This window comes from Cryobacterium glaciale (assembly GCF_004402535.1).
In the GTDB taxonomy this organism is placed as follows: Bacteria; Actinomycetota; Actinomycetes; order Actinomycetales; family Microbacteriaceae; genus Cryobacterium; species Cryobacterium glaciale.
Genome location: NZ_SOEY01000008.1, coordinates 1 through 115,343, shown reverse-complemented (window position 1 = coordinate 115,343; position 115,343 = coordinate 1). Strand labels below are relative to the sequence as shown.

The 115,343-nt window shown below is 66.7% G+C and carries 100 protein-coding genes, 3 tRNA genes, 2 pseudogenes and 1 riboswitch (1 of these 106 running past the window's edge); of the genes and pseudogenes, 66 read left to right on the top strand and 39 right to left on the bottom strand.

The features are described 5' to 3' along the window. The 5 genes from gyrB to E3O06_RS05285 form a co-directional block, all read left to right on the top strand. On the top strand, nt 1-1,508 hold the 3' portion of the coding sequence (gyrB, locus tag E3O06_RS05305) for a DNA topoisomerase (ATP-hydrolyzing) subunit B (protein WP_134501945.1). Its footprint begins 511 nt before the window's first position; the window shows 1,508 of its 2,019 coding nt (coding positions 512-2,019); its start codon lies off the left edge, out of view; the stop codon is at nt 1,506-1,508. A 76-nt stretch (nt 1,509-1,584) separates the two neighbouring features. Continuing rightward, nucleotides 1,585-4,155 (top strand): DNA gyrase subunit A, encoded by a 2,571-nt coding sequence (gene gyrA, locus E3O06_RS05300; protein WP_241979929.1) that lies wholly within the window; start codon nt 1,585-1,587, stop codon nt 4,153-4,155. Continuing rightward, nucleotides 4,148-4,552, top strand: coding sequence for a DUF3566 domain-containing protein (locus E3O06_RS05295; RefSeq protein WP_134501943.1), 405 nt, complete (start codon nt 4,148-4,150; stop codon nt 4,550-4,552). Before gyrA ends, E3O06_RS05295 begins: the two co-directional genes overlap by 8 nt. Nucleotides 4,553-4,694: 142 nt before the next feature. Next, a tRNA-Ile gene (locus tag E3O06_RS05290) sits at nt 4,695-4,768 on the top strand. 47 nt (nt 4,769-4,815) lie between these two features. Beyond that, nucleotides 4,816-4,888: transfer RNA gene (locus E3O06_RS05285), tRNA-Ala, on the top strand. A gap of 209 nt (nt 4,889-5,097) precedes the next feature. Here E3O06_RS05285 and E3O06_RS05280 read toward each other — a convergent pair. Beyond that, nucleotides 5,098-5,625: a hypothetical protein gene (locus tag E3O06_RS05280; protein ID WP_134501942.1), complete on the bottom strand. Its 528-nt coding sequence runs from the start codon at nt 5,623-5,625 to the stop codon at nt 5,098-5,100. A gap of 152 nt (nt 5,626-5,777) precedes the next feature. Between E3O06_RS05280 and E3O06_RS05275 the strand changes: the two genes are divergently transcribed. After that, nucleotides 5,778-6,317, top strand: coding sequence for a peptidylprolyl isomerase (locus E3O06_RS05275; RefSeq protein ID WP_092110635.1), 540 nt, complete (start codon nt 5,778-5,780; stop codon nt 6,315-6,317). A 20-nt stretch (nt 6,318-6,337) separates the two neighbouring features. Continuing rightward, nucleotides 6,338-7,174, top strand: coding sequence for a rhomboid family intramembrane serine protease (locus E3O06_RS05270; protein ID WP_134501941.1), 837 nt, complete (start codon nt 6,338-6,340; stop codon nt 7,172-7,174). A gap of 158 nt (nt 7,175-7,332) precedes the next feature. Here the strand turns inward: E3O06_RS05270 and E3O06_RS05265 are convergent, their stop codons facing one another. Continuing rightward, nucleotides 7,333-7,578: a cell division protein CrgA gene (locus E3O06_RS05265; protein ID WP_134501940.1), complete on the bottom strand. Its 246-nt coding sequence runs from the start codon at nt 7,576-7,578 to the stop codon at nt 7,333-7,335. An 80-nt stretch (nt 7,579-7,658) separates the two neighbouring features. Between E3O06_RS05265 and E3O06_RS05260 the strand changes: the two genes are divergently transcribed. From E3O06_RS05260 to E3O06_RS05255, 3 genes are read left to right on the top strand one after another with little or no spacing between them, the layout of a single operon-like run. Continuing rightward, nucleotides 7,659-8,477 (top strand): class E sortase, encoded by an 819-nt coding sequence (locus E3O06_RS05260; protein WP_134501939.1) that lies wholly within the window; start codon nt 7,659-7,661, stop codon nt 8,475-8,477. Between the two features lie 9 nt (nt 8,478-8,486). Beyond that, entirely contained in the window at nt 8,487-8,648 is a 162-nt protein-coding gene (locus E3O06_RS17465) for a hypothetical protein (RefSeq protein WP_166788111.1), read from the top strand. Next, entirely contained in the window at nt 8,645-9,283 is a 639-nt protein-coding gene (locus E3O06_RS05255) for an anthranilate synthase component II (RefSeq protein ID WP_134501938.1), read from the top strand. The genes E3O06_RS17465 and E3O06_RS05255 overlap by 4 nt, the downstream gene beginning before the upstream one ends. Nucleotides 9,284-9,440: 157 nt before the next feature. On the opposite strand, the gene pknB is transcribed toward E3O06_RS05255, so the two are convergent. The 7 genes from pknB to E3O06_RS05220 form a co-directional block, all read right to left on the bottom strand. Next, on the bottom strand, nt 9,441-11,135 hold the full coding sequence (gene pknB / locus E3O06_RS05250; RefSeq protein WP_134501937.1) for a Stk1 family PASTA domain-containing Ser/Thr kinase: 1,695 nt from the start codon (nt 11,133-11,135) through the stop codon (nt 9,441-9,443). A gap of 78 nt (nt 11,136-11,213) precedes the next feature. Then, nucleotides 11,214-12,920, bottom strand: coding sequence for a protein kinase domain-containing protein (locus E3O06_RS05245; protein WP_134501936.1), 1,707 nt, complete (start codon nt 12,918-12,920; stop codon nt 11,214-11,216). Beyond that, nucleotides 12,917-14,368, bottom strand: coding sequence for a peptidoglycan D,D-transpeptidase FtsI family protein (locus E3O06_RS05240; protein WP_134501935.1), 1,452 nt, complete (start codon nt 14,366-14,368; stop codon nt 12,917-12,919). Before E3O06_RS05240 ends, E3O06_RS05245 begins: the two co-directional genes overlap by 4 nt. Next, nucleotides 14,369-15,754 (bottom strand): FtsW/RodA/SpoVE family cell cycle protein, encoded by a 1,386-nt coding sequence (locus E3O06_RS05235; protein WP_241979884.1) that lies wholly within the window; start codon nt 15,752-15,754, stop codon nt 14,369-14,371. It lies immediately after the preceding gene. After that, entirely contained in the window at nt 15,747-16,976 is a 1,230-nt protein-coding gene (locus E3O06_RS05230; protein ID WP_134501934.1) for a PP2C family protein-serine/threonine phosphatase, read from the bottom strand. Before E3O06_RS05230 ends, E3O06_RS05235 begins: the two co-directional genes overlap by 8 nt. A gap of 3 nt (nt 16,977-16,979) precedes the next feature. Then, complete coding sequence (locus E3O06_RS05225) at nt 16,980-17,564, bottom strand: FHA domain-containing protein FhaB/FipA (RefSeq protein WP_134501933.1); 585 nt, start codon at nt 17,562-17,564, stop codon at nt 16,980-16,982. Continuing rightward, nucleotides 17,561-18,310, bottom strand: a complete 750-nt coding sequence (locus tag E3O06_RS05220) for an FhaA domain-containing protein (protein WP_134501932.1) — start codon at nt 18,308-18,310, stop codon at nt 17,561-17,563. Before E3O06_RS05220 ends, E3O06_RS05225 begins: the two co-directional genes overlap by 4 nt. Nucleotides 18,311-18,576: 266 nt before the next feature. Between E3O06_RS05220 and E3O06_RS05215 the strand changes: the two genes are divergently transcribed. Both E3O06_RS05215 and E3O06_RS05210 read left to right on the top strand, forming a co-directional pair. After that, a tRNA-Leu gene (locus E3O06_RS05215) sits at nt 18,577-18,660 on the top strand. A 263-nt stretch (nt 18,661-18,923) separates the two neighbouring features. Further along, nucleotides 18,924-19,877 (top strand): cytochrome b/b6 domain-containing protein, encoded by a 954-nt coding sequence (locus E3O06_RS05210; protein ID WP_134501931.1) that lies wholly within the window; start codon nt 18,924-18,926, stop codon nt 19,875-19,877. On the opposite strand, the gene E3O06_RS05205 is transcribed toward E3O06_RS05210, so the two are convergent. After that, nucleotides 19,779-20,636 carry an EI24 domain-containing protein gene (locus E3O06_RS05205; RefSeq protein ID WP_198415783.1) on the bottom strand — a complete coding sequence of 286 codons (858 nt, stop codon included), beginning with the start codon at nt 20,634-20,636 and terminating at the stop codon, nt 19,779-19,781. The genes E3O06_RS05210 and E3O06_RS05205 overlap by 99 nt on opposite strands. Nucleotides 20,637-20,709: 73 nt before the next feature. Here E3O06_RS05205 and E3O06_RS05200 point away from each other — a divergent pair, with 73 nt between their 5' ends. Continuing rightward, complete coding sequence (locus E3O06_RS05200; RefSeq protein ID WP_134501930.1) at nt 20,710-21,363, top strand: hypothetical protein; 654 nt, start codon at nt 20,710-20,712, stop codon at nt 21,361-21,363. A gap of 10 nt (nt 21,364-21,373) precedes the next feature. Here the strand turns inward: E3O06_RS05200 and E3O06_RS05195 are convergent, their stop codons facing one another. From E3O06_RS05195 to E3O06_RS05165, 7 genes and pseudogenes are all read right to left on the bottom strand, one after another. After that, on the bottom strand, nt 21,374-22,825 hold the full coding sequence (locus E3O06_RS05195; RefSeq protein WP_134501929.1) for an MDR family MFS transporter: 1,452 nt from the start codon (nt 22,823-22,825) through the stop codon (nt 21,374-21,376). Nucleotides 22,826-23,039: 214 nt separating this feature from the next. Then, on the bottom strand, nt 23,040-25,511 hold the full coding sequence (locus E3O06_RS05190) for an excinuclease ABC subunit UvrA (RefSeq protein ID WP_134501928.1): 2,472 nt from the start codon (nt 25,509-25,511) through the stop codon (nt 23,040-23,042). 38 nt (nt 25,512-25,549) lie between these two features. Then, nucleotides 25,550-25,750: pseudogene (locus E3O06_RS05185) on the bottom strand (hypothetical protein); the annotation flags it as partial. A 103-nt stretch (nt 25,751-25,853) separates the two neighbouring features. Further along, nucleotides 25,854-27,221 carry a hemolysin family protein gene (locus E3O06_RS05180; RefSeq protein ID WP_134501926.1) on the bottom strand — a complete coding sequence of 456 codons (1,368 nt, stop codon included), beginning with the start codon at nt 27,219-27,221 and terminating at the stop codon, nt 25,854-25,856. Between the two features lie 150 nt (nt 27,222-27,371). After that, entirely contained in the window at nt 27,372-28,997 is a 1,626-nt protein-coding gene (locus E3O06_RS05175) for an AMP-binding protein (RefSeq protein ID WP_338144805.1), read from the bottom strand. A 41-nt stretch (nt 28,998-29,038) separates the two neighbouring features. Continuing rightward, entirely contained in the window at nt 29,039-30,220 is a 1,182-nt protein-coding gene (locus E3O06_RS05170) for an acyl-CoA dehydrogenase family protein (protein WP_134501925.1), read from the bottom strand. A gap of 74 nt (nt 30,221-30,294) precedes the next feature. After that, a complete protein-coding gene (locus tag E3O06_RS05165) occupies nt 30,295-31,044 on the bottom strand; it encodes a TetR/AcrR family transcriptional regulator (RefSeq protein WP_134501924.1) in 750 nt (249 codons plus the stop codon). A 244-nt stretch (nt 31,045-31,288) separates the two neighbouring features. On the opposite strand from E3O06_RS05165, the gene E3O06_RS05160 reads away from it, so the two are divergent. The 3 genes from E3O06_RS05160 (at nt 31,289) to E3O06_RS17930 (ending at nt 37,990) form a co-directional block, all read left to right on the top strand. After that, nucleotides 31,289-37,066 (top strand): peroxidase family protein, encoded by a 5,778-nt coding sequence (locus tag E3O06_RS05160; RefSeq protein WP_166788110.1) that lies wholly within the window; start codon nt 31,289-31,291, stop codon nt 37,064-37,066. Between the two features lie 482 nt (nt 37,067-37,548). Further along, nucleotides 37,549-37,812 (top strand): hypothetical protein, encoded by a 264-nt coding sequence (locus E3O06_RS17935; RefSeq protein ID WP_134501922.1) that lies wholly within the window; start codon nt 37,549-37,551, stop codon nt 37,810-37,812. Next, nucleotides 37,772-37,990 (top strand): QcrA and Rieske domain-containing protein, encoded by a 219-nt coding sequence (locus tag E3O06_RS17930; protein ID WP_134502164.1) that lies wholly within the window; start codon nt 37,772-37,774, stop codon nt 37,988-37,990. Before E3O06_RS17935 ends, E3O06_RS17930 begins: the two co-directional genes overlap by 41 nt. Nucleotides 37,991-38,351: 361 nt before the next feature. Here the strand turns inward: E3O06_RS17930 and E3O06_RS05145 are convergent, their stop codons facing one another. The 3 genes from E3O06_RS05145 to E3O06_RS05135 form a co-directional block, all read right to left on the bottom strand. Then, complete coding sequence (locus tag E3O06_RS05145) at nt 38,352-39,101, bottom strand: hypothetical protein (RefSeq protein WP_206751365.1); 750 nt, start codon at nt 39,099-39,101, stop codon at nt 38,352-38,354. 190 nt (nt 39,102-39,291) lie between these two features. Beyond that, nucleotides 39,292-40,851: a multicopper oxidase family protein gene (locus E3O06_RS05140; RefSeq protein WP_241979882.1), complete on the bottom strand. Its 1,560-nt coding sequence runs from the start codon at nt 40,849-40,851 to the stop codon at nt 39,292-39,294. A gap of 134 nt (nt 40,852-40,985) precedes the next feature. Next, nucleotides 40,986-41,309, bottom strand: a complete 324-nt coding sequence (locus E3O06_RS05135) for a hypothetical protein (protein ID WP_134501919.1) — start codon at nt 41,307-41,309, stop codon at nt 40,986-40,988. Between the two features lie 165 nt (nt 41,310-41,474). On the opposite strand from E3O06_RS05135, the gene E3O06_RS17925 reads away from it, so the two are divergent. After that, nucleotides 41,475-43,826, top strand: coding sequence for a fibronectin type III domain-containing protein (locus E3O06_RS17925; protein WP_241979881.1), 2,352 nt, complete (start codon nt 41,475-41,477; stop codon nt 43,824-43,826). 98 nt (nt 43,827-43,924) lie between these two features. Beyond that, complete coding sequence (locus E3O06_RS05125; protein ID WP_241979879.1) at nt 43,925-44,653, top strand: cupredoxin domain-containing protein; 729 nt, start codon at nt 43,925-43,927, stop codon at nt 44,651-44,653. A gap of 54 nt (nt 44,654-44,707) precedes the next feature. On the opposite strand, the gene E3O06_RS05120 is transcribed toward E3O06_RS05125, so the two are convergent. The 5 genes from E3O06_RS05120 to E3O06_RS05100 form a co-directional block, all read right to left on the bottom strand. Further along, nucleotides 44,708-45,979 carry a sensor histidine kinase gene (locus E3O06_RS05120; RefSeq protein WP_166788109.1) on the bottom strand — a complete coding sequence of 424 codons (1,272 nt, stop codon included), beginning with the start codon at nt 45,977-45,979 and terminating at the stop codon, nt 44,708-44,710. A 76-nt stretch (nt 45,980-46,055) separates the two neighbouring features. Beyond that, entirely contained in the window at nt 46,056-46,781 is a 726-nt protein-coding gene (locus tag E3O06_RS05115; protein WP_166788108.1) for a response regulator transcription factor, read from the bottom strand. A gap of 159 nt (nt 46,782-46,940) precedes the next feature. Continuing rightward, a complete protein-coding gene (locus tag E3O06_RS05110; protein WP_241979877.1) occupies nt 46,941-47,888 on the bottom strand; it encodes a BTAD domain-containing putative transcriptional regulator in 948 nt (315 codons plus the stop codon). Between the two features lie 144 nt (nt 47,889-48,032). Beyond that, on the bottom strand, nt 48,033-48,401 hold the full coding sequence (locus tag E3O06_RS05105; protein ID WP_134501915.1) for a hypothetical protein: 369 nt from the start codon (nt 48,399-48,401) through the stop codon (nt 48,033-48,035). Nucleotides 48,402-48,437: 36 nt separating this feature from the next. Beyond that, nucleotides 48,438-48,626, bottom strand: coding sequence for a hypothetical protein (locus tag E3O06_RS05100; protein ID WP_134501914.1), 189 nt, complete (start codon nt 48,624-48,626; stop codon nt 48,438-48,440). 210 nt (nt 48,627-48,836) lie between these two features. Between E3O06_RS05100 and E3O06_RS05095 the strand changes: the two genes are divergently transcribed. Further along, on the top strand, nt 48,837-49,304 hold the full coding sequence (locus E3O06_RS05095) for a hypothetical protein (protein WP_134501913.1): 468 nt from the start codon (nt 48,837-48,839) through the stop codon (nt 49,302-49,304). Between the two features lie 523 nt (nt 49,305-49,827). On the opposite strand, the gene thiC is transcribed toward E3O06_RS05095, so the two are convergent. Together thiC and E3O06_RS05085 are read right to left on the bottom strand one after the other, a co-directional pair. Next, entirely contained in the window at nt 49,828-51,474 is a 1,647-nt protein-coding gene (gene thiC / locus E3O06_RS05090) for a phosphomethylpyrimidine synthase ThiC (RefSeq protein WP_277612241.1), read from the bottom strand. Between the two features lie 18 nt (nt 51,475-51,492). After that, nucleotides 51,493-51,601: riboswitch (TPP riboswitch) on the bottom strand. A gap of 185 nt (nt 51,602-51,786) precedes the next feature. Further along, nucleotides 51,787-52,650 carry a response regulator transcription factor gene (locus tag E3O06_RS05085; RefSeq protein WP_134501911.1) on the bottom strand — a complete coding sequence of 288 codons (864 nt, stop codon included), beginning with the start codon at nt 52,648-52,650 and terminating at the stop codon, nt 51,787-51,789. A gap of 113 nt (nt 52,651-52,763) precedes the next feature. On the opposite strand from E3O06_RS05085, the gene hxlB reads away from it, so the two are divergent. From hxlB to E3O06_RS05070, 3 genes are all read left to right on the top strand, one after another. Continuing rightward, on the top strand, nt 52,764-53,345 hold the full coding sequence (hxlB, locus tag E3O06_RS05080) for a 6-phospho-3-hexuloisomerase (RefSeq protein WP_420898867.1): 582 nt from the start codon (nt 52,764-52,766) through the stop codon (nt 53,343-53,345). Nucleotides 53,346-53,470: 125 nt separating this feature from the next. Then, nucleotides 53,471-54,094 (top strand): 3-hexulose-6-phosphate synthase, encoded by a 624-nt coding sequence (hxlA, locus tag E3O06_RS05075; RefSeq protein ID WP_134501910.1) that lies wholly within the window; start codon nt 53,471-53,473, stop codon nt 54,092-54,094. Nucleotides 54,095-54,361: 267 nt separating this feature from the next. Continuing rightward, nucleotides 54,362-55,792 (top strand): NAD(P)/FAD-dependent oxidoreductase, encoded by a 1,431-nt coding sequence (locus tag E3O06_RS05070; protein WP_134501909.1) that lies wholly within the window; start codon nt 54,362-54,364, stop codon nt 55,790-55,792. Between the two features lie 163 nt (nt 55,793-55,955). Here the strand turns inward: E3O06_RS05070 and E3O06_RS05065 are convergent, their stop codons facing one another. Then, nucleotides 55,956-56,624: an HAD hydrolase-like protein gene (locus tag E3O06_RS05065; protein ID WP_134501908.1), complete on the bottom strand. Its 669-nt coding sequence runs from the start codon at nt 56,622-56,624 to the stop codon at nt 55,956-55,958. Between the two features lie 134 nt (nt 56,625-56,758). Here E3O06_RS05065 and E3O06_RS05060 point away from each other — a divergent pair, with 134 nt between their 5' ends. Continuing rightward, a complete protein-coding gene (locus tag E3O06_RS05060) occupies nt 56,759-57,700 on the top strand; it encodes an aldo/keto reductase (protein WP_241979875.1) in 942 nt (313 codons plus the stop codon). A 3-nt stretch (nt 57,701-57,703) separates the two neighbouring features. Here E3O06_RS05060 and nucS read toward each other — a convergent pair whose 3' ends face one another. Then, nucleotides 57,704-58,399, bottom strand: a complete 696-nt coding sequence (gene nucS, locus E3O06_RS05055) for an endonuclease NucS (RefSeq protein WP_134501907.1) — start codon at nt 58,397-58,399, stop codon at nt 57,704-57,706. A 9-nt stretch (nt 58,400-58,408) separates the two neighbouring features. Further along, nucleotides 58,409-59,641: an MFS transporter gene (locus tag E3O06_RS05050; RefSeq protein WP_134501906.1), complete on the bottom strand. Its 1,233-nt coding sequence runs from the start codon at nt 59,639-59,641 to the stop codon at nt 58,409-58,411. Nucleotides 59,642-59,852: 211 nt separating this feature from the next. On the opposite strand from E3O06_RS05050, the gene E3O06_RS05045 reads away from it, so the two are divergent. The 13 genes from E3O06_RS05045 to E3O06_RS17460 all read left to right on the top strand — a co-directional run bounded on the left by E3O06_RS05045 (nt 59,853) and on the right by E3O06_RS17460 (nt 74,189). Then, a complete protein-coding gene (locus E3O06_RS05045; protein ID WP_134501905.1) occupies nt 59,853-60,890 on the top strand; it encodes an extracellular solute-binding protein in 1,038 nt (345 codons plus the stop codon). Nucleotides 60,891-60,962: 72 nt separating this feature from the next. Beyond that, on the top strand, nt 60,963-62,543 hold the full coding sequence (locus E3O06_RS17775; protein ID WP_198415782.1) for an ABC transporter permease: 1,581 nt from the start codon (nt 60,963-60,965) through the stop codon (nt 62,541-62,543). Beyond that, nucleotides 62,543-63,778 carry an ABC transporter ATP-binding protein gene (locus tag E3O06_RS17920; protein ID WP_241979873.1) on the top strand — a complete coding sequence of 412 codons (1,236 nt, stop codon included), beginning with the start codon at nt 62,543-62,545 and terminating at the stop codon, nt 63,776-63,778. The genes E3O06_RS17775 and E3O06_RS17920 overlap by 1 nt, the downstream gene beginning before the upstream one ends. A 284-nt stretch (nt 63,779-64,062) precedes the next feature. Continuing rightward, entirely contained in the window at nt 64,063-64,869 is an 807-nt protein-coding gene (locus E3O06_RS05030) for an IclR family transcriptional regulator (protein WP_134501903.1), read from the top strand. A gap of 104 nt (nt 64,870-64,973) precedes the next feature. Next, the gene (locus tag E3O06_RS05025; RefSeq protein ID WP_241979872.1) at nt 64,974-66,311 is read left to right on the top strand and encodes a cytochrome P450; all 1,338 of its coding nucleotides are present in this window, start codon (nt 64,974-64,976) and stop codon (nt 66,309-66,311) included. Continuing rightward, nucleotides 66,308-67,402 carry a PEP/pyruvate-binding domain-containing protein gene (locus tag E3O06_RS05020; RefSeq protein ID WP_134501902.1) on the top strand — a complete coding sequence of 365 codons (1,095 nt, stop codon included), beginning with the start codon at nt 66,308-66,310 and terminating at the stop codon, nt 67,400-67,402. Before E3O06_RS05025 ends, E3O06_RS05020 begins: the two co-directional genes overlap by 4 nt. A gap of 80 nt (nt 67,403-67,482) precedes the next feature. After that, on the top strand, nt 67,483-69,429 hold the full coding sequence (locus tag E3O06_RS05015) for a PEP-utilizing enzyme (protein WP_134501901.1): 1,947 nt from the start codon (nt 67,483-67,485) through the stop codon (nt 69,427-69,429). Next, nucleotides 69,422-70,198, top strand: a complete 777-nt coding sequence (locus E3O06_RS05010) for an SDR family NAD(P)-dependent oxidoreductase (RefSeq protein ID WP_134501900.1) — start codon at nt 69,422-69,424, stop codon at nt 70,196-70,198. The genes E3O06_RS05015 and E3O06_RS05010 overlap by 8 nt, the downstream gene beginning before the upstream one ends. Nucleotides 70,199-70,210: 12 nt before the next feature. Further along, nucleotides 70,211-70,522: a 2Fe-2S iron-sulfur cluster-binding protein gene (locus E3O06_RS05005; protein ID WP_134501899.1), complete on the top strand. Its 312-nt coding sequence runs from the start codon at nt 70,211-70,213 to the stop codon at nt 70,520-70,522. 3 nt (nt 70,523-70,525) lie between these two features. After that, nucleotides 70,526-71,809, top strand: a complete 1,284-nt coding sequence (locus E3O06_RS05000) for an NAD(P)/FAD-dependent oxidoreductase (protein WP_134501898.1) — start codon at nt 70,526-70,528, stop codon at nt 71,807-71,809. Between the two features lie 4 nt (nt 71,810-71,813). Then, complete coding sequence (locus tag E3O06_RS04995) at nt 71,814-72,497, top strand: HD domain-containing protein (RefSeq protein ID WP_134501897.1); 684 nt, start codon at nt 71,814-71,816, stop codon at nt 72,495-72,497. Continuing rightward, entirely contained in the window at nt 72,494-73,990 is a 1,497-nt protein-coding gene (locus tag E3O06_RS04990) for an aldehyde dehydrogenase family protein (RefSeq protein WP_134501896.1), read from the top strand. The genes E3O06_RS04995 and E3O06_RS04990 overlap by 4 nt, the downstream gene beginning before the upstream one ends. A 22-nt stretch (nt 73,991-74,012) precedes the next feature. Next, nucleotides 74,013-74,189 carry a hypothetical protein gene (locus E3O06_RS17460; protein WP_166788107.1) on the top strand — a complete coding sequence of 59 codons (177 nt, stop codon included), beginning with the start codon at nt 74,013-74,015 and terminating at the stop codon, nt 74,187-74,189. 121 nt (nt 74,190-74,310) lie between these two features. Here the strand turns inward: E3O06_RS17460 and E3O06_RS04985 are convergent, their stop codons facing one another. After that, nucleotides 74,311-75,633: an MATE family efflux transporter gene (locus E3O06_RS04985; RefSeq protein ID WP_134501895.1), complete on the bottom strand. Its 1,323-nt coding sequence runs from the start codon at nt 75,631-75,633 to the stop codon at nt 74,311-74,313. A gap of 433 nt (nt 75,634-76,066) precedes the next feature. Between E3O06_RS04985 and E3O06_RS04980 the strand changes: the two genes are divergently transcribed. From E3O06_RS04980 to mmsB, 7 genes are all read left to right on the top strand, one after another. Continuing rightward, entirely contained in the window at nt 76,067-77,182 is a 1,116-nt protein-coding gene (locus E3O06_RS04980; protein ID WP_134501894.1) for an NAD(P) transhydrogenase subunit alpha, read from the top strand. 3 nt (nt 77,183-77,185) lie between these two features. Next, nucleotides 77,186-77,509, top strand: coding sequence for an NAD(P) transhydrogenase subunit alpha part 2 (locus E3O06_RS04975; RefSeq protein WP_134501893.1), 324 nt, complete (start codon nt 77,186-77,188; stop codon nt 77,507-77,509). A gap of 2 nt (nt 77,510-77,511) precedes the next feature. Next, nucleotides 77,512-78,930 carry an NAD(P)(+) transhydrogenase (Re/Si-specific) subunit beta gene (locus E3O06_RS04970; RefSeq protein WP_134501892.1) on the top strand — a complete coding sequence of 473 codons (1,419 nt, stop codon included), beginning with the start codon at nt 77,512-77,514 and terminating at the stop codon, nt 78,928-78,930. 159 nt (nt 78,931-79,089) lie between these two features. Further along, nucleotides 79,090-80,010, top strand: coding sequence for a 5'-3' exonuclease (locus tag E3O06_RS04965; RefSeq protein ID WP_134502158.1), 921 nt, complete (start codon nt 79,090-79,092; stop codon nt 80,008-80,010). Between the two features lie 154 nt (nt 80,011-80,164). Further along, nucleotides 80,165-82,129 (top strand): M13 family metallopeptidase, encoded by a 1,965-nt coding sequence (locus E3O06_RS04960; RefSeq protein ID WP_134501891.1) that lies wholly within the window; start codon nt 80,165-80,167, stop codon nt 82,127-82,129. An 80-nt stretch (nt 82,130-82,209) separates the two neighbouring features. After that, nucleotides 82,210-83,172, top strand: coding sequence for a serine hydrolase (locus tag E3O06_RS04955; protein WP_241979868.1), 963 nt, complete (start codon nt 82,210-82,212; stop codon nt 83,170-83,172). A gap of 156 nt (nt 83,173-83,328) precedes the next feature. Continuing rightward, nucleotides 83,329-84,222: a 3-hydroxyisobutyrate dehydrogenase gene (gene mmsB / locus E3O06_RS04950; RefSeq protein WP_134501889.1), complete on the top strand. Its 894-nt coding sequence runs from the start codon at nt 83,329-83,331 to the stop codon at nt 84,220-84,222. 511 nt (nt 84,223-84,733) lie between these two features. Here the strand turns inward: mmsB and E3O06_RS04945 are convergent. After that, nucleotides 84,734-85,498 carry a DeoR/GlpR family DNA-binding transcription regulator gene (locus E3O06_RS04945; protein WP_134501888.1) on the bottom strand — a complete coding sequence of 255 codons (765 nt, stop codon included), beginning with the start codon at nt 85,496-85,498 and terminating at the stop codon, nt 84,734-84,736. A 255-nt stretch (nt 85,499-85,753) separates the two neighbouring features. Here E3O06_RS04945 and E3O06_RS04940 point away from each other — a divergent pair, with 255 nt between their 5' ends. The 7 genes from E3O06_RS04940 to xylB all read left to right on the top strand — a co-directional run bounded on the left by E3O06_RS04940 (nt 85,754) and on the right by xylB (nt 93,542). Beyond that, on the top strand, nt 85,754-87,094 hold the full coding sequence (locus E3O06_RS04940) for an ABC transporter substrate-binding protein (RefSeq protein ID WP_241979867.1): 1,341 nt from the start codon (nt 85,754-85,756) through the stop codon (nt 87,092-87,094). A gap of 80 nt (nt 87,095-87,174) precedes the next feature. Then, complete coding sequence (locus E3O06_RS04935; protein WP_134501886.1) at nt 87,175-88,152, top strand: carbohydrate ABC transporter permease; 978 nt, start codon at nt 87,175-87,177, stop codon at nt 88,150-88,152. Then, nucleotides 88,149-89,045 carry a carbohydrate ABC transporter permease gene (locus E3O06_RS04930; RefSeq protein WP_134501885.1) on the top strand — a complete coding sequence of 299 codons (897 nt, stop codon included), beginning with the start codon at nt 88,149-88,151 and terminating at the stop codon, nt 89,043-89,045. Before E3O06_RS04935 ends, E3O06_RS04930 begins: the two co-directional genes overlap by 4 nt. 19 nt (nt 89,046-89,064) lie before the next feature. Further along, the gene (locus tag E3O06_RS04925) at nt 89,065-89,865 is read left to right on the top strand and encodes a DeoR/GlpR family DNA-binding transcription regulator (RefSeq protein ID WP_134501884.1); all 801 of its coding nucleotides are present in this window, start codon (nt 89,065-89,067) and stop codon (nt 89,863-89,865) included. Then, on the top strand, nt 89,862-90,578 hold the full coding sequence (locus E3O06_RS04920; protein WP_166788106.1) for an HAD-IA family hydrolase: 717 nt from the start codon (nt 89,862-89,864) through the stop codon (nt 90,576-90,578). The genes E3O06_RS04925 and E3O06_RS04920 overlap by 4 nt, the downstream gene beginning before the upstream one ends. Before the next feature lie 11 nt (nt 90,579-90,589). Further along, nucleotides 90,590-92,095 (top strand): mannitol dehydrogenase family protein, encoded by a 1,506-nt coding sequence (locus E3O06_RS04915; RefSeq protein WP_134501882.1) that lies wholly within the window; start codon nt 90,590-90,592, stop codon nt 92,093-92,095. 43 nt (nt 92,096-92,138) lie between these two features. Beyond that, on the top strand, nt 92,139-93,542 hold the full coding sequence (xylB, locus tag E3O06_RS04910) for a xylulokinase (RefSeq protein ID WP_134502157.1): 1,404 nt from the start codon (nt 92,139-92,141) through the stop codon (nt 93,540-93,542). Between the two features lie 52 nt (nt 93,543-93,594). On the opposite strand, the gene E3O06_RS04905 is transcribed toward xylB, so the two are convergent. Both E3O06_RS04905 and E3O06_RS04900 read right to left on the bottom strand, forming a co-directional pair. Further along, nucleotides 93,595-93,822, bottom strand: a complete 228-nt coding sequence (locus tag E3O06_RS04905) for a YbdD/YjiX family protein (RefSeq protein ID WP_134501881.1) — start codon at nt 93,820-93,822, stop codon at nt 93,595-93,597. Next, a complete protein-coding gene (locus E3O06_RS04900; RefSeq protein ID WP_134501880.1) occupies nt 93,822-96,107 on the bottom strand; it encodes a carbon starvation CstA family protein in 2,286 nt (761 codons plus the stop codon). The genes E3O06_RS04905 and E3O06_RS04900 overlap by 1 nt, the downstream gene beginning before the upstream one ends. 163 nt (nt 96,108-96,270) lie before the next feature. Between E3O06_RS04900 and E3O06_RS04895 the strand changes: the two genes are divergently transcribed. Beyond that, complete coding sequence (locus E3O06_RS04895; RefSeq protein ID WP_134501879.1) at nt 96,271-97,656, top strand: glycine--tRNA ligase; 1,386 nt, start codon at nt 96,271-96,273, stop codon at nt 97,654-97,656. Between the two features lie 141 nt (nt 97,657-97,797). Here the strand turns inward: E3O06_RS04895 and E3O06_RS04890 are convergent, their stop codons facing one another. Then, nucleotides 97,798-99,171: a glutamyl-tRNA reductase gene (locus tag E3O06_RS04890; RefSeq protein WP_134501878.1), complete on the bottom strand. Its 1,374-nt coding sequence runs from the start codon at nt 99,169-99,171 to the stop codon at nt 97,798-97,800. Nucleotides 99,172-99,243: 72 nt separating this feature from the next. On the opposite strand from E3O06_RS04890, the gene hemE reads away from it, so the two are divergent. The 12 genes from hemE to E3O06_RS04830 all read left to right on the top strand — a co-directional run bounded on the left by hemE (nt 99,244) and on the right by E3O06_RS04830 (nt 109,887). Continuing rightward, nucleotides 99,244-100,365: a uroporphyrinogen decarboxylase gene (gene hemE / locus E3O06_RS04885; RefSeq protein ID WP_134502156.1), complete on the top strand. Its 1,122-nt coding sequence runs from the start codon at nt 99,244-99,246 to the stop codon at nt 100,363-100,365. Between the two features lie 10 nt (nt 100,366-100,375). Next, nucleotides 100,376-101,980: a protoporphyrinogen/coproporphyrinogen oxidase gene (locus E3O06_RS04880; RefSeq protein WP_134501877.1), complete on the top strand. Its 1,605-nt coding sequence runs from the start codon at nt 100,376-100,378 to the stop codon at nt 101,978-101,980. Between the two features lie 125 nt (nt 101,981-102,105). Beyond that, entirely contained in the window at nt 102,106-102,510 is a 405-nt protein-coding gene (locus E3O06_RS04875; RefSeq protein WP_134501876.1) for a hypothetical protein, read from the top strand. Between the two features lie 63 nt (nt 102,511-102,573). After that, on the top strand, nt 102,574-102,993 hold the full coding sequence (locus E3O06_RS04870) for a phage holin family protein (protein ID WP_134361645.1): 420 nt from the start codon (nt 102,574-102,576) through the stop codon (nt 102,991-102,993). Further along, nucleotides 102,980-103,261 carry a hypothetical protein gene (locus E3O06_RS04865; RefSeq protein WP_241979866.1) on the top strand — a complete coding sequence of 94 codons (282 nt, stop codon included), beginning with the start codon at nt 102,980-102,982 and terminating at the stop codon, nt 103,259-103,261. Before E3O06_RS04870 ends, E3O06_RS04865 begins: the two co-directional genes overlap by 14 nt. 71 nt (nt 103,262-103,332) lie before the next feature. Continuing rightward, entirely contained in the window at nt 103,333-104,088 is a 756-nt protein-coding gene (gene hemQ, locus E3O06_RS04860; protein ID WP_134501875.1) for a hydrogen peroxide-dependent heme synthase, read from the top strand. After that, entirely contained in the window at nt 104,088-105,233 is a 1,146-nt protein-coding gene (locus E3O06_RS04855; protein ID WP_134501874.1) for a ferrochelatase, read from the top strand. Before hemQ ends, E3O06_RS04855 begins: the two co-directional genes overlap by 1 nt. Continuing rightward, complete coding sequence (hemC, locus tag E3O06_RS04850) at nt 105,230-106,183, top strand: hydroxymethylbilane synthase (protein ID WP_134501873.1); 954 nt, start codon at nt 105,230-105,232, stop codon at nt 106,181-106,183. The genes E3O06_RS04855 and hemC overlap by 4 nt, the downstream gene beginning before the upstream one ends. 4 nt (nt 106,184-106,187) lie before the next feature. Then, nucleotides 106,188-106,976 carry a uroporphyrinogen-III synthase gene (locus tag E3O06_RS04845; protein WP_134501872.1) on the top strand — a complete coding sequence of 263 codons (789 nt, stop codon included), beginning with the start codon at nt 106,188-106,190 and terminating at the stop codon, nt 106,974-106,976. A gap of 55 nt (nt 106,977-107,031) precedes the next feature. Beyond that, complete coding sequence (hemB, locus tag E3O06_RS04840) at nt 107,032-108,015, top strand: porphobilinogen synthase (protein WP_134501871.1); 984 nt, start codon at nt 107,032-107,034, stop codon at nt 108,013-108,015. Beyond that, the gene (gene hemL / locus E3O06_RS04835) at nt 108,012-109,400 is read left to right on the top strand and encodes a glutamate-1-semialdehyde 2,1-aminomutase (protein ID WP_134501870.1); all 1,389 of its coding nucleotides are present in this window, start codon (nt 108,012-108,014) and stop codon (nt 109,398-109,400) included. Before hemB ends, hemL begins: the two co-directional genes overlap by 4 nt. A gap of 94 nt (nt 109,401-109,494) precedes the next feature. Next, complete coding sequence (locus tag E3O06_RS04830; protein WP_134501869.1) at nt 109,495-109,887, top strand: hypothetical protein; 393 nt, start codon at nt 109,495-109,497, stop codon at nt 109,885-109,887. Here the strand turns inward: E3O06_RS04830 and E3O06_RS04825 are convergent. Genes E3O06_RS04825 through trhO form a run of 3 tightly spaced genes read right to left on the bottom strand, consistent with a single transcriptional unit; the run spans nt 109,884 to nt 112,588 of the window. Beyond that, nucleotides 109,884-110,711, bottom strand: a complete 828-nt coding sequence (locus E3O06_RS04825) for an ABC transporter permease (RefSeq protein ID WP_134501868.1) — start codon at nt 110,709-110,711, stop codon at nt 109,884-109,886. The two genes, E3O06_RS04830 and E3O06_RS04825, sit on opposite strands and share 4 nt — an antisense overlap. A 2-nt stretch (nt 110,712-110,713) precedes the next feature. Further along, nucleotides 110,714-111,616: an ATP-binding cassette domain-containing protein gene (locus E3O06_RS04820; RefSeq protein WP_134501867.1), complete on the bottom strand. Its 903-nt coding sequence runs from the start codon at nt 111,614-111,616 to the stop codon at nt 110,714-110,716. A gap of 48 nt (nt 111,617-111,664) precedes the next feature. Continuing rightward, complete coding sequence (gene trhO, locus E3O06_RS04815) at nt 111,665-112,588, bottom strand: oxygen-dependent tRNA uridine(34) hydroxylase TrhO (RefSeq protein ID WP_134501866.1); 924 nt, start codon at nt 112,586-112,588, stop codon at nt 111,665-111,667. 85 nt (nt 112,589-112,673) lie between these two features. On the opposite strand from trhO, the gene E3O06_RS04810 reads away from it, so the two are divergent. The 3 genes from E3O06_RS04810 (at nt 112,674) to E3O06_RS04800 (ending at nt 115,069) form a co-directional block, all read left to right on the top strand. Beyond that, complete coding sequence (locus tag E3O06_RS04810) at nt 112,674-113,195, top strand: YbhB/YbcL family Raf kinase inhibitor-like protein (protein ID WP_134501865.1); 522 nt, start codon at nt 112,674-112,676, stop codon at nt 113,193-113,195. 94 nt (nt 113,196-113,289) lie between these two features. Beyond that, on the top strand, nt 113,290-114,390 hold the full coding sequence (locus E3O06_RS04805) for an alpha/beta hydrolase (RefSeq protein WP_241979865.1): 1,101 nt from the start codon (nt 113,290-113,292) through the stop codon (nt 114,388-114,390). A gap of 121 nt (nt 114,391-114,511) precedes the next feature. Continuing rightward, a complete protein-coding gene (locus tag E3O06_RS04800) occupies nt 114,512-115,069 on the top strand; it encodes an acyl-CoA thioesterase (RefSeq protein WP_134501864.1) in 558 nt (185 codons plus the stop codon). A 41-nt stretch (nt 115,070-115,110) separates the two neighbouring features. Here E3O06_RS04800 and E3O06_RS17795 read toward each other — a convergent pair. Continuing rightward, a pseudogene (locus E3O06_RS17795) lies at nt 115,111-115,343 on the bottom strand (HNH endonuclease signature motif containing protein); the annotation flags it as partial.

Genomic DNA, 115,343 nt, shown 5'->3' with positions numbered 1-115,343 from the left:
CGAACGCTCCCCTGGAACAGGGCGAAGCGAACGACGAAACCGGCACGACCATCACGTTCTGGCCCAGTGCGGAAACCTTCGAGACGATCGACTTCGACTACGAAACCCTGCGCGCACGTTTTCAGCAGATGGGCTTTCTCAACAAGGGCTTGCGCCTCACCCTCACCGATGAGCGTGAAGCCCACCGCACCGACGACGGCAACGCCGTCACGAACACCTTCAAGTACGACAAGGGACTCGTCGACTACGTCGAATACCTCAATCGTGCCAAGAAGGCCGACCTCGTCAATGACGAGATCATCTCGTTCGAGTGGGAAGACCACGAACGCAAGATGGCCCTCGAAGTGGCCATGCAGTGGACCACCGCGTACACGGAGAGCGTGCACACCTACGCCAACACGATCAACACCCACGAGGGCGGCACCCACGAAGAGGGTTTCCGCGCCGCGCTGACCACGCTCGTGAACAAGTACGCTCGCGAGAAGGGAATCCTGAAAGAAAAGGATGACAACCTCACCGGTGACGACGTGCGCGAAGGTCTGACCGCGGTCGTGTCGATTAAGCTTGCCGAACCGCAGTTCGAAGGCCAGACCAAGACCAAGCTCGGCAACACCGAGGCGAAATCATTCGTGCAGAAGGTCGCCAACGACCAGCTCACCGACTGGTTCAACCGCAACCCGAACCCGGCCCGCGAGATCATCCGCAAATCACTGCAGGCCTCCAATGCCCGCATGGCAGCGCGTAAGGCCCGCGAGACCGCGCGCCGCAAGGGACTGCTCGAGGGCGGCGGCATGCCGGGCAAGCTCAAGGACTGCCAGAGCAAAGACCCGTCGATCTCCGAGATCTTCATCGTGGAGGGCGACTCGGCCGGCGGCTCCGCCGTGCAGGGTCGGAACCCGGAGACGCAGGCAATCCTGCCGTTGCGCGGCAAGATCCTCAACGTCGAAAAGGCCCGCCTCGATCGTGCCCTCGGCAACAACGAGGTACAGGCCATGATCACCGCGTTCGGTGCCGGAATCGGTGAAGAATTCAACCCCGACAAGGTGCGGTACCACAAGATCGTTTTGATGGCCGACGCCGATGTCGATGGCCAGCACATCACAACCCTTCTGCTGACCCTGCTGTTCCGCTACATGCGACCGTTGATCGACCTCGGGTATGTGTACCTGGCTCAGCCGCCGCTGTACCGCCTCAAGTGGAGTAATTCGCCGCACCAGTATGTGTACTCCGACGTCGAACGCGATGCGCTGCTCGCCGACGGTGCCGCCGCTGGCAAGCGCATCCCGAAGGACAACGGAATCCAGCGCTACAAGGGCCTCGGCGAGATGGACTACAAGGAACTCTGGGAAACCACCATGGCTCCCGAATCCCGCACCCTGCTGCAGGTCACCCTGGACGACGCGGCATCCGCCGACGAAATCTTCTCCACCCTGATGGGTGAAGACGTCGAATCACGACGTAACTTCATCCAGAAAAACGCGAAGGACGTGCGTTTCCTTGACATCTGACGACACCACGCGCAACCCCGACGGGGTCACCCCCGACGAGACAGCCGCAACGGCTGCTGCTGCGGCAGCGCACCTCGTGCAGCACGGCAAGATCGACCAGGTCGACCTGCAGCTGGAAATGCAGCGCTCCTACCTCGACTACGCGATGAGCGTCATCGTCGGGCGCGCGCTGCCCGACGTGCGCGACGGCATGAAGCCGGTGCACCGCCGGGTCATCTACGCCATGTTCGACGGCGGCTACCGACCCGATAAGGCCTTCTCCAAGTGCGCCCGCGTCGTCGGTGACGTAATGGGCCAGTTCCACCCCCACGGCGACTCCTCGATCTATGACGCCCTTGTGCGTCTCGTTCAGCCGTGGAGCCTGCGGTATCCGCTCGCCCTCGGCCAGGGCAACTTCGGTTCCCCCGGCAATGACGGAGCTGCCGCCCCGCGATACACCGAAACGAAGATGGCCCCGCTCGCCCTGGAAATGGTGCGCGATATCGACGAGGACACCGTCGATTTTCAGGATAACTACGACGGCCGCACCCTCGAGCCCACCGTGTTGCCGGCCCGTTTTCCGAACCTGCTGGTCAACGGCTCGGTCGGTATCGCCGTCGGTATGGCCACGAACATTCCGCCGCACAACCTGCGCGAGGTCGCCTCAGGCGCTCAGTGGTACCTCGAGAACCCCGACGCCACCCGCGACGAGTTGCTCGATGCGCTGATTGCGCGCATCAAAGGCCCCGACTTTCCCACCGGCGCGCAAATCCTGGGCGTCAAGGGCATCCAGGACGCCTATCGCACCGGTCGTGGCTCGATCACGATGCGGGCCGTGGTCAGCATCGAGGAGATCCAGGGTCGCACCTGCCTCGTCATCACCGAACTGCCCTACCAGGTGAACCCCGACAACCTCGCGATCAAGATCGCCGACCTGGTCAAGGATGCCAAGATCACCGGCATCGCTGATATTCGTGATGAGACCAGCGGTCGTACCGGCCAGCGCCTCGTGATCGTGCTCAAGCGCGACGCGGTCGCCAAAGTCGTGCTGAACAACCTGTACAAGCACACCCAGCTGCAGGAGAATTTCGGCGCCAACATGCTCGCCATCGTGGACGGCGTACCGCGCACACTCGCCCTCGATGGCTTCATCTCGGCCTGGGTCGCCCACCAGATCGAGGTCATCGTTCGGCGCACACAGTTCCGCCTGAACAAGGCCGAAGCGGATGCCCACATTCTGCGCGGCTACCTCAAGGCACTGGACGCCCTCGATGAGGTCATCGCACTCATCCGTCGCTCCAACACGGTCGACGACGCCCGCGAAGGCCTCATGGCCCTGCTCGACGTCGACAAACTTCAGGCCGACGCTATTCTCACGATGCAGCTGCGTCGCCTGGCCGCCCTCGAACGCCAGAAGATCATCGACCAGGCTGCCGAACTCGAACTGCAGATCGCGGAATTCAAGTCGATCCTCGCCAGCCCCGAACGTCAGCGCACGATCATCAGCGAAGAACTCGCCGAGATCACCGCGAAATTCGGCGACGATCGCCGCACCGAGATCATGTTCGGCTTCGACGGCGATATGTCCATCGAAGACCTCATCCCCGAAGAGGAGATGGTGGTGACCGTCACCCGCGGCGGCTACATCAAGCGCACCCGCAGCGACAACTATCGCAACCAGCACCGCGGCGGCAAGGGTGTCAAGGGTGCCCAGCTCCGCGCCGACGACGTGGTCGAACACTTCTTCGTCACCACCACGCACCACTGGCTGCTGTTCTTCACCAACACCGGCCGGGTCTACCGCGCCAAGGCCTACGAGGCACAGGAGTCCGGCCGGGACGCCAAGGGTCAGCACGTCGCCAACCTGCTCGCCCTGCAACCGGGCGAGGAAATCGCGCAAATTCTGGATATTCGCGACTACGAGGTGGCCCAGTACCTGACCCTTGCCACCCGCGACGGGTTGATCAAGAAGACCGCGCTGAGTGAATACGACACCAACCGCACCGGCGGCATCATCGCCATCAAACTGCGCGAGGGCGACGAACTGGTTTCAGCTCTGCTGGTCGAAGATGATTCCGACCTGCTGCTGGTCTCCCGCAAGGGCATGTCGATTCGTTTCACCGCCACCGATGAAGCTTTGCGCCCGATGGGCCGCAGCACCTCCGGCGTGATCGGAATGCACTTCCGCGGCGAGGATACCCTGCTCGACGCATCCGTTATCAACGATGATGGATATGTCTTCGTCGTCACCGAGGGCGGCTACGCCAAGCGCACCGCCGCCGATCAATATCGGCTCCAGAATCGCGGGGGTCTGGGCATCAAGGTGGCTAAGCTCAACGACGACCGTGGCGACCTGGTCGGCTCGTTGATCGTGAACCCCGAGGACGAAGTCCTTGTGGTTCTTGCCAGCGGCAAGGTGGTACGCTCTGACGTCGCCGAGGTCCCGGCCAAGGGTCGGGACACGATGGGCGTCGTTTTCGCGAAGTTCGCGGATGAAGACAGAATTATTTCCATCGCGAAAAACATCGAACGCAATCTGGTCGCCACCGAAGAAGAGGGCGAGGGCGCAGCGCATGCGGATGCATCGGCTGGTACCGTCGAGACCAGTGCTGCAGACAACGCTGCTCCCGAACGTGATGCAGGGAAAGTAGAGACACCGAATGACTAGCGTCGCCGAAAAGCTCGCCAAGAAATCCACTCGCAAGACCGCGACCAAGCAGGTCCGCCTGAAACTGGTCTACGTCGACTTCTGGTCGAGCGTGAAACTGTCCTTCCTGGTCGCGGTCTGCCTCGCCATCGTCACGGTCGTGGCGACGTTCCTCATTTACACGGTTCTCGTGTCGACCGAGGTACTGAGCAAGGTCGACGAGCTGTACGCCACCGTCGCGGGAGAATCGGCCGACCTGGCCGCCATCCTCTCGATCGGCAATGTCATGGGCTTCGCGGTCGTCGTGGCCGTGCTGAACATGGTCGTGATCACCGCCCTCGGCGCCATTTACGCCGTGCTGTACAACCTGAGCGTCAAGATCACCGGCGGACTGCTCGTGGGCTTCACCAACAACTAGTTTTCTAGCTTTTCGCACGATCGAGGGCTGTTTCTCCCCGAAAACAGCCCTCGCAGCCCGAATCCAGACATTTCCTCCGCACGGAGGGTGACTCGATTTCAGGTTCCGGCCAGATTCCGGTAGTCTTCAATCTGCCCAAGAGGGGGATATAGCTCAGTTGGTTAGAGCGCTTCACTGATAATGAAGAGGTCCCAGGTTCAAATCCCGGTATCCCCACGCAACACCTGATTCATTCCGATCCCGGCCATACCCGCCGAGAAGTCGGGGCCATAGCTCAATTGGTAGAGCGCCTGCTTTGCAAGCAGGAGGTCCGGGGTTCGATTCCCCGTGGCTCCACAATTCACGCACAAGGCTCGTCTTCGGACGGGCCTTTTCGTTTGTGCGCACGCGATCCTGGTTCCCGCGCAGGCGCCGGCGTCGCGCATCCGCTCTACGGGCGTGTGTGCAGCCGTCAGCGGCCCCGTGTTGGCGTTTCAGGCCGTTAACGCGGCAGGGCCCGCATCCGGTGGATGCGGGCCCTGCACGAGCTGGTGGGCGTTCTGGCCCTAGTCTTCCTGCTGCGCGGTCGGTTCGACCTCGTCGTCGGCGACCCAGAGTTCGTCGTCGGCGCGGAAGGTCTGCCAGACGGCGTAGGCCACACCGACAGCGGCCACAACGGCCAGGCCGAGGGCGAAGTACGTGCCGGCTCCTACACCCTTGGGTTCTACGACAACGGGCTTCTGCAAGCGGATGCGACCCAGTGCGGCCCGCACGCGGGCGTCGCGGGCGACGTCGCCGACGGACATGACGGTTCCGATAGCGGTACCGATGCCGGGGAGCACGTCGTTGACGACGCGGCGGCGCACACCGTCTGCGGCTTCCTGCGTAGCGTTCACGCTCGGGCGAACGTAGTGGTCATAGCTCTCGCGTACGCGCGGAGCAACTTCTTCGCGAGCGAGGATGCCGGCCTGGTGACCGGCCTGACGAGCGAGGACGTTTGCTCGTTCCAATACTTCTTGTTGGTGGCTCCATAGTTCGTCTGCGCTTTTGCGCAGCCGAGTGAGTTCCTTGCGGCGCTTGCGTGACAGGCTCATCTGGACCCTCCATCGATGTCGTGTGGCGAATGTTTATCCATCTTGCCACTGAGTGCCCATCTTGCCACTCAATCGCCGTGTTGCCAGCGAATGCACTGGGAGGAGTTTGCGGCAGTCAGATTCGGTGGAGATTGCTGTGCAAGAATCGCTGTATGTCTAAGCACACCGCTGTCGCCACCCTGAACACCACCCTCGGACCGATTAAGGTCAACCTTTTCGGCAATCACGCGCCGAAGACGGTCAAGAACTTCGTCGGCCTCGCGACCGGCGAACTCGAGTGGAAGCACCCCGCCACGGGTGTCGCCTCCACCACGCCGCTCTACGACGGCACCATCTTCCACCGCATCATCAAAGACTTCATGATCCAGGCCGGCGACCCGCTCGGCCAGGGCACCGGAGGCCCCGGCTACCAGTTCGACGACGAGATCAGCCCCGACCTCGACTTCACCCAGCCCTACGTTCTCGCCATGGCGAACGCGGGAATCCAGGGTGGTCACGGCACGAACGGCTCGCAGTTCTTCATCACCGTCGTTCCGACCACCTGGCTGCAGGGCAAGCACACCATCTTCGGTGCCGTTGAAGATGAAGACTCCCGCGCGATCGTCGCCAAGCTCGCCACCGTCGCCACCGACGGTCGCGACCGCCCGATCGAGGACGTCGTCATTCAGAGCGTCTCCGTCGAGTCCGTCTAGCCAGCCAACTTCCCAGCAGAATGAGTGATCTGCCGGCCTCGGTGGCGAATTTTTGTTACCGCCATCCGGGGCGGCAGAGCTTCATTCTGTGTCAGCGCTGCGGGCGTACCATCTGTGCGGAGTGCCAGACCCAGGCCGCCGTCGGGGTCATCTGCCCAGAGTGCATGAAAGAGCAGCGAAAGAACGCTCCCCGAACCAAGCCGGCGATTCTCACCCGGCTGACCGGCAGCGACCGGCCCACGGTGACATATTCCATTATCGGGATCACTCTGGCCGTCTACGTGCTGCAACTGTTCCTCGGTTCACAGGTCACGAACCGGCTGTGGTACGCGGGTTTCTACTCCCAGCCCGGCAGCTTAGAGCCGTGGCGCTTACTCACGACGGCGCTCGTGCACGGTTCCATCTTTCACGTGTTGTTGAACATGTACACACTCTGGATCTTCGGCCAGCTCCTCGAGCAATTGCTCGGCCGCGGCCGCTATCTTGCGCTCTATCTGTTGAGCGCGCTAGCCGGTTCACTCGGGGTGCTGTTTCTGTCGGATCCCTTCACGCCCGTGGTGGGCGCATCCGGTGCGATCTTCGGCCTGATGGGCGCCTTCCTGGTGATTCAGCGCCGTTTGGGCGGTAATGCCACACAGCTGCTTGTGCTGGTCGGCATTAACGTCGTGATCGGGTTCATTCCGGGGCTGCAGATTGCCTGGCAGGCGCACATCGGCGGGTTGATCGGTGGTGCCGTGCTCGGCCTGATCTTCGTGCAGACGCGGCGCATCCGGCAGAAGTCGCTGCAGGTGGGGCTGATCGGCGCGTTCGCCGCCGTGCTGGTGCTGCTGAGCTTCGTGCGCGTCTTCGCGATCTAGCGGTCGTCGTCGGCCTGGAATGGCGAGTTATCCACAGGTCTATCCACATGGGGATAATTACACCCGTGTCATTACCCCTGTTATTACGTGTTGGTAACCGGGCGGTAACGGAGCAGTACGGGCCGGATGACGGGCAGGTTCCAGTTGGGTTTGCTGGATCAGCGCCAGCGGGTCGTCATCAGAAAGCCGATGAAGGCGATTCCGAAGCCGACCAGGATGTTCATGGCGCCGAGGCCCGCGATGGGCAACTGGCTGCCACTGACGTAGAACACGATGATCCAGGCCAGGCCGAGCAGCATGAAACCGAACATGACCGGCTTGAACCAGACAGCATTGGGCGCGTCCTCGTTCGAGCGGGCAACTTCGGTGCGGGCGGGCCGGGTGCGGGGATTCTTACGTGCCATTCTGCGATCCTAGCGTCTTCGGCTGTTTTAGTGGATTTGACGCGGGCGCCCTGGGGCACTCGGTTCAGTAGACTCGCAGTATGTGTCCACAGGCAGACGACCCCGTCGAGATCGTCACCACGCGGCCGCGCCGCGCGAAAAAGGGCAAAGTCACCGTTGTCGGTGTTCTGGGCGAACTACTCATCACCGCGGGCGCGCTTGTTTTGCTTTTTCTGGGTTGGCAGCTCTGGTGGAATGACATGCTTATGGCCAACTCGCAGTCCAACGCTGCAAGCGAGATCAGCCAGGACTGGATCGATCAGGACACGTCGACGCCAAAACCCGTTCCGACCGTCGATCCGGCCGAGCCGAGTGCCGCACCGGTCCCCGCCGACTATGGAGACCCGATCGTGGCTGCCGTTCCGGCCAACGCGAAAACCTTCGCGGTGCTGTACGTTCCCCGTTTCGGCGCCGACTATCACCGCAGCATCGCTGAGGGTACCGGTCATGACGTTTTGAACAGCAACCGGCTCGGTGTCGGGCACTACGCAGGAACCCAGATGCCCGGCGAGATCGGCAACTTCGCCGTCGCCGCCCACCGCAGCGCGTTCGGCGGTGCCATGCACCTGATCAATGAACTCCAGTTGGGCGATGCCATCTACGTGCAGACCGCCGACGGTTACTACACCTACCGGTACCGCGATACCGAGTATGTGGCGCCCTCACAGGTGCAGGTGCTGGCATCCGTTCCGAACAATCCCGACGGCACGGCGGTCGACCGCATCATCACCCTCACCAGCTGTAACCCGCTCTATTCCACCGCCGAACGCATCATCGCGTACGGCGTGCTCGAATCGTGGCAGCCGCTCTCGGCCGGAGCCCCGGTCGAACTCGCACCGATCATCGCAGCCCAGGGCTAGGAGACTCCCATGTACGCAGCACTGTGGCGTGTTCTGCCCGGACCCATCTGGGTGCGCATCATTCTGGTCCTGATCCTGGTGGTGGCCGTACTCGCCGTGCTCGCCACCTGGGTGTACCCATGGATCGACGGCATACTCAACAGCCAGGAAGCGACGGTGGGCGGCGCATGACCCGTATTCTCGTTATCGACAACTACGACAGCTTTGTCTACACTCTCAACGGGTATCTGATGGAGCTCGGTGCTGAAACCGACGTCGTGCGCAACGACTCCTTCGGAAAAGCGGATGCTGCCTCCCGCATCGCCGAATACGACGGAGTGCTGGTCTCGCCGGGTCCCGGCAAGCCGTCGGACGCTGGTGTGTCCATCTCCGTCGTCGAGGCGGCACTGGCCGCCGACCTGCCCCTGTTCGGCGTGTGCCTGGGCCACCAGGCCATCGCTGAGGCCTTCGGGGCCACGGTCACCAATGCCGAAGAGCTCATGCACGGCAAAACCTCACTCATCACGCACGATGGCAGTGACTTCTACGAGGGAGTGCCGCAGCCGTTCACGGCCACTCGATACCACTCGCTCGCCGTCGTCGCTTCGACCGTTCCGAGCGACCTCATCGTCACGTCGCGCACGCAGGGCGGCGTCATCATGGGGCTGCGGCACGCGTCCGCTCCCATTCTCGGGGTGCAGTTCCACCCGGAGTCGGTCCTGACCGAGGGCGGCTACCGCATGCTCGGCAACTGGCTGGCTCTCACGGGCCTTGAGGGTGCGCAGGAGACGTCGAAGTCCCTGCATCCGCTGTTGCGCCTCACCTGAGGCAGGAACCGCCGGTCGACGAGCGAGGCAGGAACCGCCGGTCGACGCGCGAGGCACGAGCGATCGAGACCAAGCGAGCCGAGTCGGGTCTGCGGATTAGCTTGCGCGGTCTCGATCGCTCCTTCGTCGCGCCTCGACCAGCGAGAGGGAGAGTGAGCTAAGTGCCGGCGCAGTAGGTCAGGATAATCTCGGAACGCTGGGGGACGTCGCCGGGCGCCAGCGACTGCGTTTTGATCGGAGAACCGGACTCCTGGGCGCAGGTGAAATCAGCCTTGGAGACGGGCACGAGGCCCTCGTTGCTCACCAGATCGATCGCGGCGACCAGTGACTGCCCGGTCAGGTCTGTCAGGGTGACCAGACCACTCGATACGACATAGTTGATCGTGTCCCCGGCGAACTGCGAGGCTGCGGCCGCCGGATCGGTTCGCATGACGACGTCGGCCGCCACCGTGGGAGAGTTTTCGGCGGTGACCGACCCGGAAACGAATCCGAGCGCTTCGATCGCGGCCTGGGCATCCGCTATGGGCTGATTGGTGACATCGGGAACCGTGACGGGCACGGGACCGGTCGAGACGAAGACCTTGATCACGTCGGACGGGTTGACGATGGTGTCGGCGGGCGGGTCGGTGCGAATGACCTGGTCGGCGGGCACAGTCGTGCTCGACTCTTCGGCGCGAGTGGCCGCGAGATCCAGATCGAGGAGCGTGTTCTGGGCGTCATCGTAGGTCTGGCCGGTGAGTGAGGGCACCTGCCTGGAGCTGTCGGGCAGTTCAACCGAGGGCTGCAGGTTCGCGACCCAGATCATGACCGCCACGACGATGACGATCACGCAGACGATTCCTGCCCAGACCCAGATCACCGGGGGACGCCGCTGGGTGCGAACCATCGTGTGGTCTTCGGAGAGCTGCTTCAGGGCGAGCGCCGAACCGGTGATGGCCGTCGGCGCAGCACCGAACAGGCCGGCTCCCACTTCTTCGCCCGCGTGGTGGATGGGAATATGGCCGGAGCCGGCCGTCTCGACGTCATTGCGAAACTCGACGGCGCTCTGGTACCGGGCAAACCGGTCTTTGGCCAGGGCGTGCAGCACGACCGAGTCGAGGGCCGGCGACACCCTCGGGTTGAGCGCGGACGGCTTGACCGGCATTTCACTGACGTGTTGGTAGGCGACGGCCACGGGGGTGTCACCGCGGAACGGCGGACGCCCGGTGAGCATCTCGAACAGCACAACGCCGGTCGAGTACAGGTCGGTGCGCGCATCGACGGATTCACCCTTGGCCTGTTCGGGGGAGAAGTAGGCAGCCGTGCCGAGAATGGCAGTGGTCTGGGCGACGGTGGTGGCTGAGTCGGAGATGGCGCGGGCGATGCCGAAGTCCATCACCTTGACCTGGCCGGACTTGGTGATCATGATGTTGCCGGGCTTGATGTCGCGGTGCACGACGCCCGCACGGTGGGAATACTCGAGCGCAGTCAGAACACCGTCGATGATGCGTACGGCTTCGGCGGCTTCGATGGGGCCTTCATGGATGATGTCCTTGAGCAGCCGACCATCGACGTGTTCCATGACGATGAACGGAATCTGCGAGTCGTGGCCGGCGTCGTCGGTGACGGTCTCTTCGCCGGCGTCGAACACCCGCACGATCGTCGGGTGGGCCATGCGCGCAGCGGCCTGGGCCTCCTGGCGAAAGCGGGTGCGAAACGCCGGGTCGGCGGCGAGGGTGGACTTGAGCAGCTTGATCGCGACCGTGCGACCGAGCCGTGAATCGGTGCCGATGTGCACGTCGGACATGCCGCCGCGGCCGAGCAGGGCTCCGACGCGATAACGGCCCGCGATCAAACGGCCAGAGTCAGGCACTACAGCACTCCCCCACAATCAGACACCGCGTTCGGGTTGGACACAGTGAGCGCTACTTTACCCCACGGCATTAGGGAGTTACTCTCCGACAGCAGCGTCGCCCGTAACGAGCACTTCGGCATTCGGGGAGAATTCAGAACTGATCTGGCCACAGAAATAGCGAAACTTCACTGTGAAATTCTCGGTTCCGGCGGTGATCGTGGCCGTGGTCGTTTCAGCGTTGGTCGGGTTCGCCGACGTGATCACGGCGGCACCGCCCTCCGTGGCGATCTCATAGCCAGCCAGTGTCTGGCCGGTCGGGCAGGTCTGGGCGTTCCACTGCACCGTGACGGTACCGGCCGGCGCGGCCGGTGACGGCGTCGCGGTCGGGGCCGACGTCGGCGTGCTCGGCGTGGCAACCGCCCCATAAACCGTGAGGGTGATCGTTGAGCCGGCCGGAACGGGGCCCCGGGGGTTGACCTGATACACCCGGTCGACGTCGTCCTCGGTGGCAGCCGCATTTCCGGGTTCGACGTCAGCGACGAATCCCATCTCGACGAGCAGGGCGGCGGCCTCGGCGCTTGGCTTTCCAATGAAGTCGTCGGGATTGACCGAGGTATTCGTGGGGGTGGGGGTCGGCGTCGGACTCGGCGTCGGAGTGGGAGACGGCGTTGGCGTCGTCGAGGGCGTCGCCGACGTCTCGGTGGGAACCGGGGTCTCGTTGTTCTGGGTGAACAGGGCGATGAGCGTGCCGGTCAGCACGATCACGAGCAGGGCGACCAAAGCGATGAGCGGCCAGGTCCACTTGCTGCGTTTCTTCTTCTCCGCCTCAGCGGCCGCGGCAGCGGATGCCCGCGTGATGGGGGCGCCGGTGGCCGGAAGGATAGTCGTGGCCTGGTCGTTGCCGGCACCCGGCATGAGCATGGTGGCGCTGGTAGCCGTGAGACCGCCCAGAACCGACGGTACGGCCACCGCGGCCGCGGTCACGTCACCACGACGCAGAGCGGATGCCGCGCGCGCCAGGTGCGCAGCCGACGCCGGTCGGTCGGCCGGGTTCTTGGCCAGGCAGGCGAAGACCAGGTTGCGCACCGGCTCGGACACGGTGACCGGCAGGTCGGGCGCGATCTCGTTGATCTGTGCCATGGCGATGGCGACCTGCGACTCGCCCGTGAACGGACGTCGGCCGGCGAGGGACTCGTACGCGACGATGCCGATCGAGTAGATATCGGTGGTCGGCGAAGCCGGGTGGCCGCTGGCCTGTTCCGGCGAGAGGTACTGCACGGTGCCCATGACCTGGCCGGTCGCGGTGAGCGGAACCTGGTCGGCAATACGGGCGATGCCGAAGTCGGTGATCTTGACCCGACCCTCCGGCGTGATGAGCAGGTTGCCGGGCTTGATGTCGCGGTGCACGAGACCGGCAGCGTGGGCAGCGTGCAGCGCCGCCGAGGTCTGCGCGACGATGTCGAGCACCTTGTCGGTCGGCAGCACGTGCTCGCGCTCGAGAATGGTGGACAGGGCTTCGCCGGGTACGAGTTCCATGACCAGGAAGGCGCTGCCGTCTTCTTCGCCGTAGTCGAAGACATTCGCGATGCCCTCGTGGTTGACGAGCGCGGCGTGGCGGGCTTCGGCGCGGAAGCGCTCGAGAAAGCCCGGGTCGCCGAGGTACTCGTCTTTCAGGATCTTGATGGCGACGCTGCGTCCGATGACGAGGTCGGTGGACTTCCACACCTCACCCATACCGCCAATCGCAATGCGCGACTGCAGCTCGTATCGTCCCCCGAAGGTGAGCCCTGTTGTGGGTCTCATTTGTTAAGCACCGCCTCTAGAACTTTCTGTGCGACAGGTGCGGCAAGAAGGTTGCCGAACCCGGTTTGTCCCATTCCCCCGCCGTTCTCAACGAGAACGGTGATGGCGTACTGCGGGTCGTTCGCCGGCGCGAAACCGGTGAACCACAATGTGAACGGATCGGTTGACCCGTTCTGCGCCGTGCCTGTTTTTCCCGCCACGTCAACCCCGTCTATTCTTGCATTGCTTGCCGCGCCATCCTGAACGCCGTTGATCATCATCGCGGTGAGCGTCGCTGCGGTTTCTTCGCTCATCACCCGCCCCCGCTCGACCGGTTCGAAGGTTTCAATGGCGCTGAGATTAGGGGCGAGAATCTCCTGCACCAGGTTGGGTGCCATCGAAACGCCGCCATTGGCGATGGCACCGCTGACCATGGCCATCTGCAGCGGGGTCGCCTGCACGTCGTACTGACCGAACGCCGACTGCGCGGTCTGCGGGTCGTCGAGACCCCGCGGGTACACACTCTCGGAGACGGTCATCGGAATGTTGAAGCTGCTGTTGAATCCGAACTTCTCCGCGGTCTCTCGAATGGCCGTGTCACCGAGTTCGACGCCCAGCTCGGCAAAGGGAATATTGCAGGACAGCCGCAGCGCGGTGGCGAGGGTGACCGTCTCGCCGGCGCCGCAGGTGCCGCCGCTCGAGTTCTCGATCCGGCTCGTGGTGCCCGGCGCGGTGTACACGGTCGGGTTCGGGAAAGTGCTCTCTGGCGTGTAGCTGCCCGATTCCAGAGCGGCGGTCGTGACGACGAGCTTGAACACCGACCCAGGAGGGTTGAGTGAGCGGATGGCCCGGTTGATCAGCGGGTCGTTCTCGTCGGCCAGCAGGGCCTCGTAGCTCGCGGCGACCTCGGCATTGTTGTGCACCGTGAGCAGGTTCGGGTTGAAGCTCGGCTTGGACACCATGGCCAGGATACGACCGGTCGCGGGTTCGGTGACGACCACCGACCCGGTGTAGTCGCCGAGGGCATCCCAGGCGGCCTGCTGGGCCACGGGATCGATGGTGACCTCCACGGCGGCGCCCTTCGGGTCCTGACCGGTGACGAGGGCGCTGATCTTGTCGAAGAACTGCGAGTTGGAGTTTCCGGTCAGCTCGGCGTTGAGGGCCGACTCGAGGCCGGTCGGTTCGCCGTTGATCGGGATGTACCCGGTAATCGGTGCGTAGAGCTCTGGGTTGGTATAGGTGCGCAGAAACTTGAGGTCGTCGTCGGCCGGCATTGACTGCGCGATCGGGTCACCGGCCACGAGGATGGCGCCGCGCTCGACCTGGTAGCTGTCGTACAGCGTGCGGGTGTTGCGCGGGTCGGCCGACAGATTGTCGGCCTGGAAGGCCTGCACGACCGAAGTGGAGCTGAGCAGGGCGACGAACATCAGCATCACGACGATACTGACGCGCTTGAGTTCGCGGTTCACTTAGACCACCAGCCTGGGTTGGTTGCGCACGGTGTCGGAGAGCCGCAGGAGCAGGGCCGCGATGATCCAGTTGGCGACGAGTGATGAGCCGCCAGCGGCCAGGAAGGGGGTGGTCAAACCGGTCAGCGGAATGACCCGAGTGACACCGCCGATGACGATGAAGCACTGCAAAGCCACGACGAAGGCGAGGCCGACAGCGAGCAGCTTGCCGAAGTCATCCTGGCCGGCGAAGCCGATGCGGAAACCGCGGGCGACGAACAGAAGGTACAGGGCGAGAATGGCGAAGATTCCGGCGAGCCCGAGCTCCTCGCCGAGGCTCGCGATGATGTAGTCGCTCTGCGGAACCGGGGTGATCTCCGGGCGCCCCTGGCCCCAGCCGGTGCCGAGCAGGCCGCCCTTCGCGAGGCCGAACAGCCCCTGTACCAGCTGGAAGCTGCCGCCTTTGGCGTCGTAGACAGCCGGGTTGAGGGCGTCTAGCCAGTTGGTGAAGCGGCCGTTGACGTAGTTCAGGGTTTGGCTGGCTATCAGGGCTCCGCCGAGGAACAGGCCCATGCCCAGGATGACCCAGCTCAGCCGACCGGTGGCGAGGTAGAGCATGACCAGGAACAGGCCGAAGTAAAGCAGAGCCGTGCCGAGGTCGCGCTGAAAGATAATGACCGACATCGACAGGGCCCAGACAACGAGAATTGGGCCAAGATCGCGAAACCGGGGAAACCGGGCGCCGAGAATTTTCTTCCCCACCATGGAGAGACTGTCGCGGTTGCGCACGAGGTAGCCGGCGAAGAACACGGCGAGGGCGATCTTGGCGATCTCACCGGGCTGGAAGGTGCCAAAACTGCCGACCCGGATCCAGACCCGCGCACCGCTGATCTCCTGGCCGAGGCCCGGAACGAGCGGAAGAAAGAGCAGGAGAACACCGACGAGGCCGGCAATGTAGGTGTAGCGAAACAGCACGCGGTGGTTGCGAATGACCAGCAGCACGAGGATGGCGCAGAAGATGGCCAGGGCACTCCAGACCGTCTGGCGGACGGCGGCGCTCTCCCACCCCGATTCTTTGTCGGCGATATCGATGCGGTAGATCATGGCGATTCCGATGCCGTTGAGCAGGGTGGCGATCGGCAGGATGAACGGGTCGGCATCGCGGGCGACGAATCGCAGCACGATGTGCAGGCTGATCACCAGGGCCGACAGGCCGGCGCCGAGCAGCACAAGGGTCGGGTCCAGCTCGCCGAGGGCTCCGAGTTGCACGAGCACGACCGCGCTGGCGTTGATGAAGCAGGCGATCAGCAGCAGGAACAGTTCGAGGTTGCGCAGTTTCTGCGGCAGGTGCAAGCGGTGCACCGGCTCGGTGGCCGGGCGTGCCGTGAGAGCGGATGCCTTACTCAACGATCGCTCCCTTCAGTCGCTCGACGATCGCCAGGGCGTCGGCGAGGGAGCCGGCGTTGATGGTCTGCTCGACCTGCTGGCGGTCGTAGACGCGCAGGTCGTCGAGGACGAGATCGGTGTCTTCGTAGACGCTGGAGAGCCTGATCGGGCCGATGTCCTGCTGCACGCCCTGGTAGATAGCGACGTTGGAACCGTCAACGCCGACGAAATAGCGCGTCTGGGTCCACTGGTAGCCGAGAACAGTAGTCGTGACGATGCTGAGCACCAGCAGGATCACGCCGACCAGCCAGGTGGCCTTGCGGCGGCGCGCGCGGCGGGCATCCTCTTCGATCAGTTCGGACAGGTAGTCCTGGGAGTCGGGCTCGAAGTGGGTTTCGCGCACCGGGTGCAGGCGCAGGGCCGGTATGCGCAGGGCGCGGTTGCGGCCGGGTTCCTCACCGAAGGCAAGCGGATTCGCGGCGGAGCCGACGACGACCGGGCTGTCGGTGCGGGAGACGTTGTCGTCGATATCGACGATAACCACCGTGACATTGTCGGGGGCGCCGCCGTCGAGGCTCTCTTTCACCAGCAGGTCGGCGACATCCTGGGCGTTTGCGCCGCTGGCCAGGGCGGAGGCGATGGCCGTGTGCGAGACGACGCCGGTGAGGCCGTCGGAGCAGAGCAGCCAGCGGTCGCCGGCAATGGTGGCCAGGATCGAGGTGTCGATTTCGGGGCTGGCCTCGACGTCGCCGAGCACGCGCATGAGCACCGATCGGCGCGGGTGCACCATGGCTTCGGCCTCGGTGATGCGCCCGCTGTCGACCAGACGCTGCACGAAGGTGTGGTCGATGGTGATCTGGGAGAGTTCACGTTCGCGCAGCAGGTAGATGCGCGAATCGCCGATGTGGGCGATCGCGACCTCGTTCTCGAGCACAATGATGGCGCTGACGGTGGTGCCCATCCCGGTCAGTTCGGCGTGTTCGAACACCGTCTCGGCGAGTTGGGCGTTGGCGCCGATTAGGGCGGCCTGCAAGGCGAATTCGGCATCCTGGGCGCTCGCGTATGGCTTGTCGGCTTCGATGATGCGCTTGGTGGCGATCGATGAGGCGACGTCACCGCCTGCATGCCCGCCCATGCCGTCTGCGACCACGAACAGGCTGCGTCCGGCGTAGCCGGAGTCCTGATTGTTGGAGCGAATCTTGCCGACGTGGGACGCGGCTGCGCTATGACTGACCGTCGCCATGACCTACCGCCGAAGCTCGAAGCTGGTGGCGCCGATCTTCACGGTGGCGTTCAGGGGAATCTTAGTCGGCACGGTGACGCGCGAGCCGGCCAGAAAGGTGCCGTTGGTGGAATCGAGGTCCTGCAGCATCCACTCGTCGTGCCAGAGCATCAGACGAGCGTGGTGGGTGGACGTGTAGTCATCGCGAATGACCAGGCTGGAGTCGCTCGAACGGCCGATGGTGATCGTGTCGCTGCTCAGCGGAAACTCGGTGCCGGCTTTCGGGCCGCTCGTGATGACCAGGCGGGTGGTGTTCTGGCTGGTGGCCAGTCCGGCCTGCGCACCCGGGACGTCCTGGGTGCCCGGGCTGGCGCGGGCGACCGGCGCTGTGAAGGCCTCCGCGACCGCTGCTGCGACGGGAACCGCGACGGGTACAGCGGATGCCGGGAAGGCGGCGGGCGGGACGGGCGCGGCATCCGCTTTCATCTTGCGCACGCGTTGGCCGAACAGGTCGCTGCGCAGGGCGTAGACGATTCCGAAGATGAACATCCAGAGCAGAAGCAGAAAGCCGATGCGCAGCACGAGCAGGGTCAGTTCGCTGACGTTCATACGCCCGGCCCCCAGAATCCGCCCATGTCGTGGCGTTCGGTGGCCGGGTCGGTCGGTGCCGCCGCACGGGGAGCCTCGCTGGACGCCTGGGCGATCACTCGGAACACGATGCGGGTGCGGCCGATGGTGACGGTCGAGTCTGGCTCGAGGATGGCCTGGCTGACCGGGGCGCCGTTGAGCTGGGAGCCGTTGGTGGAGCCGAGGTCGCGCACCTGGGCGCGGGCGCCGTCCCAGAGGATTTCGACGTGGCGGCGGGAGGTTCCGGTGTCGTCGACGGTGATGTCGGCGTCGGAGCCGCGGCCGATCACGGTGCGTGCCTTGACTAGCTGGTAGCGGGTACCGTTGATGTCGAGAACCGGGGTCCAGGCGACGGTGCTCGTGACCGAGCTCGAGTCGATCTGCACCATGCCCTCGCTGAGGCTGCGGTCGTCCTGCAGGGTGATCGTGATGCCGCCCGTGAACTGGTAGCGCTGCTCGGTGCCGTGTTTTTGTACCAGGGCGGTGAGTTCGTCGATGAGGGTGACGCCGAGGGCGCTCATGCGGGCGTAGTCGGTGTGGGACATGCGCACCGTGAAGCGATTGGGCGCGAGGATGCGATCCCGCGCTACGACAGCGGCCTTCGTGTCGAGCTCACGACGCAGCGCGGAGGTTATTTCCACCGGCTGCAAGCCCGATCGAAAGGTCTTGGCGAACGCTCCGTTGACGGCGCGCTCCAAGCCCTTTTCAAAGTTATCCAGTATGCCCACAGGTCTCCCGATCCGGTCCGTTTGGCTATGAGCATGTTACTTGTCTCGGGTGACAACCCACCTTGAGGGCGCAAACGGCACGAACAGTCATACTACCCGCGGAGCGTCCCAGACCGAATTCCGCACCCATTATGGGCATTCCCTGAGACTTTTCGATGGGTCTCGGCGAGCGGATGCGGCGCGGCCGGGCAGGAATGGCGTCATTTGAGCGCGACGCGCCGTCGAATGGCGCTGACCCCCCTCGCAGTGTTAGCATTCCTAAGTTCGCGCGAGTGGCGGAATTGGCAGACGCGCTGGCTTCAGGTGCCAGTGTTCGAAAGGACGTAGGGGTTCAAGTCCCCTCTCGCGCACAGCGGATGGGTGCGGATAGCCGCACAATCCATGCGAACAGTCAGGGCCTTCGAGAAATCGGAGGCCCTGTGTCGTTGGTGCCGGCCTCACTCACTACCGGCCTGAGACAGGTGTGCGCCGCGTCATCGCGGGTGAGGTGTCCCGACAAGAGCCTGGTGGCAGGCAATGTGACCTACCGCGTCATTCCGTGCCGCCTCGAGGCGAGGGGCAAGTAGCCTTGCGGAGACGCTGCGGGAATCTGCCCGGGCGAGAACGGATCGCGATGACGACGGGTGCCTCCCGGCTGAGCAGGTTTCGGCCGAGCCGGCCGAGCCGGTGGTTTCGGTTGGCCTGGATCGCGCCAGCCCTGCTCGCAGTTCTGGCCCTCATCGTGCTCGCGGCGAACGGATTGAACGCCCTTCCCTCGGTCGAGTCATTCAGGCGCAGCTACCCCGGTGTGGCGACCCAGGCGGCCGCTGCACCGATCGGAATACCGGCCTGGCTGGCCTGGCAGCACGGCCTCAATGCCTTCTTCATCCTGTTCGTCCTTCGCACCGGATGGCAGGTGCGCACGACCAAACGTCCGTCCATTTTCTGGACGCGCACGAACACGGGGCGCTTTCGCACGAAGAACCCGCCGATTCGCATCACACTCGACGTCTGGCAGCACATCGTCTTCGACACCCTCTGGGCGGTCAACGGCATCGTGTTCTACGTTCTGCTGTTTTCGACCGGGCAGTGGCTGCGCATCGTGCCCACAAACTGGGACGTCTTTCCCAACGCGGTCTCGGCGGGCCTGCAGTATGCCTCGCTCGCCTGGCCGACCGACTCCGGCTGGGTGTATTACAACGCCCTGCAGCTGCTCAGCTACTTCTTGGTCGTGTTCGTGGCGGCGCCGATCGCACTCGTGACCGGCCTGCGCATGTCACCGGGGTTTTCGGCGCGGTTGCGACGCCTCGACCGCGTCTTTCCGCTGCCAGTGGCGCGCAGGCTGCACTTCGCGGCGCTCATCCTCTTCGTGGCTTTCATCATCGTGCACGTTCTGCTCGTGTTCACGACCGGCGCCCGCGCCAATCTCAACTACATGTATGCGGCGCGAAGCGACGACGGCTGGCTAGGCGTCTGGATTTTCGTCGGGTCACTCCTGCTCGTGGCCGCGGTCTGGCTGGGCGCGCGTCCCGCCGTCGTTCGCGCCATCGCGGCTCGGAGTGGGCGCATCATCCACCGCACGCGGTAGATCAGGCGTGGTCGCGAGAATGTCGCGGCTGAGCAGGGCCGCTCCAGCGACCGCCGCGGGCATCACGATGACGGCCGCGCCCGGAATCAGGAACAGTACATAGGTGAGCACCCCGAAACCGAGGCTGCGGGGACGGCGGGAGCGGAGCATCCGTCGTCGCTGGGTGAGGGTGAATCCGCGGGCATCGAAGGCGAAGCCGGTGAGTTCGAGGGCGAGGATCCAGCCGCCGAACAGCGCGCCGAGAAGGAGCGCGAGCAGCTGGCCGAGCCCGGGAATCAGGCCGCACAGCAGCAGTACGAGCGCGACCAGAAGGGCGAGGCCGACCAGCCGCAGGGCGTCGGCGACGGAACGCACCAGACTGCGGTGTTCTTCGACCGGCGCGTCGCCGAGGCTGATCTCGACCGACCGCCAGATGCGCTCGTAGAAGGGGTCGCCGACCAGCAGTGTCACCGCTACAAAGGTGTACGCCATCAAGAGGATGCCGGCGGCCGCGACCGCGACGCCCGCCACGACCCGCAGACCCGTGCGCCACGGCTCTCCCCAGCCGCTCGCGAACGGAGTGAGCCAGGCGGCGGTGGCCTCGACATTGACCAGCAGGAGCACGATTCCGGCGAGGTAGACGATGCCCACGATGAACGCCGGCAGGGCGCCGAGCAGCATGAGGCGCGGTGAGGTGATCCACATTCTGAGGCCGCGCCCGAGAAAGCCGGCCCCGGCGACGAACTCGCGGGTGGCGGTGGGGCGGGGCGACGGCGGCACACCCACACCCTAACCCGCCGGCTGGCCGCGTGAACCGGTATTCTCGAAGGTACAACAGTGAGAGGGGGCAGCCGTGACACACGCGTATCCGCTGCACGTCGACGTCGAAGCGGCCTGCCTCTGCTGCCTCGCGCCGCAGCCGTTTCACTTCACCTCGCTGAGCGACCAGGTGGTCTGCTCGAAGTGCGTGCACCATCTTGGAACTGAGAAGAGCGAGCGCCGCGATCTCGAACACGTGAAGCTGTGGGCGGCGCGGTGGGCTTCGAGCGAGACCAGCCACGCCGAATATATCGCCGAAACGGATGCCCTGCTCGTCGCCAGAGACACCGATCTGACCGCGCTGCGCGACCAGGTCGCCAAACTCAGTGCCCTGGTCGCCGGACAATTCTCGGCCGGAATCGAGGGCGTGCGCGGATTGCTGCAGAACGACCTGGTCAAACGGGCAGAACGCAACACCGAGCTGGCCCGGCGTCAGATCGACTGGGCGATGGCTGGCATCTGGCGCACTGAGGCGCTGCACCACGACTCGGCGCCGCAGAACAACTCGGCGGCTCAAAAATGCTCCTGCGGCCGCACCGCCGGCAGCTGCGCGGAGAGCGCCGCGATCGACCCCCTGCGCCAGGCGCTGCGCGACTGGGAGAAGAAGAACGTCGCGCTGCTGCAGAGTGGCCGGCGGCACGGTCTGCCCGGCGAGCATCCTGCGGTGCTGGCCCAGCGCATCCGCTGACTGAGGCCAGTTAGTGACCGACCGCGACGGGGGCGCCGAGCGGCGGGCGACGCACGAGGAACGCGGCCGGAATCGCGAACAGTGAGATGATGGCGCCGCACAGGAACGCACCGCGAATACCGGATGCCGTCGCTGAGATCTCGGAGACGCCCTGCGCCATGAGCGCGGCCGACTGTGCGGTCATGACGGCGATGAACAGGGCCGTTCCGACGGCGCCGGCGAGCTGCTGGATGGTGCCGACGACCGCGCTGCCGTGCGAGTACAGGCTCGGCTTGAGCGAGCCGAGGCCCGAGGTGAACAGCGGCGTGAACAGCAGGGAGAGGCCGGCGCTCATGCCAACATGGGCGATCAGGAGCATCCATGGCGGCGTGGTCTGACCCATCATGGTCATCGCCCAGAACGCGGCGCTGACGATGATCGATCCGGGAACCAGCAGGATGGTCGGGCCACGATGGTCGTAGATGCGCCCGACGAACGGCGCGAGCAGTCCCATGGTGAGGCCACCAGGGAGCAGCAGCAGCCCGGTTTCGAGGGCGGTCAGGCCGAGCACGTTCTGCATGTACAGCGGCAGCAAGATGATGGTGCCGAACAGGGCGAGCATGCTGATGCTCAGCATGGAAATCGAGAGGGTGAAGGTGCGCGAGCTGAACACGCGCAGGTCGAGCAAGGCGCGATCGGTGCGCTGCAATCGCAGCTGGCGCAGCACGAACAAGGCGAGGGCGACCAGGCCGATGCCGAGCGGCACCCAGCCGGCAGCGGATGCCCCACCCAGGTTGCTCAGGCCGTAAACGAACCCGCCGAAGCCGAAAGCCGAGAGGATGACGGAGAGGACGTCGAGCGGAACCTTGCGCGGCGTCGTCACGTTCTGGATGCGTGAGGCGCCGAGGATGAGCGCGCCGATCGCGATCGGTAGCACGAGGATGAACATCCAGCGCCAGTCGAGCACGCTGAGGATCACGCCGGAGATCGTCGGGCCGATCGCCGGGGCGACCGAGATGACGATGGAGATGTTTCCCATGGTCTTGCCCCGCGAAGCCGGTGCGACGAGCGTCATGACGGTTGTCATGAGCAACGGCATCATGATGGCCGTACCGCTGGCCTGCACGATGCGGCCCAGCAGCAGCACCTCGAAGCCGGGCGCGAGCGCGGCGATCAGGGTTCCGGTGCTAAACAGCGTCATGGCGGCGATGAACACCGGGCGGGTGTTGAAACGCTGGATGAGGAAACCGGTGATCGGAATGACCACGGCCATGGTGAGCATGAACGCCGTGGTCAGCCACTGCGCGGCGGTCGCGGTGATGCTGAGGTCCTTCATGAGGTGCGGCAGCGCCACGCCCATGATGGTCTCGTTCAAAATGACGACAAACGCGGAGACCAACAGCAGTCGGATCACCAGCTGGTTGCGCTTGGCGTCGGGGTGCACCTCGGCCTCGGTCGTGGGCGCGCTGGTTGTTGCGGTCATGGCTGGTCCTGACGTGGTGCGAGAAGGGAATGTGCCAATTAATGACATGCGAGAATGAGCGGCCGTGCGCCCCCCGGGCCGGTTCGCTGTGTGCGCCTCTAAGTGCAGCGTCGTGCAGGGTATGGATTATTCCTGCGCTGGCGAAGTTCGCGAAAGCGGGAAAAACGTTGCTTGCGGTACCGTGAAACAACAAATTTCCCGCTCTCGCGTTCAGTCAGGATAGGCGAAGCTTGAGATAGGGAGCGGTTTTGCTCGTTGGGTGGGCGGCGACCGTGGCGGGGGTGCCGGCGGCGATGATGCGGCCGCCGGCGTCGCCACCGCCGGGGCCGAGGTCGATCACCCAGTCGGCGGTTGCGACCACGTCCATCTCGTGTTCCACCACGACGACGGTGTTTCCGGCGTCGACGAGGCGTCCGAGCTGGTGCAGGAGCAGCTCCACATCGGCCGGGTGCAGCCCGGTCGTCGGTTCGTCGAGCAGGTAGAGCGTGTGGCCGCGACGGGCGCGCTGCAGTTCGGTCGCAAGCTTAATGCGCTGGGCCTCGCCGCCGGAGAGCTCGGTGGCCGGCTGCCCGAGCCGCAGATAACCGAGGCCCACCTCGCGCAGGGTTTCGAGGCTGCGCGCGGCGGCGGTGACGTCGGTGAGAAAGCCGAGCGCGGCATCCACTGTGAGGCCGAGCACCTCGGCGACGTTCTTGCCGCGGTAGGTCACCTTGAGGGTCTCGGGGTTGTAGCGCGAGCCGCCACAGTCCGGGCAGGGCGCGTAGCTGCCCGGCAGAAAGAGCAGTCCGACGGCCACGAAACCCTCGCCGAGGCAGGTCTCGCAGCGGCCGCCGGCCACGTTGAACGAGAACCGTGAGGCGGTGAAGCCGCGCGCGCGAGCCTCGTCGGTGGCCGCGAAGGTGGCCCGCACGGCATCGAACAGGCCGGTGTAGGTGGCGAGGTTGGAGCGCGGCGTGCGCCCGATCGGCTTCTGGTCCACCTGCACCAGCCGATCGACGGCCTCGAGCCCGGTCACCGCGGCGACCAGGCTGGAGGCAGCCTCCATGTCGGCGTCGGGATCGTCGAGATCGAGCACCGGCACGTCGTCGGGATCGGGATGCAGATGCTGCCCCACAGCCTCTGCGAGCACCTGGCTGACCAGGGTAGACTTGCCCGACCCGCTCACTCCGGTCACCGCCGTCAAAACCCCGAGCGGAATCTGCGCGTCGAGACCCTGCAGGTTGTGTCTGGTCACGTCGGTCAACCCCAACCAGCCGAGCGGATGCCGCAGCTCGCCCCGCGCCACCGGCTCGCGATCCTCGGCGAACAGGTAGCGCCGTGTCACGGACGGCCCCACCGCCGCGAGCCCAGCGGTCGGACCGCTGTAGAGCACCTCGCCGCCGCCCTCGCCGGCCCGGGGGCCAACGTCGACGACCCAGTCGGCGCTTCTGACGACGTCCATATTGTGTTCGACCACGAAGACCGAGTTGCCCGACTGCTTGAGCTGCTCGAGCACGAGCAGCAGGGGCTCCGCGTCGGCCGGGTGTAGCCCGGCCGAGGGCTCGTCGAGCACGTAGATAACGCCGAACAGGCCGGAGCGCAGCTGGGTGGCGATGCGCAGCCGCTGCATCTCCCCCGGCGACAGGGTGGGCGTCGACCGGCCGAGGGCCAGGTAGCCGAGGCCCAGTTCGAGCAGCACGTCGATGCGGCGCAGCAGGTCGCCGGCCAGGGTGACGGCCACCTCCGTTGCGGCGGGGTCGCCCGCGACGATTGGCCGCAGGATCTCGGCCAGCGCGGTCATCGGCAGGGCATTGAGCGCGGCAATCGACCGGCCGGCCACGGTCACGGCGAGGGCTTCGGGCTTCAGGCCGCTCCCGGCGCAGTCCGGGCAGGGGCCGGTATCGACGTAGCGCAGCACCCGCTGCCGCACGTTGGGGCTTTTGCTGTCGGCCAGGGTGTGCAGCACGAAGCTTTTCGCGCTCCAGAATCGGCCCTGGTAGGGCTTGGCGATGCGGTCGCGTTGCGGCATGACCTCGACCACCGGTTGTTGCTCGGTGAACAGAATCCAGTCACGATCGGCGCGCGGTAGGTCCTGCCAGGGCCGGTCGATGTCGTAGCCGAGCACCGCGACAATGTCGCGCAGATTCTTGCCCTGCCAGGCACCGGGCCACGCCGCGATCGCGCCATCGCGGATGCTCAGCGCGGGATCGAGCACCATCGACGCTTCGCTGACGGTGTGGGCCAGGCCCAGGCCGTGGCAGCGCGGGCAGGCACCCATCGCCGTGTTCGGGGAGAAGGAGTCGGATTCGAGGCGACCGGCCGCATCCGCTGGATATATCCCGGCACGGGAATACATCATGCGCAGCGAGTTGGAGAGGGTGGTGACCGTACCGACGCTCGAGCGGGAGCTCGGTGTCCCGCGGCGTTGTTGCAGCGCGACGGCAGGGGGCAGCCCGGTGATCTCATCGACGTGCGGGGTATGCCCCTGTTGGATGAGTCGGCGGGCATAGGGCGCGACCGACTCGAAGAAGCGACGCTGCGCCTCGGCGAAGATGGTGCCGAAGGCGAGCGAGGATTTGCCGGAGCCCGAGACGCCGGTGAACGCGACGATGGCGTCCCTGGGTACGTCGACGTTTACATTGCGCAGGTTGTTTTCTCGGGCACCGCGCACCCGCACGAAGCCCTCGGACTGATTTTCGCTAAGCATCCGAACTACAATAGTTCCTGCAGTTGTGTGCCGACCGGTCAGATCGAGGTGGCATCCTCGACCTGGCCAACGAGCTCCTCGATGATGTCCTCCAGAAAGAGCACACCGGTCACGGTGCCGTCGGCGTCGAACGCCGTCGCCACGTGAGCGCCGAGGCGACGCATCGACGCGAGCGCATCCTCCAACTCGCTGTCACACGAAACGGATGCGAGTCGGCGCAGCCGCTTGCTCGGCACCGGCTCGATCTGGGAGCGGCGGGCGGAGATCACGGCGAATTCGGCGCCGACGAAGAACGCGTTCACCACCAGCAGCACGACGAGCCAGATCAGGCCGGGCAGATACTCATTCATGGATCAGGTCTTTCTTGATATCCTTCACGATTCGGTCGTGCGGGGTGGCCAGGCTCGGGTCGGTCTCGGGATCGGCGGGCGTGTAACGCACGCGGTGCACACGCACGCCGTCGACACGGTCGATGCGCAGCACGCCGCCCGCGATGGCGACCTCGTCGCCGAGTTCGGGGATGCGATCGAGCTGGTCGGCGAGAAATCCGCCGACACTGTCGTAGTCGCCATCGTCGGGAACGGCCACGCCGGCCCGGTCGAGCAGCTCGTCGGGGCGCCAGGCGGCGTCGAAGACGACGGACCGGCCGAAGCGCACGACGCCGGCCTTGGCCCGGTCGTGCTCGTCTTCGAGTTCACCGACGAGTTCCTCAACGAGGTCTTCGAGGGTGACGATGCCGGCGGTTCCGCCGTATTCGTCGGCGGCGACAGCAATCTGGAAGCCCTGCTGGCGCAGGGCGGCGAGCAGGGAATCCAAGCCCATGGTCTCGGGAACGCGCAGCGCCTCCACCTTCAGGTCGGCGGCGGTCACCGTGCCCCGCTCACTCAGCGCGACGGCGAAGGCCTGTTTCACGTGCAACACTCCGACGATGTCGTCCGAGTCCTTGTCGATCACCGGAAAACGCGAGTAGCCCGTGCTGGTCGCCAGACGCACAATGGCATCGGCCGTGTCGGTAACGTGCACGGAGGCCATGCGCACCCGGGGGGTCATGACATCGGCTGCCGAATGGTCGGAGAATCGCAGGGTGCGGTGCAGCATGGCGGCGTGGTCGCCGTCGAGTGCCCCCTCGCGGGCGGAGCGGCGCACCAGGAAGCTGAGCTCCTCGGCACTGCGGGCGCCGGAGAGCTCTTCCTTCGGTTCAATGCCGAAGCGACGAATGATCGCGTTGGCGGTGTTGTTGAACAGCAGGATGACGGGTTTGAACACGGTCGTGAACACGGCCTGCGCCGGCACGACGACCTTCGCCGTCGCGAGCGGAACGGCGAGGGCGAAGTTCTTGGGAACGAGCTCGCCGATCACCATGGAGAACAGGGTCGCGAGCGAGATGGCGATGATCGTTCCCACGAGGGGAACAAGGCCGGCCGGCACACCGGCACTCGTCAACGGTGAGCTCAGCAGCGCGCGGATGGCCGGTTCGAAGGTGAACCCGGTCAGCAGCGTGGTCAGGGTGATGCCCAGCTGCGCGCTCGACAGGTGGGTCGAGGTGATCTTGAGCGCCTTGATGGTCGGACCGAGACGTTTCTCGCCGCGATCTCGGCGGGCTTCGAGGTCATTGCGGTCAAGCGTCACGAGCGCGAACTCGGAGGCTACGAAAATTCCCGTTCCGACGGTGAGAACGAGTCCTACGCCCACCATGATCCACTCATACATGTTGTGGTCACTCTCAGTGACAGAGGCATGTCGGTGGTGGCGGGCGAGGGTTTATGCGAGGGAGGGTCTTCCATTGTGCTTATAAGGCTATAGACGGATGCTGCCAAACCGCCCGTCTGCCAAGCGCTAGGAGACTGCCGGCGCAGCGGCCTACTCGGACAGCTCGCGCAGCACGACCTTCATGATCTTTCCGGTAGCGGTGCGTGGCAGGGCGTCGACGAAGGTCACATAGTCGGGCACCTTGAACGCTGCGATCAGGTAGCGGGTGTGGGTGAGTAGGTCGACCTCGGTCACCATCGAGTCGGGTCGCAGCACGACGTAGGCCTTGGGTCGTTCGCCCCACTTCGGATGTGGCATGCCGACCACGGCGACGTCGAGCACGGTCGGGTGGGTGAGCATCGCGTTCTCGACCTCGATGGTGGAGATGTTCTCGCCGCCCGAGATGATGATGTCCTTGGCCCGGTCCTTGATTTCGATGTACCCGTCCGGGTGCATAACGCCGAGGTCGCCGGTGTGGAACCAGCCGCCGCGGAAGGCATCCGCTGTGGCCTGCCGGTCTTTGAAATAGCCGAGCATGACGTTGTTGCCGCGCAGCACGATCTCGCCGATGGTCTGCGCGTCGGCCGGAACGTCGGTCATGGCGGAGTCGACGATGCGCGCCGATTCGGCCTGCACCATGCCCACGCCCTGACGGGAGATCTTGCGGGCGCGTTCGTCGGCGGGCAGGTCGTCCCACTCGCGCTGGTATTCGCAGATCGTGTACGGGCCGTAGACCTCGGTGAGACCGTAGACGTGCACGACCGTGATGCCGAGCGCATCGAGCTGCTCGATCACGCTCGGCGACGGCGGGGCGCCAGCCGTGGTGATGGACAGCGGCGTGTCGAGCAGGTGCTTCATCGGCGCGTTGGCGATGACGCCGCACACCGTGGGAGCGCCGCACAGGTTGGTCACGCCGAGGGTATCGATGGCCGACCAGACCGATTCGGCGCGCACGGTGCGCAGGCAGACGTGGGTCGCGCCGGCGGCCGTGACCGCCCACGGCGTGCACCAGCCGTTGCAGTGGAACATCGGCAGGGTCCACAGGTAGACCGAGTCGCTCGTGAACTTGTTGTGGAACACCTCGCCGAAGGAGTTGAGGTAGGCGCCGCGGTGCGAATACATGACGCCCTTGGGCTTGCCGGTCGTGCCCGAGGTGTAGTTGATCGAGATGACCGCGCGTTCGTCGGTGACCTCCCAGGCCAGTGGATCGGCTCCGTCGTTGTCGGCCTCGGCCAGGAATGATTCGAGCGTCTGCTGGCCGACCTCAAGGCCACTGCCGGTGAGCCCGAACTCGCCGTCGGCGATTTCGATGACACCTGTCAAGGCAGCGGATGCCGCGAACGCGTCACCGACCCCGGCGACCAGCTCGGCATCGATGAACAACAGGGTGGCCTCGGAGTGCTCGAGGACGTAGTGCACCTCCGGTCCGGCGAGCCGCGAATTCAGCGCGACGAGTACTCCGCCGGCCAGGGGAACGGCATAGTGGGCGATGAGCATCTCGGGTATATTCGGCGCGAGGAATATTACCCGGTCGCCCGGGGAGATGCGCGAGCGGATGGCGTGCGCGAGCTCCTCGGCCGCCTGGGCGAATTCCCGGTAGTTGTAACGCCTGGCGCCGTAGATGATCGCATCCTTGTTAGGGAATACTTCGGCGCTGCGTTGCAGAAAGCGCATCGGCGTGAGCGGTGAATCGTTGGGGGTGCCGGTGCTGCTCAGTAGTGTCGTCAGGTCAATCACGCAGGACTCCTTTGTCCGAAAAGATCTAGCGAAGTGCGGGCTTAGTGAAAGGCGCTGACCCCGGTCAGGTCGCGACCGATGAGCAGCGACTGGATGCTCTCGGTCCCCTCATAGGTGTGGATTGATTCGATGTCGGCGAGGTGTCGGATGACGTGGTTCTCGAGCAGAATGCCGTTGCCGCCGAGCATGTCCCGGGCGAGAGAGGCGAGCGAGCGGGCCGCGCGGGTGTTGTGAAACTTGGCGAGGCTGGCCTGAATAGGCCGCAGGGTGCCGGCGGCGTCGAGTTCGGCCAGGCGGATGCAGTGCAGCTGCATCGAGGTGAGCTCGGACAGCATGAGGGTGAGGCGCTCCTGCACGATCTGGAATCCGGCGATCGATTTGCCGAACTGCACGCGTTGCTGGGCGTAGTTGAGGGCGGCTTCGAAGACAGCGGTGGCATGTCCGAGCGCTGACCAGGCCACGCCGAGCCGGGTGGCGAACAGTACGACCGCGGTGTCCTTGAAGGTGTGAGTGCCGGGGAGCACGGCATCGAGCGGGATGCGCACGTTGGTCAGGGTGATGCGGGCCTGGTGCACCGCGCGCAGCGAGCCCTTGCCGAGCATCGTCTCGCCGTGGTAGCCGGGCAGGGACTGGTCCACCAGAAAGCCGCGCACGTTGCCGTCGTCGTCGCGGGCCCAGACCACGGTGACGTCGCCGACCGAACCGTTGCCGATCCACTTCTTCTCGCCGTTGATGACCCATTCGTCGCCGTCACGATGCGCGGTGGTCTCGAGGGCCACCGAATCCGAGCCGTGGTCCGGTTCGGTCAGGGCGAAGGCGCCGAGCTTCTCGGCACGCGCCAGTGGAACCAGCCAGGTAGCCTTCTGCTCATCGCTGCCGAACATGGCGATGCTGCGCAGGGCCAGCCCGCCCTGCACGGCCACGACGGTGCCCATCGAGCCGTCGCCGCGGGAGATCTCCATGTTCACGAGGCCGGCTGCAAGGGGGGACATCGGGGTGAGTCCCGGTCCAACGACACCGTCGGTGAGCAGATCGAGCTTGCCCAGGCGGCGGGCGAGGTGCAGCGGGTACTCCGCCTTGTCCCAGGCCTCGCTCAGCTCGTCGAGTGTCTCGACCGCGAAGGTACGTGCCCGGCTCCAGAACGCCCGATCGGCGTCGGGAACTTCGGCGAACACGCCGTAGTAGTCGGTGTCGAGCGGGGCTGATACATCGTAGTCGGGCATCAGTGCCTTTCACGGTAGCGGGAGTGACTACAGTTCTACCTGACACTGAGTCTCAAGTCAAGTGACACTTGGTGTCAGAGTGCGGCGGAGCGGAGCTGTTTCTCGATCGCCCGGGCAACATCGTGCGGCAGCGCCGAAGCGGGAAATACCGCGACGAGCAGCTCGTTGGCGGGCATTTCCGCGGTTTCGCGCCGGGCGACGGCGGGGGCAAAACGGTCGCGCACCGCGTGCAGTTCGTCGGCGAGGCCGGCCGAATCGGGCATCCGTTCTGCGTCGACGGCGCGAATCAGGCGGCGCAGCTCGAAATTGTGCGTGGCGGTCACGGCGGCTGCGAATTGAATCGCGATCACCGGGTCGACACCCGGCAGCGTTCGCCGCAAAAAGGCCGAGAAGGTCTTCTCGTAGCGGGACACCATCACGGTTTCCCGGTCACGCAGAACGGATGTCTGGCGCACAAGCAGGTCGCGCACCCGCACGATCTCGAGGCGCTCCCGAAACCGCTCGAACACGAGCGCCGCTGCCTCACAGACGGCCAGCCAGGGGTCGTCGTGTTCGGCGGCGAAATAGTCGCCGATCTGCTCGAGCAGCTCATCGTGGTCTGCGAAGATCACGTCATCCTTCGACCGGAACTGACGAAAGAAGGTGCTGCGGGACACCCCCGCAGCCGCAGCGATCTGCGCGGTGCTGGTGGCCTCGTAGCCCTGGGCCTGGAACAGGCCGACGGCGATATCGGCGACGGCGACGCGGCTGCGGGCATCCGCTTGCCGAGCGGCCCGCGGAAGGGTGAAATCGGGGACTTCAGTGGCGGCAGACGGATCAGACATGATCTGGCGAAATTAGCACGGAATGAGTGCAGTGGACGGTGGGTTGACGCACCGGCGGATGCACAAGGTTTCCATAAGGCCCGCATCGCACTCTTACAGCATTCGCTCACCCTGAAGAGATCGGTGCGTCATGAGCAGGTTCGAAGGTAAAGGAATTGTTCGCAGCATGAGAAACACCACTGGAATGCGAGGTAGTCCACCTTCCCAGGACAGTGAAAGACCACGGAGGGTCTTCGGAAAGCCCATGCGCATTCTCGCCGCCGGCATGGCTGCCGTGCTCTATGCCGGGCTCGGCCTGTCGGCCGCGCTCCCGGCGCAGGCCGCGGTCGCCCCGGTCGGCCAGGGGTTCACCGTCACGGCGTCCGACCTCGCTTACATCCTCAAGCAAATCAAGATCGCTGAAGCGCACGTGACCAACACCACCTCGGCCACCGGCCCCTGCGGCGCCCTGGTCGGAACCGGCCCCAACCAGATAGCCAGCCCCCTGCTCTCCCTCGGACTGCGCACGGTCGACGGTTCCTGCAACAACCTGCAGCCCGGCCAGGACCAGTTCGGCGCCGCCGACCAGGTCTTCCCGCGCCTCGCGACGCCGGTCTTCTCCTCAGCGGATAACACTCCCGCTGGCTTTGGACCACCGAACCCGACCACCTACGCCCAGAAAAAGGGCCTCGTCTTCGACTCTGAGCCACGCACCGTCAGCAACCTGATTGTCGATCAAACGTCGACCAACCCGGCCGCCATCGCCGCCGCCGGCAACCCGGTACGCACCCAGGGCAACGAGGGCGTTGTAGCCTGCACGACCGACCCGAGCCCGACCGTGCCGTTCGGCGTTCCCGCCGGCTGCATCCCGTCCAATGAGACACTGTTCATGCCGAACGTGACGACCGACGTCGGCCTGTCGCCGCCGTACAACTCCCTGTTCACCCTGTTCGGCCAGTTCTTCGACCACGGCATCGATCAGACGGTCAAGGGCGGCGGCACGGTCTTCGTGCCCCTCAAAGCGGATGACCCGCTGCGCGTCTCCGGTCCCGACGGGATCGCCGGCAATGGCGACGAGGTTCCTGCCGCCGAGGCCTTCATGGTGTTGACCCGCGGGCAGAACCAGCCCGGCGCTGACGGCGTCGTCGGCGACAACCCGGCCACCCCGGCCGATGAGAGCGCTGATGACATTCAGGACGCCCTCAACACGGACTCACCCTGGGTCGATCAGAGCCAGACCTATACCTCACACCCGTCGCACCAGGTGTTCCTGCGCGAGTACGTGCTGAACGCCGGACGACCGGTAGCCACCGGCAAGCTCCTCGGTGGCCCGGCCGGACCGACCGCTGGCGGCATGGCCACCTGGGCCACCACCAAGGCTCAGGCCGCGAACATGCTGGGACTTCTGCTGGCGGACAAGGATGTGCTCAACGTCCCGATGCTCGCAGCGGATGCCTACGGCAAGTTCATCCCGGGACCGCTGCGCGGAATGCCGCAGTACGCCACCGCGACCGGCCTGGTCGAGGGCGACACCGCCAACCCCGTGCCCGTTCCGAGCAACGTGCTGTACTTCAACACTCCGTTCCTGACCGATATCGCGCACAACGCGGAACCGAAGTCCGGACTGAGCCCGGACGGTGACAACACGGCATCCGCTGACTTCGCCAGCCAGCCGGCCGGAACCTACGACGATGAGATGCTCAATGCTCACTTCATCGCCGGAGACGGTCGTGTCAACGAGAACATCGGCCTGACCGCCATTCACCAGGTGTTCCACTCCGAGCACGACCGCCTCATCGTCGACATTGAGAACACCCTGACCAACGACACCTCCACCAAGGGCATTGCCGCCCTGGCCGAGTGGAAGCTGGCCAGCGGTGCCGCCGGCTGGAATGGCGAGCGTCTGTTCCAGGCTGCTCGATTCGTCACTGAGATGGAATATCAGCACCTCGTGTTCGAAGAGTTCGCACGCAAGGTGCAGCCCGGTATCAATCCGTTCGAACCGTTCGCGTTCACCCAGACCGAGATCAACCCAGCGGTCAAGGCGGAGTTCGCTCACGCCGTGTACCGCTTCGGACACTCCATGTTGACCGAGACGATCTCGCGTACCAACGAGGGCAAGCCGGGTGCTGATGGCGTCTTTGGCACGAGCGACGACATTCGGGGCAGCTTGAACGACATCTCCCTGCTCGAGGGGTTCCTCAACCCGCTGGCGTACACCGACGGTGGACCCGATGGTCAGCTGACCTCGGAAGAGGCCGCTGGCAGCGTCATCATGGGAATGAGTGACCAGGTCGGCAACGAACTCGACGAGTTCGTCACCGACACCCTGCGCAACAACCTGCTGGGTCTGCCGCTCGACCTGGCATCGATCAACATGACCCGTGCGCGTTCGGAAGGCGTGCCGCGGTTGAACGTCTTCCGTCGCGAACTGTTCAACAAGACCAACGACGGGGCGCTCAAGCCGTACACGAACTGGATCGACTTCGGTGAGAACCTCAAACACCCGGAATCGCTCATCAACTTCGTGGCCGCCTACGGTCAGTACCCAACTATCACGAGCGCGACCACGCTCGATGGTAAGCGTGACGCTGCGCGACTGATCGTGAGCCCTGACGCCCTCGCCGGAGAAGTGTCTCCGGACGGTGCCATGGACTTCATGAACAGCACGGGAGCATGGGCCAACACGGGCACGCGCTCGATCACCGGTCTCGACGACGTCGATCTCTGGGTCGGCGGTCTCGCGGAGATGACCACCCCGTTCGGCGGCTTGCTCGGCACAACGTTCAACTACGTGTTCGAGAACCAGATGACCGACCTGCAAAACGGGGACCGGCTGTATTACCTCGCCCGCACGCCCGGCATGAACCTCCGCACCCAGCTGGAGGGCAACTCCTTTGCCGAGCTCATGATGCGCAACACCAATGCGCAGACCCTGAAGGCCGACCCCTTCGCCACGGCCGATTGCAAGTTCGAGTTGAAGAACCTGGCTGGAACCGTCGCAGGGTTCGCGGCTTCGGGGAACATCGTCGCCAACGATCCGCAGTCCGAGTGTGATGAGACAGCGTTGCTGATTCGCATGCCCGACGGCACGATCAAGTACCGTGCCCGCAACGCGGTCGACCCTTCCGGCATCAACGGGCAGGCTGTCTACAACGGCACCGCCAATGTGGACCGGATGTTCGGCGGCAACGACAACGACACCTACTGGGGTGGCCTCGGCAACGACGTCATCGAGGGTGGTGGTGGAGCCGACGTGGCTCTTGGTGGCGAAGGCGACGACATCATCACCGACCTCGCCGGAGACGATGTCCCCAAGGGCGGACCGGGCAACGACGCGATCGATGCCGGCCCCGGACTCGACATCATCATGGGTGGCGAAGGCAAGGACTTCACGAACGGTGGAGCCAACGCCAACGAGACCTTCGGTGGCGCCGGCGATGACTTCATGATTCTCGGTGAAAGCCTCGATGCTGGTTTCGGTGACGGTGGCGACGACTGGGAAGAGGGCGGCAACCAGCCCGACCTCATGATTGGAGACAGCAGCAACCTGTTCTTCCTGGACGACTCACAGAAGCCCGGTCACGACTTCATGATCGGCCAGGGCGGCGACGACGACTACGACATGGAGGGTGGCGACGACATTGGCGTTGCCGGTCCGGGAGTCGAAAAGAACGCCGGTGGTTCCGGCTACGACTGGTCAACCGGCCAGGGTGACCCCCAGGCGCAGGACGCCGATCTGGCGCTGCCGATCGCGCCGCTCGACATTCTGCAGGTCGGTGTGCGCGACAAGTTCAACGAAGTCGAGGCACTCTCCGGCTGGAAGCTGAATGACGTACTCCGTGGTGACGACGTTGTTCCCAGCGCCGTCGGCGGCGGCGGTTTCATCGGCTGTGACGTGGTGGACCAGGCCGGAGTAGACCGCATTGCGGGCTTCGACGCGCTGATTCCGGAATTCACAACCACGCTGGCATCCGTTGTCGCACTGTCAGCACAGGGTGACTGCCCGATCCTGACCGGCCCCAACGTCTGGGGTGCCGGCAACGTGCTCCTCGGCGGCGGCGGCAGCGACCTGATCGAGGGACGAGGAGCCGACGACATCATCGACGGTGACGCGTACCTCAGTCTTCGCCTGAGCGTTCGGACCAACCCGAACGACCCGGCGACGGAGATCGGCAGTGCCAGCATCAACGGCACGAACCAGAGTGCCATGGCCAGCCAGTACCTTTCTGACGGCGCCGGTGGACTCACCGGGCCGACGCTGCAGGAAGCTGTCTTTGCCGGCACGGTCGACCCCGGTGACATCGTTGCCGTCCGCGAGATCCTCTACGGCACGGGTGGTATCGACACCGCGCAGTTCTCCGGACTGACCAGCGACTACGTGGTCACCACGACCGGTGGCAACGGCACGCTCGGCTCGGCTGGATCGACCACCACGGTGCTCGACAACCGCGGTACCGACGGTACGGACACCCTGCGCAACATCGAACGCCTGCAGTTCCGCGACACCGTGGCCCCGGGAACCCCGACCGCCGTCGCTGCAGTTGCCGGCGACGGTCAGGCGACCGTCGACTGGGTAGCTTCACTGACCGGCATCCCCACCAGCTTCTCGGTGCGGGTGCTCGACTCGGCCGGAGCCCAGGTGGGCGCACTGCGAACCGCACCCGGAACCGCTTTCAGCCTGGTTGTCACCGGACTGACCAACGGCTCCAGCTACACCTTCCAGGTATCGGCGACCAACGCGGAAGGAACGAGCGCATTCTCGGCTTCGTCCAACGCGGTGACTCCGTCGGCACCGGTGGTGCAGGTGGTGGCTGGCGCTCCGACGATCGGTACCCCGGTCGCTGGTAACGCTCAGGTGACCGTCAACTGGACGGCTCCCGCGCCGGTGGCCAACCAGGCACCGATCACGGGCTACCGCGTTCGCACTTACGAGGGCACGGGCACTACGGTGTTCCGCACCTCGAACGTCGCCCCCGGGTCATCCGTGACGATCACGGTGCTGACCAACGGAACCGGGTACTCCTTCGATGTCGCCGCGATCAACGCGGTCGGCACCGGAGCGGCCTCGGCCCGATCGGTAGTGGTCACCCCGACCGCACCGGTCGTGCAGGTGGTCGCTGGCGCTCCGACGATCGGAACCTTGGTCGCTGGTGACGCATCGGTGACCGTCAACTGGACGGCCCCCGCACCGGTGGCCAACCAGGCGCCGATCACGGGCTACCTGGTTCGCACCTTTGTCGGAGCGAGCGCGACGGCCACGGGCACCACGACGGTGGCTAACGTCACCAGCGCGGTGATCGGGTCGCTCACGAACGGAACCGGGTACACCTTCGATGTCGCCGCGATCAACGCGGTCGGCACCGGAGCGGCGTCCGCTCGTTCGGTGGTTGCCACACCGCGCACGGAATTCGTGCTCCCCACGGTGATCGCCCGCACGCCGGCCTCCGGTGCTCGCTCGGTCAGCCAGACCGGCAACCTGACGGCAACGTTCAGTGAGCCGGTCACCGGGGTTAGCGGCACGACGTTTGTGCTGCGGCGCGGCACGCTGGTGATCGCCGCCGTGGTCTCGTACAACGCCACGACGCGAGTCGCGACGCTGAACCCGAGTGTGACGCTGCTCACCGACCGCACCTATACGGCCACCCTCTCGGGCATCCGTGACGTGGCCGGCAACACGATGGCCGACAGCACCTGGTCGTTCATCACCGGTCCGGCTCCGACGATCACTACGAGGACTCCCGCCGCGGGAGCCACCGGGGTACGCCGGAACGCCAACGTGACTGCGACCTTCAGTGAAGACATCATCGGAGTCAGCGCGAGCACTGTTGTGATCACCCGGGTCTCCACCGGAGCGGTAGTCGCATCGGCGGCGGCGTTCAACGCCACCACCAATGTGCTGACAATCAACCCCGGGGTAACCCTGACCTCGAACGTGCAGTACCGGGTGACCATCATCGGTGGCAACACGAGCGTTCGAGATCTGATCGGAAACCCCCTGGTGACGAGTACGTGGACCTTCACGACCGGCACCGTGCTCTAAGAAACACCTGATCCGCTTCACCCGGCCGGCGACTGAATTCAGTTGTCGGCCGGTTCTCCCACCTCGCCAGAACAGCACAAAACCTTCAAGAGGGAAACGAGATCACGCAGGGAAATACTCGGGGCCAGCTCACCGTCGATAGGGCATCGTAGGAAACAGTTAGTGGCCCCATTTGCAGTCGGCGTTAACGTGAGGACCACCTCGGCCCTCGTGGGCAGGGCCGGACAGACCGTGAGTGCAGAGTCCCAACTCGGCGGCGCGAGGGCCGGTGCCACGATCCGCGTCCAATAAGCCACCGACGAGATCTACCCGACGGCTACGAGCGAAAGATACGGTTTGGTTCAGCTCCTCCACCCAGGAGCAGGACCAAGCCGTATTTGCACGTCTCCGCGTAACAATGCCGCTACCGGCCATATGATCCGTCTTGTTGTTATGAGCAGTGTGAATCTACTGACTAACCGAACCCGAAATCGAGGAGCACCATGACACCGAGCACCGATCTCTCCCGCCGCTCCATTATCCTGATCGGGAGCGCGGGCACCGCTGCTGCACTTGCCGGCTGCTCGGCTGAATCCTCCGCCGGAGTGGGGGCTGGTGGCCCGGCGACGACGTCCGCGGGCGGGAGTGCGCCCCAAGAGGTTGCCAAACTTGCCGACATCCTGGTCGGCGGCTTAATTTCGGCCGCCCTGGACGGGAAGCCGATTTCTGCTTTCACAGCCGACCGACGGCAGCGTCATTGCCTTTAGCGCCATCTGCACGCACCAGGGTTGGGTCGTCAAACCCGGGGGCGGCGAATTCGATTGCCCGTGCCATCAGTCACGCTTCAACGGGGCAACTGGCGAGGTTATTGACGGTCCCGCGCCCTCGCCGCTGAAAAAGATTCCGGTGCGCGTCACCAACGGCGTCGTGCTCGCCGGTCCCTAACCATCGAGGGTGACCATGAACATCCACAAAAATGTGGCCGGTCACCAAGATAATTGTCTACGTGGAAGACCTGCGAACCCAGTGCGGGACAGGGCGCCTCAAGCCGGTACGCGTAACGGGCTACCGACTCATCTGAGTCGATAGCCCGGCTAAGCCGCAGGCTGGTGCCAACGCTACCAAGATGACCAATTAACAGCATTTGTCCGTCGGCGATTCTCGGAACCATTTGGCAGCACCCGGCTGGCACCATCCCCGGCGCTAGTCATCGTTGCCTCCGTTGCCGTTGCCGGAGCTGCTGCTGCCGCTCACGGAATCGACCTGGCTGCCGAGGCCGCTGTTCTCACCGGCATCGGGGCCGGAATTAGTCTTGCGGCCCGATGCTGGTGTCGTCGACCGTGCCATTGACGCTGGGGCCGGAGTTGCTGCTCACCCGTCCGTCGCTGTCAACGGGAGCGTCGTTGACGTCGTCACTGCCGTTGCCCGATCCGATGCGGCCGTCGCTGTCGTCGGGCGCGGCGTCGTGGTTATGGTCCGAGGCAGCTTCGGTGACTGCGGGCGCGGGAGCGGGCTCGTTTGCCATGTCCACACCGACCCCGGCGGTCGAGCGGGGGGAAACGGTGACTGCTGCCAGGTTGGTGTTCGCCGCGCGCGCGATGCCGTTTTGGACCGACTGGATCAGCTCATCGCTGAGGAGCGGGCCGGTGTAAGTCACGTCGAGCTCACCGGTGCGGAGGGTGGTGGCGTAGTTGCCGAGCGCGTCCGACAGGATGCCTTCCCGGGCGATGGACTCCTCCAGTACGGCCGCGTTGGTCGATCGAACCGCGAACCGGAGATCGTGGACCAAGACCTCGGCGACGTGGTAATGGTCCACCCCAGGAACCGCAGGGTCCTGGAAGAACGCACGATTGACCAGTTCCCCGGCTTCGGCAACGGTGCCCTCCACCGGCAAAACCACGATCAGCTCCGGCACCATGTGCTCGAGCGCGGCGGCGTCGAGCACGTTGGGAGAGATGTTGGACAGGTTCATCTGGCTCTGGTTCGCCGCAGTATCCAGCACCGTGCGGAGCGCGGTGAGATCGGCGTCGGGAGTCGGGTGGAGTTCGATCACCACGCGGCGTCGAACCATCAGCCCGTCGTATGTCACAGTGGGTCGGTCGTTGCCGGTATCGGTACCCGTCTCAGCGGAGCCAATCAGTCCGGCCGAAACGGGAGTGGTTGGAGGGGGCGCCGCCACGGCGGTGCATCCGCTCAGCGCGAACGCGATCAGCGCCGCCGTGACCAATCGCGTGACGTGGCGCATGTTAGGTACCTGCCGGATACAGGGGCCGGTACGTCGGAGGGAAGGCACCCAGGGGCGTGGTGTCGACGAGTGGCCTGGCCGAGCTGACGGGGTCGTTGTTCCGCCAGTCGCCCACCGAGAACTGCACCATCATGTCGTGGTCTTCGTGCACCAGGTTGTGGCAGTGGATCATGTACCGTCCACCGGTGTGGGCACCGGTGTCGAACTGCATCAGCACGGTGACGGACTCGTTCTCACCCGCATAGAAAACGTCCTTCGGACCGTTCTCCCAGGGGAACGGCTTACCGCCATTGGTGTTTCGGGCGATGATCTTGGCATCGATCAGGTGAATGTGCACCGGGTGAAACCAACCGCCGGAAGCGTTCGTGATGGTCCATTGCTCCACGGAGTACGACGGTGGGCTGGCAAACACCTTAGAGAACCCGGACTTCTCCACGTCTTCCCAGGTTTCTTCGTTGATCGTCCACTCACCGCCTTGCCGAACCACCCTGAGCTCCCGCTTCGCGACGGCCATGCCAGGAGTCAGATCCATGGCGTGGAGGCCGCCTCTGGCCGCGTTGGGTGATGCACCGGTGTCGAGCGTCATCGGGATAGCGGAAATCGACCCCGCTGCGGAGCCGGAGTCGGCCACCACCTGGAACCGCATGATCTTGTTCGTGTTGGCGTAGTCGACGTTGTTCTTATTACTCAGGTTGCGCATCTCAATCATCTGGCCGACCTTGTACTTGCGAAAGTCAATCAGGACCTCGTAGCGCTCGGCGGTGCCCTGCCGCCAGGACTTCACCGCCTCCACCTTCGGCGTCATGCCACCATCGGTGCCGACGACGTAAAACGGGTCACCGGTGGACAAGGTGGGTCGATAGGAGCGGGTGATCGAGCCGACCAGCACCCGGAAACGGTAGACACGGGGCTTGACCTTCATTGTCGGCCACGGCACTCCATTAACCATGATGATGTCACCCCACAGCCCCAGGTGACCGTTGTCGTTGTACCCCAGGGAGGCATCAGCCTTGAACATAACATCCGAAATCAGCAGCGGCACGTCGAACTCGCCCTGCGGCAGCTGCGCGCGCTCGAACCGGTCAGACAGGGGGTAAACGGCGGCCAACCCCGAGTACACGCCCTGGGCGGTGACGAGGTGATTGTGGTCGTGGTACCAGAGTGTGCGCGCGGCCTGCCAGTTGGGGTAGTGGTAGGTCTTGAACTTGCCGGGAGTGGTGAAGTCGTTGGCGTAGCCGTCAAACTGGGGCAGCGAGGCAGAACCGTGCAGGTGGGTGACGGTGTTGAACGCCCCGGAGTGAAGGAGCGCGGTCGCCGGGAGCGCATTGCGGATGCGAACCTCGGTTCGGGTGCCCTGGTTGACACGGATGGTGGGCCCCGGGAAGATTCCGTTATAGCCGGCCACCGTGGTGGACAGTCCCGGAACGAACTTGCCCTGACCCAGCTTCTGGGTCAGGGCAAACTTGGCGAATGGCCGAGCCGGGTCGCCGGCGTCGAAGCCCGTGGCGTACGGCACCAGCTCGGGCGGGCGGCGGAACACGCCCGCGTAAGGGACCGGCATGTTCGCAGGTGCCAGCAGACTAGGGGTCGGGACCGGGTCCGACATCCTAGCCATGCCGAGGGTGCTCATAGCGCCGACGGACCCGACGACCCCGATTGCGCCCAACTGCAGAACTTCCCTACGTGTTGTCATAATCACTCCAGAGTGGTGCGTCGAAATGAGTTCATGATGAAGCATGCCGTGGCGGCCTTTTGGAAACCTTGTGAGCGAGGATGGTGTGCCGTGCAGGCGCAGGGGAACTGGCCCGTTGCGCTGCCGCCGGGGCGACCACTTCTTTCCGCGACCAGAGCCGATTGCAGATCATCACTGATCAGCGCGCCCAGGTAGCTCTCCTCGAGCGTGTCGGCACCCACGGTCGTGTTGCAATTGCCGAGGGCTTCCGAGAGGATGCCTTCCCGCGCGACAGCATCGGCCGGCCCGGTCGGGTCGACTGCGAACCGCAGATCGTGCGCGAGCACGTTGTGAGCCGCCAATGGCCGCCCAAGTTTTTCCAAAGGTTGGGTCAGGAAGATGTCAAGGCGTCCCAGTCTCGGGACGCCCGGGCCTAGGAATGTCAGGACCTTGCTGATCGCTGCCTCAGGCGGCCTAGTTTGGAGCGCATCATGATGGAAACACGGTCAAATATGGATGGGACTAGTCCCACCAAATACCGCCGGGGGCGCACCCGAGCCGGTACGGCGATCGCAGGCATCCTGGCAATCGCCTTGCTGCCCCTGGCTGCTCCGGCTTACGCTGCGACACCTCCAGCCTTCCCAAACGGCATCACCATCTTCCCCAACCGCGACTTCGTGTCGATCGACGGCTACCAGGACAGGGTCGGCCAACTCGCCACAATCACGGTTGACCGGGGCGGCGTTGTTACCGGACGCGCTGAGGGACTCGTCTCCGCCGGCTCTCCAGCGCTCGAGGCCAACCACCCGGGTGGGGTCTGCTGGGGCACCGGTGCGGGTGCCCCCAACGTGACGCCGGACATCCTGCCAGGTGATGAAGTCACGGTGGCGTTCAACGGCGTCAGCGCCGACTCGGCCGTGATACAAAGCCCCACAGTCACAGGTTCCACCCACACTCCCGGCACAACTCAGGTCGTCGTCAACGGCACTCTAAACGCTCCCGGGGGACCGGCTGCAGTTCCTGGCCAGATGGAGCAGCGGATCATCGAGCCCCTCCTGGTCTCGACCGACGTTGGCAAGCGGGATGTGCGCGCTCTCCCCGGACCTCTCACGCCCGCCGCCAACGGCGGTTACTCCTCAAGTCTGGAGTTCACCGCAACCACATTCACCGCGACTTATAACTTCGACCTGGCCAGCAGCGCAGACATTGCGGCTGCGGGCGAGAAGCGCGCGATGTCTTGGATGGGCACCGACCTGGCGGGCAACCGGCTCGGGGTGACAATCGCTGAGTTCGGCCTGACCGGCGGCCCCGGGATGGGCGGCTGCCCGCAGGGTCCGAGCAGTACTCCACCCAACGCTCCTGCCAACGTCAGCGGGATTCCCGGGGACGCCTCCCTCACCGCTACCTGGGACGCGGCGACCACCATCCCTGGCGGTTCCCCGGTGACGGGCTACGTGGTGGAGGTACAAACCGCCGGTGACCCCAACGCCGCCATCTTCCGCCGAACCGTCGGGGCCGCTGCCCTCTCGGCGCCCATCACGGGCCTAACCAACGGCACCGCATACACCATTCACGTGAACGCCACCAGCACCGCTGGACCGGGTTCCGTGGGCACGGGCGGTCCCATAACGCCGTCCCCGCTGCCGACCACAGCCCCCGGCGCGCCAACGATTGGCACCGCAACGGCTGGGAACACTTCAGCGACGGTGAACTGGACCAGACCTGCGGGCGTGGTTGACAGCTTCACTGTCACGGCCAGCACTGGAGGCGTTGTGGTCAGAACCATCCCCCTGGTTTCTGGTACCGCAGGAAGCGCCGTGATCAGCGGACTCGCTAACGGCACGCCCTACACCTTTACGGTGACCGCGGTGAACATTATCGGCCCCAGCTTGCCTTCGGCTGCCTCCAACACGGTCACCCCTGCTGTCCCCGTCACGGTACCAGGTGCCCCTACGATCGGGACCGTTACGGCCGGAAACGCCTCAGCCACGATCCCATGGACGGCGCCAGCTAACGCGGCGACATCGGCAATCACCGGGTACCGAATTCAGCGGTTCAGCGGGACTGGCACCACGGTGCTGGGCACGACGACGGTCGGGCCGACGTTGCGCTTGGCGACCGTGTCAGGGCTCACCAACGGCACCGCGGTCAGGTTCGATGTGACCGCAGTCACAGGGACGACATTCGGCGCGGTGTCGGCCAAGTCGGTGGTTGTCACACCACGCACGGAGTTCGTGCTCCCCACGGTGATCGCACGCACGCCGGCCTCCGGTGCTCGTTCGGTCAGCACGACCGGCAACCTGACGGCAACGTTCAGTGAGCCGGTCACCGGGGTTAGCGGCACGACGTTTGTGCTGCGGCGCGGCACGCTGGTGGTTGCCTCAGTGGTGTCGTACAACGCCACGACGCGAGTCGCGACGCTGAACCCGAGTGTGACGCTGCTCACCGACCGCACCTATACGGCCACCCTCTCGGGCATCCGTGACGTGGCCGGCAACACGATGGCCGACAGCACCTGGTCGTTCATCACCGGTCCGGCTCCGACGATCACTACGAGGACTCCCGCCGCGGGAGCCACCGGGGTACGCCGGAACGCCAACGTGACTGCGCTCTTCAGTGAAGACATCATCGGAGTCAGCGCGAGCACTGTTGTGATCACCCGGGTCTCCACCGGAGCGGTAGTCGCATCGGCGGCGGCGTTCAACGCCACCACCAATGTGCTGACAATCAACCCCGGGGTAACCCTGACCTCGAACGTGCAGTACCGGGTGACCATCATCGGTGGCAACACGAGCGTTCGAGATCTGATCGGAAACCCCCTGGTGACGAGCACCTGGACGTTCACGACGGGAGCCCTGCTCTAAGAGCTACCTGATCCGCTTAACCCGGCCGGCGACTGGATCCAGTCGCCGGCCGGTCCCACCAGCACCACCACACACGCACAAAGCCTTGAGGAGAGGTCATGACATCACGCAGGGAAGTCCTCCAGCTCGGCGCCTTCGGAGCGCTCGGACTGGCCGGCATGGAGGGCAACGACAATGTCGTTCCGACCGTGCCACTGCTCACCCAAAGCCTGCTAGCTCCCGCAAATATGCCGGTGCCCGATGCCGGCGTCTTTCGCCGCCCACCCGTGCTCGCCCCGTACCAGACCGGCTTCGATGACGGTGACCCCGACCGCCCGTTCGCCAAGTACGCGCTGACCCAAAAACTCGGCCAGGCCCAGTTCGATGTACCGCTGATGATCTCCGACGCCATGTTCAACGCCGACGGATCGCTTGGATACAACGACCGGCTGCACAGTAGCCTCTACGGCGACATCATCCTGGTCAACGGTGTTCCCTGGCCGACTATGAAGGTCAAGCCGCGTATCTACCGCTTTCGCGTGCTGGTCGCCTCGATCTCCCGCTCCTATCGCCCGACCCTGTCGACCGGCGACCCTGTCTATATCGTCGCGACCGATGGTGGCATGGTTCCGATCGTGCAGCCGGTTGCTTCCTGGCGCCACGGCACCGCCGAGCGGTACGAGATTCTGATCGACTTTCGCAAGTATCGGGTGGGGCAGAAGATCGAACTGAAGAATCTGAGCAACAAGAACAACGTCAACTTTGTGAACACCAATAAGATCATGCGCTTCGAGGTCGTTGCAGATTCCCGGTCTACGCGATTGGCCTCGCGGCGGTGCTGGGCGTGACCGTGGCCTTCGCCGCGTGGATCCTGTTCCCGCCGCGGCGGCGCCGTCTTCTGGCTAGCGCACTCGAGCGGGAGCAACCCGCTCGAGAGTGGCCATGACCGAGGTGCCGCCGCCCATCCAGGAGCGCACCTCGAGCGAGCCCCCGGCGACCTGGATGGTGTCGCGCATGATGCGCAGGCCGAGGTGATTGTCGGGGGCCCCCGCAGAGATATCAAATCCGCAGCCATTGTCGTGGATGAGCAGGATGGTCCGGTCGTCGTCCTGCATGAGGGTGAGTTCAAGAACGCCCGCGTGAGCATGCTTCATGGTGTTGGTGAGCACCTCGCGAGCTACTCGGTAGAACATGGCGGCGCGGTCGCGGTCGATGTCGCAGCTGGCCGGAATGTGAAGCTTGACTTCGATGCCGTGCTCGAGCAGCGGTGCGGTCAGGCGGGTCAGCGCGGCCGGCAGGCCGAGCTCTTCGAGGTCGGGGGGATACAGCGCAGTGGTCATAGCCCGCAGGGTTTGCACGTTTTTCTGCAGGATGGCTTTGGCCTGGCTGAACAGTGCACGGTTCTCCGGCGTCGAGTGCCGCTCTTCGGCCTCGAGGGCATACGACAGCCCGGCAAGATCCTGGATGACGTCGTCGTGCAGGTCGCGGGCGATGCGTTGGCGCTCCAGGTCGGACGCGTCGATGGCGTGTTGCAGGAGTTGGCGCTTGGTCGATTGGTGGCCCTGGATGCGCCGCGCCAGTTGTACGGCCGGAAACAGCTGGGCCAGCTGCAAGGCACCGAGGGACAGCAGGAACGCGGGGATGAGGCCGACTACGAGAGCATTCTGTTCGTCGCGGACCGCGTCGTCGTTGAAGTAGGCCTCGAAGATGAGGGGGTCACCGCTCGCCGATGAGGCGCGCACGTAGACCTCGACCAGCTCGCCGGCCTCGGTCTCGTTTTCGTCGCCGGGGTCCTTATGCAGCCCCAGGGTTGCTCGCCCCTTACCGTCGGCGAGCAGCTCGGGCGCCCAGGTCGGAAGTGTGAATTCCTGGCCGATCAACTCCGGAAGGTCGGAGTACACAATGCGGCCTGCGGGATCCCACACCTTGACGCGCACAATCGATCCATCGGAGATGCGGGGGGCCAACCGCTCATCCAGCCGCCGGGTCGCGCCGGGGTCACCCGCGAGGACGGCATCGGAAAGGATAGGCCCGACGGAGTAGTCGGCAAGGCGTTGGGCGTGCTGGATGGCATTGTCCATGGCGTTACGCTCGGAGAGTTCACGCACCCAGAGGGCGGCCGGTACAGCCACGAAAACCATCGCGAATATGCCCACCGCGAGAAATCGACTCACCGCGGCGCGAACCTCGGAGCGTTCTGTCGACCGGGCGCGGTCGCTGCTGCTGGCTCGAGGCTGCGCTGGTGCCCACTTAGACATGCTGGGCCGGCACCAGACCGAGTCGGGTCGCGATCACGACGGCCTCCAGCTGCGAATGAGCGCCGAGCTTGCCGAGGATGGCCTTGACATAGCCGCGACAGGTGTTCTCGGAAATGCCGAGAACCTTGGCGTTGGCCCGCACGTCGGAGCCCTCGCCCATGAGCCGGAGCACAGCGAGCTCACGTTTCGTCAGGTCGGGAAACGGGATGTCTTCGCTGTGCTGCCGACGCCGTGCGCTCAGCAGACTCACGAGTGAGGGATGCACGATGAAACCGCCGATGCGCGCGTGCCGCAGGGTGTCGAGCACCGTCGCGAGGGAGCCGTCCTTGGGCAGGAAGGCGCAGACACCGATAGCGGCGGCCTGTTCGAGGGCTTCCAGCGCCGGGTCCCCGGTGAGAATGACGATGCGGGTGTGTGGCGCGCGGGCAAGGATGGCCGTGGCCGCGACGAGGCCGCTGCCGTCGGGCAGGTGGTAGTCCATGACGACGACGTCGGGGACCAGTGCCAAGCATGCGGTGATGCCACTGGCCACGCTATTGGCTGAGCCGACGCTGCAGAGGTCGGATTCACGATTGAGGGAACCGGTGAGCAGCTCGGCAAAAGTGGTGTGGTCGTCGACGATGAGAATGCGAATCTGTGCGGTCGTGGACTGGGGCAAAGACGCGGTCGCTGTTGTGCCCTGCACGCTGGGTTCGCGAGGGGACATCTGCGCGGTCATTTGCGGTGACCTCTCTGCCCGTTCCCAAGCCTCGACGTTGACGGACAGCACGGCACTGTTCCGGTTGGCGACACCAGTTTCAGTACAATATGAGTTTTTGTCGAGTACTGTTTCTTTTGCCCCCCATATGGTAGGCATGTGGGCCGGCGAGTTGCCGGCTCAAGCGCGAGCGACGGCGCGTCGCAAAAATGACGTGACAACATCAGTAGCCTCCCGGAGGGAATCCGCGACCGGCTCTGGTCGGGGAGAAGTAGTGGCGGCAGGCCGGGAAACCGGCCCGGTCGCGGGCGCCGGGCGGAGTTGCTCGTGCAACATGAGCAGGGCCGAGAGCACGTTGGCCAGCTCGCCGTCGCCGTCGGCCGTCGCGCGCAGCAGCCGCAGCTGGGCCGCCCGCAGAATCGGGCCAGGAGCGCAGCCCAACTCGTTCTGCATAGCGTGGCGACACCGGTCGAAGGCCTGCAGGCCCTCGGCGTTGCGCCCGCTCGCTTCGAGTCCGAGCACTAGGGCCGTCCAGGCTCGTTCGTTCAGCGGTTCATCAGCCAGCGCCAGATTCGCCAACTCGAGGGCATCATCCATGCGGTGCAACGCCGCGGCGGTCTCCGAGGCGAGAATGCGGGCACCGGTGAGTCGTGCGGCGTGCAGGTCGCGCGCATCTGACGCCCAGGCCGGCACGAGTTCGTCGCCGAGCAGCGGAGCATTGGCGAGGTCGAGGGCGCGCAGCAGCAAGGGGTAGGCGAGGCCAGGAATGGTCTTCTGGGCGCGTTGCAGCAGGACATCGAACTGGTCGAGGTCGACCTCGACCAGGTCGCGGTCGAGGACGTAACCGCCGGTCGTGGTCTGGAGTGGGCCGAATTTTCCCGCGCCGGGCTGCAGGTGGCGGCGCAGCACGCTCACATAGCTTTCGAGGGTGGGCAAAGCTTCGACCGGGGCGCTGGCACCCCAGAGAAGTTCGATCAGGCGGTCCTTGGAAACCGGCTGCCCGAGATGCACAAGCAGAATCTCGAGAATCTGACGGGGTTTGGGACCGCCCAGCTGGTGGGCGTGCAGCACGACCGGCCCGCGTCGAATGGTCAGGTTGCCGAAAACGTGCACGGTCAGGTGGGCCATGGTTGTTATGGTGGGCTGTTCTCGTGTGTCGAATCCGGTTGTCATGACGACCTCCACAGTTGGAATGCGACCATGCTGCCCGGTTGCTCCCAGCCGGGGTAGCCGCGTGTGGAGGAGCGAATTACCCCCAATTTCGGGGATGGGTCAGGGCTCGGTGTGGTGCGCGGTGCCGAGTGACAGACGCGCTCCCTGCGGGCCGTCGAGAACCAGGGTGATCGCCCGGTTCGGGATCTCGAAAACCAGCGTCGCCAGAACAGATGTCCCGGCCGGCGTGTCTTGCCGGCCCGGGTCGACCCAGAACGCTGTTGCACGAGAGCCGACGCCGGACAGCGAGTAGTCGGCGGCGTCGAAAGTGAGGCCGGCGGCATCCGCTGTGGTGAGCTCGAGCAGGATGCGCACGCGGTGGGCGCCCGGCTCGGCGGGGTCGGCGAGGCGGTCGGCTGAGCGAGGCGGCACCCAACCGTCGGTTTCGAGCGGTATGACTGCGCTGATGCGGGCGAGCCCGCCGGGCACGGCGGCCGTGTCACCGAGCGGGGTGCTCGGCTTCGTTTAGGTGACCAGCAGCACGGCAGCCAGGGCGGCCATCACGAGCCAAGCGACGGCCAGCGGAATCAGGATCTTGCGGCCGCGCTGGAACAGGGTGCGCGTGGTGCCCGGCCGCGTCTGCCGCGTGGTCTCCGGGTGCTTCTCGCCGCCGTCGGGGCGCACCAGGCGCAGCGTCGCGTTCGCGGGGGTCATGGCGGAATTCTGGTACCGGCACCATGGGAAAAGCCTGCTGCTCGCGTTTCCGACGAGAAGCTGCGCGAATACGCCTCCCCGAGCGACGACTGGTACCTCGAGAATACCCGCGGCGACGACTCCCGCGGCATCCGCTCACCGAGCCCTGAACGTGACGCAGCCCCGAAGGGGAGGGGGCGGCCACGACCGGAGCGACTTTATGCTCAAGGCATGACCACCACTGTGAAAGATTTGCTCGCGCTCGTTCCGTCGCTCAACATTGACGGCGAACCATATACCTTCGAGGCGAAGGGCAAGACCCTGGTCGGTCAGTGGGACATCGTGAGTGCTGTCTCGCTGTACCCGACCGAAGCGGCCGCGATCGACAAGAAGTACAAGATCATCGTCTCCTTCGACGAGAAGGACGGCACCTACGATTACACCGAGAAGCAGACTTCAACGAGCGTCTCCGTGAACGGCGGGGGACTTTCCTTCGGTACGAGCACGTCGTCCGGAAAGTCGTCGAGCAAGCAGGCCAGCTTCGAATTCGGCGGGATCAACAAGACGAAGAACGGGGTCTCACCCGTTCTGGCCTACTCCTTCTCGACCTCGCAGATCAAGACGCCCCTGTTCGCGTTTCTGGAACAGAACGGCTGGACCAAGAAGAAGGGTTTCTTCGGTCGTCTGTTCAGCAAGTAGCCGTCTGTCGCCGACCCGATCGCGGCCCCACTGCAGCTCGACATCGCTGTTCCGGGGTGCTGCGACCTGCGCCGCGACCTGCGCGGCGGCGCGCGCTCGGCGCCGAAAGGTGGGCTGCGGCGGCTCGGTCTGCGCCAGCGTCCAGCGCAGGGTGTACGGCAGCCAGCCCCTTGGTGTGCAGATCACACAGCGCGCCAGCACCCTCGGCCGGGCTGAACTCGATCGGCCGGGCCTGCAGGTAGACGGCCGGCCACCACCGGGGCAGGTCGCGCGCGTTCGCCAGCGCCGCTGCCACCTCGGCGCAGCTGCCCGCGACGCGCCAGATCGTACGGAACTCAAAGTCTGTCGGCATGAGTACCTCCTGGAGCGAGTCATTCTGCCGCCCAGTATCGTCCTGCTTGCCCGAGTTCGACGGGGGCTGCGCTCGCCGAACCGCGAGTGCCTGGTGAAAACCGGCCCCGGGCTCGTGGTTCGGTGAACGGATGCGCCCGCTCGCGAGATCAGGCGGCAGCGCGATCAGCGATCAGGCCTCGTCGCCCGTGAGCACGCGAAGTGGCAGGTAGACCGAACTGCCCATCCGGGTGAACTCGGCCGACTTCTCGGCCATCCCGGCCTCGATGGCCTCGAGGCTGGTGAGGCCGTTCTCTGCGGCGTACACCCGCACATCCGCTGAAATGCGCATGGAACAGAACTTGGGACCGCACATGCTGCAGAAATGAGCTGCCTTGGCCGGGCCGGCCGGCAGCGTCTCGTCGTGAAAACTCTGCGCGGTGTCCGGATCGAGCGAGAGCGCGAACTGGTCGGTCCAGCGAAACTCGAAGCGGGCCCGACTGAGGGCGTCGTCGCGTTCCTGCGCGCGCGGATGCTGCTTGGCCAGGTCGGCGGAGTGGGCGGCGATCTTGTAGGTGATCACGCCGGTTTTCACGTCGTCACGGTTGGGGAGCCCGAGGTGCTCCTTCGGCGTGACATAGCAGAGCATGGCGGTGCCGGCCTGGGCGATGATGGCCGCGCCGATCGCGCTCGTGATGTGGTCGTAGGCTGGCGCGATATCGGTGGCAAGCGGACCGAGCGTGTAGAACGGGGCCTCCTCGCAGAGTTCCTCTTCCAGGCGCACGTTCTCGACGATCTTGTGCATCGGCACGTGGCCAGGCCCCTCGATCATCACCTGCACGCCGTAGGACTTCGCGACCTTGGTCAATTCGCCGAGGGTGCGCAGCTCGGCGAATTGGGCCTCGTCGTTGGCGTCGGCGATTGAGCCGGGGCGCAGGCCGTCGCCGAGCGAGAAGGTCACGTCGTAGCGGCGCAGAATTTCGCAGAGCTCCACGAAGTGGGTGTACAGAAAGCTCTCCTCGTGGTGGGCGAGGCACCAGGCGGCCATGATCGAGCCGCCGCGCGAGACGATGCCGGTGACCCGGTTCGCGGTGAGCGGAACGTACCGCAACAGCACACCGGCGTGCACGGTCATGTAGTCAACGCCCTGCTCGCACTGCTCGATCACGGTGTCGCGGTAGATCTCCCAGGTGAGCAGGGCCGGGTCGCCGTTGACCTTCTCGACGGCCTGATAGAGCGGAACGGTGCCCACCGGGATGGGCGAGTTGCGCATGATCCACTCCCGGGTGAGGTGGATGTCCTTGCCGGTCGAGAGGTCCATCAGGGTGTCGGCGCCCCAGCGGGCGGCCCAGACCATCTTCTCGACCTCCTCCGCGATCGATGAGGTCACGGCGGAGTTGCCGATGTTCGCGTTGATCTTCACCGTGAAGGCCTTACCGATGATCATCGGCTCGCTCTCTGGATGCTTGCGGTTGGCCGGGATGACGGCCCGGCCGCGCGCCACCTCGTCGCGCACGAGCTCGACCGAGACGCCCTCGCGCGCCGCGATGTAGGCCATCTCGGGCGTGACAATGCCGGCACGGGCCCAGACCAGCTGGGTGGTGGCGCCGTCGATGGGCAGCGGATGCTCCCACCCGTCCCGCGTCTTCGGCAGGCCGTTCTCCAGATCGATCGTGGCCGTGTCGTCGGTGTACGGGCCGGACGTGTCGTACAGGTCGAAGTGTTCGCCATTGCTGAGGTGCACTCGGCGCACCGGAATCTCCAGCCCGGGCCAGGCTGGCACCGGTTCGTAGCGTTTGCTGCTGCCCTGGATCGGGCCGGTCGTGATCGTTTCGGACATGGTTGTTTCGTCACTTGTGCGCATTGGTTTCGAACTTCCTACGCCGGCATTACCCGGACAGGTTCAACGGTCGACGGCCCTGGCCGTCCTCTCAGCTCGCTGGTGCGCGCTCCCGTGGTTTGTGTGTCTTCTGACTCCTCCACCCTAGCGCGGGTTGCGCGCCCGGGGGCTTTCCGGGCCGCAGGAGCGGGCCGTAGTCGTGGTCACCGCGCCCGTTGTAGGCCACCGCGCCACACATAGGTGGCGCGACGAACGGCAGCTGGCGCGGTGAACGCGCGCGGGGCATCCGTTCGGCGAACCGGGGGCATCCGCTCAGCGGGCGAGGGCGGCCAGCTCGGCGCGGGTCGAAGCGCCGACCTTGCGCAGCAGGTTGGCCACGTGGAACTTCACGGTGTTCTCGCTGATGGTCAGCGCCTCGGCTATCGCCTTGTTGCGCGCTCCCGAGGCGACGAGTTCGAGCACGCCGCGTTCGCGCGGGCTGAGGCCCCAGGCCGCCGCGGCAGTGACAGATGCCGTCGGGGCGTCGAGCGGCAGCGACACCGCCATCTCGGATCCCCAGCCCGCAGTCGCCTCGACATTGAGCGAGCCGCTGAGCGCGACGACGCGGGCGGCCAGCTGGCGCACGCTCGGCACCTCGGCGTCGAGGTCGCCCGGTCCGTCGTCGCGAATGCGGATGAGCAGGTTGCTGCCGTCGCAGTCCCACTGCACGCGCACCCGGCCCACGCCGGCCTGCTCGACCAGGGCGAGCACGGCGCCGCGCACGATAGCCCGGGCTTCGTGGGCGACCTCGCCGGGCAGTGCGCGCCCGTTGACCGGCGGCTCGATGAACTGCACGTCGAGGTCGCCAAAACGCACGAGCGGGCGCAGGTCGTTCTTGAGGCGTTCGAAGGCGCGGGCCACGGGTTCCTCGGTGAGGCTGCGATCGAGGTCGCTCACCGCACGCAGGGCCACCATCGCGGCGGCGGCCAGTTCGGTGGCCTTCTGCCGGGCAATGGTGTCGCTCGTACTGCCCGAGCGCAGCACGGCGAGCAGCGATTCCAGCGTCGTCGCGTGCGCATCGGTGAGGTCGGCGATGAGTTTGGAGCGTTCGGCGGCCGCGGTGCGGGCGGTCTGCGCGGTTTGCGCGGCCTGCGCGGCCTGCGCGGCCTGCACGGTGGAGTCGACGGGGAAAGTCATGCCCTCAGCCTATCCGAGCCATCCTCCAGGCCCGCCCATCGCTATCCGTTTGGGTAGTTAAACCGTTCGTTTGGCGGGCCGCATACCCGCTCGAAAGAGTGGAGCATTGACCTATGACCGAAATGACAACCACCCCGACAACAGCGGATGCCCTCGGCCTCATTTTCGCCGAGAACAGCCGCGTCGTCGACGCGCTGCGGGCATCCGCTTCGTCACTGGATGATGCGGCGAGTCTGCTCGCTGCGGCACCGCGAGTGTTCGTGCTCGGGGCCGGCCGCTCCGGGTTGGCGCTCAAGATGACCGCGATGCGGCTCATGCACCTCGGCCTGGACGTGCACGTGGTCGGCGAGGTGACCAGCCCGGCGATCGCTGCCGGCGACGTGTTGCTGGTCGCGAGCGGATCCGGAACGACGGGCGCCATAGTGCGTGCCGCCGAGACGGCGCACGGCGTGGGCGCGAGCATTCTGGCACTGACCACGGCGGCCGCTTCAACGCTCGGGCGGCTCGCCGCGGTGACCGTGCTCATTCCTGCGGCGGCCAAGCAGGACCATGCGGGGCAGGTGTCGGCCCAGTATTCGGGCGGCCTGTTCGAACAGTCCGTGCTGCTGGTTGGTGACGCCCTGTTCCACACGCTCTGGAAGCTGAGCGGCCTTACGGCCGACCAGCTCTGGCCGCGTCACGCGAACCTCGAGTAGCGGTTTCCGGGCCCGGGCCCGGAAACCGGGCCCAGGTTAGATCATGGGCCCACTCTCCGGGCCCGGGCCCGGTCGCAACAATACTGACCCCCAACAGACACTCACCCCAACAGAAAGTAGAACCCATGAAGCTTCAGGTAGCAATGGACGTACTGACCACCGACGCCGCGCTCGCGCTCGCCGCCCAGGTCGCCCCGCACGTCGACATCATCGAGCTCGGCACCCCGCTGATCAAGGCTGAGGGCCTGCGCGCCGTCACCGCGATCAAGGCCGCACACCCCGACAAGATCGTCTTCGCCGACCTCAAGACGATGGATGCCGGCGAGCTCGAAGCCGACATCGCCTTCGCCGCCGGCGCCGACCTCGTGACCGTGCTCGGTACGGCCGGGGACAGCACCATCATCGGTGCCGTCGCCGCCGCGACCAAGCACGGCAAGGGCATCGTCGTCGACCTCATCGGCGTCGCCGACAAGGTCACCCGCGCCCGCGAGGTCACCGCGCTCGGCGCCCAGTTCGTAGAGATGCACGCCGGACTCGACGAGCAGGCCGAGCCCGGCTTCTCACTCGCCACGCTTCTGAACCAGGGCGAAACCGCCAGGGTTCCGTTCTCGCTCGCCGGTGGCGTGAGCCTGGCGACCATCGCCTCGGTGCAGCGCGCCGGGGCATCCGTCGCCGTCGCCGGTGGAGCCATCTACGGCGCCGAGGACCCGGCCGCCGCTGCCGCAGCCCTGCGCGCCGCGATCATCTAGCCTTCGATTCTCTTTCGGTGCCGTCCCGCGTCTGCGGGGCGGCACTTCTGCGTGAGCGGATGCCGGCGCTCGCCGTCCGCAGAATCCGTTCCGAGTCGAGCCTGGTCGCGTCGGATTTGGGACGGGGCTCGGGCCCCGTCCCAAAATGGACATGCTCACGAACCGCTCTGGAACGGATGCGCGCGCCGCCGTGTCGGAGGGCCCCGCTAGGCTGGTGGCGCTCGAGACCAGTCGGCGGCATCGTCGCCGCGAGAGGACGCGCCCCGCATGAGCAGCACCATTTTCGACCGAGCCCGGCCCGCCCAATCCGTCGTGACCGCCGCGCTCGCCGGCACCCGGCAGAGCTCCTTCTGGCTCTGCGATCTCGCGCCGCGCGCGAGCTATCCCCGGCTCTCCGGCGACCTGAGTTGCGACCTCGCGATCGTCGGCGGCGGCTACCTCGGCCTGTGGAGCGCGGTGCTCGCCAAGCAGCAGAATCCGGCGGCGCGAGTGGTGCTGCTGGAGGCGCGCACGGTGGGCTGGGCGGCATCCGGTCGAAATGGCGGCTTCTGCGAGGCCAGCCTCACCCACGGTGAGGAGAATGGCCGCAATCGCTGGCCGAAGGAGATCGACCGGCTGACCGCGCTGGGCCAGGAGAACCTCGACGGGATTGAGCGAGCGGTGGCAAGCCTCGGCCTCGACTGTGACTTCGAGCGCACCGGAGCCATCGACCTCGCGATCGAGCAGCACCAGGTCGACTGGCTGCGCGAGGAGTCGACCGACGAGAACACCGTGTTTCTCGACCAGGCGGCCGTGCAGGCCGAGGTGGCCTCGCCGACCTACCTGGCCGGGGTCTGGCACCGGCGCAGCAATGCCCTCGTGCATCCCGGCAAGCTCGCCGCCGAGCTCGCGCGGGTAGCCACCGATCTCGGCGTCGAAATCTTCGAGCACTCGCTCGTGCAGAACCTCGACACGACCGGGCTCAGCGCCGCCCAGGGCACCAGGGTCGTGAGCAAGGGCGGCACCGTGACGGCGCAGAAGACGGCCCTCGCCACGAACGTGTTCCCCTCGCTGCTCAAGCGCAACAAACTCGCGACCGTGCCGGTCTACGACTACGTGCTGATGACCGAACCGCTCGATGCGAGCCAGCTCGCCTCGATTGGCTGGCAGAACCGGCAGGGCCTGAGCGACCTGGCCAACCAGTTTCACTACTATCGGCTGAGCGCCGACAACCGCATACTGTTCGGCGGCTACGACGCCGTGTACCACTACGGGCGCAAGGTGCGCAGCAGCTACGAGAACCGCCCGGAATCCTTCGAAAAACTCGCGAGCCACTTCTTCACGACGTTTCCGCAGCTGGCCGGGGTGCGCTTCAGCCACAAGTGGGCCGGCGCCATCGACACCTCCACGCAGTTCTGCGCCTTCTTCGGCCAGGCACGCCACGGGCGCATCAGCTACGCGGCCGGGTTCACCGGCCTGGGCGTGGGCGCCACGCACTTCGCCGCCCAGGTCATGCTCGACCAGCTGGCTGGCCGCACCACGGAACGCACTGAACTGGCCATGGTGCGGGGCCGGCCGCTTTCGTTCCCGCCGGAACCCATCGCATCCGCTGGAATTCAGGTGACGCGCTGGGCGCTCAACCGGGCCGACCACAACTGCGGACAGCGCAATGCGCTGCTCAAAACCCTCGATGCGCTGGGGCTGGGGTTCGACTCCTAGTTACTCGGGCACGCGGGGTCACGGACGGCGCACGGCTGCACGCGCCCCCGGCAGGCCAGGAGTGCGTGCAGCGGCCGCGCATGCAAGATTTGGCCGCCTGAGGAACGCCAGGCAAGCGGATGACCGCCCTCACGGCCCGGCCAGACCCCCTGGCAGCCAGGAATCAACCGAGCAGCAGTTTGCCGAGCTGGTCGGTCGAGTGCACCACGGCGGTCGCGGCCTCGGCTTCGGCGGGGGAGCCGTAGCCCCACTCCACCAGGATCGCGGGAATGCCGTTGGCCTGCGCGCCGATGGCGTCGTAGCTGCGGTCACCGACCATGACGGCGCCACTCGTGTCGACGCCGGTCGCGGCCAGGCGGGCCAGGGCCTCGGCGACGATGTCGGCCTTGTGGCTGCGGGTGTCGTCGGCGGAGGCGCCGACCGTTGCCGTGAAGTACTTCGCGAGATCGAAGTGCGTGAGAATGGCGATCGCGCTCAGTTCGGGCTTGCTCGTGGCGAGGGCGAGCGGAATTCCGGCGGCGTGGATGCGCTCGAGCAGGCCGGCCACGCCGGGATAGACGGCCGTGTCGAGCGCTGCGGCACCGTGGTATTCGGCCCGGTAGACCGCGATGGCCTCCACGGCCTCGTCGGGGGTCATGGCCGCGTATTCCTGGAAGGCGTCGAGCATCGGCGGGCCGACGTACGCGATCAGGTCGGCAGCGGACGGAACGGGGCGGCCAAGCACGGTGAAGGTGCGGGTTAACGATGCGGTGATTGCCGGGGCGGAATCGGTGATGGTGCCGTCGAGGTCGAAGAGGATGGCGCTCCAGGTGCGCGTCAATGTTGCGTTCATTCGGCATAGCCTAGGCGGTTCGCACAATATGTACCCCATTTGCCCATTTTTCCTCAGCTTTCGCACGGGTTCGCACTGTCAACCGGGGTGCCGACGAGTTAGCCTGTTCCCTTGCCCTCCGAAAGGAACCCCGTATGCCTCACGCCCCGTCCCGCCTCATTTACGGATGCATGGGACTCGGCGGCGATTGGACCCCCGGGGTGGTCACCCCCGCCGCGATCGACCAGGCCGCTGCCGCGATCGAGGCCGCACTGTCGATCGGCGTGAGCGTGTTCGACCACGCCGACATCTACCGCTTCGGCAAGTCGGAGACGGCGTTTGGCGAGGTGCTGAAACGCACGCCGGGACTGCGCGAGCGCATCGAGATCCAAACGAAGTGCGGCATCCGCCTGGATGCCGACCACGCTCCCTACGACCTCTCCACGATCGTGGCGCGGGTCGACGACAGCCTCGCCCGCCTCGGCGTCGACTACGTCGACACCCTGCTGCTGCACCGACCCGACCCACTGCTCGAGCCCGCCGAGGTTGTTGATGCTGTGGCCGACCTGCACGCCGCCGGCAAGATTCGCGCGCTCGGCGTCTCGAACATGTCGGGGGCGCAGATCGCTTTTCTGCAGCGTGAGACGCCGCTGCCGATCGTGGTGAACCAGCTCGAAATGAGCCTCCTGCGTCGCGACTGGGTGGACAGCACGGTGCTGGTCAACCATCCGGATGCCGCCGACAACACGTTTCCGCACGGCACGCTCGAGTACTGCGCGAGCAACGGGGTGCGGCTCCAGGCCTGGGGCGCCCTCGCCCAGGGCCGGTATTCGGGGGCGCCGTTCGCTACGTGCACGGCGGCCGAGGAGGCGGCATCCGCTCTCGTGCAGACACTGGCCGAGGCGAAGAACACGACCCGCGAGGCCATCGTTCTCGGTTGGCTGATGCGGCACCCGGCGCGCATCGACCCGGTGCTCGGATCGAGCGACCCGACCCGCATTCGCGCCTGCGGCGATGCCGCTCACCAGGCGGCGACGATGACCCGCGATGAATGGTTCGCGCTGTATCTCGCGGCGCGCGGGCGGCCGCTGCCCTAAAAACTAGAACAGTTTCGAGGCTGTGTCGTCCAGCCCGCGCATGGCGTCGTAGTCGAGCAGCAGGCAGCGGATGCCGCGATCTTCGGCCAGTTTGCGGGCCTGCGGCTTGATCGTCTGCGCGGCGAAAACCCCGCTGACCGGCGCCAGATGCGGGTCACGGTTCATTAGTTCGAGGTAACGCGTGAGCTGCTCGACGCCGTCGATGTCGCCGTTGCGCTTGAGTTCGACCGCGACGGAGCGGCCGCTCGCGTCCTGCGCGAGGATATCGACCGGCCCGATGGCGGTCATGTATTCGCGGCGCACGAAGGTGAACCCCTCACCGAGCAGGTGGATGTGCTCGGCGAGCAGCTTCTGCAGGTGCGACTCGGCGCCGTCCTTGATCAGGCCGGGGTCGATGCCGAGGTCGTGCGCTGAGTCGTGCTGCACCTCGTAGACGCTGACCACGAGCTGGTCGGCGGTTTTGGCGTGGGTGACCGTCCAGAGGGCTGTGACGCCGGCATCCGCTTGATCGCTGTCGGGTTCGGAAATGGCGACCGAGCAGGGCGGGCTCATCCAATTGAGCGGCTTATAAGAGCCGCCGTCGGAGTGCACGAGCACACTGCCGTCGGACTTGATCATTAACAGGCGGGTGGCCATCGGCAGGTGCGCGCTGAGACGCCCGGCATAGTCAACGGAGCATTTCGCAATTACAAGGCGCACTGGACGAGCTTACGGCTTCGCGTCTGTGAAAGCGGATGCCGCCGGCCGCGCCGCCGGGGCCGCCAGTCCGGCCAGCACCATCAGTATCAGAATCAAGTACAGGGCATTGAGGAGGCCCCAGGCCTCGCCGAGCAGGCCGAGCACCGGCGGCCCGACCAGGAACGCGAAGTAACCGATGATGGCCACCGCGCTCACCCGGGCCGCCGCATTCCTGGTGTCGTCGGCCGCCGCCGACATGCCCACCGGAAACCCGAGCGAGGCGCCGATGCCCCAGAAAATGGTGCCCACATAAACGAGCGGGGTGTTCGGCGCGAGGATGAACAGTACGAGCCCTGCGATGCCGATGCCGGCGCACGCGCGCAGTACGGGTACCCGGCCGAATCGGTCGAGTACCGGCCCGCCGAGCACGCGGCCCACCGTCATGGCGGCCACGAACACGCCGAAGACGATCGCGCCGTCGGTGTTGCTGAGGCCGTGACCGTCGACCGAGGCGAGGGCAAGCCAGTCGTTGGCTGAGCCCTCGGCGAAGGTCATGCCGAGCACGATCACCCCGATCAGCAGTAGTTTGCGGTCCCGCCAGACGGCGAGGCTGTCGCTCAGGCGGGCGGGCCAGGCCTGCGTGGAGGCATCCGCTGGTTCAGCGGTCGGGGTTACCGCCGGCAGGAACCGCACGGCCACGACGATCGTGCCCAGTACCAGCACCGCCATCACCAGCAGGTGCCAGAACACCGACACGTGCAGAGCGGATGCGGCGGCGCCGCCGAGCGCACCGACCACCGTGCCGAGGCTGAAGCAGGCGTGCATGAGCGGCATGAGCGTGCGTCCGATGGCGCGTTCGGCGGCGGCGCCCTCGACGTTCATCATGACGTCGAGCGATCCCATGCCGATTCCGAACACGGCGAGGGCCGCGAACACGAACGGGGCTGAGGGGACGAGACTGACTCCCGCGCCCATAAAGACGAGGCCGGTGGCCGACAGCGTCGTGCTGAGGAGCATCGCCCGGCGTGCGCCGAGGCGACCGAGCAGACCAGCGGCGATCAGCAGGCCGACGACCGAGCCGGACGAGAGCCCGAAGATGAGCAGGCCGACCTGGGCAGTGTCGAGCCCGAGGCCGTCGCGCACGGCGGGAATCCGCGCCATCCAGCTGGCCAGGCCGAGCCCGGCCACGAAGAAGGCGGCGAACACGGCGTTGCGCCAGCCGAGCTGGGCTGGTCGCGTGCTGGTCGCGGGGGAGTGCGTCATCGGGCTCCTCAAGCAGCGGCCGGGAGGCCTCGGCAACGGGTGGGCGGGTGCTTTAACGGTACATCGATTGGCGCCGGGAAGCATCGCGGATCGTGCCGGTCGCAAGACGCTCCATGACGCCAGATGACCGAACACCGGTCACGATTCGCACCCCCGGACGGGTTAGCGTAGCCTTACCTTGGTCGTTCAGTTCCCACACCTCTGGAGAAAAATGCGCATCCCCTTTTCTGTCGCCGCGCTCGTTGCCGGCGCCACCGTTCTCGCCCTCGCCGGGTGCACGCAAGCCGCCGAGCCAGCAGCCACAGCGGAAACCAGCGACGGCGCGTTCACCCTCTACTCCGGGCGCGACGAAGCGCTCATCCAGCCGCTCATCGACCAGTTCGAGGAGCAGAGCGGCATCACCGTTGAGGTGCGCTACGGCAACACCGCCGAGCTCGGCGCCCTGCTGCTCGAAGAGGGCGACGCCACCCCCGCCCAGGTCTTTCTCGCGCAAGATGCCGGCGCACTCGGCGCCCTCGCCAACGCCGACCTGTTCGCGACCCTGCCGGCCGCGACGACCGACGCGGTTCCGGCCGGATTCACCTCGACCGACGACACCTGGGTCGGCGTCACCGGCCGGGCCCGCGTGATCGCCTACGACAGCGAGGCGATGAGCGCGGCCGACGTGCCGGCATCCGTTGACGCCTTCACCGACCCGGCCTGGGCCGGAAAGTTCGGCATCGCGCCGACGAACGCGAGCTTCCAGGCGTTCGTCACCGCCTACCGCGTGCTGAACGGTGAGGAAGCCGCTGACGAGTGGGTCAAGGCCATCGCCGCGAACAGCCCGGTCATCTTCGACAACAACCGCGCCATTCTCGCCGCCGTCAACGACGGGGTCATCGAGGCCGGACTCATCAACCACTACTACTGGTTTGCGATGGCCGCCGAGACCGGCGAAGAAAACATGCGTGCCCAGCTCTCCTACCCAGAGGCTGGCGACGCGGGCTCCATCGTGAACGTGGCCGGGGCCGGCCTGCTGGCCGGAGCGGCAGAAGATGCCGACGCCCTCGAGTTCATCGATTACCTCGTGGGTGCCGAGGCGCAGCAGTACTTCGTCGATGAGACCTTTGAGTACCCCTTGATCGCGGGCATTGACGCCCCGGCCGGCCTGCCGGAGCTTGACTCGCTGATCAACCCCGAGCTCGACCTCGCCGACCTCGACACCCTCGAAGACACCCAGGCGCTGCTCGGCAAGCACGGCCTGATCTAACATTAAGGCAGTGAAGGCGCGGTTGCGGGCTCAGGTCGGCAGCCGCGCCCTACCCTGCGTCGGGAGCCCCTCGTGACCGAGTTGCTCGGTCCACCGCTCGAAACGGATGCCCCGCCACCACCCCGCGCGCCCGGCCGGTATCGCTTCGGCGCGCCACCCTGGCTTCTGGTGCTCGCAGCCCTGTGCGCGGCGACCGCCGCCATCCCGCTGGTCTACCTCGTCGTGCGTACGACCGAGGCCGGGCTCACCGAACTGCTCGCGACGCTCGTGCGTCCGCGGGTGCTGCAGCTCACGGTCAACACCGTGCTGCTCGCCGGGGCCGTGACGCTGTCGTGCCTCGTGCTCGGCACGATCTGCGCTTGGATCCTCACGCGCATCCGCTTCTCGTTCCAGCGCATGCTGCTGCTGGTCTCGGCGCTGCCGCTCGCGGTGCCGAGCTACCTGGCCGCCTACGGCTGGCTGGTCTGGTTTCCGCAGCTCCATGGCTTCTGGGCCAGCTGGTTCGTCATGACCATGGTCTGCACCCCCTACGTGACCCTGCCGGTGGCGGCGGCGCTGCGCGGGGCATCCGCTGATCTGGAATCGGTGGCCCGCACCCTCGGTCGCGGCCCGCTGCGGGCGTTCGTGGCCGCGACCTGGCCGCAGATTCGGCCGGCCGCGATCGCCGGGGCGCTGCTCGTGTGCCTGTACTCGCTGAGTGATTTCGGGCTCGTCTCGATGCTGCGGTTTCAGACGCTCACCTGGGGAATCAATGCCGCCTACGGGGCGAGCTTCGACCGCAACCAGGCCGCGCTGCTCGCCCTCGTGCTCGTCGTGCTCGCCCTCGTGGTGGTGGCCGGCGAGCGGCGCAGCCGCCGCCAGGTCTCCAGTGTTCCCGGTCGCAGCACCATGCCGGCCCGCCCGGCAGGAAAATACGGCGTCGTCTATGTCGCGGTGCTGCTCGCCGCGCCGCTGGCCGGGGTCGTGGTGCCGGTGGTCGGGTTGCTCAGCCGCCTGCTCGAAGCGGAAACCCTGCGCGCGATCGACGTGCCGCGCCTGATCGAAGCGATCGGCGCGACCCTCGGGCTCGCCCTGGCCGCCGCCGTGGTCGCTGTGCTCGTGGCCCTGCCGATTGCCGCGCTCGCGGCCCGGTACCGCGGTCGCCTGGTCGCCGTGATCGAGGCCGTCGGGTTTCTTGGCCATGCCCTGCCCGGCATCGTCGTGGGCCTTTCTCTCGTGTTCTTCGCGCTCGCCGCGGTTCCGATGTTCTATCAGACGTCGGTCGTGCTCGTCTTCGCCTACGTCGTGCTGTTCATGCCGCGGGCGATCGGCAGCGTGCGCAGCGGCATCGCCGCGGTGCCGACGAGCCTCGGCGATGTCTCCCGCATGCTCGGACTCTCGCCGTTCCAGGCCTGGTGGCGGGTTACCGCGCGCCTCGCGCTGCCCGGCATCGCGATCGGCGCACTGCTCGTGGCCATCTCGGCCATGAAAGAATTGCCAGCGACGCTGCTCCTGCGGCCGACGGGCGTTTCGACGCTCGCGACCGAGTTGTGGAGTCGCACGGCCCTGTTCGAGTTCGGCGCTGCGGCGCCCTACGCGGCGGCGCTCGTGCTCGTGGCGATGGTGCCCGCGGTGCTGCTGTCCGGTATCCGCGGCACGGCAAGGGAGAACTAGTGGGCTGGGTAACGATCGAGGCGCTGAACGTCGCCTACGGTGACCGTCGGGTACTCGACGACGTCAGCCTGCGCATTCCGCGCGGCTCACTCGTGGCCGTTCTCGGCCCGAGCGGATGCGGCAAGACCACCCTCCTGCGCGCGGTCGCGGGTCTGCTGCCGGTCACCTCCGGCACGATCACGGTCGGCGGGCGCCTCGTCACCGGACCCGGCGTGCAGCGAGCCCCGGAAAAGCGCGGCATGGGCTGGGTTCCGCAAGACGCCTCGCTGTTTCCGCACCTGTCGGTCGGCGAGAACATCGGTTTCGGGCTGCCCCGCACCAGGCAGAGCGACGAACTCTACTGCGAGCCGGGTGACGCCCCCCGGGGAGTAGCCGGTCTCTTCGCCGGTCTCACCCGCCAAGGGCGAGCGGCCCGCGCGCGCCCAGCCGCGCTGCATTCGACCCCCCTCACCCCGGCGCCGATCAGCCCCGACCGCGGCCGCCAGACCAGCCGCGCGGCCCGCATCGCGGAGCTCGCCACCCTCGTGGGCCTGGCCGAACTCGTGGATCGCGCCCCCTCGCAGCTTTCCGGTGGCCAGGCCCAGCGCGTGTCCCTGGCCAGGGCGCTCGCCCCCCGCCCCGACCTCATGCTGCTCGATGAACCCTTCGCGGCCCTCGACCCGCTGCTGCGTTCGGCCCTGCGCCTCGAAGTCGCTGCCCTGCTGCGCGGCCAGCACAACACGAGCCTGCTCGTGACCCACGACCAGGAAGAGGCGCTCTCCCTCGCCGACTTCGTCGCCGTCATGCGCGGTGGTGAGATCCTGCAGTTCGGCACCCCCGCCGACGTCTACGAGCGCCCGGTCGACCCCTGGGTCGCCGGGTTCGTCGGCGATACCGTGGAACTCGACGGGGTCTGGCAGGGCGGCCGCGTCGACTGCGGCCTCGGCTCGCTCCCGGCGGACTGGATGGGGGCGCGGGGCGCAGCATCCGCTCCCGCCGACGGAACGAGCGTGCGCGTGCTGCTCCGCCCGGAATGGCTGACCCTCGCCGCCCCGTCAACCGGGCGACAAACGGATGCCGTCACCACCGCCATCGCGTACGCCGGCCACGACGCCCTGGTGAGCTTCACCCTCGCCGGCGGCCTCGTCGTTCGTGCCCGCGTCGCAGCCCCCGACCTGCCGCGCGTCGGCGAGCGGCTGACCCTCGGAGTGCGCCAGAACGCCCTCGCCTACCCGCTCGCCTACCCGCTCGGCTAACGCCGGGGGCGCGGCCTTATGGCGCACGCGCTGGCGATTGCTGCACGCGCCCCCGGCACGCCACTAGCGCACGCAGGTATCGGGCGCGCGAGCAGCAGCCCGCAGCGCCGGGGAGAGGGGCGCACGCAGGTATCGGGCGCGCGCGCAGCAACCGGCGGCGCCGACCCGGTGACCGAGCCAGCGCCCCGAACGGGGGACCTTCGGCCCTCGCGCGGCTTGGCCGCCGCTGGTTAGAGTGAGCCTGCCCGCCGATGAGGGGGAGCGAAAACTCGAAACGAGGCACCATGGCCGGCCACACGAACGCCCCCGGGCAGTCGGTGACCAGCCGCGTGCTGAGCATTCTGGCGGCATTCGAGCACAGCGCATCCGCTCGGTCGCTGTCGGAGATCAGCCAGGAGAGCGGGCTGCCGCAGAGCACCGCTCACCGCCTGCTCGGCGAACTCGAGGCCTGGGGCGCCGTTCAGCGCGACGCCCAGGGTCGCTACCAAATCGGCCTGCGCCTCTGGGAACTCGGCCAGCACGCCGGCCGTAAGCTGCGCGACGTGGCCCGCCCCTACCTGCAGGACCTGTTCGGGCTCACCCAGGAGACCGTGCATCTCGCCATTCGTGACGGTGCCGAGGTGCTCTACATCGACCGGGTCTACGGCAGCCGGCGCGTGCCGCAGGCCAGCCGGGTGGGCGGTCGCCTGCCGCTGCACGCCACCGCCGTGGGACGCGCCATTCTCGCCTTCGAAGAGGAGTGGGTGCAGAACGCCGTTCTCGACGGCGAACTCGTGCGCCGCACTCCGCTCACCAAAACCGACCCGGCCGAGCTGCGCCGCGAGCTCGGCAAGATCAGGGAACAAGGGTTCGCCCTCGCCTCCGAAGAGGTGCGGCAGGGCTCGTGCTCGCTCGCGGTGCCCGTGTTCCAGGCGTCGGGGCAGATTTTCGGCGCGCTCGGCATCGTTCTGCCGACCTCGCGCGCGCACCAGCTCGAGCGCTACCTGCCCGTGTTGCAGGGCACGGCGCAGCGCATCCAGGCCGGAATCGCGCACCTGCCGCCTGCCACCCTGCGGCTGCCGGCCAGCGTGCCAAAACCTGCCCTGCCGTGAAGCCACTTCCATCCAGTGGGACAGCGCGGCAATTGCGGCCATCAACGCGTCTTAGATAGACCTCGTCGACCTCAACGTTGAGAACTGCAGACCAAGGAGCACTCGTGACCGCTCAACCCGCACTCGCCCACCCGGCCGCCGCCACCGGCCAATGCCCGGTCGCCCACGGCGCCCCCGTCAAAGACCGTGCCGAAAGCGCGCACACCGCACACCACGGCTACGCCCCCTTCGCGATGACCGACCCGTTCCCGTCCTATGCCGCCCTGCGCGAGAACGAACCGGTCATGTTCGATGAGGAGATCGGCTACTTCGTCGTCTCCCGCTACGTCGACGTCAAGGCCGCCTTCGACAACTGGCAGGTCTTCAGCAGCGAGAACGCCCAGGCCCCGGTGCGAGCCCGCGGTGCCGCTGCCGCGAAAATCATGAACGACGGCGGCTTCACCGCCTACTCCGGCCTCAGCGCCCGCATTCCCCCTGAACACACCCGCATGCGCGCCATCGTGCAGAAGGAGTTCACGCCTCGCCGCTACAAGAAGCTCGAACCCACCATTCGCGAGAACACCGCGCGTCTACTGCAGCAGATGCTGGCCCATCCCACTGGACGCGGCGACTTTCTGAAAGACGTCGCGGTGGACATCCCCACGATCACCATCCTCGGGCTGCTCGGTGTGGGTCCGGAAATGGTCTCGACCTACAAGAAATGGTCGGACTCCCGCGCCGCGATGACCTGGGGCGATCTGAGCGACGACGAGCAGATTCCGCACGCACGCAACCTCGTCGACTACTGGACCGAGTGCCTGCGCCTGGTCGCCAACGCGCACGAGCAACTCGCCAACGGCGAGAACGGCGACAACCTGGTCTTCGACCTCGTGCAGGCACAGTCGACCGGCTCCGAGATCTCCGACCACGAGATCGCCTCGGTCTGTTACAGCCTGCTCTTCGCCGGACACGAAACCACCACGACGCTCATTTCCAACACCATTCGCGAGTTGCTCGCCCATCCCGCCGAGTGGCAGAAACTGCTCGAGGATCCGAGCCGCATCCCGGCCGCGATCGACGAGACCCTGCGTTTCTCCCCGAGCATCGTCGGTTGGCGGCGCAAGGCGCTCGTCGACACCGAGATCGGCGGAGTGCAGATTCCGGCCGGGTCGAACATCCTCTTGCTCATGGGGTCGGCCAACCGTGACGGCGACACCTTCGAGCAACCCGAAACCTTCGACATCAACCGCGTCAACGCCCGCAACCACCTGTCATTCGGCTTCGGCATCCACTACTGCCTCGGCAACATGCTCGCCAAGATGCAGGACAAAATCGTCGTTGAAGAGACCCTGAAGGCGGCCCCCGACCTGCGTCTGGTCGACGCCGAGAAGATCGTGTTCGGAGACAACCTGTCGTTCAGGGCGCCCACCGCGGTGCCCGTCACCTGGGGAGAAACGAAGTGAACATCGCACCGTACATTCAGTTCTTCGATGGCGCCGACCAGCCCCGCCACGACCTACTCGGCGGCAAGTGCGCCTCGCTCGTCGCTCTCACCCAGGCCGGCATGCCGGTGCCGCCCGGATTCGCCATCACCACCGCCTCCTACGATGCTTTCATCGCGGCCGCCGGTATTGAGCAGGACATCCACGCCCTGCTGGCCAACCTCGACGCCGACGACGTGGCCGAGGTCGACCGGGTCTCGGCGCAGTTGCGCTTCGAGATCGAGAGCCGCCCGGTGCCCGCCGACGTGCGCGCCGACTTCGTGGCCGCGTACCACTCGCTCCAAGCGCGGTTCAGCGAGCCGGTCCCGGTGGCCGTGCGGTCCTCCGCGACCGCCGAAGACCTGCCAGACGCGAGCTTCGCCGGTCAGCAGGACACCTACCTCTGGCTCAACGGCGTCGACGACGTCACCGAGCACATCCGCCGCTGCTGGGCCTCGCTGTTCACCTCCCGCGCCATCACCTACCGGCTCAAGAACAACATCCCCAACGAGGGCCTCTCCATGGCCGTCGCCGTGCAGAAGATGGTCAACGCCCGCGCCGCCGGCGTCGCCATCACGATGGATCCCACCACCGGCGACCGCTCCAAAATCGTCGTGGAGGCCTCCTATGGCCTCGGCGAACTCGTCGTCTCCGGCCTCGTCACCCCCGACAATGTCACCGTCGACAAGATCATGCTCATGGTGGTCAAGCGGGTGATCGGCGACAAGCACGCCGAACTCGTACCCGACCCGGCCAACACGGGCCTGGTCGAACTCGAGGTCTCGGTCGCGCGCCGCGCCGTGCTCTCGATCAGCGAGACCGAGATCACCGCCATCGCGACGATCGCCAAGAAGGCCGAAAAACACTTCAAATGCCCGCAGGACATCGAGTGGGCCCTCGACCGTGACCTGCCGGACGGCCAGAACCTGTTGCTGCTGCAGTCCCGACCCGAGACCGTGCACTCCTCCGGCACGAAAGCGGATGCCGCCGGCCCCGCGGACTCGAGCACTGGCTTCGGCATCGAGAGCATCACCCGATCACTCCTGGTGCAGGCCGGTAAGGCAACGGACTAACCCGACCCGCAGCATCCGCTCGCGCAGTATCGCACGTGCAGAATACCCACCCGCGCACCACCTTCGAGAACGGTTTTCTTATGACAGAGAAGTCATTCCCCAGCCCCTATGACCAGGCTCCCGCCGCGGGAGCCGAGGGCTGGAAAGACCTGTACGCCTACAACCTCGTCTTTCAACAGAACCGCCGTGAGGTCGAAGAGGCCAAGTTCTGGTTCTGCGACAGCCAGCACTGGCCCACCGTGACCAAGCCGTTCGAGACGATCGGTTTCGAGTTCGCCGTGTCCTGCCTCGGCCAGTACAACACCCGGCACCTGCTGATTCCGCCGGCCAACGGCATCGAGTTTCGCATTCACAACGGCTACGTCTTCATGTCGCCGGTGGGCGTTCCCGAGTCGGAGATCGCCGCCCGTGTGCCCGAGTTCATGGCGCGCGCCGGCCACTACTTTCAGAACTGGGACGGCTTGCTCGAGCAGTGGCAGGGCAAGATTCGCGGCACGATCGACGAACTGGGCGCACTGAATTTCGACGCGCTGCCCGACAAGGTCGACATGGGCGACGTCACGAGCGGCAAGGGCACCGGCCCGAACAACGACCTGCTCGCCCAGTACGACGAGTTGATCGCGCTCACCTATCGCGCCTGGCAGTACCACTTCGAGTTTCTCAACCTCGGTTACGTGGCCTACCTCGACTTCTTCAGCTTCTGCAAGGAGGTCTTTCCGGGAATTCCCGACCAGGCCGTCGCGAAGATGGTGCAGGGCGTCGACATGGACCTGTTCCGACCCGATGACGAGCTCAAGAAGCTCGCCAAGCTCGCCATCGAACTGGGCCTGACCGGTCTGTTCGGCAATACCGCGAACCCGGAGCAGACCCTCGCCGGCATCGAGGCCGCCACCCACGGCGCCGAGTGGATCGCCGCCTTCAACGAGGCGAAGGACCCGTGGTTCAACTTCACCGTCGGCAACGGCTTCTACGCCCACGACAAGTACTGGATCGACCACCTCGAACTGCCGCTCGGCTACATCAGCGACTACATCGGGCGTCTGCAGGCCGGCCAGACCATCGACCGCCCGGTCGCCGAACTCGTCGCCGAACGCGAACGCATCACCGAGGAGTACTCGGAACTGCTCAGCCCCGAGCAGCTCGCCGCCTTCGAGGGCAAGCTCGGCCTGGCCCGCCAGGTCTACCCCTACGTCGAGAACCACAACTTCTACATCGAACACTGGACCATGGGCGTCTTCTGGCGCAAGGCCCGCCAGCTCTCGGCGATGCTGCAGGAACAGGGCTTCTGGCCGGATGCCGACGGCATGTTCTTTCTGCGCCGCGACGAGGTGCGCGAGGCCCTGTTCGACTACGTCACCGGCTGGGCGGTCGGCGCTCCGGCCATCGGCCCGTCCTACTGGCCCGAGGAGGTCGAGCGTCGCCGCGTCATAGTGGATGCCCTGCAGCAGCAGCGCCCGCAGCCGGCGCTCAACACCCCGCCGGCCGTCATCACCGAACCGTTCACCCTCATGCTCTGGGGCATCACGAGCGACCAGATCAAGAACTGGCTCGGCGACTCCGATGCGCCCGAGGGAGAATTCCGCGGCATGGCGGCCTCGAGCGGCGTGGCCGAAGGTCCAGCCCGCGTCATCAGCAGCTCGGACCAGCTTTCCGAGGTGCAGGAGGGCGACATCCTGGTCGCCCCCGTGACGGCACCGTCGTGGGGACCGATTTTCGGCAAGATTCGCGCCACGGTCACCGATATCGGCGGCATGATGAGCCACGCGGCCATCGTCTGCCGGGAGTACGGCATGCCGGCCGTCACCGGAACCGGCACTGCCTCGTCGCAGATCGTGACCGGCCAGTGGCTGCGCGTCGACGGAAACAACGGCACCGTCACCATCGTGCCTGATCATGCTGACGAGGACCACGCCGTTGAGGGGCACAGTCACGACCTCACCCTGGCCGGCGACGCGGCAAGTCAGCTGGAGCAGGCACTCGACGGCACCGTTCTTGATGGCACCGTTCTCGAAGGCAGCCATGCCTGATCAGCGCACGGACCAGCCCGTCAGCCAAACCAGGACGGTGCTGATCACCGGCGCCGCCGGCGGGCTGGGCCGTGCCTTCGCCCTGGGCTTCGCGGCCCAGGGCGACCGGGTGGTCGTCGCCGACACCAACCTCGAGGGCGCGCAGCAGACCGTGGCGCTCGTCGAGGAGGCCGGCGGCAGCGCCCTCGCCCTCGCGGCCAACGTGACCCAGCTCGACTCCGTCACCCAGCTGGCAGCGGATGCCGCGGCCTTCGCTAACGACGGCAAGATCGACGTCATCATCAACAACGCGGCGATCTACGCCACCATCACCCGGTCGCCGTTCGAGGAGATCGATGTGGACGAGTGGGACCGCGTGATGGCCGTCAACCTCAAGGGACCCTGGCTGGTCACCCGCGCCTGCTCGCCCTTTCTCGCGAACAACGCCGCGGTGATCAACCTGTCGAGCGCGACGGTGCTCAGCGGCTCAGCCCAGTGGGCACACTACGTGGCCTCGAAGGGCGGCGTGATCGCCCTCACCCGGGTGCTCGCGAAGGAACTCGGCGACCGCAATATCACCGTGAACGCCATCGCCCCCGGCTTCACCCTCACCGAGGCCAGCTACGGCCTCATCGAGAGCGCCGCCAAATACGGCGTGGACCGCGGCTCGATCAAACGCGCCAGCGAGCCCGACGACATCGTCGGGGCTGCCCTGTTTCTGGCCGGCCCCGGCTCCCGCTACATCACCGGCCAGACCCTCGTGGTCGACGGTGGCCGACAGTTTCTGTAAGGAGATACTCACATGCCATCCGTAACCTACATATCCGCCACCGGCAGTGAAACGGCCGTCGCGGGATTCGCCGGCGACTCCGTCATGGAGACCGCCGTGCGCAACGGCGTTCCCGGCATCGTCGCGGAGTGCGGCGGCAGCCTCTCCTGCGCCACCTGCCACGTCTTCGTCTGCGCCGACAGCGTCTTCGACCCCATGCAAGAGCTCGAGGACGACATGCTCGACGGCACCGCCATCGACCGCGAGCCCAACTCCCGGCTCTCCTGCCAGCTCACCCTGCGCGACGCCGACATCCGCGTGACCACCCCCGAAACGCAGGTCTGAGCCATGCGAATCGGAACCCTTATCATCGGCGCCTGCCAGGCCGGCGTGCAGCTCGCCTGCAGCCTGCGCGAACTCGGCGATACCGAGCCGATCGTGCTCGTGGGCGAAGAGCCGCACGCGCCCTACCAGCGGCCGCCGCTGTCGAAGGCCTTCCTCAAGGGGCAGGCCACGGCCGATTCGCTGACCTTTCGCACCCACGAGTTCTACGCCGAACACAGAATCGAGCTCGTCACCCGGGAGCGCATCGTCTCGATCAAGCGCGACTCGACTGGCGGGGTGGCGACCGCCGAATCCGGCCGTCGCTTTGAATTCGCCCGGCTCGCCCTCACCACGGGCGCCGTTCCGCGCCAGATTCCGTTCGACGGCAGCGAACTGGAGGGGGTCAGCTACCTGCGCACCGCAACGGATGCCGCCCTCCTCGAACAGAGACTGCAGACGGCCCAGAACGTGGTCGTCGTCGGCGGCGGTTTCATCGGCCTCGAAGTGGCAGCCGGAGCCCGCGCTGCCGGCAAGACCGTTACCGTGCTCGAAGCAGCGCCCCGCCTGGTCGGGCGAGCCGTCTCCGAAGCCACGAGCGCGTTCTACCTGGCCGCGCACCGCCGCCGCGGCACCCGGGTGGTCTTGAACGCCCAGGTCACCCGTTTTCTCGGTCAGCACGACCGGGTCACGGGGGTCGAACTTGCCAGCGGCGATGTGATCGAAGCCGACGTCGTTCTGATCGGCGTCGGCGTGATCGCCCGCACCGAACTGGCCGAGCAACTCGGCCTTGCCGTCGACAACGGTATCGTCGTCGACGCGAGCGCCCGCTGCTCCGACGGGCTCACCGTCGCCGCGGGGGACTGCGCCAACTTGCCCAACCCCTCGCTCACCCCCGGAGGCATCGAACGGCTGCGCCTGGAAAGCGTGCAGAACGCGATCGAACAGGCCAAGGTCGCCGCCGCGACGCTGCTCGGCCTGCCCGCCGAATACTCCACTGTGCCGTGGTTCTGGAGCGACCAGGCCGACCTTAAATTGCAGATCGCCGGCCTCAGCGGCGGCCACGACCAAGTCGTGCTGCGCGGCGACCCCGAGTCCGAGAAATTCTCGGTGCTCTACTACCGCGCCGGGTGGCTCATCGCCGCCGACTGCGTGAACCGCCCGCTCGACTTCATCGCAGTGCGCGCCCTGCTGCACTCCGGGCAGCACCTGCCCGCTGCGCAAGCGGGCGACCTGTCGCTGCCGCTGAAGAAACTCGTCGCATCCGCTCTGGAAACCGCCCCTGCCGTGCCCGTCCTCCTAGGAAAGTAACCCCATGACACTGCAGACCGAAGAACACGTCGACACCTCTCCGATCGCGGCGGGCGTCGTCTCGATCGACCTCAACGCCCTCTGGCGGGCCGTGCGCCCGGAGATGCGCTCGCGCTCCAACGACATTCACATCCCGATCTCCTTCGCGTTCGCCGAGCGGCTCTGCCAGGCCTATCCAGAGGCCGATGCCCTCGTGGTGCGCGTGTCCATTCTGCTGCACGACACCGGCTGGGCCCGGGTCGACGAGACCAAGATCATCTCGGAGGGTTTCGGTGCCAACTGGCGAAAGGCCGACATCCGTTACGAGCACGAGATCAAGGGCTGCGAGATTGCCCGCGAGGTGCTTCCGGCCCTGGGTTACGAGCCGGAGTTCGTCACGCGGGTCACCGACATCATCGACGGGCACGACACCCGGGCGGAGAGCTACTCGATCGAGGATTCCCTCGTGCGGGACGCCGATCGGCTCTGGCGCTTCACCACCACCGGCATCGCACTCGCCTCCGGCTGGTTCGGCCAGGAACCCTCGGCCTACTGCCGCCGCCTGCGCACCGACATCATCCCCGAGCTCATCACCGCGGCCGCCCACGAGATGGCCCTCGCCGAGCTTGAACGTGCCGAAGCGCTGCTACAGACAGACGTGCTGGCCACCGGCCTCGACGCCCCCGCGTTGGACGGGAGCGGCGCATGACCAGCCTGGTCGCGGACCCCGTGATCGCCAATCTGCCCTACCGGCACACCGACGACGTCTTCATCGACGGCCAGTGGCAGGACGCTACCGGCACCGGCCGCACCCTGGTGACCAACCCGGCGACGGAGGAGGTCTGGGGGTCGGTGCCGCAGGCATCCATTGCCGATCTGGACCAGGCGGTTGCGGCCGCCCGCCGCGCCTTCGTCGGCGCGGGCTCGTCAAACGGATGGCGCGACCTCGCTCCCACGGTGCGGGCCGGCTTTCTGCTGCGGCTCGCCGACGAGGTCGAGAAGCGCGCGGAGGCCATCTCGCACACCAACACCTGGGAGAACGGCTCGCCGGTGGCGGAATCATCACGAGCTGCCAGCAATGCCGCCTCAATCTTTCGCTACTTCGCCGCGCTCGCCGGCCTGCTCGAGACGGCCGACATCCGGCCCTTTCCCGACGGGTCTGGCGAGACGGTGGTGCGGCAGGACCCGATCGGGGTCTGCGCGCTGATCGCGCCGTGGAACTTTCCGATCAACCTCGTCGTCGCCAAGCTCGCACCGGCACTGATGGCCGGCTGCACCGTCGTGATCAAGCCGGCCTCGCCGACGCCGCTCTCGGTGCGGCTCATCATCGACGCCGTCCAGGCTGCTGGCATTCCGGCCGGCGTCGTGAACCTGGTCACCGGGCCCGGCTCGTTCGGCGACGCGCTGGTCAGGCATCCCGGCATCGACAAGGTGGCCTTCACCGGCTCGACGCCGGTCGGCCGAACGATCGCCGGGGCCTGTGGACAGCTGCTGCGGCCGGTCACGCTCGAACTGGGGGGAAAGTCGTCGGCGCTCGTGCTGCCCGACGTCGACCTCGACGCTCTGGCGCAGGTGTTGATCCGTACCTGCATGCGCAACACCGGGCAGACCTGTTATATTTCGACCCGCATTCTCGCCCCGGCCGAGCGCTACGACGAGCTCGTCGACATGGTCACCGCCACCATCGCGGCCGCCAAACAGGGCGATCCGATGCAGCCGGACACCGTGTTCGGGCCGTCAGCCACGCGCGTACAGGAGCAGACCGTACGGGAGTACATTCGCAGCGGCCTGGCCGAGGGCGCCTGCGCCACCACCGGCGGCGACGTGGCATCCGGCTTTGATCAGGGATTCTTCGTGAAGCCCACGGTTTTCGCCGACGTGACACCTGGCATGCGCATCGCCAGGGAAGAGATCTTCGGCCCGGTGCTGTCAATTTTGCGCTACTCCTCGCTCGACGAGGGTGTGGACCTCGCCAACAACACGTCGTTCGGGCTCGGCGGCACGATCTTCTCCGGGGATCCCGACCGGGCGTTCGCGCTCGCCGGGCGCCTCGACACCGGTTCGGTCGGCCTCGGCTTCTTCGCTTCCAACCACGCTGCGCCGTTCGCCGGTCGGCACGATTCGGGGCTCGGCGCCGAGTTCGGACCGGAGGGTCTGAAGGCCTACCTGTCACCGCAATCGGTGCACCGCCGCATCCGCTAGCCTGTGACCGCACCCTGGGGGCATGGTCAGGTCACCACAGTTTCAGCGCGCGTCGCGGTCACGTTTCGGCGTGCTCCCGCTGGTCGCGTTTCTGCTCGCGGCGGTGCCGGCGGCGGCAGCCTTCGCGGTCGGCAACGCCACGAAATCACTGACAGCGGCCGACTCGACCGACAGCGTCAACGTCTATCTCGGCTCCTAGCGGGCTGGTCTGCCGCTGGCGTTTGCTTCACGCGCTGGCTTTCCTTGCTCGCGCTGCGGGCATGCCGCGCGCGCGAGCATCTTTCGGGCGCGCGAGCAGCGTGCGGGCGCTCCAGACGCAGTCAGCGCGCGCCGACGACCATCCAGGCCAGGCTGCGGGCGCGCAGGCTCAGCGTCACGGCCCGGGCTCCGAGGTAGCCGAGGGCGAACGCGGCCATGAGCAGCGCGAGCCCGGCTGCGCCCGCCGGTGCCCACACCAGAACGGCGACGGCGAGCGGCACGAACACGGCGAGGTTGACCAGCCCGGTCAGGGCCAGGTAGCGGGCGTCGCCGGCTCCGATCAGCACCCCGTCGAGCACGAACACCACCGCGCCGAGGGGAACGGATGCCCCCAGCACGATCAGGGTCGGCGGCAGCAGGGAGGTCACGGCTGACGCGTTGGTGAACGCATGCCCGAGCACCCCACTCGTGCCGATCACGACGACGGCGAGCACGAGTCCGGCCAGCACGCCCCACTCCAGGCAGCGGCGGAGCACCGCGCGCACCTGCGGCACATCCCCGGCGCCGAGGCCGCGGCCGACGAGGGCCTGGGCGGCGATCGCGAGGGCGTCGAGGGCAAAGGCGAGCGTCGCGAACAGGGTCATCGCGATCTGGAACGCGGCGAGTTCGGGTGAGCCGAGCTGGGCGGCGACGAACACGGCGAGCAGCATGGCGGCGCGCAGGCTGAGCGTGCGCACGAACAGCCAGCCGCCGCTGCGGGCACCGAGCAGCAGCCCGGCCCGGTGCGGGCGCAACGGGGCGCGGTGGCGGCGGGCGTGCCTGACGACCACGACGAGGTAGACGGCGACCATGCCCCACTGGGCCACGACGGTGCCGACGGCCGACCCGGCGATACCCCAGCCGAGCAGGTAGATGAACACGTAGTTCAGTGCGATGTTCGCGCCAAAACCGATCCCGGCCACATACAGCGGGGTGCGGGTGTCCTGCAGGCCGCGCAGCAGTCCGGTGGAAGCGAACACCAGCAGCATGGCGGGCAGGCCGAACATGGAGATGCCGAGGTAGCTGGCGGCATCCGCTGTCACGGCCGTTTCGGCGCCGAACGCGCCGACGAGCGCCGGGGTGGCGAGCAGGCCGCCGGCGGCGAGCACGACGCCGAGGCCGAGGGCGAGCCAGAGCCCGTCAATACCGACCGACACCGCCCTTGTCGTGTCGCCGGCGCCGAGCCAGCGGGCCACAGCCGGGGTGGTGCTGTAGGCGAGGAAGACCATGAGACCGATGATGGTCTGCAGCACCGCGCTCGCCAGACCGAGGCCGGCCAGCGGGGTGGTGCCGAGGTGGCCGACCATCGCCGAATCGGCCAGCAGAAACAGCGGCTCGGCCACGAGCGCACCGAGAGCGGGCACGGCGAGCCGCAGAATGTCTCGGTCGATGGGCTGTGCCCGCACAATGTTGATGCTTCGACTCTACGGCGGCCGCGCTGTCGATCACTGCGCCCGCCGCGGGCCACCGCGCCACCTACAGTGGGCGCGCTCACCCGTAGTGGGCGCGCCCACGCGCCGCACTCCGCTCATCCGCATTCGGTGAATGCAAGCGGATGCTGGACGCTCAACTGACGAAAGCGGCTCAGGTCAGCCCCGACAACCGGCGGAATTGTTAAGAATGCCGAATCTTTCATCAAACGCGGGCCCGAAATGGGCCTGTGCCACGCTCCATCCAGCTATGTTCGACCAAGGAGCTGCTGCCGACCGTGGATGCTCCGGGCACACTCTGCCGCGCCGGGGACATCATTTCCGGCCCTGGGTGCCCCCTTTCCATCCCGCAAGGGTGTTTGCCGCCTCACCGACGAGCGTGCGGACATCCGCTTCGAAAGGCTCCACCATGCCTGACCCCCAGCTACCCCCCGAGGCGCCCCGTATCGGCGTCGTGCGTGAGAGCGGGGCGGATGAGCGGCGTGTTGCCCTCGTGCCCCGCGCCGTCGCGTCCCTCGTCGCGAAGGGCCTCAACGTTGTTGTCGAGGCCGGTGCGGGAGCGGAGGCCCTCATGGGTGATGATCTCTATCTCGCCGCCGGCGCCACCATCGGCGACGCGTGGAGTGCTGACATCGTGCTCAAGGTCGCCCCGCCCACCGACGCCGAGATCGCTCGTCTGGCGGCGGGCACGACCCTGATCGGGTTCCTCGCGCCGCGCAACGCGGATAACAAGATCGGCGCCCTGCAGAATGCCGGCATCATCGGCTATGCGGTCGAGGCGATCCCGCGCATCTCCCGGGCCCAGGTGATGGACGCACTCTCGTCGCAGGCGAACGTGGCCGGCTATAAGTCGGTCATTCTCGCTGCGTCGTTGTCGACCCGGTTCTTCCCGATGCTCACCACGGCGGCGGGCACCGTCAAGCCGGCCAGTGTGCTCGTGCTCGGCGTTGGTGTTGCCGGGTTGCAGGCGCTCGCGACCGCGAAGCGACTCGGCGGTCGTGCAACCGGCTATGACGTGCGTCCGGAGGTCGCCGATCAGGTGCGATCGGTGGGAGCCCAGTGGCTCGAGGTGGGCATCGATGCCGCCGGTACGGGCGGGTATGCCCGCGAACTCACCGACGAGGAACGTGCCGAGCAGCAGGCCGCGCTCGAGACGGCGATTTCCACGTTCGATGTCGTGATCACGACCGCTCTCGTGCCGGGGCGTCCGGCGCCGCGGCTGGTGACCGCTGCGGCCGTATACGGCATGAAGGCCGGCAGTGTCGTCATCGACATGGCGGGCGAGACCGGCGGCAACTGCGAGCTGACCGTGCCCGGCGAGACCGTGGTCGTCAACGGTGTCACGATTGCGTCTCCGCTGAATCTGCCCTCGACGATGCCCGAGCATGCGAGCGAGCTCTATTCGAAGAACCTCACCGCGCTGCTCGAGCTGCTCGTGCGGGACGGCCGACTCGACCCCGACTATTCCGACGACGTGGTGGCGCTCTCTTGTGTCACGCGCGACTCTGTCTCGAACAGGATCTGACCCATGGACTACACCGGCTTTCTGGCGAACATCGCCATCCTCGTGCTTTCGGGTTTCATCGGCTTCGCCGTGATCTCCAAGGTGCCCAACACCCTGCACACCCCGCTCATGTCGGGCACCAACGCGATTCACGGCATCGTCGTGCTCGGCGCCCTCGTGGTTCTCGGCACGGCCGAGAACCCGGGCCTTCCGCTGCAGATCATCTCGTTCGTGGCGATCGTGTTCGGAACGGTGAACGTCATCGGCGGGTTCGTCGTGACCGACCGCATGCTCGCGATGTTCAAGACCCGCCCCACCAGCACGACTATGACCGACGGGAAGAACTGAACATGGACATCCTCGTCTACGCCCTCTACATCGTCGCCTTCGCGATGTTCATCCTCGGTCTCTCCGGGCTGACCGCCCCTCGATCGGCCGTGCGCGGCAACAAGATCGCCGCGGCCGGCATGGCCGTCGCGTTCGTGGCGACCCTGATCCACATCCGCGAGACCAGCAGCTGGCTGATCATCATTATCGCCCTCGTCGTAGGCGTGATCATCGGCATCCCGCCCGCCCGCAAGGTGAAGATGACGGCGGTGCCGCAGCTCGTCGCCCTGTTCAACGGCGTCGGCGGCGGAACCGTCGCCCTCATTGCCTGGGGAGAATTCATTGAAAGTGACGGCTTCACCGGCCTGCACGTCGCCTCCGGCCCGGTGCTGCCGCTGGTGATCGCGTCGCTGTTCGCGGCGATCATCGGTTCGTTGTCGTTCTGGGGCTCGATCGTGGCGTTCATGAAACTGCAGCAGATTCTTCCCGGGCATCCTTTGTCGGTGGGCCGGTTGCAGCAGCCGCTGAACGCGATCCTGTTCCTCGGAGCTGTCGTCGCGGCCGTCATCGTCGGCCTCGGCTCGGTCAGCACCGGCGCCGACCCGGTCTGGTTCATCGCGATCCTCGTTGTGGCCGGCATCCTCGGGGTCACGACCGTGCTCCCGATCGGCGGCGCCGACATGCCCGTCGTCATCTCCCTGCTCAACGCGCTCACCGGCCTGTCCGCGGCGGCGGCCGGGCTCGCGCTGAACAACATTGCGATGATCGTCGCCGGCATGATCGTCGGGGCGTCGGGTACCATCCTCACCAACCTGATGGCCAAGGCCATGAACCGGTCGATCCTCTCGATTGTCGCCGGCGGATTCGGCGGCGGCACCAAGGGTGCTGCGTCGGCGAGCAGCGGCGACCAGATCGCCAAATCTACGTCCGCAGCGGATGCCGCCATCAAGCTCGCCTACGCCAACCAGGTCATCGTCGTGCCCGGCTACGGACTCGCCGTCGCCCAGGCCCAGCACGCCGTCAAGGACATGGCCAAGGTGCTCGAAGCGCGCGGCATCGAGGTCAAGTACGCGATCCACCCGGTGGCCGGGCGCATGCCCGGGCACATGAACGTGCTCCTGGCCGAGGCCGATGTCTCCTACGACGCGATGAAAGAGATGGACGACATCAACGGCGAGTTCTCCCGCACCGACGTCACCATCGTCATCGGCGCCAACGACGTCACCAACCCCGCCGCACGCACCGACCCCAACTCGCCCATCTTCGGCATGCCCGTGCTCAACGTCACCGAGTCCCGGTCGGTGATCGTACTCAAACGCTCGATGAGTTCGGGCTTCGCCGGCATCGAGAACCCCCTGTTCTTCGGCGCCAACACCACCATGCTCTTCGGCGACGCCAAGAAATCCGTCGCGCAGGTGACCGAGGAACTCAAAGCGCTCTAGGTCGTCGCCGCGCCACCTGTGGGTGGCGCGGCCGCCCGTACCTGGCGCGGCCGCCCAGCCCGGCCAGCGCGCTCACCGCTCGTGACCGCGCTGAGCGGGCGCGGTCATCCGCTCGGCTGTGGCAAACTGCTCGCCGTGACCACCCACCCCGAGCGCCGCATGCTCCTCGACACCGCTGCCCTGTACTTTCGTGCGTTCTACGGCGTGCCCGATACCGTTCGCGGCCCGGACGGCCAGCCGGTGAATGCCGTGCGCGGGCTGCTCGACATGATCGCTCGGCTCGCCACCGAGTTCGAACCGACCGAGATCGTGGCCTGCTGGGATGACGACTGGCGCCCGCAGTGGCGGGTCGACCTCATCCCCACCTACAAGACGCACCGGGTCGCCGCCGACGCGGCAACGGATGCCGATTCCTCCGTCGAGGTCGTGCCCGACCTGCTCAGTCCCCAGGTTCCGATCATCCGCGAGGTGCTGGGCGCCCTCGGCATCCCCATCATCGGCGCCGCGCGGCACGAGGCCGACGACGTGATTGGCACCCTGGCCTCGCACGCGTCGATCCCCGTCGACATCGTCACGGGCGACCGCGACCTCTTCCAGCTCGTCGACGACTCCCGACACGTGCGCGTGATCTACACCGGCCGCGGCATGTCCCGGCTCGAAATATTGACGGATGCCTCCCTCAGCATCAAGACCGGCGTCACCCCGGCGCAGTACGCCGACTTCGCGGCGCTGCGCGGCGACGCCTCCGACGGGCTGCCCGGTGTCGCCGGGGTGGGGGAGAAGACCGCGGCGATGCTGTTGGCCTCCTGGGGCGACCTCGACGGCATCGTGGCGGCCGCGGCTGACCCTTCCAGCGCGATGGCGGCATCCGTTCGCGCCAAGATCCTCGCCGCCGCCGACTACCTCCAAGTGGCCCCGACCGTGGTGAACGTGGTGCGCGACCTCGCCTTGCCGGCGTTCGACGCGCGCATCCGCTCGAGCACGCCCGATCAAATCGCCGCGCTCGATCTGTTGGCCACCGAGTGGGGGCTCGGTACCTCGATGGCGCGCGCCCGCGAAGCGCTGGCTGGGCGCGCCTAGCGAAGCGGATGCCCGCCCCGTGACCGCGCCCGATATGGGTGCGCGCTACGCCGGGTTACCGTAGCGGCTATCGATATGGGGCGCGGTCAGGCCAAATCGCAACCGAGGCCGCGCTACACGGCCACCTGTCACCGGCCCCGGATAGGCTGGGGCCATGACTGAGCTGGCGACTGCATCCGGAATCAACCAGAACGAACTCGACCCGGAGGTGCGCCCGCAAGACGACCTTTTTCGGCACGTGAACGGCAAGTGGATCGCCCGCAGCGAGATCCCCGCCGACAAGGCCCGCTGGGGCTCGTTCATGATGCTCGCCGAAGATGCCGAGAAGGCCGTGCGGGAGATCATCGTCGAAGCGCAGACCGCCCCGGCCGGCAGCCTCGAGCGCAAGTTCGGCGACCTCTACACGAGCTTTCTCGACGAAAACCGCATCGAAGCGCTCGGCGCCACCCCGCTGCACAAAGACCTGCAAGCGGTCGACGCGGTCACCTCCATCTCCGAGCTGCTCGCGACCCTCGGCCGCCTCGAGCGCGGCGGCGTCGCCGGCGCCTTTCACCTCTACGTCGACAACGACCCGGGCAACCCCGAACGTTACCTCGTCTTCATCGCCCAGGGCGGCATCGGCCTGCCCGACGAAAGCTACTATCGCGAAGAAAAGTTCGCCGAGATTCGCACCAAGTACCAGGAATTCCTCGAGCGGATGTTCACCCTCGCCGGTTTCGCAGACGCGGCCGACCGCGCCCGGCGGGTGTTCGACCTCGAAACCGAACTCGCCTCCCACCACTGGGACAAAGTGGCCACCCGCGACAGCGAGAAGACCTACAACCTGCGCACCTGGGGCCAGGTCTCCGCGCTCGCCGCCGGCGCCGACGTGGATCTGTGGCTGGACGGCCTCGACGCCCCGGCCGGCGCCCTCGAAGAGGTCGTCGTGCGCGAACCCAGCTACATCGCCGGCCTCGCGGCGACCCTCACCGATGACCGCCTTGAATCGTGGCAGGACTGGCTGCGGTGGCAGGTCATCCGCTCGAGTGCCGCGTACCTGTCCGGCGAATTCGTCGAGGCCAACTTCGACTTCTACGGCCGCACCCTGAGCGGAACCCCGCAGCTGCGCGACCGCTGGAAGCGCGGCGTTTCGCTCGTGGAGGGCGCCCTCGGCGAGGCCGTCGGTCGCATCTACGTGGAGCGTCACTTCAAGCCGAGCGCCAAAGAGAGCATGGACGTGCTCGTGGCCAACCTCGTCGCGGCCTACGAGAACAGCATCAGCACCCTCGACTGGATGACCGAGGAAACTCGTACAAGAGCCCTCGAGAAGCTGCGCAAGTTCACGCCGAAGATCGGCTACCCGGTGAAGTGGCGCGACTATTCGAGCCTTCAGATCACCGCCGACGACCTGATCAGCAACGTCAAGGCTGCTGGCGAGTTCGAATTCCAGCGCGAGCTCGGCAAGATCGGCAAGCCGCTCGACCGCGACGAATGGTTCATGACCCCGCAGACCATCAACGCCTACTACAACCCCGGGTTCAACGAGATCGTCTTTCCGGCGGCTATTTTGCAGTTTCCATTCTTCGACGACGAGCGCGACCCGGCCGCCAACTACGGCGCGATCGGCGCGGTCATCGGCCACGAGATCGGCCACGGCTTCGACGACCAGGGCTCCAAGTACGACGGCGACGGCCGTCTCATCGACTGGTGGACCGCCGACGACAAGGCCTCGTTCGAGCTGCGCACGACCGCGCTGATCGCCCAGTTCGAGGGCCTCGAACCAAAAGCCATCCCGGGAAACACCGTGAACGGTGCGCTCACTATCGGCGAGAACATCGGCGACCTCGGCGGGCTCTCCATTGCCTGGAAGGCCTATCTGCTCTCGCTGGACGGCCAAAAGAGTCCGGTCATCGACGGACTCACCGGTGCAGAGCGCTTCTTCCTCTCCTGGGCCCAGGCCTGGCAGATGAAGCTGCGCGACGCTGAGGCCATCCGCTTGCTGGCTATCGATCCGCACTCGCCGAACGAGTTTCGCTGCAACCAGATCGTCAGCAATATTCCGGCGTTCTACGAGGCCTTCGATGTGACCGAAGCGGATGCCCTCTACCTCGCCCCCGAGAAGCGCGTCACCATCTGGTAACACGCCTGGGTTAGTGTGGGCATTGCTTGAAAGAGCAGGGGATGGCGGGTGTGGTCGCGCCGGGAAGGAAGGGGTCGACAGTGGACTTTCCGACTCGCGGCGACGTGGGCCCGTCAGCGGATGCCGGTGGCCGCCGCGCCAGCCTGAACGCGGGGGATGCCGGTCATTCCCGCCATGCCGCGGCCAGGGCTGGCAAGCATCGCGGGACCGATGCTCCCGAAAACTTTGCCCGTGGTTTTGTGGCGCTCGGCGAGCTGGCCCTGGGCGGGGTGCAGGTCTCGGCGAGGGCAACCGACCTCTCCACCGGACGGGTGCTATTCTCGGTCGACGACCACGTGGCGATGCCGACGGCGAGCGTGGGCAAGGTGCTGCTCTTGATCGAGGTGGCGGCGCGGCTCAAGGATGCCGAGTTCGGCCTGGCCACCATGCTCGAGCGCTCAGTGAGTGATGCCGTAAGCGATTCCGGTGTCTGGCAGCACCTGCAGGTGGCCCGGCTCGGCGTCGCCGACCTCGCAGCCCTGGTCGGGGCGACGAGCGACAATCTCGCGACCAACGTGCTCATTCGGGCCGTCGGGTTGCACTCGGTGCGCGCCCGAACCGAGCAACTCGGCCTCAGCCGCACGGCGCTCCTCGACCTCGTGCGCGACAAACGCGGCCCGGATGACGCACCACAACTGTCGGTGGGCAGCGCGAAGGAACTCACCTGGCTGTTCACGGCACTGGCTCGCGGCGAGATCGTCGATGCCGAGACGAGCGCGCGGGTGATCGGCTGGCTGTCGCTCAACACCGATCTGTCGCTCGTGGCAAGTGCCTTCGGGCTCGATCCGCTCGCGCATCGGGAGAGCGATCACGGCCTGCTCATGGTCAACAAGACCGGAACGACCACGGGAGTGCGCAGCGAAGTGGGAATCCTCCGCGGTCCGCGCGCCGGCGCGACCTACGCGGTGTCGATGCTGTTCGACGACGCCGAGCTGATGACGCGGCTCGCCGTGCTCGACGGGATGCGCGCGGTCGGGGCCGATCTGCTGGAGTACGTGCACTGAGGCGGACGGAGCCCGGGCCCCGTCCGCGGGCCCAGCCTAAACTGGGCCCGTGTTCACAGGATGGGCCCGGAACGTCGTGCCCGAGTGGCCGACAAGTTGTGCCATCGTGGGGTTGTCGGGCATAGCGGCCCGAAACCAACGCAAAGGAGCTATGCCATGGCGGTCATCGGATGGATTGGGCTGGGCCACATGGGCGGCCCCATGACGGCGAACCTGGTGAAGGCCGGGCACAGCGTGCGCGGTTTCGACCTGAGCGCCCCGGCGCTCGACGCGGCCGCGGCCGCCGGCGTCGCCCGCGCGACCAGCATCAGGGACGCCGTCGAAGGTGCCGACGTGGTCTTCACCATGCTGCCTAAGGGCGACCACGCCCGTGCGGTGTACTTCGGTGACGAGGGCGTGCTGGCTCATGCCGCCACGACGACCCTGCTGGTGGACTCCTCGACGATCGACATCGAGTCGGCCCAGGCGCTGCACGATGCGGCCGCCGCAGCCGGTTTTCGCTTCGTCGACGCTCCGGTCTCGGGGGGAATCACCGGCGCCGAAGCCGGCACGCTCACCTTCATGATCGGAGGCGAAGCGGATGCCGTGACCGACGCAACCGCGTTCATCGAGCCGATGGCCGCAAACATCATTCCGACCGGCGGCGCGACGACCGGCCAGGCCGCGAAGATCTGTAACAACCTAATGTTGTTCATCAACCTCGCCGCAACCTCCGAGGGGGCGGTTTTGGCCGATCGGCTGGGACTGGACCCGCAGGTGTTCTGGAATATCGCATCCGTCTCGTCGGGTGACAGCTGGGCGCTGCGCACCTGGTATCCGGTCGAGGGGGTCGTGCCGTCGGCGGCCGTGAACCGTGATTTCGCGCCGACCTTCACTGCCGAGCTCGCCAATAAGGACATCGGTCTTGCGGTCGCGGCCGCGGCGGCGACCGATACGCCGCTGGAGATTGGCACGCACGTGCAGCAGCTGTTCCAGCGCCTGATCGACCAGGGCCAGGGCGGCAAGGACTGCTCCATGATCGTGAAGCTGGTCGACGGCACCCTGGCCTGAGTTTCAATCGCCGAGGTGTGAGTTCTGACCCGATTCACACGTTTCAACGGGCTGGGACTCACACCTCGGGGCGCTGGACTCACGGCTCGACGGGCGGCCAGGGTCGCGGTCTCCAGAATGCGCTTCTGGCGCGTCAGCGGAGTCCTGGCCTGCATGACCTACTCGCGAATGGCCGGCCGCGCCGATCGAGGAAAAGCATCCCGCTGCGCCCGCGATCCGGCCTGTTTATCAAAGGCCTTGGCCAGGTCCGGGGGCACGCTCAGCTTCACGACACCAGCCAAACGGATGCCTCGCTCGCGTGATTGCGCGCGAGCCACGCCCGCCAGTCGGCGCGTGTCTCCGGGGGAACCGGGCAGCCTCGTCGCTCATGCCGCGGGGATACCCTCGCGGGTGGCGGCGCGGAATTGCCCTCACCCGGAGCTCGGCGCCTGAAACTCACGGCTCGGCGGGGCCAAGCCGCCCGAACGCCACAACTCCTCGAGCGGATGCCCGCCCGCCCCTAACCACGCACTCAGACGATCGCGAGCTCCGGCCCGGCGGCACTCAGCTTGCGGGCCTGCCGCGGGTCGATTCCGTCGTCGGTGATGATGAGATCGAATTCGTTGGCGGCGGCGACGTGGCAGAACGAGTTCTGCCCGATCTTGCTCGAGGTCAGCGCGAGCACGCGCCGCCGCCCCGACAGCATCATGGCGCGCTTCACCTCGGCCTCGTCGGGAATTGTCGTGGTGAGCCCGGCCTCGGCGGTCAGGCCGTTTCCGCCGACGAACGCGACGTCCACGTTGAGCTGGCTGATACGTGCCCGAGTCCACTCGTCGACCGCACCCTGAGACACGCTGCGCACCCGACCGGGCAGCGCGAGCACCGTGAGCAGGGGCTTGCGCGAGAGCAGCCGCACAGCGGGCAGGTTGTTGGTCACGACGATCAGTCGCCGGTCCTCCGGGAAAACGGATGCGATCACCAGCGTGAGCGCGCCGGAATCCAGCAGCACTACGCCATCCTCCGGCAACTCCTGCAGCACGCGCTGGGCGATGCGGTGCTTCTGCGGTGCGTTCTCCAGCCGACGTTGGGCCATCGCGATCTCGAACGGCGTGCTCTGCACCAGGCGGGCACCGCCATGCTGGCGACGGATGACGCCCTGACGTTCGAGCACCACGAGGTCGCGGCGAATGGTCTCGGCGGTGACCTCGAGCGCAACACTCGCAGCGGCCACGGAGATCTCGCCGGTACCGCCCTGCGCGAGCGCGATGATCGCGGCCTGTCGTTCCGCTGGGTACATGCCTGCCTCCTCGCAGTCGACGGCACTGGCCGTCGCCCCAGACTAGCAATCCGGCGGGCGGGAACCGGCCGGCGGCATCCGTTTTTATGGTTTCGCAGCGAAAATAATGCACACTCGGGCAATTTCTCGTCACTAAAGCATCACAAAACCACAATTTGAGTTGCTTTTTCCACTCAATCGGTTCACAGTGGCTATATACCAGTCCACAAGGACGTGTCGACGATGAAGAGGTTTGAGATGACGAAGTCTTATTCCATGAAGAAAAGGCTTGCCCTCAGCGCAATCGCCTTCTCTTCGGTGGGTGTGCTTTTGGCCGGATGCAGCGGAGCCGGAGGCGGCGCACAGCAGGCCGACGGCCCGGTGACGCTGACCCTGGCTACGGTGAACAACCCGCAGATGAAGGACATGGAGGAGCTCAAGGGCGCCTTCGAAGATGCCCACCCCGACATCACGGTGAACTTCGTCGCGATGGAAGAAAACGACCTGCGTGACGCCGTCACCAAGGACGTCGCCACCCAGGGCGGCCAGTACGACATCGTCACCGTCGGCAGCTACGAAGTACCGATCTGGGGCCAGAACGACTGGCTCGTCGACCTCGGCCCGCTCGCCGAAGCCGACACCGCCTACAACGTCGACGACCTGCTGCCGCCCGTGCGCGAGGCCCTCACCGTCGACGACAGCCTCTTTGCCGTTCCGTTCTACGGCGAGTCGTCCTTCCTGATGTACAACAAGGACATGTTCGCCGCGGCCGGCCTCGAAATGCCGACCAACCCCACCTGGGACGAGGTTGCCGGTTTCGCCCGTACCCTTAAGACCGACGATGTGGCCGGCATCTGCCTGCGTGGCAAGCCCGGCTGGGGCGAGCTGTTCGCCCCGCTGACCACCGTCGTGCAGACCTTCGGCGGCAGCTGGTTCGATGAGGACTGGAACGCCGAGGTCAACTCCCCGGAGTTCACCGAAGCCGTGCAGTTCTACACCGACCTCGTGAAGGATGCCGGCGAAGCCGACCCCGTTTCGACCGGCTTCACCGAGTGCCTCAACCTGTTCTCGCAGGGCAACGCGGCCATGTGGTACGACGCCACGAGCGCTGCCGGCCCCATCGAGGCTGACGGTTCCGCCGTCGCCGGCAAGATCGGCTACGTGCACGCCCCGGTCAAGGAGACCGAGGAATCCGGCTGGCTCTGGGCCTGGAACCTCGCCATTCCGAAGACCAGCACACAGCAGGACGCCGCGTGGGAGTTCGTGAGCTGGGCCACCAGCACCGAGTACATCAACCTCGTCGGCACCACCCTCGGCTGGGAGCGCGTTCCCCCGGGATCCCGCACCTCGACCTACGAGAACGCTGACTACCTTGCCGCCGCTGAAGCCTTCGCGCCGATCACGAAGGACATCATGCTCGGGGTCAACCCGACGCAGCCCGGTGTGAACCCGCAGCCGTGGGTCGGCATCCAGTACGTCACCGTGCCGGAGTTCCAGGACCTCGGTAACCAGGTCTCGCAGGACATCGCCGACGTCTTCGCCGGTCGCGACACCGTTGAGAACGTTCTCAACAAGGGCCAGGAGCTTGCCCAGCAAGCCGGAGACGCCCAGAAGTAACGCAGCACCCCCGCGGGCGGCGTCGACCAGACGCCGCCCGCCACCTCAGTTCAACGCCGAGAACGAGAAGGAAGTCAGAGATGACCGCGCCAGATTTGATCGTGGCTGAACCCGCGCACGACCCGGCCCCCGCCGCGTCACGCACGCTTCGCCGCCCCCCGAAGCCAGAGCTGAGCGCCGGCCAGAAGAAGGCCCTTCGCCTGGCCCGCACCCTGGTCTGGCCGGCCATCGTCGTCGCCATTCTGGTGACGCAGATTCCCTTCCTCGTCACCATCTACTATTCGTTCCAGAACTGGAACCTGATGCGTCCCGGCTCGCGCGGCTTCGCCGGGTTTGACAACTACGTGACAGTCTTCACCGGCGGCGCGTTCATGCAGTCCCTGTCGGCGACCGTGGTCATTACCGGTTCGTCGATCGTGCTCTCCGTTCTCATCGGCCTCGGAATCGCCCTGCTGCTCAACCGCAAGTTCTTCGGCCAGGGCCTCGCCCGCACCCTCGTCATCACGCCGTTCCTCATGATGCCCGCCGCCGCAGCCCTCATCTTCAAGTGGTCCATGCTCGACGCCAACGTCGGCATGGTCAACTGGGGCCTCTCGGTGCTCGGCGTCGACCCCGTGCAGTGGAACACCGACTTTCCTGCCCTCACCGTGATTATGGTGCTCACCTGGCAGTACACGCCGTTCATGATGCTCATCCTGCTCGCCGGGCTGCAGAGCCAGAGCAAGGAGACGCTGGAAGCGGCATCCGTTGATGGAGCCGGCCCCATTCGCAGCTTTCTGCACATGACGCTACCGCACCTGCGCCAGTACATCGAGCTGGCCGTGCTGCTCGGCGGCATCATGCTGCTGCAGGTTTTCGACCCGATCGCCATCATGACCCGCGGCACCGGCGGCACCAAGACCCTCTCCTACCTGCTCTACGAACGCGCCTTCGTGGGCCTCGAAATCGGCGAAGCGGCGGCCTACGGCGTGATCACCGTTCTGCTGACCATTGTCGTGGCGAGCGTCGCCCTTCGCCTGCTCTTCAAGATCTTCTCCAGTGAAGGAGCCAAGTCATGAGTACCGCCACCGCCACCCCGGTCAGCACCGCAGCCCGCGCGAGCACCACCGCACCACCGCGCCGCCGTGCCAAGCGGATGCGTCACCGCGCCACCAGCACGGCCCTCACCATTTTCACGTGGATCGTCACGCTCGGATTCTTCTTTCCGGTGGCCTGGATGGTCTTCACGGCCTTCAAGACCGAGGCCGCCGCGGCGACCCGAACCCCGACCATCTTCACGGCCCTCTCCCTCGACCGCTTTGTCGAAGTGCTCGACCGCGGGTTCGGTGTCTACCTGATCAACTCGCTCACCGCGAGCGTTATGAGTACCGTCATCGTGCTGCTGCTGGCCATTCCGGCCGCCTACGGTCTCTCGATTCGCCCGATCATCAAGTCGACGGACGCCCTGTTTTTCTTCATCTCCACCCGGTTCATGCCGATCGCGGCCGCGATCATTCCGATCTACCTGCTGCTGCAGGGCCTCGGAATGCTCGACAACATCACGGCCCTGAGCGTTCTCTACGTGGGCATGAACCTGCCGCTCGCGGTGTGGATGATGCGCTCGTTCTTCAGCGAGGTGCCGCTCGAGATCGTTGAAGCGGCCCAGATCGACGGTGCGAACTTCTTCACCGAGCTCGTGCGCGTGGTCATGCCCATCGTCGCGCCCGGTATCGCCGCTGCCGCGCTGATCTGCTTTATCTTCGCCTGGAACGAATACTTCCTGGCCAGCCTGCTGACCTCGACCATGGCCCGTACCACCCCGCCGTTCCTCGGCAGCTTCGTCGACGGGCGCGGGCAGTTTCTCGCGGTACTCTCGGCAGCATCGACCCTCGCAGTTCTCCCCGTGGTCCTCGCTGGCTGGCTGGCGCAGAAGCGCCTCGTCACCGGCCTCGCCATGGGCGCGATCAAGTAATCAGGAACAGGTAGCCCAGATGAAACCGGATCCATCGAGCCGCAGTGCCGACGAGCGTCGCGCCAGCATTCTGATCGCGCTGGCCGGCGCCGGCCGGGTCGAAGTGAACGAGCTCGCTGAGTCGCTCGCCGTCGCCGAGGAGACGATCCGCCGCGACCTGCGCACCCTCGAAGACGACGGACTGCTGCGTCGGGCGCACGGCGGGGCGATCAGCGTCGCCGACCCGGTGGCCGACCTCGACCGGGTGACCGTGCCCGAACCGATCGCCCACCCGGTCGCGACCCTGGCGGCGACCCTGCTGCCGGAGCGCGGCATCCTCTTTCTCGATGCCGGGCCGATCGCCGAGGCGCTGTCGGTGTGCCTGCCGAACTCGGCTGCCCTGCAGGTGGTCACGACGTCCATTCCGGTCGCGCTGGTGGCGAGCCGCAACGCCGAGCTTTCGGTGTACAACCTCGGCGGCACCGTCGACCCGGTCGACGACTCGCAATCGGGGCAGTGGACGCGCGAATCGCTCGAAAACATTCGCATCGACCTCGCGTTCATCAGCGTCAGCGGGCTCACCCAGGACGGCCAGCTGCTGGCCGCGAGCCCGAAAGCCGCCCGCATCAAGCGCGCCGCAATGGATGCCGCCACCACCGTCGTGCTCATCGCCGACCACGACCAGCTGGAGGCCCACGGACTGGTGAAATTCGCCCAGCTCGACGAGGTCGACCACCTCGTCGTCGACGGGGGAGTGGGCGACGCTGTCCTCGCTCTGGCCACCGAAGCCGGAGTGCCCGTGCTGCGCGCGGAGCCCCTCGAAACGGAAATCACACTGTGAGCATCGCCGGCCTGGCGTCGGAGATCGGCAACTATTCGATCGACGGCCTGCTGTTCGACTGCGACGGCGTGCTCGTCAACTCCGACGAAGCCGCGGCCGCGGCCTGGAACGAGTGGGCCGTGGAGTACGCGCCCGGCTTCGACTTCGATCGCGACATCATTCACGGCCGCCCGGCCCGGGAGACGATCGCCGAACTCGTGCCGGCCGCCGACGTGCACCGCGCCGACCACGCGCTCATGCTGAGAGAGGTCGAGACGGCCCCGCTCGTACGCGCCCTGCCTGGTGCCCGCGACCTGCTGCTGGCCCTGCCGACCGGTTGCTTCACCATCGTGACGAGCGCTGTGGCCGTCGTGGCCCGCGCCCGGCTGCAGGCTGCCGGGCTGCCCTGCCCGGTCGGCCTCGTCACCTTCGACGACGTGGCGCGCGGCAAACCCGCCCCCGACCCGTACCGCCTCGGCGTCGAACGGCTGGGCATCGACCCGCGCCGCGCCGTCGTGTTCGAAGACGCCGACGCCGGGGTGGAGTCGGCCCTGGCCGCCCACATCGGGCTCACCGTCGGCATTGGCGCGCGCGGGCTCGACACCAGGGCGACCCTCGTTCTGGCCGACCTGAGCGGCATCCGCTTTGACGGCACCCTGCTGTATCTGGGGGGCGCGGTGCAATTGCGCGCCGACCCCGCCCACGCTGCACCGACGCAATCGCAGACCGAATGAATGAGGAACGCATGACCGACACCACGACTCCCGCCCTGGCCCCGCTGCGCAACGCGACGCTGTCGTCGCTGCCCTCGACCGTGCAGGTTCCCAGCTACGACCGCACCGGTCTCACGGCCGGCATCGTGCACTTCGGCGTTGGCGGTTTTCACCGCGCGCACCAGGCCCTGATGATCGACGACCTGCTCGAGCAGGGCCTCGCCCGCGACTATGCCATCTGCGGTGTCGGCGTGATGCCCTCCGACGCCCGCATGCGCGACGCCCTGCTCGAGCAGGACAGCCTGTACACGCTCGTCGTGAAGCACCCGGACGGCACGCTCGACGCCCGGGTGATCGGGTCGATCATCGACTACCTGTTCGCTCCCGACGACGCGGAGGCCGTGATAGAACGCCTCGCGAGCCCCGAGGTGAAAATCGTCTCCCTTACCGTGACAGAGGGCGGCTACAACATTCACCCGGTCAGCGGCCGTTTCGACCTCAGCAACCCTCAGGTCGCCGCCGACCTGCAAGCGGATGCCGCCCCCGCGACGGTCTTCGGCCTCGTCGTCGAAGCCCTGCGTCGCCGACGCGAGCGCTCCATCGTGCCGTTCACCGTGATGTCCTGCGACAACCTGCAGGACAACGGTCGCGTCGCCCGCCGCTCCTTCGTGGCCTTCGCCACCGCCAAGGACGAAGGCCTTGGAGCCTGGATCGACGCCGCGGTGAGTTTTCCGAACTCCATGGTCGACCGCATCACCCCGGTCACGACCGACGACGACCGCGCCCAGATCGCGAAGGCCTTCGGGCTCGCCGACCGCTGGCCCGTCGTCTGCGAGCCGTTCCTGCAGTGGGTGCTCGAAGACTCCTTCACCGATGGCCGCCCGCCCTACGAGAAGTCGGCGGCGCAGCTCGTGAGCGACGTCGAACCCTACGAGCTCATGAAGCTGCGCCTGCTCAACGCGAGCCACCAGGGCCTCGCCTACTTCGCGCATTTGATGGGTTATCGCCTCGTGCACGATGCCGCGGCCGACCCGTTGATCGCCGGATTCCTGCGCGCCTACATGGACCGCGAGGGATCGCCGACGCTCAAGCCGGTGCCCGGAATCGACCTCGAGGATTACAAGACGCAGCTCATCGAACGCTTCAGCAACCCGGGCGTGCGCGACACCGTGGCCCGCCTCGCGGCCGAGTCGAGCGACCGCATTCCCAAGTGGTTGCTGCCGGTGATTCGCGAGCAGTCCGCCCGCGGCGGTGAGCTCGCCCTCTCGGCGGCGATCGTGGCGAGCTGGGCCCGGTATGCCGAGGGAACCGATGAGCAGGGCGCACCGATCGACGTCGTCGACCGCGTCAAAGACACCGTCATGCAGAACGCCGCCGGCTACGCGAGCGACCCGCACTCGTTCCTGCGCGACCGTGACCTGTTCGGCGACCTGATCGACGACGCCGCCTTCGTGGCGGCGTACGATAACGCGCTCGGCCTGCTGCACACTGTCGGAGCCCGCGGCACCCTCGAGGCGCTGACGAAGTCCCTCGATTAGGCTTGAGTCACAAACCCAGGTTTCAAAGGAGATGCCGTTGGCACTGAATCGTCGTGTGGTTGTCGGAGTCGATTCTTCGACCCAGAGTTGCAAGGTCGTGAGTGTCGACGCCGACACCGGTGAGCTGTTGCAGTTGCAGAGCGCCCCCCACCCCGACGGCACGAGCATCAACCCGGATCGCTGGTGGGAGGCTTTCGAGCAGGCCGGCGGCGGCGCATCCGCTGGGGGCGAAGGCAACGTGCTCGCCCTCGGCGTGAGCGCGCAGCAGCACGGAATGGTCGCCCTCGACGCGGCCGGCACGCCGGTGCACGACGCCCTGCTCTGGAACGACGTGCGCAGCGCCCCGCAGGCGAAAGCGCTCACCGAGCAGTACGGCGCCTCGATGTGGGCCGACGAGGTCGGCGTCGTGCCGGTCGCCTCGTTCACCATCACCAAGCTGGCCTGGCTGCAGCAGAACCGCCCGGAGCTCGCCGCCCGCGTCGAGCAGGTTTTGCTGCCGCACGACTGGCTCACCTGGAACATCCTCGGGCGGCCAGCCGAGGCCACGACCGATCGCAGTGATGCCTCGGGAACCGGGTATTTCTCGGTGCACAGCAACGAGTACCGGCTCGATCTGCTCGAGGCAGCCCTCGGCCGTTCTGCCCGGGTGCCGCGCGTGCTCGGTCCGGCGGAGCGGGCCGGGGTCACCAGCGGCGGCGTCATCGTGTCGGCCGGCGCCGGCGACAACGCCGCGGCCGCGCTCGGCCTCGGTGCCGCGGAGGGCGACGTGGTCGTCTCGATCGGCACGAGCGGCACCGTTTTCGCGAGCACCGCCGCCCGCATAACGGATGCCTCCGGCTCCGTCGCGGGGTTCGCCGACGCCGCCGGCGGCCAGCTTCCCCTGCTCGCCACCATCAACGGCGCCCGCACCCTCGTGGCGACGGCCCGCATGCTCGACGTCGACATCGAACGCTTCGGCGCCCTCGCCCTGAGCGCCCCGATCGACGCGGACGGGCTGCTCATGCTGCCCTACCTCGACGGCGAACGCACCCCGAACCTGCCGGAAGCCACCGGTTCGCTCACCGGCATGCGCCGGGCCAATATGCGCCCAGAGAACCTGGCGCAGGCATCCGTTTTGGGGCTGGTCTGCAGCCTGGCCGACGCACTTGACTCGCTGCGCCACCAGGGGGTGCCCGTTCGCCAGGTGATTCTGATCGGTGGGGGCTCGCAGTCGCCCGCCGTGCAGAAGATCGCCGCCGACGTCTTCGGCGTGCCGGTCGTACTGCCCGCCCCCGGCGAATACGTGGCGCTCGGCGCGGCCCGGCAGGCTGCCTGGGCGCTCGACGGCGAGTTTCCCGCGTGGAAGCTCGAGATCGCGACCGAACTCGAGCCCGCAGGCAACCGTGACTGGGCCATCGACGTGCGCGCCCGCTACGCGGAGCAGCGCGGCCTGATCTACGGGGTCTGAGGCTAGGGGTCCCCGATGAACCAGATTCGTCTTCGATCCAGACTCGTCGCCGCTAACAGCAGCGCCCCTGCGGATTCTTATCCTGGCGATCGGTCTGGTCCCGCCAGAATTCGCGCTCGGTCATGAGCGGATGCGGCGCGCGGCCCACGCCCGCAGCATCCGTTCCGCAGGCGGCTGCGTGGTGCGCCACATACTTCGCGTAGGCATCTTCACCGAGAACGCCTTTGAGATACCAGGCCACGCTGCGGGCGCCCTTGCGGACGCCCGCCAGCAGGGTCATCAGTGGCCCTTGATTTTGATCTTCTTGTGCAGGGGAAGGGCGTCCCACTCGGCCTGCAGCACCTTTTCGGGCGCCGTCATGATGAAACCGGCCGGCGCGTAGATCTGCGACTGCACGGCGTCATCCTCGCTCGTGGCGCTGGAATGGTTGCGGTACGCGCGCACGGTGGCCTGGATGGCCGTGAGGATCACGATGATGGCGAGTACGACGAAGATGATCGACAGCACGCCCTGCACCATCGTGTTGCGCACGACGGCCTCCATGGCTTCAACACTCGGTGCGGTACCGAAGCTCGTCTCGCCGGCGGCGAGGGCCTCGGAGAACGCGCGGTTCTGCGCGAAGTAGCCGATGCCGGGGGTGGCCCCAAATATCTTCAGGAACGACGCAGAGATGGTGACCACGGCGGCGAAACCGAGAGGAAGCGCCACCACCCAGAGGTACTTGAACAGACCACGCTTGGCGACGATGGCCATACACACGGCCAGGGCAATGGCCGCGAGCAGCTGGTTGGCGATGCCGAACAGCGGGAACAGCGTGTTGATGCCGCCGAGCGGATCGGTCACTCCCATCAGCAGCACGGCTCCCCAGGCGGCGACCATGATGGCCGTTGCGGCCCAGGCACCGGGGCGCCAGGAGGTGTTCTTGAACTTCGGGAAGAAGTTGCCGAGGCTGTCTTGCAGCATGAACCGGGCAACGCGGGTGCCGGCATCCACTGCGGTGAGAATGAACAGGGCCTCGAACATGATGGCGAAGTGGTACCAGAAGCTCATCATCGACGTGCCGCCGACGAGCTGCTGCATGATGTGCGAGAGCCCGACGGCGAGCGTGGGGGCGCCGCCGGTGCGGGAAACGATCGACTCTTCGCCGACGTTGGTCGCCATCTCGGTAAGCATGCTCGGCGTGAGGTTGACGCCGGTCAGGCCGAGGCTGTTCACGAACGCGACCGCGCCCTGCACGGTGCCGCCGGTGAGGGCGGGCGAGGCGTTCATGGCGAAGTAGATGCCACGGTCGATCGAGAGCGCCGCGACGAGGGCCATGATCGCCACGAGCGATTCCATGAGCATGCCGCCGTAGCCGATGAAGCGGGTCTGGCGTTCCTTCTCAATGAGCTTGGGCGTGGTGCCCGAGGCGATGAGCGCGTGAAACCCGGAGAGGGCGCCGCAGGCGATCGTCACGAACAGGAACGGAAACAGCGTTCCGGCGATGACCGGGCCGGTGCCGCTCGTGGCGAATTCGCTCACGGCCGGCACGCTGATTTCGGGACGGATGATGACGATCGCCACGGCGAGCATGCCGATCGTGCCGATCTTCATGAAGGTCGAGAGGTAGTCGCGCGGGGCGAGCAGCAGCCAGACCGGCAAAATGGCGGCGATGAAGCCGTAGATGATGATGCCCCAGGCGATGGTGACTTTGTCGAGCAGCAGGTAGGTCTGGCCCCAGTCGGTGCCGGCGACCATGCCGCCGCCGACGATGGCGGCGATCAGCAGCACGAAGCCGATGATGGAGATCTCGGTGATTTTGCCCGGGCGGAAGAAGCGCAGGTAGCAGCCCATGAACAGCGCGATCGGAATGGTCATGCCGACCGAGAACACGCCCCACGGGCTTTCGGCGAGGGCGTTGGTGACGACGAGGGCGAGGATGGCCACGATAATGACCATGATCACGAGCGTTGCGATCAGAGCAGCGGTGCCGCCGATCACACCGAGTTCGTCGCGGGCCATCTGGCCAAGCGAACGACCCCCGCGACGCATGGAGAAGTGCAGAATGAGGTAGTCCTGCACCGCACCGGCGAGCACAACGCCGACGATGATCCAGATCGTTCCGGGAAGGTAGCCCATCTGCGCGGCGAGCACCGGGCCCACGAGCGGGCCGGCGCCGGCGATGGCGGCGAAGTGGTGGCCGAACAGAACGCGACGGTCCGTTGCAGCGAAGTCCTTGCCGTCGGCCTTGTACTCGGCCGGGGTAGCCCGACGGTCGTCGGGACGCACGATGTGCTTCTCGATGAACTTCGAATAGAAACGGTAGCCGATGAGATAGGTGCAGATCGCGGCGAAGACGAACCAGATGGCGTTCACGGTCTCACCGCGCACCACGGCGAGCATCACCCAGCTGAGTCCGCCGAGCAGCGAAATAGCCGACCAGATCGCAATTTTCAGGGGCGTCCACTGACGATCGTGGGCGGCAAGCTCCTCCGGATTCAGGGCGACGGCGAGGTCGCGCGGAATCCGTTTCAGAGCGGTCGGTGATTCGGTCGTTCCTTCGGTCGTGCTGGACGCTGCGCCCATTTCTCCTCCTTGAGCCAAGGCAAATCCTGTGAATCCGCCTACTTACGTTACCTCCGCGCGAGAAGGCGTCCGAACCCGGGCGGGAACCGGCGGGAGATCGAGCGCGTAAAATGGGTAGTCGGGCACTCGCCCGCATTCTGCGCCTTCGACCATTGGAGCCACCGTGGCCGCACCCACTCATCTTGATTCCGTCATCGCCCTCGCCCGCCACCGCGGTTTTGTCTTTCAGGCCGGTGAGATCTACGGCGGATCCCGTTCCGCCTGGGACTACGGCCCCCTCGGCGTCGAGCTCAAGGAGAACATCAAGAAGCAGTGGTGGCGTTCGATGGTTACGAGCCGCGACGACGTCGTCGGCCTCGACTCGAGCGTGATCCTGCCTCGCCAGGTCTGGGAAGCATCCGGTCACGTCGAGGTTTTCAGCGACCCGCTGATCGAGTGCACCAGCTGTCACAAGCGTTTTCGCGCCGATCACCTTGAAGAACAGTATGAGGAGAAGAAGGGCCGCCCGCCCGAGAACGGGCTCGACGACATTGCCTGCCCCAACTGTGGAAACCGTCACATCTGGACCGAGCCGCGCGCCTTCTCCGGCCTGCTCAAGACCTACCTCGGCCCGGTCGATGACGAGGCCGGCATGCACTACCTGCGCCCGGAGACCGCGCAGGGCATCTTCGTGAACTTCGCCAACGTTCTGCAGGCCTCGCGTTCCAAGCCCCCGTTCGGCATCGGCCAGATCGGCAAGAGTTTTCGCAACGAGATCACACCGGGCAACTTCATCTTTCGCACCCGCGAGTTCGAGCAGATGGAGATGGAGTTCTTCGTCGAGCCCGGCACGGATGAGACCTGGCACCAGTACTGGATCGACACCCGTATGAAGTGGTACACCGACCTCGGCATCAACCCCGAGAACCTGCGCCTGTTCGAGCACCCGGCCGAGAAGCTCTCGCACTACTCGAAGCGCACCGTCGACATCGAGTACCGCTTCGGCTTCACCGGCACCGAGTTCGGCGAGCTCGAGGGTGTCGCGAACCGTGGCGACTTCGACCTGTCGACGCACGCGAAGGCATCCGGTAAGGATCTTTCATACTTCGACCAGACCAAGAACGAGCGCTGGACGCCGTGGGTGATCGAGCCGGCCGCCGGCCTGACCCGTTCGCTGATGGCCTTTCTGGTCGACGCGTACGTCGAAGAAGAGGTTCCCAACGCCAAGGGAGGCGTCGACAAGCGCACCGTGCTCAAGCTCGACCCGCGACTGTCGCCGGTGAAGGCCGCGATTCTGCCGCTGTCGCGCAACGAGAAGCTGTCGCCGATGGCCCGCGAGCTCGCCGCGAGCCTGCGCCAGCTCTGGAACGTGGACTTCGATGACGCCGGAGCCATCGGCCGCCGCTACCGCCGCCAGGACGAGATCGGCACGCCGTTCTGCATCACCGTCGACTTCGACTCGCTCGATGACCAGGCCGTCACCGTGCGCGACCGCGACACCATGGCGCAGGAGCGGGTGCCGCTCGCCGAGCTCGAGGCCTACCTGGCCGTGCGCCTTCGCGGCGCCTAGCGCTCCACAGACGGATGCCGCGGGCCGGCCGGCAGCGCCGGTCCGTCGCATCCAGGCGGTCACGTCGCCCGCACTCGCCCGCTCTGACCGTCGCACCGTCGCGAGACGACGACTGGCCGATGCACAGGGACCGGTTGCAGGCTAGGAGGCGATCGAGCCGGTGCCGGCAGCATCCGCTGCACCGGCGGCGGGCAGCGTGACGTCGATGCCGAACAGGGCGTCGAGGCCCCCGAGGTAGGCGTCCTGCTCGCCGGCGCGGGCGAGGTCGCGGGCGCGCACCATGGGGGTGTGCAGCAGTACGCCGGCCAGGTGGCGCAAAGCCGACTCGGTGGCTTCGCTCGAGTCGCCGCGGCTGCGGGCCCGGGCGATCTCGGCGTCGCGCAGTTCGAACACGTAGCTGCGCAGGGCGACGACGGCCGGGGTGAGGCTCTGCTCTTCGGCCACGTCGGAGAATTTGCGGGCGGCCTTGCCGACGATCTCGCGGGCCTCGGTCGTGGCGTTGAGTTCTTCGAGCGGGGCGTGGATGCTGATGGTCTCGAGGTCGAGCAGTTCGACGCCGGGCACCAGGGTCACGTCGGGAGCCACGTTGCGGGGCAGGCCGAGGTCGATGATGAGCTGCGGCGGCGCTTCGGGGCCGGAATCCGCCGGGCAGAGGCGGGCAGGGGCGTCGGCTGTGGCGCCGGCGATCGCGAACGGGTCCGTGCCGATTTCGGCACGACCGCGCGTGATCAGGGCCGCGTCGATCACGTGGTCGTCGCGCAGGGTGCAGGTGACGACGACGTCGGCGCGGGCGACCTCGGCGGCGAAATCTGCCGGCGGAACGGCTTCGATACCGTGCGAGGTGGCGAATCCGACGGCACGACCGGACGGCGAGTAGACGCGCACGTTTTCAGCTCCGCGGTCGCGCAGGGCGGCGAGCGAGGCGCCGGCGTAGCGGCCGGTCCCGACCAGCAGTACGCGGGCACTCGACCAGTCGCTGACCCGGCTTTCGGCCAGTTCGAGAGCGAGGCGCACGATCGAACGGCCGGCCGAGCCGATGCCCGTGCGGTTCTTGACACCGCGAGAGGTTTGGGAGGCCCGTTGAAACAGACGCTCGAGTTCGGGGCTCGTGGTTCCGTTGGCGCGAGCCTGCTCGAGAGCGCGGCGCACCTGGCCGGCGATCTCGACCTCGCCGACGACGACGGATTCCAGTCCGCTCGTGACGGCGAACAGGTGCTCGGCGACCCCGTTGCCGTGCACGAGGGTCAGGTTGTCGCGCAGGGTGTCCTCGGTGATACCGGTGCTGGCACTCACGGCTTCGATCGCCGCGTAGACAGCCGGCAGGGGAGAGACGCCGTAAGGCTCATCCAGGTCGAGGTAGGCCTCAAACCGGTTGCAGGTCGCGACGACGACGGCACCGCTGAGTGGCCCGTGCTGCTCCACCATGCGAGTGGCCGAAGAGCCCCCGCCCACAGACAATTTCTCCAGCACATCGAAGGTGGAGTTTTTGTGACTGGCGGACAGAAGAATGAGCACTAGATGATTCTACGACTTCTTGCTGTACGCTTCCGTCGCGCGGCGTCAGGGATGTTTGAGAGAATAGGCGAGATGATCCTCGACGCGCAGCATCCACTCTCCTCCGGCCTCACCGCCGATTCCCGCCTGATCCAGGCCTACCAGGGCGCCCGGCCCGCCGTGACGCCGGTGTGGTTCATGCGGCAGGCCGGTCGATCACTGCCCGAATACCGCGAGTTGCGGGTGGGAACGCGCATGCTCGACGTGTGCCTGGACCCCGAATTGGCGAGCGAAATCTCGCTGCAGCCGGTGCGTCGCCACAATGTCGACGCCGGAATCTTCTTCAGCGACATTGTCGTACCGCTCAAGCTCGTCGGTGTCGACGTGTCGATCGTGGCCGGCAAGGGTCCGGTTCTCGGCACGGCCGTGCGCAGCCGAGCGGATGTCGACTCCCTTACCGCCCTCGACCCCGCCCTGCTCGATGAGGCCCTCGCACCGATCAGCGCGGCCGTGTCGATGGCGGTCGCCCAGCTCGGATCGACGCCGCTCATCGGCTTCGCCGGCGCCCCGTTCACCCTCGCCGCGTACCTGGTCGAGGGCGGTCCGTCGAAGGACCACATCCACGCCCGCACCCTCATGCACGCTGAGCCCGAAGCCTGGGCAAAGCTCATGGCCTGGACCGCCGATGTCACCGGCCGGTTCCTGCGTGCGCAGGTGCTCGCCGGCGCGAGCGCCGCGCAATTGTTCGACTCGTGGGCCGGAGCGCTCTCGCTGGCCGATTATGCGGCATCCGTTGCCCCCGCCTCGGCCGCAGCGATCGCCCACGTGCGCGAACTCACCTACAGCGTGCCGGGCGCTGGAACCGAACCGGCCGACCGCAACGTGCCCATCGTGCACTTCGGTGTGGGAACGGGCGAACTGCTCAAGGAAATGCACAACATCGGCGCCGACGTCGTGGGCGTCGACTACCGGGTACCGCTCGACGAGGCCAACCGCCGGCTCGGCGGTGCCGTTCCGGTGCAGGGCAACGTCGATCCGGCCCTGCTCGCAGCTCCCTGGCCCGTGCTCGAAGCGCACGTGCGCGACGTACTCGAACGCGGACGCACCGCACCTTCCCACGTGCTCAACCTCGGCCACGGCGTTCCGCCCGACACCGACCCCGATGTGCTGACCCGTCTGGTCAGCCTCGTGCACGACGTGAGCGCGGCCGAGTAGGAGCAGCAATATGACCACAGCGATCGACGTTCTCGTGATCGGCGGGGGAGTGGCCGGTCTGGTCGCTGCCCGCGAATGCGCCCAGGTGGGGCTCTCCGTCACCATCATCGAGGCGACGGATGCCGTGGGCGGCCCGGTCGCCGGCCACGTTCTCGACGGGCTCAGCCTGGACAGCGGCTCCGAGAGCTTCGCGGTGCGCGGCGGCACTGTGGCCGCCTTCATCGAGGACCTCGGCCTCACTGACCAGGTCGTCGCGCCCAACGCGGCCGGCGCCTGGCTGCACCTGCCCGCCCTCCACCCGGGTTCGCCATCCAGGGCCCGCGCGAAGAAAATCGCGGCCGGACGTGCCCTGCCACGTCCGGCAACGGATGCCTCGGTCAGCGTTCCGCTGCCCAAGGCCGGTGTTCTCGGCATCCCCGGCTCGCCGCTCGCCGACGACGTGCGCCGCGTCATCGGCTGGAAAGGGTCGCTGCGCGCCTACCTCGACCGGCTCATGCCCGTGCTCACGATCGGCCGCGAGCACAGCCTCGGCGAACTGGTGAAGAAGCGCATGGGAGCGCGCGTGCTCGACCGCCTCGTGGAACCGGTCGCCTCCGGCGTGTACACGACGAGCGCCGTCGACCTCGAAATCGACGTCGTCGCCCCCGGTCTCAACCGCGCCCTGACCACCGCCGGCTCGCTCTCCGGCGCCGTCTCGGCCCTGCGTGCCGGCGCCCCGGCCGGTTCCAACGTCGGCGGACTGCTCGGCGGCATGGCCAGCCTGCCCGCCGCGATCGTGGCTGCCCTGGAACACCACAATGTGACCATTCTGACCGCCACCACGGCCGAAACCCTGGCCCGCTCCGGCACCGACGACGCGCCCACCTGGGACGTCACCGTCACCCGGCAAGCGGATGTCGACCCCGCCGACCTCGACAGCGCCGTGCCCGCCGCTGCTGTGCCTGCCGCCACCGCGCCCACCACGGCAACGCTCACCGCCCGCTACGTCATCGTCGCGACCCAGGGCGCGCAGGCCCTGCGACTGGTCAATCCGCTCGGCGAACAGTTCGACGCGCTCGCCGAACTGGACTGGCCGGCCCCGACCGCCGTCACCCTCACCTCGCTCGTGCTCGACGCGCCCGCCCTCGATGCGCACCCGCGCGGCACCGGCGTGCTCGTTGCCGTCGATGCCCCAGACGTCACCGCCAAGGCGCTCACCCACGTCACCGCGAAGTGGGCCTGGGTGGCCCAGGCAGCCGGTCCCGGCCGCCACGTCGTGCGGCTCTCCTACGGTCGCGCCGGAGCGCCCAACCCCACCGACGACCTGAGCGACGACGAGCTGCAGGCGCTCGCGCTGCACGACGCATCCGTTCTGCTCGGAGTGCCGCTGCCGGCGAGCTGCGTGCGCGCCTTCGCCCGCACGGAGTGGCGCGACGCCCTCTCGCCGGCGACGCTCGGGGCGCCCGAACGCGCCCAGCGGGTGCGCGAGGCTGTCGCAGCGACCCCCGCGCTGGAGATCACCGGCGCCTGGCTGGCCGGAACCGGGCTCGCCTCGGTCATTCCGCACGCCCTCGAGGCCGGCGACCGCATTCGGCACGCCGCCCTCGGCCTCACCATCACCGCGCCCGACCTCTAAACCCCGCCGCGAAACTGTGCACTTCCTGTATTGATACAGGCGCACCCAGACATGCCGAGGCGACACCCCCGACGCAAACGGTGAACCGGGTTACTCTGGGGGGACCTTACGAGAGTGGAGACTCAATGCGCGGAAAGCTTCTGTTCATCACGGGCGGACTCGTCGGCTATGTGCTCGGTGCACGTGCCGGTCGCAAACGTTACGACCAGATCGCTGCCGCCGCCAATGATCTCTGGAACGCCAAACCCGTGCAGCGACGCGTGACCGAGGTGCGCGACGCCGCCCTCGAACTCGTCGGCGACGTTCCCTCCACCCTGTTCAAGGCCGGCAAGAAGGCTGTCGCCCAGGCCGCGGCGAAGAAGAAGCAGGCCACCTCCAAAACGGATGCCCCCGCCGCCTCAACCTCCGCCGCCTCAACCCCCGCGGCTTCCACTCAGGCCGCGCAGGCCAGCGCCACCACGAGCCACACGGGCGCCGCGAAGCCGAAGGCGAAGCCGGCGGCGGATGCCGGCGACAAGACCGCGAACTGAACAGTACCTCGTAGAATTCTCAACACCTGACACACCGACACCCGAACGTAGGGAAGGCAATCCGTGACTAGCAGTGGATTCAACCCGAAGAGCAAGCGCCCGTTGCTCGCCCTGATCGGGGAGCTGCCCGGCCAGATCAGCGCCCTCGTCAAAGCCGAATTGGATGCCTTCAAGGCCGAGTTCGCCGCGAAGGCCAAGAACTTCGGGGTCGGTGCCGCCCTCTTCGTGGTGGCCGGTGCCATCCTCTTTTTCGCCCTCGGCGTGTTTGTCGCCCTCGCGGTGATCGCACTGGCCCTCGTGCTGCCGCTCTGGCTGGCCACCCTCATCGTGGCGGTGGCACTCGTGCTCGTGGCCGTCATCCTCGTGCTGATCGGTGTGAACCGGGTGAAGGCGGCTACGAAACCCGACCCTGAGGGCGTGCACGCGAGCATCCGTGCAGACGCAGATGCATTCAAGGGAGTTGGCGAATATGACCACAAATAGCAGCACCGAGACCGAGAAGCACGGCATCAGCGACCTGCGCGCCGAAGCGCGGCACGCGCGCGCCGAGCTCGCCTCGACGCTCGATGCGATCGAGTACAAGTTCAACCTGCCCAAACAGCTGCGCATCAAACGGCGTCAACTCTCCCATGCCCTGCGCCAGCTCGGCGAGGACAGCCCGGCTGCGCTCGTTGGTATTGCGCTCGGTGCGGCGACCGTCGTGGGCGTGATCGTCTGGTTCGGCGCTTCCGCGGTGGCCAAAAACCGCTAGCTTTCGGGTGGCTTCACAGGAACCGCGGCGCTCATTTAGGTGACCGGACCAATTCGGAGCAGACTAGAGCCATGACTCACCCGGCTGCCGGAGAGGCAGTACCCAGCGTTCAGCCCACCACCACCACCACCGATTCCGAGGTAACCGCGGCTTCGCCGCAAGGTTTCACCCTCTTCACCGTTCTGCGAAAAGATCCGCACAACCCCGACGACCTCGACGGCCGCGACGTTCCGCACGCCGTGAACGAGCTCGACGATGTGGTGGCCCTCATCGAAGCCGAGGGCGTCACCGTGCGCGGCTTCTACGATGTCTCCGGCCTCAAGGCCGACGCCGACGTCATGATCTGGACCCACGCTGACAATGCCGAGACCCTGCAGTGGGCCAACCGCGAGCTGCGCCGCAGCCGCCTGCTCAAGAGCCTGCTGCCCACCTGGAATGCCATGGGTGTGCACCGCGACGCCGAGTTCAACAAGAGCCACGTCCCCGCGTTCCTGCGCGGGGTCGAGCCCAAGGCCTGGCTCACCATCTACCCCTTCGTGCGCAGCTTCGAGTGGTACCTGCTGCCAGAAGAAGACCGCAGCCGCATGCTCGCCGACCACGGCCGTAAGGGCGCCGCCTACCGCGGAGCCCTCGCCAACACCGTCTCGGCCTTCGCCCTCGGCGACTACGAGTGGCTGCTGCCGATCGAGAGCGACGAACTCACTGAACTCGTCGACCTGATGCGCGGCCTGCGCGACACCGAGGCCCGCCGCCACGTGCGCGAAGAGGTTCCGTTCTTCACCGGACGCCGCATCGATTCCGCAGAGCTCGTCGAGGTGCTGCAGTAATGGCCCAGTACGACGCCGTCCTGCTGGCCGGTTTCGGTGGCCCGGAGGGCCAGGACGACGTGATTCCGTTCCTGCGGAATGTCACCGGCGGGCGCGGCATACCCGAGGAACGCCTCGAGGTCGTCGCCAAGCACTACCGCCACTACGGCGGCGTCAGCCCCATCAACGACCAGAACCGCGTGCTGAAAGCGGCCCTGCAGGTTGAACTGACCCGGCGCGGCATCGACCTGCCCGTGATCTGGGGCAACCGCAACTGGGCGCCCTACATTAAAGACACGATCTCCCAGGCCCACGCGGATGGCCAGGACCGCCTGCTGGCGATCGCGACGAGTGCCTACAGCTCCTACAGCGGATGCCGCCAGTATCGCGAAGACTTCGCTGCGGCCCTCGCTGACAAGGACCTCACCGGCACGGTCCACATCGACAAGATCCGCCAGTTCTTCGACCACCCCGGGTTCGTCGACCCGTTCATCACCGGTGTGACCCAGGGGCTGAAAGACGTGGCCCTGGCCATTCCCGGCATCAACGTGGACACCGAGGTCGAGATTCTGTTCTCCACCCACTCCATCCCGATGACGGACGCCAACAAGAGCGGCCCGGCCGAGCGCGGTTTCGGCGAGGGTGGCGCCTACGCGGCGCAGCACCGCGCCGTCGCCCAGGTCATCATGGACTCCCTCGTGGAACCTGATCTCGACAAGCTCGATCCAAGTGAGTCCAGGGTTCCGCTCAAAACGCAGTGGCAGCTGGTCTACCAATCCCGCAGCGGCCCGCCCAGCATGCCGTGGCTCGAACCCGACATCAACGATGCGATCGCCCTGCTGCCGGCCCGCGGCATCCGTGCCGTCATCATCGTGCCGCTGGGTTTCGTGAGCGACCACATGGAGGTCATGTGGGACCTCGACAACGAGGCGATGGAGACGAGCGAGAAGTTCGGCATCAAGGCCGTGCGCGTGCCGACCCCCGGCGTCTCGCCCGACTTCGTGAGCGGCCTCGTCGACCTGATCGAGGAACGCCTCAACGACACGCCGGCCTCCGACCGCCCGGCCAAGACCACGCTCGGCCCCTGGTACGACGTGTGTCGCCCCGGCTGTTGCGAGAACGTGCGTCTCGGCTTCAAACCGGCCGTCGCGGGAATGGCGCCATGACCGTGATCCGCGTGGGTACCCGCGCGAGCGCGCTCGCGCTCGCGCAGACCCAGACCATCGTCAACCGCATCGCGGCCTCGGCCGGCGTCGAGGTGGAAATCGTGCGCGTCACCACTCACGGCGACACGTCGACCGAGCCTCTCTCGAGCCTCGGCGGCACGGGTGTGTTCGCGAGCGCCCTGCGCGAAGCCCTGCTGAACGACGAGTGCGACGTCATCGTGCACTCCTTCAAGGACCTGCCGACCGAGCCCCACCCAGGCCTCGTCATCGGTGCAACCCCCAAGCGAGCGGATGCCCGCGACGTGCTGGTGGCGCGCACCGGCTTCACCCTGGACACCCTGCCAGAGGGGGCCAGGGTCGGAACGGGCTCGCCCCGCCGGGTCGCCCAGCTGCTGGAGCGTCGCCCCGACCTGACGATCGTCGACATTCGCGGCAACATCGACACCCGCGTGGGGCGTGTCGCCGAGGGCGACCTCGACGCCGTCGTGCTCGCCGCTGCGGGTCTCGGCCGTCTGGGCCGGCTCGATTCCCTCGCACCCGAGTTTCTCGACCTGTCGGCCTGGCCGACCGCTCCCGGCCAGGGAGCGCTCGCGATCGAAGTGCGCGATGGCAAGCCTGATCGCCTGCTCGGCGTGGCCCTTGCCGCCATGAACCACGCCTCCACCGAGGCGACGACCACCGCCGAACGCACGGTGCTGGCCCGCCTCGAGGCCGGCTGCGCCGCACCGATCGGTGCGACAGCGGTCGTCGACGATGGTCTGCTCTTTCTCACCGCGACCGTGTACAGCCCGGATGGCTCCCGCAAGGTCACCAGTTCACACGCGGCGACGCCCGATTCCCACTCCGCCCTCCATCTCACCGAAGCCGCTCTCGACGTGGCCGAACGAGTGTCCATAGATCTTCTGGCCGGTGGCGCGGCCGAGTTCGCTCCCCTGAAAGTGACTGAGTGACCACGTGACCAATCGACTGACCAAGCCCCTCGCGGGCTGGCGAGTTCTCGTTCCGCGCGGCGGACCCTGGGGTGACCAGGTGGCAGCGAATCTGCGGGCCAGGGGTGCGCATCCGATCGTCGCTCCCATGATCAACTTCGCCGCCACGGACGACGCCCCGGCCCTCGACGCGGCGCTCACCCGCCTCGCCGCCGGCGACTTCGACTGGATGACCATCACGAGCGCCACGACCGTCGACGTTCTGTCGTCGCACCGTGCGGTCGTCGCGCCCGGAACACGCATCGCCGCGGTCGGTGAAACCACCGCGGCTGCGCTCATTGCGGCCGGCTATCACGTGGACATCGTTCCATCCGAAGACAACTCTGCCCGCGGCCTGCTCGAGGAATGGGAGACCGCCACCGCCGGCGTCATCCCGCTGCGCGTGCTGACCCTGCGCAGTGAGATCGCCAAGCCGCTCCTGAGCGAGGGACTGCGCCGCATCGGTCACGACGTGGAATCCGTCGTCGCCTACCGCACGATCGGTGTTCCGGTCAGCGACCAGGTCGTCGCCGACGTCAAGGCCGGCCTCGTGCACGCCGTGCTCGTGACGAGTGGCAGCGTCGCGCGCCAGGTGCGCGACCAGTTCGGCGACATTCCCGAGCGCACCCTCGTGGCCTGCATCGGCCCGCAGACTGCCAAGGATGCCCGCGCTCTGGGGCTGCGCGTCGACGTTGTCGCCTCGGAGCGCAGCGCCGAGTCCCTCATCGAGGCGCTCGTCGACGCCGCTCTCGCGGGAACCGCACCGGCGCTCTAGAGCGCAGGTAACGACCGGATAACGAAACGTGCAGCGGGCGGCGTAGGGTAAAGGGGTGACCAACCCCGTTATTCGCCCACGACGCTTGCGCACCAGCCCCGCGCTTCGTCGCCTGGCCAGTGAAATTCGTGTCCACCCGGCGGAGCTCGTGCTGCCCATGTTCGTGCGCGAAGGCGATGAGACCCGCCCGATCAGTTCGATGCCCGGCGTCGTGCAGCACAGCATCGACAGCGCCCGTCGTGCCGTTGTGCAGGCGGCGGAAGCCGGCGTCGGCGGCATCATGCTGTTCGGGGTGCCAGAAGTGCGGGATGCCACCGGCACCGGCGCGACCGACCCGAACGGCATCCTCAACCTGGCCACCCGCGCTATCGCCTCCGAGATCGGCGATGCCCTCGTGGTGCAGACCGACCTGTGCCTCGACGAATTCACCGATCACGGCCACTGCGGCGTGCTCGCGGCCGACGGCCACGTCGACAACGACATGACCCTCGAGCGCTACCGCGACATGGCATTGGCGCAGGCGTCGGCCGGCTCTGCACTGCTGGGCCTCTCCGGCATGATGGACGGCCAGGTCGCTGCCGTGCGCGAGACCCTCGACGCCAACGGCTTCGAAGACACCGCGGTGCTCGCCTACTCGGCCAAGTACGCCTCCGCCTTTTACGGCCCGTTTCGCGAAGCCGTCGCCTCGACCCTGGTCGGCGATCGCCGCACCTACCAGCTCGATCCCGCCAACCGCCGGGAGGGCGTGCGCGAAGCCCAGCTCGACATCGAGGAGGGCGCCGACATCGTCATGGTGAAGCCGGCCGGCAGCTACCTCGACGTGCTCGCCGAAGTCGCCGCCATGAGTGATATTCCGGTTTGGGCATATCAGGTCTCCGGCGAATATGCCATGATCGAGGCCGCTGCCGCGCAGGGTTGGATCGACCGGCGCCGCGCCGTCGAAGAGTCGGTGCTGAGCATCCGCCGGGCCGGAGCCGACGCCGTACTCACCTACTGGGCCGTTGAACTGGCCACCTGGCTCAAGGAGGAGCAAGCATGACCGACACGATCAGTGCAGAAGCGACGTCGAGCCCGGTGGAGCACGTTTCCACCCACAATGACGAACTGTTCGATCGCGCCCGCCGCGTCATTCCCGGCGGGGTCAACTCGCCGGTGCGTGCCTTCGGCTCCGTCGGCGGCACCCCGCTGTTTCTGGTGAAGGCCGCTGGCGCCTACGTCACCGATTCCGACGGCCGCGAGTACGTCGACCTCGTTAACTCCTGGGGTCCGGCCATTCTCGGTCACGCGCACCCCGAGGTCATCAAGGCCGTGCAGGATGCCGCCGCCCTCGGGTTGTCCTTCGGTGCATCGACCCCGGCCGAGACCGAACTGGCCGAACTGGTCGCCGACCGGGTCGGCGCGGTGCAAAAGTTGCGCCTGGTCTCGACCGGGACCGAGGCGACCATGACGGCCATTCGCCTGGCCCGCGGTTTCACCGGTCGTGACCTGCTGATCAAGTTCGCCGGGCACTACCACGGCCACTCCGACGGACTGCTCGCCCAGGCCGGCTCCGGCCTCGCCACCCTCGCGCTGCCCGGCTCGGCCGGCGTGACCGCCGCGACCGCCGCGCAGACGCTCGTGCTGCCGTACAACGACCTCGATGCCGTGCGGGCCGCTTTCGAAGCGCACCCAGGGCGCATCGCCGCCATCATCACCGAGGCGGCCGCCGCCAACATGGGTGTCGTCGCCCCGGATGCCGGCTTCAACGCGGCGCTGTCGTCGATCGCGCACGAGAACGGTGCGCTGCTCATTCTCGATGAGGTCCTCACCGGCTTTCGGGTGAGCCGCTCCGGCTTCTGGGGCCTCGAAACCAGCAGCCTCGAGTCGGCCGGCGAAGAGTTCTACACGCCCGACCTGCTCACCTTCGGCAAGATCATCGGCGGTGGCCTGCCCGTCGCCGCCCTCGGCGGTCGAGCCGACGTCATGGACTTTCTCGCCCCGACCGGCCCGGTGTACCAGGCCGGAACCTTGTCGGGCAACCCGGTCGCCGTCGCGGCCGGCATCGCGACCCTCAACCTGCTCGACGAGAGCGTCTACGACCGGCTCAACGCGACCGCCACCATCCTCTCGGAGGCGGTCTCCGCCTCGCTCGCCGCCGAGGGAGTGGCCCACCGGGTGCAGCGGGCCGGGAACCTGTTCAGCTTCGTCTTCGGCGAGGAGGCGCAGGGTTCGGCCCCGCGCACCTACGCCGACGTGCAGCGCCAGGAGGCCTTTCGTTACGCACCGTTCTTCCACGCCATGCTCGACAACGGAGTGTCCCTGCCGCCGAGCGTGTTCGAGGCCTGGTTCGTTTCCGACGCGCACGACCAGAGCGCCATCGGGCGCATCTTCGAGGCGCTGCCCGCTGCGGCCAAGGCCGCGGCCGCCGCAACCCCGCAGGGCTGATCCGCTCTGATTGTCGAGATCCTGCGCTGGGACGTTATTGCTTTTGTTCGCTTCAGACAACGGGTTTTCGGCCCTGACCGGGCAGACTGGAACAATGGCTTCCCTGAGCGTGCATTCTGACCGGCTCGAGATCCACCTGACGCGCGCGGAAAGAACCCTCGCGCTGCGACGGGAGTCGATCGTGGTGCAGCGGGACAACATCCGTTCGGTCATCATCACCGAAGATCCGTGGATCTGGCTGCGCGGAATTCGCGCCCTCGGTTCGATCGTTCCGCTCGTCGTGGCTGCCGGAACCTGGAAGTTTCACGGCGGCAAGGACTTCGTCTCGATCAAGCGTCACCGTCCGGCCGTGGTGATCGACCTCGTCGACGAAGAATTCGCCCGCGTCATTCTCACGAGCCAGCACGCGACCGATCTGATCGACTCGCTCAAGCTGCCGGTCGAACCGACTGCGGCCGTACCGACCCCCGCCGAGCCGACCAGCTAGGTGACGTCCCTCTTCCAGCTCACGGCATAGCCGATCACGGTCGCGATCAGGGCGTAGCCGAGCAGCACGAGGCCGCCCTGCCACCAGTCCAGCGGCGCGGTTCCGGCCGGGCTCGCCATGGTGAAGACGCTCGCGCCGACCAGGGCATCACTCGCGGCACCGGGAAGAAAGTTACCGATCTTCGCGGTGACCTCGAGAAAAGATGCCGCCAGCCGCAGCAGTGGCTCGACGAACTGGGTGAAGGCCAGCACGATCACGATCGAGGCGACCTGGTTCGGCACGAGCGCGCCGAGGCCCACACCAATCGCTGCCCACAGGCCCATGGCGAGCAGGGTGCGAGCGACCAGCAGCCAGGTCTCCGCGCCCTGCAGCAGCGCGTCCACCCCGAACGCGCTCAGCACCCCACCACCGATACCGACGGATGCCGCCAGCGCGACGACCCCGAACCCCGCGCCGATCAGCACCAGCGTCACCGTCTTCGCGCCGAGCACCAGACCGCGGCGGGGGGTGGCCAGGAAGGTGGGGGTGAGGGTCTGGTGGCGAAATTCACCGGTCGTCGCGAGGGCGCCGAGCAACACCGGAAAGACGTAGCCGACCGAGGAGGCGAAGCTGTAAATGAGCGGCGGGAGGCTGCCGAAATCGGTGGGCCCGCCGCCGGTGTTCACGGCATCCGGGCTGATCACACCGGTCTGGATGCCGGCGAACAAGGCCGCGAGGCCGCCGGCCAGCAGGCCGATGTAGCCAAACAGCACGATAGCGAGGATCCACCACAGGCGCGTGGTGAAGATCTTGGCGAATTCGGCCGAAACAGACCGCAGGAACATTGTCATAGCGTGTGGCCTCCGCCGACGAGGGCGAGAAACGAGTCTTCGAGGCCGGCTTTCTGCCGATGCAGCACGCTCAGCTCGACCCCGGCAGTGAATGCGAGGTGGCCGAGCAGTGCCGGGTCGCCCGTCGCGGCGAGCAGCCCGGTGCGGCCGATCGAGAAGGTGATGCCGGCCGCCGTGAGGGCTGCGGCGAGGGCCTCGCGGTCGGGAGACTCGACGATCGTCTGGGGCGCGGCATCCGTGTCGAGGCTTGACAGCGGGCCGAGGTGCACGAGTTCGCCGCGGGCGATGATGACGACGTCGTCGACGCTCTGCTGCACCTCGGAGAGCAGGTGCGAGCTCACCAGCACGGTGCGACCCTCGGCGGCCATGTCGCGAAGAAATCCGCGAATCCAGCGGATACCCTCCGGGTCCAGTCCGTTGATCGGCTCGTCGAGCACGAGCACTCCCGGGTCGCCGAGCAGGGCGTAGGCCAGGCCGAGGCGTTGGCGCATGCCGAGCGAGTAGCCGCCGACGCGCTGGGCGGCGTGGGCGGCAAGGCCCACCAGGGTGAGCACCTCCATGACGCGGGTGCGCGGCAGTCCGGCCGCGATCGCGTAGACGCCGAGGTGGTCTCGGGCGGTACGTCCCGGGTGAAAGCTTGCGGCTTCGAGGGCTGCGCCCACTGTTTTGAGCGGATGCGGCAGGTCGCGGTAGCGCACGCCGCCGAACGTGGCCGTGCCGCTGCTGGCTGCGACCAGCCCGAGCAGGATGCGCAGGGACGTGGTCTTGCCGGCACCGTTCGGACCGAGAAAGCCGGTAACCCGGCCGGGTTCCACCGTGAACGACAGATCCTTGACCGCGGCGACCCCGCCAAAGCGTTTGCTGATGCTGGTGAATTCGATAACAGCGCCGGTAGACATCCGACTCCCCTCTGTAGTATTTCCCACCCTATGGCCCGGCGGGTCGTCTTACGCCGCCGACCGGGGTTTATTTGGGTGGGCGTGCGCGGCGCAGACCGGCGACGCCAGCGCGACGCACTCGGGGCAGATCACGAGCTGCTCCCGGCAGGATGCCTCCCGGCAGTTGAGCATGTTCGTCGTCGGCGCCGCACAGAGCCGGCAGACGCCGAGCACGGCAGCATCGGGAGCGAAGTCGAGGGACATCCGCTGGTCGAAGACGTAGAGCGAACCCGACCACAGGCCCTCGTTGCCGAAGGCCTCGCCGTACCGCACGATGCCGCCGTCGAGCTGGTAGACCTCCTCGAAACCGCGCGCCTTCATGAGGCCGCTCAGCACCTCACAGCGGATGCCGCCGGTGCAGTAGGTCACCACCGGCTTGTCCTTGAGGTGGTCGTACTTGCCGCTGTCGAGCTCGGCCACGAACTCGCGGGTGTTGGCTACGTCGGGCACGACCGCGTTTCGAAAGTGGCCGATCTCGGCCTCGAATCTGTTGCGCCCGTCGAAGAAGACGACGTCGTCGCCGCGCTCGGCGACGAGCGCATTGAGTTCGGCCGGCGCCAGTTTGGTGCCGCCGCCGATGACTCCGGCCTCGTCGACGCGCAGCTCGCCGGGGGCGCCGAAACTCACGATCTCCTCGCGCACCTTGACCACGAGCCTGGGAAAGTCGAGGCTCAAGCCGTCGGCGTCGAGGCCGGTACCCTCGCTCCACTTGAAGTCGATGTTCTTGAACGCCGGGTAGTCGCGCGTTTTGCGCACGTACTTCTTGATGGCGGGCAGGTCGCCGCCGACCGTGCCGTTCAGGCCGTCTGCCGATATGAGGATGCGCCCGCGCAGGCCGAGCCCGGCGCACAGGTCGCGCTGCCAGAGCCGAACGGCCTCCGGGTCGGCCAGCGGCGTGAAGATGTAATAGAGCAGAATCTTCGGAATGGCCATAGGGCCAGTTTACGAGCGCGCGCGTAGGCTGGCCGCACTGATTGTCTCGCAACAGATCGACCACGAACGCACACGGAGGCCACCGATGACCCAGGACCCGCTCGCCCGCTTCGGCGAGGTGCCGCAGTTCGCACTCACCAGCACCGACATGACCGACGGTGGCCCGCTGCGCCCAGCCCAGTACGGCACCGACGCCGGGGGAGCGGATGTTTCCCCGCAGCTGTCCTGGTCGGGTTTCCCCGCCCTGACCCAGAGTTTCGCCCTCACCGTGTACGACCCCGACGCTCCCACCGGCTCCGGGTTCTGGCACTGGGCCGTGGCGAACCTTCCGGTGGAGGTAACCAGCCTGCGGGCCGGCGGCGCTCTGCCGGCCTCGGCGCTCGTACTGCCGAATGAAATGCGCCTCACGTCGTTCGCCGGCGCCGGGCCGCCGCCCGGAACCGGCACGCACCGCTACCAGTTCATCGTGCACGCCGTCGATGTACCTACGCTCGACCTCGACCCGCAAGCCACGCCGGGCGTTCTCGGCTTCAATCTGCACTTTCACACGCTCGCGCGCGCGGTGCTGGAGGCGACCGGGGTCGCGGGCGGGGCATCCGCTGCCTGAGCGCGGGTGCCGACGGCCCATCTGAAACCGGGAGTTACCCCCAAATGGGGTACTTCCCAGTAAGGATTCGGGGGAGTCGACCTAACCTCAGGCAGTGAGTTACACCAGCACCACGTTCGGCACCGTTCGTCCCATTCCCCCGTACCGCCCGCCGTCGTCGACGGATCGCGTTGCAACGTCGGCCAGGGCCTGGCTGCACGACATCCGTTTGCACGCTGACGGAGTGACCGTCGACCGCTCGGCGCACCGCGAGACGGGTATCCGTCGGCTGCCGGTCTGGGCGTGGCGCGCCTTGATGCTGCGACGGGCGACCCCGGTGCATAGGTTCAATCTGCATCCGATCGATTCGGTCGAGTACGATCTCGATCTCGACTACGTCGGGGATGGCGAGAAGATCCATCGGCTCGACGTGTTGTCGCCCAAGCGCGATGCCGGCGCGCCGCCGCTCCCGGTCTACGTGTACTTTCACGGCGGCGGCTGGACCTCGGGCGACAAGGACCCGCTCACCAAATACTGCGCGACCCAGGCCGCCGAGGGCATGATCGTGGTCAACGCGAATTACCGCATGGCCACGCGATTCCAACTGAAACACATGATGCACGACGGCAACGCGGTGCTCGACTGGGTCGCCCGCAATATCGCCGCATACGGGGGAGACCCGACTCGTATTGTGCTCGGCGGTGACTCCGCCGGCGGCCACATCGCGGCGCTGCTCACGGCCGCGGCCTACACGCCGGAGCTCGCCGAACACTACGGCATTCGCCCGCCGGTCGCGGCACGCAACCTGCGCGGCCTGGTGCAGCACTGCAGCATCGCCGACTTCTCGGTGCTGTTCGACCGCGGGTTCGTCTTGAGCCTCAACTTCGTGCGGATGCTGCTGCCCGAGCGCGGCCGCGGGCAGCACCTGCGCACGGCAGCACGGTTCATGTCGCCGATCGAGTGGCTCGACCGCGGTTTTCCGCCGGTCTTCGTCACCACCTCGGAGCGGGACTATTTCTACCGCGCGAATCTCAACTTCATTGAGGCGTTGCGGGCGCGCGCGATCCGGGTCGACACCCTCATTTACGGGCGGCGCAGCGTCAACACCAAGCACACCTGGCAGCAGGACGACACGCATCCGGAATCGCAGGAGGTCTACCGCCGGCTCGGTGCGTTCGTGCGTGCCATTGCGCCGCGTGCGGTTGCTGTGACCTAAGAACGCGCCGGCGACTGTGATACATCGTGCACGCACCCCCCGCTGGGGCAGCGGATGCTGGCGCTCACCCACAACGGATGCCCCGCCCGCGCTCCTGCTTCGTTAGCATCGTCTCGTGCATATGTTCTTTCGAACCCTCCTCCATGCCGTGCTGTCGAAGTTCGGCCCCCGGCTCGGTCACTTCGACGTCACCCGCACCAATTTCGTGACGATGCCGACCGACCTGGACATCTTGCGGCACATGAACAACGGCGTCTACCTGTCGATCATGGACGTGGCGCGCTTCGACATGCTGCACCGGACCGGCGTCTGGGCCATCTTCCAGGAGCGCGGCTGGTACCCGGTCGTGGTGTCAGAGACGATCAGCTTTCGCAAGTCGCTCACGGTCGGCCAGAAATTCACGGTGGAGTCGCGCATCCTCGGCTTCGACGAGAAAGCCGTGTACGTCGAGCAACGCTTCGTACGACCGGATGCCGACGGCTCACCCGAGATCTACTCCCACGGCTACATTCGCGGACGCTTTCTCAAGCGCACCGGCGGCGTCGTGACGATCGACGAACTGCTCGAAGCCATCGGCGTAGCCCCCGACAACGTGAGTGTTCCCGAGTGGCTGCTCGAGTGGAGCCGCAATGCCGCCGCTCCCGCGACGCGCGCTCCCGCTCCCAGCATCTGGAACTAGCATCTGCTGATTGAGAAGCGCCAACCGAGCCACGAGTAGCACTAGGTGCGCCAGGGTGGTTCGGGGCTGGGGGTGTTGGCTCGGTGGCTGTGGGCTGGGCGCCAGGTTTGGGTGGGGTCCCAGAGGAGTGGGCCGAGTACTTGGGGCCTTCCGCCGACCATGCGAATTTGCCAGCCGTTGGTGTCGATGGTGTGGTGATGAAACCAGCACAAGAGTGTTCCGTTGTCGACGTTGGTTGGTCCGCCTTGTCCGGCGGGGTGGACGTGGTGGACTT

Bases quoted from the DNA above. Each gene is read 5' to 3' on its own strand.
- hemL (WP_134501870.1), top strand. From the start codon at position 108,012: ATGACCGACACGATCAGTGCAGAAGCGACGTCGAGCCCGGTGGAGCAC.
- mmsB (WP_134501889.1), top strand. From the start codon at position 83,329: ATGGCGGTCATCGGATGGATTGGGCTGGGCCACATGGGCGGCCCCATG.
- E3O06_RS17460 (WP_166788107.1), top strand. From the start codon at position 74,013: ATGGTCAGGTCACCACAGTTTCAGCGCGCGTCGCGGTCACGTTTCGGC.
- E3O06_RS04925 (WP_134501884.1), top strand. From the start codon at position 89,065: ATGAAACCGGATCCATCGAGCCGCAGTGCCGACGAGCGTCGCGCCAGC.
- E3O06_RS17935 (WP_134501922.1), top strand. From the start codon at position 37,549: ATGACACCGAGCACCGATCTCTCCCGCCGCTCCATTATCCTGATCGGG.
- E3O06_RS05050 (WP_134501906.1), bottom strand. From the start codon at position 59,641: ATGACGCACTCCCCCGCGACCAGCACGCGACCAGCCCAGCTCGGCTGG.
- E3O06_RS17925 (WP_241979881.1), top strand. From the start codon at position 41,475: ATGGATGGGACTAGTCCCACCAAATACCGCCGGGGGCGCACCCGAGCC.
- E3O06_RS05000 (WP_134501898.1), top strand. From the start codon at position 70,526: ATGCGAATCGGAACCCTTATCATCGGCGCCTGCCAGGCCGGCGTGCAG.
- E3O06_RS05045 (WP_134501905.1), top strand. From the start codon at position 59,853: ATGCGCATCCCCTTTTCTGTCGCCGCGCTCGTTGCCGGCGCCACCGTT.
- E3O06_RS04865 (WP_241979866.1), top strand. From the start codon at position 102,980: ATGACCACAAATAGCAGCACCGAGACCGAGAAGCACGGCATCAGCGAC.
- E3O06_RS04905 (WP_134501881.1), bottom strand. From the start codon at position 93,822: ATGACCCTGCTGGCGGGCGTCCGCAAGGGCGCCCGCAGCGTGGCCTGG.
- E3O06_RS05225 (WP_134501933.1), bottom strand. From the start codon at position 17,564: ATGAACGTCAGCGAACTGACCCTGCTCGTGCTGCGCATCGGCTTTCTG.
- E3O06_RS04830 (WP_134501869.1), top strand. From the start codon at position 109,495: ATGGCTTCCCTGAGCGTGCATTCTGACCGGCTCGAGATCCACCTGACG.
- E3O06_RS05140 (WP_241979882.1), bottom strand. From the start codon at position 40,851: ATGCCGGTCCCTTACGCGGGCGTGTTCCGCCGCCCGCCCGAGCTGGTG.
- E3O06_RS04810 (WP_134501865.1), top strand. From the start codon at position 112,674: ATGACCCAGGACCCGCTCGCCCGCTTCGGCGAGGTGCCGCAGTTCGCA.
- E3O06_RS05065 (WP_134501908.1), bottom strand. From the start codon at position 56,624: ATGAACGCAACATTGACGCGCACCTGGAGCGCCATCCTCTTCGACCTC.
- E3O06_RS05095 (WP_134501913.1), top strand. From the start codon at position 48,837: ATGACCACCACTGTGAAAGATTTGCTCGCGCTCGTTCCGTCGCTCAAC.
- hemC (WP_134501873.1), top strand. From the start codon at position 105,230: ATGACCGTGATCCGCGTGGGTACCCGCGCGAGCGCGCTCGCGCTCGCG.
- E3O06_RS05270 (WP_134501941.1), top strand. From the start codon at position 6,338: ATGAGTGATCTGCCGGCCTCGGTGGCGAATTTTTGTTACCGCCATCCG.
- E3O06_RS04825 (WP_134501868.1), bottom strand. From the start codon at position 110,711: ATGTTCCTGCGGTCTGTTTCGGCCGAATTCGCCAAGATCTTCACCACG.
- E3O06_RS05255 (WP_134501938.1), top strand. From the start codon at position 8,645: ATGACCCGTATTCTCGTTATCGACAACTACGACAGCTTTGTCTACACT.
- E3O06_RS05005 (WP_134501899.1), top strand. From the start codon at position 70,211: ATGCCATCCGTAACCTACATATCCGCCACCGGCAGTGAAACGGCCGTC.
- E3O06_RS05180 (WP_134501926.1), bottom strand. From the start codon at position 27,221: ATGTATGAGTGGATCATGGTGGGCGTAGGACTCGTTCTCACCGTCGGA.
- hxlB (WP_420898867.1), top strand. From the start codon at position 52,764: ATGACCGAAATGACAACCACCCCGACAACAGCGGATGCCCTCGGCCTC.
- E3O06_RS05015 (WP_134501901.1), top strand. From the start codon at position 67,483: ATGACAGAGAAGTCATTCCCCAGCCCCTATGACCAGGCTCCCGCCGCG.
- E3O06_RS05010 (WP_134501900.1), top strand. From the start codon at position 69,422: ATGCCTGATCAGCGCACGGACCAGCCCGTCAGCCAAACCAGGACGGTG.
- E3O06_RS04945 (WP_134501888.1), bottom strand. From the start codon at position 85,498: ATGTACCCAGCGGAACGACAGGCCGCGATCATCGCGCTCGCGCAGGGC.
- E3O06_RS05190 (WP_134501928.1), bottom strand. From the start codon at position 25,511: ATGCTTAGCGAAAATCAGTCCGAGGGCTTCGTGCGGGTGCGCGGTGCC.
- E3O06_RS05280 (WP_134501942.1), bottom strand. From the start codon at position 5,625: ATGAGCCTGTCACGCAAGCGCCGCAAGGAACTCACTCGGCTGCGCAAA.
- E3O06_RS04940 (WP_241979867.1), top strand. From the start codon at position 85,754: ATGAAGAAAAGGCTTGCCCTCAGCGCAATCGCCTTCTCTTCGGTGGGT.
- E3O06_RS04900 (WP_134501880.1), bottom strand. From the start codon at position 96,107: ATGGGCGCAGCGTCCAGCACGACCGAAGGAACGACCGAATCACCGACC.
- E3O06_RS04855 (WP_134501874.1), top strand. From the start codon at position 104,088: ATGGCCCAGTACGACGCCGTCCTGCTGGCCGGTTTCGGTGGCCCGGAG.
- hxlA (WP_134501910.1), top strand. From the start codon at position 53,471: ATGAAGCTTCAGGTAGCAATGGACGTACTGACCACCGACGCCGCGCTC.
- E3O06_RS05210 (WP_134501931.1), top strand. From the start codon at position 18,924: ATGACGACGGGTGCCTCCCGGCTGAGCAGGTTTCGGCCGAGCCGGCCG.
- E3O06_RS04975 (WP_134501893.1), top strand. From the start codon at position 77,186: ATGGACTACACCGGCTTTCTGGCGAACATCGCCATCCTCGTGCTTTCG.
- E3O06_RS04875 (WP_134501876.1), top strand. From the start codon at position 102,106: ATGCGCGGAAAGCTTCTGTTCATCACGGGCGGACTCGTCGGCTATGTG.
- E3O06_RS05110 (WP_241979877.1), bottom strand. From the start codon at position 47,888: ATGGCCCACCTGACCGTGCACGTTTTCGGCAACCTGACCATTCGACGC.
- E3O06_RS04995 (WP_134501897.1), top strand. From the start codon at position 71,814: ATGACACTGCAGACCGAAGAACACGTCGACACCTCTCCGATCGCGGCG.
- E3O06_RS05165 (WP_134501924.1), bottom strand. From the start codon at position 31,044: ATGTCTGATCCGTCTGCCGCCACTGAAGTCCCCGATTTCACCCTTCCG.
- E3O06_RS04935 (WP_134501886.1), top strand. From the start codon at position 87,175: ATGACCGCGCCAGATTTGATCGTGGCTGAACCCGCGCACGACCCGGCC.
- E3O06_RS05030 (WP_134501903.1), top strand. From the start codon at position 64,063: ATGGCCGGCCACACGAACGCCCCCGGGCAGTCGGTGACCAGCCGCGTG.
- hemQ (WP_134501875.1), top strand. From the start codon at position 103,333: ATGACTCACCCGGCTGCCGGAGAGGCAGTACCCAGCGTTCAGCCCACC.
- E3O06_RS04965 (WP_134502158.1), top strand. From the start codon at position 79,090: ATGCTCCTCGACACCGCTGCCCTGTACTTTCGTGCGTTCTACGGCGTG.
- thiC (WP_277612241.1), bottom strand. From the start codon at position 51,474: ATGTCCGAAACGATCACGACCGGCCCGATCCAGGGCAGCAGCAAACGC.
- E3O06_RS05245 (WP_134501936.1), bottom strand. From the start codon at position 12,920: ATGAGACCCACAACAGGGCTCACCTTCGGGGGACGATACGAGCTGCAG.
- E3O06_RS05070 (WP_134501909.1), top strand. From the start codon at position 54,362: ATGAGCAGCACCATTTTCGACCGAGCCCGGCCCGCCCAATCCGTCGTG.
- E3O06_RS05195 (WP_134501929.1), bottom strand. From the start codon at position 22,825: ATGACCGCAACAACCAGCGCGCCCACGACCGAGGCCGAGGTGCACCCC.
- E3O06_RS04930 (WP_134501885.1), top strand. From the start codon at position 88,149: ATGAGTACCGCCACCGCCACCCCGGTCAGCACCGCAGCCCGCGCGAGC.
- E3O06_RS05100 (WP_134501914.1), bottom strand. From the start codon at position 48,626: ATGACCCCCGCGAACGCGACGCTGCGCCTGGTGCGCCCCGACGGCGGC.
- hemE (WP_134502156.1), top strand. From the start codon at position 99,244: ATGATCCTCGACGCGCAGCATCCACTCTCCTCCGGCCTCACCGCCGAT.
- E3O06_RS04960 (WP_134501891.1), top strand. From the start codon at position 80,165: ATGACTGAGCTGGCGACTGCATCCGGAATCAACCAGAACGAACTCGAC.
- E3O06_RS04915 (WP_134501882.1), top strand. From the start codon at position 90,590: ATGACCGACACCACGACTCCCGCCCTGGCCCCGCTGCGCAACGCGACG.
- E3O06_RS04880 (WP_134501877.1), top strand. From the start codon at position 100,376: ATGACCACAGCGATCGACGTTCTCGTGATCGGCGGGGGAGTGGCCGGT.
- E3O06_RS05275 (WP_092110635.1), top strand. From the start codon at position 5,778: ATGTCTAAGCACACCGCTGTCGCCACCCTGAACACCACCCTCGGACCG.
- E3O06_RS04820 (WP_134501867.1), bottom strand. From the start codon at position 111,616: ATGTCTACCGGCGCTGTTATCGAATTCACCAGCATCAGCAAACGCTTT.
- E3O06_RS04980 (WP_134501894.1), top strand. From the start codon at position 76,067: ATGCCTGACCCCCAGCTACCCCCCGAGGCGCCCCGTATCGGCGTCGTG.
- E3O06_RS17465 (WP_166788111.1), top strand. From the start codon at position 8,487: ATGTACGCAGCACTGTGGCGTGTTCTGCCCGGACCCATCTGGGTGCGC.
- E3O06_RS05265 (WP_134501940.1), bottom strand. From the start codon at position 7,578: ATGGCACGTAAGAATCCCCGCACCCGGCCCGCCCGCACCGAAGTTGCC.
- E3O06_RS05060 (WP_241979875.1), top strand. From the start codon at position 56,759: ATGCCTCACGCCCCGTCCCGCCTCATTTACGGATGCATGGGACTCGGC.
- E3O06_RS04800 (WP_134501864.1), top strand. From the start codon at position 114,512: ATGTTCTTTCGAACCCTCCTCCATGCCGTGCTGTCGAAGTTCGGCCCC.
- E3O06_RS05160 (WP_166788110.1), top strand. From the start codon at position 31,289: ATGCGCATTCTCGCCGCCGGCATGGCTGCCGTGCTCTATGCCGGGCTC.
- E3O06_RS04990 (WP_134501896.1), top strand. From the start codon at position 72,494: ATGACCAGCCTGGTCGCGGACCCCGTGATCGCCAATCTGCCCTACCGG.
- E3O06_RS04970 (WP_134501892.1), top strand. From the start codon at position 77,512: ATGGACATCCTCGTCTACGCCCTCTACATCGTCGCCTTCGCGATGTTC.
- E3O06_RS05295 (WP_134501943.1), top strand. From the start codon at position 4,148: ATGACTAGCGTCGCCGAAAAGCTCGCCAAGAAATCCACTCGCAAGACC.
- trhO (WP_134501866.1), bottom strand. From the start codon at position 112,588: ATGGCCATTCCGAAGATTCTGCTCTATTACATCTTCACGCCGCTGGCC.
- E3O06_RS05125 (WP_241979879.1), top strand. From the start codon at position 43,925: ATGACATCACGCAGGGAAGTCCTCCAGCTCGGCGCCTTCGGAGCGCTC.
- E3O06_RS05170 (WP_134501925.1), bottom strand. From the start codon at position 30,220: ATGCCCGACTACGATGTATCAGCCCCGCTCGACACCGACTACTACGGC.
- E3O06_RS05230 (WP_134501934.1), bottom strand. From the start codon at position 16,976: ATGGCGACGGTCAGTCATAGCGCAGCCGCGTCCCACGTCGGCAAGATT.
- E3O06_RS05260 (WP_134501939.1), top strand. From the start codon at position 7,659: ATGTGTCCACAGGCAGACGACCCCGTCGAGATCGTCACCACGCGGCCG.
- E3O06_RS05115 (WP_166788108.1), bottom strand. From the start codon at position 46,781: ATGACCGCGCAGATGTCCCCTCGCGAACCCAGCGTGCAGGGCACAACA.
- E3O06_RS05085 (WP_134501911.1), bottom strand. From the start codon at position 52,650: ATGACTTTCCCCGTCGACTCCACCGTGCAGGCCGCGCAGGCCGCGCAG.